This is a genomic window from Cupriavidus sp. CPT47-8839-RL05A, assembly GCF_058792255.1.
Window position 1 is genome coordinate 196,652 of sequence record NZ_JBYTEG010000003.1, and the last position, 110,676, is coordinate 307,327.

General features: G+C 67.8%; 103 protein-coding genes, 1 tRNA gene and 1 pseudogene (2 of these 105 only partly in view). 56 read left to right on the forward strand and 49 right to left on the reverse strand.

What is annotated here, in order from left to right:
- Nucleotides 1–134 carry the 5' portion of a formate dehydrogenase subunit gamma gene (locus AC3WVS_RS04565; protein WP_492317585.1) on the reverse strand. The gene continues 397 nt to the left of window position 1, outside the view, so only the first 134 of its 531 coding nucleotides appear in the window; the start codon lies at nucleotides 132–134; its stop codon lies off the left edge, out of view.
- 150 nt (nucleotides 135–284) lie between these two features.
- Between AC3WVS_RS04565 and AC3WVS_RS04570 the strand changes: the two genes are divergently transcribed.
- Complete coding sequence (locus AC3WVS_RS04570; RefSeq protein ID WP_492317586.1) at nucleotides 285–1,379, forward strand: substrate-binding domain-containing protein; 1,095 nt, start codon at nucleotides 285–287, stop codon at nucleotides 1,377–1,379.
- On the opposite strand, the gene fdxA is transcribed toward AC3WVS_RS04570, so the two are convergent.
- Both fdxA and AC3WVS_RS04580 read right to left on the reverse strand, forming a co-directional pair.
- Nucleotides 1,376–1,705 carry a ferredoxin FdxA gene (gene fdxA / locus AC3WVS_RS04575; protein WP_492317587.1) on the reverse strand — a complete coding sequence of 110 codons (330 nt, stop codon included), beginning with the start codon at nucleotides 1,703–1,705 and terminating at the stop codon, nucleotides 1,376–1,378. The genes AC3WVS_RS04570 and fdxA overlap by 4 nt on opposite strands.
- A gap of 134 nt (nucleotides 1,706–1,839) precedes the next feature.
- Nucleotides 1,840–2,307 (reverse strand): hemerythrin domain-containing protein, encoded by a 468-nt coding sequence (locus tag AC3WVS_RS04580; protein ID WP_492317588.1) that lies wholly within the window; start codon nucleotides 2,305–2,307, stop codon nucleotides 1,840–1,842.
- 288 nt (nucleotides 2,308–2,595) lie between these two features.
- Between AC3WVS_RS04580 and AC3WVS_RS04585 the strand changes: the two genes are divergently transcribed.
- The 5 genes from AC3WVS_RS04585 (at nucleotide 2,596) to AC3WVS_RS04605 (ending at nucleotide 6,023) form a co-directional block, all read left to right on the forward strand.
- Complete coding sequence (locus AC3WVS_RS04585; protein ID WP_492317589.1) at nucleotides 2,596–3,291, forward strand: recombinase family protein; 696 nt, start codon at nucleotides 2,596–2,598, stop codon at nucleotides 3,289–3,291.
- A gap of 31 nt (nucleotides 3,292–3,322) precedes the next feature.
- Nucleotides 3,323–3,934 carry a UdgX family uracil-DNA binding protein gene (locus AC3WVS_RS04590; protein ID WP_492317590.1) on the forward strand — a complete coding sequence of 204 codons (612 nt, stop codon included), beginning with the start codon at nucleotides 3,323–3,325 and terminating at the stop codon, nucleotides 3,932–3,934.
- A gap of 214 nt (nucleotides 3,935–4,148) precedes the next feature.
- Nucleotides 4,149–4,703 (forward strand): cupin domain-containing protein, encoded by a 555-nt coding sequence (locus AC3WVS_RS04595; protein WP_011614618.1) that lies wholly within the window; start codon nucleotides 4,149–4,151, stop codon nucleotides 4,701–4,703.
- 129 nt (nucleotides 4,704–4,832) lie between these two features.
- Nucleotides 4,833–5,033 carry a hypothetical protein gene (locus tag AC3WVS_RS04600; RefSeq protein WP_492317591.1) on the forward strand — a complete coding sequence of 67 codons (201 nt, stop codon included), beginning with the start codon at nucleotides 4,833–4,835 and terminating at the stop codon, nucleotides 5,031–5,033.
- A gap of 69 nt (nucleotides 5,034–5,102) precedes the next feature.
- Nucleotides 5,103–6,023, forward strand: a complete 921-nt coding sequence (locus tag AC3WVS_RS04605) for a dioxygenase family protein (RefSeq protein WP_492317592.1) — start codon at nucleotides 5,103–5,105, stop codon at nucleotides 6,021–6,023.
- Between the two features lie 263 nt (nucleotides 6,024–6,286).
- Here AC3WVS_RS04605 and AC3WVS_RS04610 read toward each other — a convergent pair whose 3' ends face one another.
- Nucleotides 6,287–7,228 carry a zinc-binding dehydrogenase gene (locus AC3WVS_RS04610; RefSeq protein WP_035822039.1) on the reverse strand — a complete coding sequence of 314 codons (942 nt, stop codon included), beginning with the start codon at nucleotides 7,226–7,228 and terminating at the stop codon, nucleotides 6,287–6,289.
- Between the two features lie 225 nt (nucleotides 7,229–7,453).
- Here AC3WVS_RS04610 and AC3WVS_RS04615 point away from each other — a divergent pair, with 225 nt between their 5' ends.
- Together AC3WVS_RS04615 and AC3WVS_RS04620 are read left to right on the forward strand one after the other, a co-directional pair.
- Nucleotides 7,454–8,467 (forward strand): LacI family DNA-binding transcriptional regulator, encoded by a 1,014-nt coding sequence (locus tag AC3WVS_RS04615; RefSeq protein WP_492317593.1) that lies wholly within the window; start codon nucleotides 7,454–7,456, stop codon nucleotides 8,465–8,467.
- 82 nt (nucleotides 8,468–8,549) lie between these two features.
- The gene (locus AC3WVS_RS04620; protein ID WP_492317594.1) at nucleotides 8,550–9,491 is read left to right on the forward strand and encodes a LysR family transcriptional regulator; all 942 of its coding nucleotides are present in this window, start codon (nucleotides 8,550–8,552) and stop codon (nucleotides 9,489–9,491) included.
- A 138-nt stretch (nucleotides 9,492–9,629) separates the two neighbouring features.
- Here the strand turns inward: AC3WVS_RS04620 and AC3WVS_RS04625 are convergent, their stop codons facing one another.
- The 11 genes from AC3WVS_RS04625 to xseA form a co-directional block, all read right to left on the reverse strand.
- On the reverse strand, nucleotides 9,630–10,844 hold the full coding sequence (locus AC3WVS_RS04625) for a T6SS immunity protein Tli4 family protein (RefSeq protein WP_492317595.1): 1,215 nt from the start codon (nucleotides 10,842–10,844) through the stop codon (nucleotides 9,630–9,632).
- Nucleotides 10,841–12,316 carry a lipase family alpha/beta hydrolase gene (locus tag AC3WVS_RS04630; protein WP_492317596.1) on the reverse strand — a complete coding sequence of 492 codons (1,476 nt, stop codon included), beginning with the start codon at nucleotides 12,314–12,316 and terminating at the stop codon, nucleotides 10,841–10,843. The genes AC3WVS_RS04625 and AC3WVS_RS04630 overlap by 4 nt, the downstream gene beginning before the upstream one ends.
- 264 nt (nucleotides 12,317–12,580) lie before the next feature.
- Nucleotides 12,581–13,672, reverse strand: a complete 1,092-nt coding sequence (locus tag AC3WVS_RS04635; protein WP_492317597.1) for a porin — start codon at nucleotides 13,670–13,672, stop codon at nucleotides 12,581–12,583.
- 54 nt (nucleotides 13,673–13,726) lie between these two features.
- Nucleotides 13,727–14,119, reverse strand: a complete 393-nt coding sequence (locus tag AC3WVS_RS04640; protein ID WP_492317598.1) for a 5-carboxymethyl-2-hydroxymuconate Delta-isomerase — start codon at nucleotides 14,117–14,119, stop codon at nucleotides 13,727–13,729.
- Between the two features lie 35 nt (nucleotides 14,120–14,154).
- Complete coding sequence (locus tag AC3WVS_RS04645) at nucleotides 14,155–15,864, reverse strand: amidohydrolase (RefSeq protein ID WP_492317599.1); 1,710 nt, start codon at nucleotides 15,862–15,864, stop codon at nucleotides 14,155–14,157.
- Nucleotides 15,865–15,923: 59 nt separating this feature from the next.
- Nucleotides 15,924–16,904, reverse strand: a complete 981-nt coding sequence (locus tag AC3WVS_RS04650) for a tripartite tricarboxylate transporter substrate binding protein (protein WP_492317600.1) — start codon at nucleotides 16,902–16,904, stop codon at nucleotides 15,924–15,926.
- A gap of 46 nt (nucleotides 16,905–16,950) precedes the next feature.
- Entirely contained in the window at nucleotides 16,951–18,045 is a 1,095-nt protein-coding gene (locus AC3WVS_RS04655) for a porin (RefSeq protein WP_492317601.1), read from the reverse strand.
- A 482-nt stretch (nucleotides 18,046–18,527) separates the two neighbouring features.
- Entirely contained in the window at nucleotides 18,528–19,619 is a 1,092-nt protein-coding gene (locus AC3WVS_RS04660; protein ID WP_492317602.1) for an alginate export family protein, read from the reverse strand.
- On the reverse strand, nucleotides 19,594–19,986 hold the full coding sequence (locus AC3WVS_RS04665; RefSeq protein ID WP_492317603.1) for a hypothetical protein: 393 nt from the start codon (nucleotides 19,984–19,986) through the stop codon (nucleotides 19,594–19,596). Before AC3WVS_RS04665 ends, AC3WVS_RS04660 begins: the two co-directional genes overlap by 26 nt.
- Nucleotides 19,987–20,188: 202 nt before the next feature.
- Nucleotides 20,189–20,770, reverse strand: a complete 582-nt coding sequence (gene sodB / locus AC3WVS_RS04670; RefSeq protein ID WP_010812260.1) for a superoxide dismutase [Fe] — start codon at nucleotides 20,768–20,770, stop codon at nucleotides 20,189–20,191.
- A 211-nt stretch (nucleotides 20,771–20,981) separates the two neighbouring features.
- Nucleotides 20,982–22,367 (reverse strand): exodeoxyribonuclease VII large subunit, encoded by a 1,386-nt coding sequence (gene xseA / locus AC3WVS_RS04675; protein WP_492317604.1) that lies wholly within the window; start codon nucleotides 22,365–22,367, stop codon nucleotides 20,982–20,984.
- A gap of 1,072 nt (nucleotides 22,368–23,439) precedes the next feature.
- On the opposite strand from xseA, the gene AC3WVS_RS04680 reads away from it, so the two are divergent.
- From AC3WVS_RS04680 to AC3WVS_RS04710, 7 genes are all read left to right on the forward strand, one after another.
- Nucleotides 23,440–24,060 (forward strand): MotA/TolQ/ExbB proton channel family protein, encoded by a 621-nt coding sequence (locus AC3WVS_RS04680; RefSeq protein ID WP_035822108.1) that lies wholly within the window; start codon nucleotides 23,440–23,442, stop codon nucleotides 24,058–24,060.
- A gap of 21 nt (nucleotides 24,061–24,081) precedes the next feature.
- Nucleotides 24,082–24,513, forward strand: a complete 432-nt coding sequence (locus tag AC3WVS_RS04685) for an ExbD/TolR family protein (protein WP_492317605.1) — start codon at nucleotides 24,082–24,084, stop codon at nucleotides 24,511–24,513.
- A gap of 150 nt (nucleotides 24,514–24,663) precedes the next feature.
- Nucleotides 24,664–25,767 carry a tetraacyldisaccharide 4'-kinase gene (gene lpxK, locus AC3WVS_RS04690; RefSeq protein WP_492317606.1) on the forward strand — a complete coding sequence of 368 codons (1,104 nt, stop codon included), beginning with the start codon at nucleotides 24,664–24,666 and terminating at the stop codon, nucleotides 25,765–25,767.
- Nucleotides 25,748–25,954 carry a Trm112 family protein gene (locus AC3WVS_RS04695; RefSeq protein ID WP_492317607.1) on the forward strand — a complete coding sequence of 69 codons (207 nt, stop codon included), beginning with the start codon at nucleotides 25,748–25,750 and terminating at the stop codon, nucleotides 25,952–25,954. Before lpxK ends, AC3WVS_RS04695 begins: the two co-directional genes overlap by 20 nt.
- 9 nt (nucleotides 25,955–25,963) lie before the next feature.
- On the forward strand, nucleotides 25,964–26,773 hold the full coding sequence (gene kdsB / locus AC3WVS_RS04700) for a 3-deoxy-manno-octulosonate cytidylyltransferase (RefSeq protein ID WP_010812254.1): 810 nt from the start codon (nucleotides 25,964–25,966) through the stop codon (nucleotides 26,771–26,773).
- Nucleotides 26,774–27,156: 383 nt separating this feature from the next.
- Nucleotides 27,157–27,822, forward strand: coding sequence for an adenylate kinase (gene adk / locus AC3WVS_RS04705; RefSeq protein ID WP_211980755.1), 666 nt, complete (start codon nucleotides 27,157–27,159; stop codon nucleotides 27,820–27,822).
- A gap of 186 nt (nucleotides 27,823–28,008) precedes the next feature.
- The gene (locus AC3WVS_RS04710) at nucleotides 28,009–28,767 is read left to right on the forward strand and encodes a 3-hydroxyacyl-CoA dehydrogenase (protein WP_492317608.1); all 759 of its coding nucleotides are present in this window, start codon (nucleotides 28,009–28,011) and stop codon (nucleotides 28,765–28,767) included.
- Between the two features lie 18 nt (nucleotides 28,768–28,785).
- On the opposite strand, the gene AC3WVS_RS04715 is transcribed toward AC3WVS_RS04710, so the two are convergent.
- Nucleotides 28,786–29,598 carry an MmyB family transcriptional regulator gene (locus AC3WVS_RS04715; protein WP_492317609.1) on the reverse strand — a complete coding sequence of 271 codons (813 nt, stop codon included), beginning with the start codon at nucleotides 29,596–29,598 and terminating at the stop codon, nucleotides 28,786–28,788.
- Nucleotides 29,599–29,750: 152 nt separating this feature from the next.
- On the opposite strand from AC3WVS_RS04715, the gene AC3WVS_RS04720 reads away from it, so the two are divergent.
- Nucleotides 29,751–30,530: a class I SAM-dependent methyltransferase gene (locus AC3WVS_RS04720; RefSeq protein WP_492317610.1), complete on the forward strand. Its 780-nt coding sequence runs from the start codon at nucleotides 29,751–29,753 to the stop codon at nucleotides 30,528–30,530.
- A 15-nt stretch (nucleotides 30,531–30,545) separates the two neighbouring features.
- On the opposite strand, the gene AC3WVS_RS04725 is transcribed toward AC3WVS_RS04720, so the two are convergent.
- Nucleotides 30,546–31,463, reverse strand: coding sequence for a LysR family transcriptional regulator (locus AC3WVS_RS04725; protein WP_340520069.1), 918 nt, complete (start codon nucleotides 31,461–31,463; stop codon nucleotides 30,546–30,548).
- A 103-nt stretch (nucleotides 31,464–31,566) separates the two neighbouring features.
- Here AC3WVS_RS04725 and AC3WVS_RS04730 point away from each other — a divergent pair, with 103 nt between their 5' ends.
- A complete protein-coding gene (locus AC3WVS_RS04730) occupies nucleotides 31,567–32,592 on the forward strand; it encodes a bile acid:sodium symporter family protein (protein WP_492317611.1) in 1,026 nt (341 codons plus the stop codon).
- Between the two features lie 58 nt (nucleotides 32,593–32,650).
- Here the strand turns inward: AC3WVS_RS04730 and AC3WVS_RS04735 are convergent, their stop codons facing one another.
- Both AC3WVS_RS04735 and tsaE read right to left on the reverse strand, forming a co-directional pair.
- Nucleotides 32,651–34,153 carry an N-acetylmuramoyl-L-alanine amidase gene (locus AC3WVS_RS04735; protein WP_010812247.1) on the reverse strand — a complete coding sequence of 501 codons (1,503 nt, stop codon included), beginning with the start codon at nucleotides 34,151–34,153 and terminating at the stop codon, nucleotides 32,651–32,653.
- Entirely contained in the window at nucleotides 34,147–34,659 is a 513-nt protein-coding gene (gene tsaE, locus AC3WVS_RS04740) for a tRNA (adenosine(37)-N6)-threonylcarbamoyltransferase complex ATPase subunit type 1 TsaE (RefSeq protein WP_035826054.1), read from the reverse strand. Before tsaE ends, AC3WVS_RS04735 begins: the two co-directional genes overlap by 7 nt.
- A gap of 16 nt (nucleotides 34,660–34,675) precedes the next feature.
- Between tsaE and queG the strand changes: the two genes are divergently transcribed.
- The gene (queG, locus tag AC3WVS_RS04745) at nucleotides 34,676–35,881 is read left to right on the forward strand and encodes a tRNA epoxyqueuosine(34) reductase QueG (protein ID WP_492317612.1); all 1,206 of its coding nucleotides are present in this window, start codon (nucleotides 34,676–34,678) and stop codon (nucleotides 35,879–35,881) included.
- Here queG and AC3WVS_RS04750 read toward each other — a convergent pair.
- Complete coding sequence (locus tag AC3WVS_RS04750) at nucleotides 35,878–36,771, reverse strand: AEC family transporter (RefSeq protein ID WP_492317613.1); 894 nt, start codon at nucleotides 36,769–36,771, stop codon at nucleotides 35,878–35,880. The two genes, queG and AC3WVS_RS04750, sit on opposite strands and share 4 nt — an antisense overlap.
- A 180-nt stretch (nucleotides 36,772–36,951) precedes the next feature.
- On the opposite strand from AC3WVS_RS04750, the gene AC3WVS_RS04755 reads away from it, so the two are divergent.
- From AC3WVS_RS04755 to plsY, 6 genes are all read left to right on the forward strand, one after another.
- Nucleotides 36,952–37,623 (forward strand): chalcone isomerase family protein, encoded by a 672-nt coding sequence (locus AC3WVS_RS04755; RefSeq protein WP_492317614.1) that lies wholly within the window; start codon nucleotides 36,952–36,954, stop codon nucleotides 37,621–37,623.
- Nucleotides 37,624–37,726: 103 nt separating this feature from the next.
- Nucleotides 37,727–38,695 (forward strand): tripartite tricarboxylate transporter substrate binding protein BugE, encoded by a 969-nt coding sequence (locus AC3WVS_RS04760; protein ID WP_013955671.1) that lies wholly within the window; start codon nucleotides 37,727–37,729, stop codon nucleotides 38,693–38,695.
- A 106-nt stretch (nucleotides 38,696–38,801) separates the two neighbouring features.
- Nucleotides 38,802–39,281 carry a methylated-DNA--[protein]-cysteine S-methyltransferase gene (locus AC3WVS_RS04765; RefSeq protein ID WP_492317615.1) on the forward strand — a complete coding sequence of 160 codons (480 nt, stop codon included), beginning with the start codon at nucleotides 38,802–38,804 and terminating at the stop codon, nucleotides 39,279–39,281.
- A complete protein-coding gene (gene xerD / locus AC3WVS_RS04770; protein WP_492317616.1) occupies nucleotides 39,278–40,216 on the forward strand; it encodes a site-specific tyrosine recombinase XerD in 939 nt (312 codons plus the stop codon). Before AC3WVS_RS04765 ends, xerD begins: the two co-directional genes overlap by 4 nt.
- Before the next feature lie 23 nt (nucleotides 40,217–40,239).
- Nucleotides 40,240–40,731 carry an aminoacyl-tRNA deacylase gene (locus AC3WVS_RS04775; RefSeq protein WP_492317617.1) on the forward strand — a complete coding sequence of 164 codons (492 nt, stop codon included), beginning with the start codon at nucleotides 40,240–40,242 and terminating at the stop codon, nucleotides 40,729–40,731.
- Between the two features lie 110 nt (nucleotides 40,732–40,841).
- Complete coding sequence (plsY, locus tag AC3WVS_RS04780) at nucleotides 40,842–41,450, forward strand: glycerol-3-phosphate 1-O-acyltransferase PlsY (RefSeq protein ID WP_492317618.1); 609 nt, start codon at nucleotides 40,842–40,844, stop codon at nucleotides 41,448–41,450.
- 102 nt (nucleotides 41,451–41,552) lie between these two features.
- On the opposite strand, the gene AC3WVS_RS04785 is transcribed toward plsY, so the two are convergent.
- Nucleotides 41,553–42,824 carry an ATP-binding protein gene (locus tag AC3WVS_RS04785; protein WP_492317619.1) on the reverse strand — a complete coding sequence of 424 codons (1,272 nt, stop codon included), beginning with the start codon at nucleotides 42,822–42,824 and terminating at the stop codon, nucleotides 41,553–41,555.
- Between the two features lie 52 nt (nucleotides 42,825–42,876).
- Nucleotides 42,877–43,620, reverse strand: coding sequence for a response regulator (locus tag AC3WVS_RS04790; RefSeq protein ID WP_010812236.1), 744 nt, complete (start codon nucleotides 43,618–43,620; stop codon nucleotides 42,877–42,879).
- A gap of 338 nt (nucleotides 43,621–43,958) precedes the next feature.
- Here AC3WVS_RS04790 and AC3WVS_RS04795 point away from each other — a divergent pair, with 338 nt between their 5' ends.
- Genes AC3WVS_RS04795 through AC3WVS_RS04810 form a run of 4 tightly spaced genes read left to right on the forward strand, consistent with a single transcriptional unit; the run spans nucleotide 43,959 to nucleotide 53,340 of the window.
- On the forward strand, nucleotides 43,959–45,410 hold the full coding sequence (locus AC3WVS_RS04795) for an MdtA/MuxA family multidrug efflux RND transporter periplasmic adaptor subunit (RefSeq protein WP_492317620.1): 1,452 nt from the start codon (nucleotides 43,959–43,961) through the stop codon (nucleotides 45,408–45,410).
- Between the two features lie 9 nt (nucleotides 45,411–45,419).
- Entirely contained in the window at nucleotides 45,420–48,542 is a 3,123-nt protein-coding gene (locus tag AC3WVS_RS04800; protein WP_492317621.1) for an MdtB/MuxB family multidrug efflux RND transporter permease subunit, read from the forward strand.
- Nucleotides 48,543–48,544: 2 nt separating this feature from the next.
- Nucleotides 48,545–51,844, forward strand: a complete 3,300-nt coding sequence (locus tag AC3WVS_RS04805; protein WP_492317622.1) for an efflux RND transporter permease subunit — start codon at nucleotides 48,545–48,547, stop codon at nucleotides 51,842–51,844.
- A gap of 17 nt (nucleotides 51,845–51,861) precedes the next feature.
- Nucleotides 51,862–53,340 (forward strand): efflux transporter outer membrane subunit, encoded by a 1,479-nt coding sequence (locus tag AC3WVS_RS04810; protein WP_492317623.1) that lies wholly within the window; start codon nucleotides 51,862–51,864, stop codon nucleotides 53,338–53,340.
- On the opposite strand, the gene AC3WVS_RS04815 is transcribed toward AC3WVS_RS04810, so the two are convergent.
- The gene (locus AC3WVS_RS04815) at nucleotides 53,327–54,232 is read right to left on the reverse strand and encodes a LysR family transcriptional regulator (RefSeq protein WP_010812185.1); all 906 of its coding nucleotides are present in this window, start codon (nucleotides 54,230–54,232) and stop codon (nucleotides 53,327–53,329) included. The two genes, AC3WVS_RS04810 and AC3WVS_RS04815, sit on opposite strands and share 14 nt — an antisense overlap.
- A 112-nt stretch (nucleotides 54,233–54,344) precedes the next feature.
- On the opposite strand from AC3WVS_RS04815, the gene AC3WVS_RS04820 reads away from it, so the two are divergent.
- From AC3WVS_RS04820 to AC3WVS_RS04850, 7 genes are all read left to right on the forward strand, one after another.
- A complete protein-coding gene (locus AC3WVS_RS04820) occupies nucleotides 54,345–54,797 on the forward strand; it encodes a PACE efflux transporter (protein ID WP_035817661.1) in 453 nt (150 codons plus the stop codon).
- A gap of 155 nt (nucleotides 54,798–54,952) precedes the next feature.
- Nucleotides 54,953–56,206, forward strand: a complete 1,254-nt coding sequence (locus tag AC3WVS_RS04825) for a flavin-dependent oxidoreductase (protein WP_492317624.1) — start codon at nucleotides 54,953–54,955, stop codon at nucleotides 56,204–56,206.
- Nucleotides 56,207–56,257: 51 nt separating this feature from the next.
- Complete coding sequence (locus AC3WVS_RS04830) at nucleotides 56,258–57,409, forward strand: ABC transporter substrate-binding protein (RefSeq protein WP_436220902.1); 1,152 nt, start codon at nucleotides 56,258–56,260, stop codon at nucleotides 57,407–57,409.
- Nucleotides 57,406–57,993, forward strand: coding sequence for a MarR family winged helix-turn-helix transcriptional regulator (locus AC3WVS_RS04835; protein ID WP_492317625.1), 588 nt, complete (start codon nucleotides 57,406–57,408; stop codon nucleotides 57,991–57,993). Before AC3WVS_RS04830 ends, AC3WVS_RS04835 begins: the two co-directional genes overlap by 4 nt.
- Nucleotides 57,994–58,041: 48 nt before the next feature.
- Entirely contained in the window at nucleotides 58,042–59,643 is a 1,602-nt protein-coding gene (dacB, locus tag AC3WVS_RS04840) for a D-alanyl-D-alanine carboxypeptidase/D-alanyl-D-alanine endopeptidase (RefSeq protein WP_492317626.1), read from the forward strand.
- A 189-nt stretch (nucleotides 59,644–59,832) separates the two neighbouring features.
- Nucleotides 59,833–60,660 carry an AzlC family ABC transporter permease gene (locus AC3WVS_RS04845; RefSeq protein WP_492317627.1) on the forward strand — a complete coding sequence of 276 codons (828 nt, stop codon included), beginning with the start codon at nucleotides 59,833–59,835 and terminating at the stop codon, nucleotides 60,658–60,660.
- Nucleotides 60,657–60,980, forward strand: a complete 324-nt coding sequence (locus AC3WVS_RS04850; protein WP_492317628.1) for an AzlD domain-containing protein — start codon at nucleotides 60,657–60,659, stop codon at nucleotides 60,978–60,980. The genes AC3WVS_RS04845 and AC3WVS_RS04850 overlap by 4 nt, the downstream gene beginning before the upstream one ends.
- Before the next feature lie 48 nt (nucleotides 60,981–61,028).
- On the opposite strand, the gene AC3WVS_RS04855 is transcribed toward AC3WVS_RS04850, so the two are convergent.
- The 7 genes from AC3WVS_RS04855 to AC3WVS_RS04885 all read right to left on the reverse strand — a co-directional run bounded on the left by AC3WVS_RS04855 (nucleotide 61,029) and on the right by AC3WVS_RS04885 (nucleotide 68,888).
- A complete protein-coding gene (locus AC3WVS_RS04855; protein WP_010812193.1) occupies nucleotides 61,029–62,018 on the reverse strand; it encodes an L-threonylcarbamoyladenylate synthase in 990 nt (329 codons plus the stop codon).
- Nucleotides 62,019–62,040: 22 nt separating this feature from the next.
- On the reverse strand, nucleotides 62,041–63,285 hold the full coding sequence (locus tag AC3WVS_RS04860; protein ID WP_492317629.1) for a 5-(carboxyamino)imidazole ribonucleotide synthase: 1,245 nt from the start codon (nucleotides 63,283–63,285) through the stop codon (nucleotides 62,041–62,043).
- Between the two features lie 28 nt (nucleotides 63,286–63,313).
- On the reverse strand, nucleotides 63,314–63,811 hold the full coding sequence (purE, locus tag AC3WVS_RS04865; protein WP_010812195.1) for a 5-(carboxyamino)imidazole ribonucleotide mutase: 498 nt from the start codon (nucleotides 63,809–63,811) through the stop codon (nucleotides 63,314–63,316).
- A gap of 145 nt (nucleotides 63,812–63,956) precedes the next feature.
- Nucleotides 63,957–64,865 (reverse strand): phosphoribosylaminoimidazolesuccinocarboxamide synthase, encoded by a 909-nt coding sequence (locus AC3WVS_RS04870; protein ID WP_492317630.1) that lies wholly within the window; start codon nucleotides 64,863–64,865, stop codon nucleotides 63,957–63,959.
- Between the two features lie 104 nt (nucleotides 64,866–64,969).
- Nucleotides 64,970–66,034 (reverse strand): class II fructose-bisphosphate aldolase, encoded by a 1,065-nt coding sequence (gene fba, locus AC3WVS_RS04875; protein WP_492317631.1) that lies wholly within the window; start codon nucleotides 66,032–66,034, stop codon nucleotides 64,970–64,972.
- A 166-nt stretch (nucleotides 66,035–66,200) separates the two neighbouring features.
- Nucleotides 66,201–67,637: a pyruvate kinase gene (pyk, locus tag AC3WVS_RS04880; protein ID WP_492317632.1), complete on the reverse strand. Its 1,437-nt coding sequence runs from the start codon at nucleotides 67,635–67,637 to the stop codon at nucleotides 66,201–66,203.
- A gap of 54 nt (nucleotides 67,638–67,691) precedes the next feature.
- Nucleotides 67,692–68,888 (reverse strand): phosphoglycerate kinase, encoded by a 1,197-nt coding sequence (locus AC3WVS_RS04885; protein WP_492317633.1) that lies wholly within the window; start codon nucleotides 68,886–68,888, stop codon nucleotides 67,692–67,694.
- A 381-nt stretch (nucleotides 68,889–69,269) separates the two neighbouring features.
- Between AC3WVS_RS04885 and AC3WVS_RS04890 the strand changes: the two genes are divergently transcribed.
- Complete coding sequence (locus AC3WVS_RS04890; RefSeq protein ID WP_492317634.1) at nucleotides 69,270–70,376, forward strand: helix-turn-helix transcriptional regulator; 1,107 nt, start codon at nucleotides 69,270–69,272, stop codon at nucleotides 70,374–70,376.
- 100 nt (nucleotides 70,377–70,476) lie between these two features.
- Nucleotides 70,477–71,619, forward strand: a complete 1,143-nt coding sequence (locus tag AC3WVS_RS04895; protein WP_492317635.1) for a helix-turn-helix transcriptional regulator — start codon at nucleotides 70,477–70,479, stop codon at nucleotides 71,617–71,619.
- A 16-nt stretch (nucleotides 71,620–71,635) separates the two neighbouring features.
- On the opposite strand, the gene AC3WVS_RS04900 is transcribed toward AC3WVS_RS04895, so the two are convergent.
- On the reverse strand, nucleotides 71,636–72,655 hold the full coding sequence (locus AC3WVS_RS04900; protein ID WP_492317636.1) for a Bug family tripartite tricarboxylate transporter substrate binding protein: 1,020 nt from the start codon (nucleotides 72,653–72,655) through the stop codon (nucleotides 71,636–71,638).
- 144 nt (nucleotides 72,656–72,799) lie between these two features.
- Nucleotides 72,800–75,814 carry an SNF2-related protein gene (locus AC3WVS_RS04905; protein WP_492317637.1) on the reverse strand — a complete coding sequence of 1,005 codons (3,015 nt, stop codon included), beginning with the start codon at nucleotides 75,812–75,814 and terminating at the stop codon, nucleotides 72,800–72,802.
- A 172-nt stretch (nucleotides 75,815–75,986) separates the two neighbouring features.
- On the opposite strand from AC3WVS_RS04905, the gene AC3WVS_RS04910 reads away from it, so the two are divergent.
- The 6 genes from AC3WVS_RS04910 to AC3WVS_RS04935 all read left to right on the forward strand — a co-directional run bounded on the left by AC3WVS_RS04910 (nucleotide 75,987) and on the right by AC3WVS_RS04935 (nucleotide 80,585).
- Nucleotides 75,987–76,907 carry a branched-chain amino acid transaminase gene (locus AC3WVS_RS04910; protein WP_010812204.1) on the forward strand — a complete coding sequence of 307 codons (921 nt, stop codon included), beginning with the start codon at nucleotides 75,987–75,989 and terminating at the stop codon, nucleotides 76,905–76,907.
- A gap of 97 nt (nucleotides 76,908–77,004) precedes the next feature.
- Entirely contained in the window at nucleotides 77,005–77,199 is a 195-nt protein-coding gene (locus AC3WVS_RS04915) for a zinc-finger domain-containing protein (protein ID WP_010812205.1), read from the forward strand.
- 118 nt (nucleotides 77,200–77,317) lie between these two features.
- Entirely contained in the window at nucleotides 77,318–78,340 is a 1,023-nt protein-coding gene (gene waaF, locus AC3WVS_RS04920; protein WP_010812206.1) for a lipopolysaccharide heptosyltransferase II, read from the forward strand.
- A gap of 31 nt (nucleotides 78,341–78,371) precedes the next feature.
- Nucleotides 78,372–78,812 carry a YybH family protein gene (locus AC3WVS_RS04925; protein ID WP_010812207.1) on the forward strand — a complete coding sequence of 147 codons (441 nt, stop codon included), beginning with the start codon at nucleotides 78,372–78,374 and terminating at the stop codon, nucleotides 78,810–78,812.
- Between the two features lie 46 nt (nucleotides 78,813–78,858).
- Entirely contained in the window at nucleotides 78,859–79,953 is a 1,095-nt protein-coding gene (locus AC3WVS_RS04930; RefSeq protein WP_037025088.1) for a YheT family hydrolase, read from the forward strand.
- Nucleotides 79,954–79,994: 41 nt separating this feature from the next.
- Nucleotides 79,995–80,585: a DUF2946 family protein gene (locus AC3WVS_RS04935; RefSeq protein WP_492317638.1), complete on the forward strand. Its 591-nt coding sequence runs from the start codon at nucleotides 79,995–79,997 to the stop codon at nucleotides 80,583–80,585.
- Nucleotides 80,586–80,594: 9 nt separating this feature from the next.
- On the opposite strand, the gene AC3WVS_RS04940 is transcribed toward AC3WVS_RS04935, so the two are convergent.
- Nucleotides 80,595–82,430, reverse strand: a complete 1,836-nt coding sequence (locus tag AC3WVS_RS04940) for a beta-barrel assembly-enhancing protease (RefSeq protein WP_492317639.1) — start codon at nucleotides 82,428–82,430, stop codon at nucleotides 80,595–80,597.
- A 97-nt stretch (nucleotides 82,431–82,527) separates the two neighbouring features.
- On the opposite strand from AC3WVS_RS04940, the gene moaC reads away from it, so the two are divergent.
- The 3 genes from moaC to AC3WVS_RS04955 all read left to right on the forward strand — a co-directional run bounded on the left by moaC (nucleotide 82,528) and on the right by AC3WVS_RS04955 (nucleotide 84,201).
- A complete protein-coding gene (gene moaC, locus AC3WVS_RS04945) occupies nucleotides 82,528–83,007 on the forward strand; it encodes a cyclic pyranopterin monophosphate synthase MoaC (RefSeq protein ID WP_035816150.1) in 480 nt (159 codons plus the stop codon).
- A gap of 229 nt (nucleotides 83,008–83,236) precedes the next feature.
- On the forward strand, nucleotides 83,237–83,671 hold the full coding sequence (locus AC3WVS_RS04950) for a hypothetical protein (protein WP_492317640.1): 435 nt from the start codon (nucleotides 83,237–83,239) through the stop codon (nucleotides 83,669–83,671).
- Between the two features lie 14 nt (nucleotides 83,672–83,685).
- Nucleotides 83,686–84,201 carry a hypothetical protein gene (locus AC3WVS_RS04955; RefSeq protein ID WP_492317641.1) on the forward strand — a complete coding sequence of 172 codons (516 nt, stop codon included), beginning with the start codon at nucleotides 83,686–83,688 and terminating at the stop codon, nucleotides 84,199–84,201.
- Between the two features lies 1 nt (nucleotide 84,202).
- Here the strand turns inward: AC3WVS_RS04955 and AC3WVS_RS04960 are convergent, their stop codons facing one another.
- The 9 genes and pseudogenes from AC3WVS_RS04960 to recA all read right to left on the reverse strand — a co-directional run bounded on the left by AC3WVS_RS04960 (nucleotide 84,203) and on the right by recA (nucleotide 92,547).
- On the reverse strand, nucleotides 84,203–86,002 hold the full coding sequence (locus AC3WVS_RS04960) for a PglL family O-oligosaccharyltransferase (protein ID WP_492317642.1): 1,800 nt from the start codon (nucleotides 86,000–86,002) through the stop codon (nucleotides 84,203–84,205).
- A gap of 111 nt (nucleotides 86,003–86,113) precedes the next feature.
- Nucleotides 86,114–86,410, reverse strand: coding sequence for a pilin (locus AC3WVS_RS04965; RefSeq protein WP_492317689.1), 297 nt, complete (start codon nucleotides 86,408–86,410; stop codon nucleotides 86,114–86,116).
- A gap of 23 nt (nucleotides 86,411–86,433) precedes the next feature.
- A pseudogene (locus AC3WVS_RS04970) lies at nucleotides 86,434–86,578 on the reverse strand (prepilin-type N-terminal cleavage/methylation domain-containing protein); the annotation flags it as partial.
- Nucleotides 86,579–86,897: 319 nt separating this feature from the next.
- Nucleotides 86,898–87,593 carry a TerC family protein gene (locus AC3WVS_RS04975; RefSeq protein ID WP_058698367.1) on the reverse strand — a complete coding sequence of 232 codons (696 nt, stop codon included), beginning with the start codon at nucleotides 87,591–87,593 and terminating at the stop codon, nucleotides 86,898–86,900.
- A 234-nt stretch (nucleotides 87,594–87,827) separates the two neighbouring features.
- The gene (gene sucD, locus AC3WVS_RS04980) at nucleotides 87,828–88,709 is read right to left on the reverse strand and encodes a succinate--CoA ligase subunit alpha (protein ID WP_492317643.1); all 882 of its coding nucleotides are present in this window, start codon (nucleotides 88,707–88,709) and stop codon (nucleotides 87,828–87,830) included.
- A 99-nt stretch (nucleotides 88,710–88,808) separates the two neighbouring features.
- Nucleotides 88,809–89,975: an ADP-forming succinate--CoA ligase subunit beta gene (sucC, locus tag AC3WVS_RS04985; protein WP_492317644.1), complete on the reverse strand. Its 1,167-nt coding sequence runs from the start codon at nucleotides 89,973–89,975 to the stop codon at nucleotides 88,809–88,811.
- An 89-nt stretch (nucleotides 89,976–90,064) separates the two neighbouring features.
- Nucleotides 90,065–90,760: a DUF2889 domain-containing protein gene (locus AC3WVS_RS04990; RefSeq protein WP_011614567.1), complete on the reverse strand. Its 696-nt coding sequence runs from the start codon at nucleotides 90,758–90,760 to the stop codon at nucleotides 90,065–90,067.
- Nucleotides 90,761–90,904: 144 nt separating this feature from the next.
- Nucleotides 90,905–91,381 carry a recombination regulator RecX gene (recX, locus tag AC3WVS_RS04995; RefSeq protein WP_492317645.1) on the reverse strand — a complete coding sequence of 159 codons (477 nt, stop codon included), beginning with the start codon at nucleotides 91,379–91,381 and terminating at the stop codon, nucleotides 90,905–90,907.
- Nucleotides 91,382–91,482: 101 nt separating this feature from the next.
- On the reverse strand, nucleotides 91,483–92,547 hold the full coding sequence (gene recA, locus AC3WVS_RS05000) for a recombinase RecA (RefSeq protein WP_492317646.1): 1,065 nt from the start codon (nucleotides 92,545–92,547) through the stop codon (nucleotides 91,483–91,485).
- A 226-nt stretch (nucleotides 92,548–92,773) separates the two neighbouring features.
- On the opposite strand from recA, the gene AC3WVS_RS05005 reads away from it, so the two are divergent.
- The 5 genes from AC3WVS_RS05005 (at nucleotide 92,774) to AC3WVS_RS05025 (ending at nucleotide 97,558) form a co-directional block, all read left to right on the forward strand.
- Nucleotides 92,774–93,463 carry a response regulator gene (locus tag AC3WVS_RS05005; protein ID WP_456803113.1) on the forward strand — a complete coding sequence of 230 codons (690 nt, stop codon included), beginning with the start codon at nucleotides 92,774–92,776 and terminating at the stop codon, nucleotides 93,461–93,463.
- A 55-nt stretch (nucleotides 93,464–93,518) separates the two neighbouring features.
- Nucleotides 93,519–95,075 (forward strand): sensor histidine kinase, encoded by a 1,557-nt coding sequence (locus tag AC3WVS_RS05010; protein ID WP_492317647.1) that lies wholly within the window; start codon nucleotides 93,519–93,521, stop codon nucleotides 95,073–95,075.
- Nucleotides 95,072–95,407 (forward strand): DUF4212 domain-containing protein, encoded by a 336-nt coding sequence (locus AC3WVS_RS05015; RefSeq protein WP_492317648.1) that lies wholly within the window; start codon nucleotides 95,072–95,074, stop codon nucleotides 95,405–95,407. Before AC3WVS_RS05010 ends, AC3WVS_RS05015 begins: the two co-directional genes overlap by 4 nt.
- A 243-nt stretch (nucleotides 95,408–95,650) precedes the next feature.
- Nucleotides 95,651–97,348, forward strand: coding sequence for an MFS transporter (locus tag AC3WVS_RS05020; protein WP_492317649.1), 1,698 nt, complete (start codon nucleotides 95,651–95,653; stop codon nucleotides 97,346–97,348).
- Nucleotides 97,349–97,481: 133 nt separating this feature from the next.
- Nucleotides 97,482–97,558, forward strand: a tRNA-Met gene (locus AC3WVS_RS05025).
- A 105-nt stretch (nucleotides 97,559–97,663) separates the two neighbouring features.
- Here AC3WVS_RS05025 and mepK read toward each other — a convergent pair.
- The 5 genes from mepK to AC3WVS_RS05050 form a co-directional block, all read right to left on the reverse strand.
- Nucleotides 97,664–98,251, reverse strand: a complete 588-nt coding sequence (gene mepK / locus AC3WVS_RS05030; RefSeq protein ID WP_492317650.1) for a peptidoglycan L,D-endopeptidase MepK — start codon at nucleotides 98,249–98,251, stop codon at nucleotides 97,664–97,666.
- Between the two features lie 30 nt (nucleotides 98,252–98,281).
- Nucleotides 98,282–99,874, reverse strand: coding sequence for a L,D-transpeptidase family protein (locus AC3WVS_RS05035; RefSeq protein ID WP_492317651.1), 1,593 nt, complete (start codon nucleotides 99,872–99,874; stop codon nucleotides 98,282–98,284).
- 84 nt (nucleotides 99,875–99,958) lie between these two features.
- Nucleotides 99,959–100,585, reverse strand: a complete 627-nt coding sequence (locus tag AC3WVS_RS05040) for a LuxR C-terminal-related transcriptional regulator (RefSeq protein ID WP_492317652.1) — start codon at nucleotides 100,583–100,585, stop codon at nucleotides 99,959–99,961.
- Nucleotides 100,586–100,746: 161 nt separating this feature from the next.
- Complete coding sequence (locus tag AC3WVS_RS05045) at nucleotides 100,747–101,157, reverse strand: carboxymuconolactone decarboxylase family protein (RefSeq protein ID WP_492317653.1); 411 nt, start codon at nucleotides 101,155–101,157, stop codon at nucleotides 100,747–100,749.
- A 93-nt stretch (nucleotides 101,158–101,250) separates the two neighbouring features.
- Nucleotides 101,251–102,318, reverse strand: a complete 1,068-nt coding sequence (locus AC3WVS_RS05050; protein ID WP_492317654.1) for a CaiB/BaiF CoA transferase family protein — start codon at nucleotides 102,316–102,318, stop codon at nucleotides 101,251–101,253.
- 351 nt (nucleotides 102,319–102,669) lie between these two features.
- Between AC3WVS_RS05050 and AC3WVS_RS05055 the strand changes: the two genes are divergently transcribed.
- Nucleotides 102,670–103,110, forward strand: coding sequence for a universal stress protein (locus tag AC3WVS_RS05055; protein WP_492317655.1), 441 nt, complete (start codon nucleotides 102,670–102,672; stop codon nucleotides 103,108–103,110).
- 47 nt (nucleotides 103,111–103,157) lie between these two features.
- Here the strand turns inward: AC3WVS_RS05055 and AC3WVS_RS05060 are convergent, their stop codons facing one another.
- Together AC3WVS_RS05060 and AC3WVS_RS05065 are read right to left on the reverse strand one after the other, a co-directional pair.
- The gene (locus AC3WVS_RS05060; RefSeq protein WP_492317656.1) at nucleotides 103,158–104,204 is read right to left on the reverse strand and encodes a serine/threonine protein kinase; all 1,047 of its coding nucleotides are present in this window, start codon (nucleotides 104,202–104,204) and stop codon (nucleotides 103,158–103,160) included.
- Between the two features lie 18 nt (nucleotides 104,205–104,222).
- Nucleotides 104,223–105,815, reverse strand: a complete 1,593-nt coding sequence (locus AC3WVS_RS05065) for a DEAD/DEAH box helicase (protein WP_058698372.1) — start codon at nucleotides 105,813–105,815, stop codon at nucleotides 104,223–104,225.
- A gap of 300 nt (nucleotides 105,816–106,115) precedes the next feature.
- Between AC3WVS_RS05065 and AC3WVS_RS05070 the strand changes: the two genes are divergently transcribed.
- The 4 genes from AC3WVS_RS05070 to AC3WVS_RS05085 all read left to right on the forward strand — a co-directional run.
- Complete coding sequence (locus AC3WVS_RS05070) at nucleotides 106,116–107,801, forward strand: ClcB-like voltage-gated chloride channel protein (protein WP_492317657.1); 1,686 nt, start codon at nucleotides 106,116–106,118, stop codon at nucleotides 107,799–107,801.
- A 113-nt stretch (nucleotides 107,802–107,914) separates the two neighbouring features.
- Nucleotides 107,915–108,316: a hypothetical protein gene (locus AC3WVS_RS05075; protein ID WP_492317658.1), complete on the forward strand. Its 402-nt coding sequence runs from the start codon at nucleotides 107,915–107,917 to the stop codon at nucleotides 108,314–108,316.
- A gap of 89 nt (nucleotides 108,317–108,405) precedes the next feature.
- Nucleotides 108,406–109,758 (forward strand): tRNA (N6-isopentenyl adenosine(37)-C2)-methylthiotransferase MiaB, encoded by a 1,353-nt coding sequence (gene miaB, locus AC3WVS_RS05080; protein ID WP_492317659.1) that lies wholly within the window; start codon nucleotides 108,406–108,408, stop codon nucleotides 109,756–109,758.
- Nucleotides 109,759–109,791: 33 nt separating this feature from the next.
- On the forward strand, nucleotides 109,792–110,676 hold the 5' portion of the coding sequence (locus AC3WVS_RS05085) for a PhoH family protein (protein WP_010813862.1). The gene runs 114 nt beyond the window's last position; the window shows 885 of its 999 coding nt (coding positions 1–885); its start codon is at nucleotides 109,792–109,794; its stop codon lies off the right edge, out of view.

Below are 110,676 nucleotides of genomic sequence, written 5' to 3' on the forward strand. Positions count from 1 at the left end.
ATATAACCCTGTGTGTCCTGGATCTCATGCAGGATCGGCAGCAAGGCGCCCGGCATGTCCTGGCGTGCCGCCACGATGGCGGCGATGCGCGTGGCGTCGGCGGATGCCGGTGCGTGGGGGGAAATTTCTGGCATAGCGTCTCCTGTGAGGCGTTGCGCAGATCGGCAGCGCGGCCTCTTATATGCTATTTTTTTCCTATTTACGGGCTGTGGCGTCGCCGTTTTTTCCCGTTTGAAGGACTATATGAGAGTGACAGCGGCCCTTCAATAAGCTATTTTCTACATATGATCCGCATCTCGATCCACCCGCACCTGCAGATCCGGGACGACGCCAGCCCCGGTGGCGACGCCCTCGACGTGTCCCGGCTAGTGGCCCTGCTCGGGCACATCGAGGAATCCGGCAGCATCAGCCACTCGGCACAGGCGGTATCGCTGTCCTACCGCTACGCCTGGGGCATCCTGCGCGATGCCGAGGCGCTGTTCGGCGGCCCGCTGATCGACAAGACCCGCGGGCGCGGCAGCGCGCTGACGCCGCTGGCGCAGCAGTTGGTGTGGGCCAGCAAGCGGATCGGCGCGCGGCTGTCGCCGACGCTCGACAGCCTGGCGTCCGAGCTGGAGATCGAGTTGAAGAAGCTGATGGACCAGCCCGAAGCCACGGCGCGGCTGCATGCCAGCCACGGCTTCGCGGTGGCGGCGCTGCGCGACTTCCTCGACGAGCAGCAGGTGCGGCACGACCTGAAGTACTGCGGCAGCGTCGAGGCCGTGGCGGCACTGGCCGAAGGCGCCTGCGATATCGCCGGCTTCCATGTGCCGGTGGGCGAGTTCGAGCACGGTATGTGGCGGCATTTCACCACCTGGCTCAAACCGGACACCCACTGCCTGGTGCACCTGGCGGTGCGCAGCCAGGGACTGTTCGTGCGGCCGGACAACCCGCTTGGCATCCACACGCTGGAAGACCTGACCCGGCGCGAGGTGCGCTTCGTCAACCGCCAGGTGGGCTCGGGCACGCGCCTGCTGCTGGACCTGATGCTGGCCGCGCGCGGCATCGACACGGCCCGCATCGAGGGCTACAGCAACGGTGAATTCACCCACGCCGCGGTGGCCGCGTATATCGGCAGCGGCATGGCCGACGTGGGCTTTGGCGTGGAAACCGCGGCGCGGCGCTTCGGGCTGGCGTTCGTGCCGGTGATCAAGGAGCGCTACTTCTTTGCGATCGAGCGCGCCAAGCTGCGCAGCGCGGCACTGGCCGGCGCGGTGGACGCGCTTACCAGCGAAGCCTTCCGCCAGCGCGTCAATGCACTGCCCGGCTACGACGGCGCGCTGACCGGCACCGTGCTGACGCTGGAAGAAGCGTTCCCGGACTATGCTGTGGCGCGCTAGCGCTCCAGCAGGGACAGGCGGTCAGGATGACCGGCCCATTGCTCATGGCCGGGGATCGGCCCCTTGGCCTTGAGCAACGGCAGCCAGTCAGCGCGCCGCGACAGTTCGGCATTGAGGGCAATGAAATGGCGCTGGTCCTCGGGCAGGTCATGCTCCGAGTAGATCGCGCCGGCCGGGCACAGCGGCACGCACATCGAGCAATCGATGCACTGGTCGGGGTCGATGGCGAGGAAGTTGGGCCCTTCGTGGAAGCACGACATCGGGCAGACTTCGACGCAATCGGTATGGCGGCACTGGATGCAGGCATCCGTCACGACAAAGGTCATGGGGCAGTTGCGGTACGGCGGGTGACGACCGCGTGATGGTAACGCCCCGCCCGCGGGCGCGGGACGCGCCGCATTGTGCGACTCCTTCAAATCCGCTGAAGAGCCGCGCCCGGCCTGGCCCGGGCGCAGGCGCGTCAAGCGGTCTCGCGCATCAGTTCTTCCTTGCGCGCCGCCATGGCCTGTGCCACGTCGCGCAGGTTGACCTTTTCCTTGATCGCGTTCTTGAACAGCTCGCCCTCCTCTTCCTCGATATGGTGGGCGACGTATTCTGACAGCACCGTGTAGTTGGCCTCGAGCTTGTCGCCGGCCGGATCCTCCTCGATCGCAGCGATCAGGTCCTTCGCCACCTGGTGCTCGACCTCGGCCTCGTCCAGCAGGTCGTCGATCTCGTCGCTGACGCCGCGCAGCGCCGGATAGAAGATCTCCTCCTCGATGGTGGCGTGCACCGTGAGCTGGTTGCACACCTCCAGCGCGATCGCCTGCTTCTCGTCGCGATCTTCAGTGTCCTTGAACGCCTTGAACTGCTTCTTGACAGCGCGATGGTCGTCCATCAATGCGCCGAGGGCCTGGGCCTGGTCTGCGGGAATCTTCGACTTGTCCACGGTTTTCTCCTGGTGGGATTTTCCGGCGCTCCGGCTTTGCGCTGGGGAGAACGCAGATTCCGTGCCCGCCCCAGCGCAGGCAGCGCACCTGCCCGTCGTTGCAATTCCTGCGCGAAGCCTTGTAATTGTGCCCGCAGCGCCGCGTCGGTCGGACCAGGCTTGCCGCGGCTTCATTTGCCTGCATACCGTGCCTTGGGAGCCCCCTCACCTTTGCTCTGTGCGTGGCAAGCGCGGCATGAAATTTGCGGCGTGGCGCAGTAAGCCGAAACAGGAGTATCCCTGTCCGAAATGCAACCGATACCGGACGGCGCATCCGCGCCGTTCATCACCGCCATGCCGACCTCATTCCTCTACTCCAATTGTGCCGATGGCCAGCCGGCCATGATGGACGAATTACAAGCCGCGCGCGAGGCCGGCTATGGCGTAGATGCGCGCCATGCCTTCTGGGAAGAAGAGCCCGCGTCAGTGCCCGCGCTGCAGCGCCCGCGCCTGCGCGCGCTGCAGCACCAGGTGCAGCCGGCCGACTCGGTCGTGTCGCTGCGGCTGTGCAGCCTGGGCTGGAGCGTGCCCGAGGTGCTGGCCACCATCCGGCGCTTCCGCCTGCTGGGGGTGGCGTTGTATTGCGTGCAGCTGTCCCGTGACGACCTGGCCAGCGCCACGCCGCCGGAGGCGGTCGAGGTGCTGCGTGCGGTCGCCGCGCTGGAAGGCGCCGCCCGCAGCGTGCGCGTGCGCGAGAGCCTGGCCGCGGCCAAGGCCATGGGACGTCAGGTGGGCCGTCCGCCCAAGCACACGCCTGAACAGCGCCATGCGATCCTGAACGCGCTGGCCGCTGGCAATTCGGTGAGCGAGACCGCGCGGCGCTTCAGCACTTCACGCCAGACCGTGCTGCGCATCCGCGCCGCCGAGCCAGGCGCACAGCCCCATGCGGCATCCGCGGCCATGGCCGACGCTGAAGAATCGGCGACCGAAGCTGCCACCGGATGAGAGCGACAGCAGCACAGCGCGCCGTGCCGCCATGCCCGAGCACAGGAAGCTGCCCGTCAGCCGCGATGAGCTGAACCAATGCCGGCGTTGCCCGTTGTGGCGCAATGCCACCCAGGGCGTGCCCGGCGCCGGCGCCACCCATGCGCGCATCATGCTGGTCGGCGAGCAGCCGGGGGCGCAGGAAGACCTGCAGGGCTCCCCGTTCGTCGGCCCGGCCGGGCACCTGCTGGACGAAGCACTGGCCAGCGCGGGGCTGGACCGCGACAAGCTCTTCATGACCAATGCGGTCAAGCACTTCAAGTTCGAATGGCGCGGCAAGCGCCGGCTGCACAAGTCACCGGCGCAGCAGGAGATCGAGGCCTGCAATCTGTGGCTGGAGCGCGAACTGGAGAAAGTCGGGCCCAGGGTCGTGGTCGCGCTTGGCGCCACCGCGGCTCGTGCGGTGCTGGGCCGCAAGAGCGTGTCGCTGGCTGGAATGATGGAGACGCCAGTCGAGCACGAGGGGCGGCTTGTCATCGCCACCTACCACCCGTCGTTCGCTTTGCGCCAGCGCACCGACGAGGCGCGAGCCGCCACCTTCGACCGCATCGTGCGCAGCCTGCGCGCCGCCGCGCGGCTGGCGCGCGGCAACGCGGAAAGCTGAAGCATCAGGCCACTCCCTGAAGGGAGAAGATTCCATCGGCCGGCAGGATACCCTCACGACAAAGTATCGAAGCCTCGCAAGTTCTCGATACCGAAATGTTATCGAGTCGCGAGAAAAATGGTAATGGATTAATCACTGAGCGCTTCTTAAAGTTGCACGGACAGAAGGCAATCGCCCTTCCGTTCTCCCAACTTCATTGCACCAAGGAATCAGCATGGATCCCACTCCTCAGGAAATGGAAGCCACCCGCATCGCGCGCTGGGGCAAGGTCAAACCTTACGGTGAGACCTTCATCGAAAGCCGCCTGCCCGGCATGAAGAAGAACATCTACAAGATCATGAACCGCGGCGTGCTCGAGAACAAAGGCGTCGAGCCGGCGATTCCGGGTAACCACCGCTTCGGCGTGACCTTCATCGAAATCCCGGTCGGGCAAGGCGCCAGCCTGCACGCGCACAAGACCGAGGAAGTGTTCTGCCCGTTGAATGGCCAGATGGAAGTCATCTGGGGCGAGAAGGGCCAGTACTCGCTGATGCTGAACCAGTGGGATGTGATCTCCTGCCCGATCGGCGTGATGAGAGGGTTCCGCAACCCTAACGACCACGCCCTGGTCGTGTACTCGGTGGTCGGCGGCACCGACGAGGAGTGCGGCCGCATCGCCTGGCACCCGGACGTAGTGAAGGCAGCCGAGGCCACCGGTCTTGTCTATGGCAAGGACGGCTACATCACGGAAACGGAAGCGGACAAGGCGGAACACCGCGCCGCAGACTGAAGACGGCCGCGGGGTCGCTCAGGGTGCTTGCGCCCGGTAGCCTTCGGCGCTGGCCTGGGCTGCCGCAGATTCCGACCTTGGCCGAGTCCGGCTTTCCGGGCTATCGTTCCGAGACCATACAGGCGCTGTTTGCTCCGGCAGGCGCACCCGAGCCGCCACCTGTACGCCGAGATCCGTCGCATCCTGCCGAGCAGCGAAGTGCGGCAACAGGCGCGCGATCTCGGCTTCGAGGCCGTGGCGTGCCAGCCCACAGAACTCGCTGCCCGGGTCGCGGAAGATGTCCCGCGCTGGGCCGACGTCGCGACCAAGGCACGTATCCAGAGCGACTGAGACCGGGCGCCAATGTCCGTCTCCTCGCCAGGCAACAACCACTCTTTCAATCATCAGGAGCCGACCATCATGACATCTGCCTCCGCAGAAAGCGCGCTCGCGCCATCCGCATCAAACGCGCAATCGATTCCAGCCACCCCCGAGGCACTGCTGAACGCCGTGCTCAAAGCGAATTCCGGGACACACGACCCGCGCACCAGGACCATTCTTGATGCGCTTATCCGGCATGCGCACGCCTTCGCGTCAGAGGTCCAACTGACCTATGAGGAACTCCACCATGGCCTGGACTTCATGGTCCGCATCGGCCAGGCCACCGGACCGAAAAAGCACGAGGGCATCTTGCTGGCGGATATTCTCGGACTTGCCACACTGGTGCTTCTGATGGATGCCAAGGCCGTGCTTGCAGCGGGCGGCACCGAACCCGCGCTAATCGGCCCGTTCTGGCGCGCGAACCAGCCGGTTCGCGCCAACGGCGCGCACATCGCAACCCCGGACACCACGGGCGATCCGCTGTTCGTCCAGGGACGCGTCGTGTCGATCGACGGCACGCCGATCGCCGGCGCGCGCGTCGAGACGTGGCAGGCGGCGCCAAGCGGCCTGTACGAGAACCAGGACGAACACCAGGAGGACATGAACCTGCGTGCCGCGTTCGAGACCGATGCCGACGGGCGCTTCTGGTTCGAGAGCGTGCGGCCCTCAGGCTATGGCGTCCCGATCGACGGCCCCTGCGGCGACCTCCTGGCCCTGCAGAACCGCGACCACATGCGCCCGGCACATCTTCACTTCATCGCCATCGCACCAGGGCACAAGGTGCTGACCACGCAGATCTTCGATGCCCTGGATCCCTTTGCCTTCAGCGACGCGGCGTTTGGCGCCGTCGGCTCGCTGCTGCGCGATTTTGAGCCGGTCGATGGCGGCGGCTTCCGTCTCGATGTCGAACTGAAACTCGAACCGGGGGAGACACGCCTGCCCAAGCCGCCCTTGCCCTGAACTGCTTTCGACTCACGGAGATGTTGAACCTGCCCGCCCGGCGCCCTGCGACTTGGCGCCAAAGCCGCGGACCCTGACGTGCTCGCTCCGTAGTTCATTCAGGTCACGCGACCGCCAGCATTGGATGTCCACGCAATCGTGGCAGTGCTGGTGGTCGCCAGTCCGGCGCCATGCGCGGACGCGGCGGTCCGACCCGGCTTGTTCTTCCGGCGTCATGACCAAACGGCATCGTTCGATGCCGTCTGGCAAGAACCCCTGCCGACTCAGGGCACCAGCACGAAACGCTGGCGCGCGCCCCTGGCCTGCGCGGCCCACACTTGCCCGACATCCTCCAGCGGCGCGGTGACGATATCGATTTCCATGCGCCCTGCCGCGGTATGCCGGCATAGCTCGGCATAGGCCTGCGCCTGGACCTCGACGGGCGCGTGGTAGTAGGCAAAGCCCATGATGTCGAAGCACGCCTTGCGCGCCGCGGCGCCGGCAAAGGCAATGGTGGGCGCCACCGTGGTGCCGATATGGACCAGCCGCCCGCCGTGGCCAAGCGCCAGCAGCGCGGCCTCTGCCGGCGCGCCGCACAGGTAATCCAGCACGATGTCGACGTTGCCGTCGGCCGCGTTGCGGTAGGCATCCAGCAGGTCGCCGGGCTGGTCGAGCGGCACCACCGCATCCGCGCCAAGCCGGCGTGCGCGCTGCAGCGCCTGCACATTACGCCCTGCCGCGATCACGCGCCCGGCACCCAGCAGCTTTGCCGCGGCCACCGCCAGCAATCCCGAGATACCGGTCGCGCCGAGCACGAGCACGGTCTCGCCCGGCTGCATGCGCGCCCGCCACGACAGCGGCAGCCATGCCGCCAGGCCGGCGTTGCCGAGCGCGGCGGCGCGCTCGTCATCGATGCCGTCCGGCACCGGGAAGGTCAGCGCCGGATCCACCAGCGCGCGCTGCGCCATCGAGCCGAACGGCGCGACCGGTGCGTTGACGTTGAAGTAGACCCGTTGTCCATCCGCAAGCCGCCCCACGCCCTCGCGCCCGACGACAAAGCTGCCCGCCGCCGGCTTGATGTAGTGCCGGCCCTCGGCAATGGCCATGTCCAGCCGCGACAGCGCCGCGGCGCCTACGTCGACCACCACCTGCCCGCCGGCGGGGGTGGGATCGTCAAACTCCTGGTACACCGGCGCCCTGCCGGCGAGCGAAACCGCTCCTTTCATGTGCCTCTCCTTGTCCTTGATGTCCTTCTGGTCCGGGTCGATCTGCGACTTGGCACCGCCTTGTCAGCAGATTACAATGCAATCGATTGCACGACAAACGCGAAGCTGGCCGGCATCGAGGCCGATTCTAGAAACGGCCGCGGCCCGGCGTCCAATCCACTTTTTGGCGGCATCCCGATAACCAGAAGGTATGGCGAGCAGCCTGCCGCACATGGCACGACAGCGATGAGCAAACCCACCATCAAGCAGATCGCCGAGACATTGGACGTCCATCCTTCGACCGTGTCGCGCGTGCTCAACCCCGAGACCCGCCACCGCATCGGCGACGAACTGGTGGCGCGCGTGCTCAAGGCGGCACAGGACCTGCACTACTCGCCCAACCGCATCGCGGCGGCACTGCGCACGCGGCGCTCAGGCACCATCGGCGTGGTGGTGCCTGACATCGGCAGCCCGGTGTTCCCGCCGATCGTACTGGGCATCGAGAACGCCCTGTCCCGGCATCGCTATATTCCGATCGTGGCCAATGCCGGCGGCGACAAGGCGCGCCAGACCTTTATCGTCGACCAGCTGCTGGCGCGCCAGGTGGATGGCCTGATCCTGGCCACCGCCGAGCGCAATGACCCCGTGGTGGCGCATTGCCTGGCGCAGGGCGTGCCCATTGTGATGGTCAACCGCAGCGACGATGCGGGGCGCGTGTCGAGCGTGGTCGGCGACAACCGCCAGGCGATGGCGCTGGCCGTCGGCCACCTGCATGCGCTGGGCCACCGCCGCATCGGGCATGTTGCCGGGCCATCCAGCCTGTCGACCGGGCATGAACGCGAGGCGGGCTTCCTGCTGGCAGTGGCGGACCTGGGCCTGCCCGCGTCCCAATGCCCGGTGGAGCGTGCGCCGGCTTATACGGAAGACGCCGGCCAGGCCGCGTGCGCGCAGCTGCTGTCGCGGCGGCAGCGCATCACCGCGGTCGTGGCCGCCAATGATTTCCTTGCGCTCGGCTGCTATGCGGCCGTGCGCGCGGCGGGCGGCAGCTGCCCGTCGGACCTGTCCGTGGTCGGCCACAACGACATGCTGCTGATGCACGCGGTGTCGCCGGCACTGACCACCATCCGCGTGCCGTTCTACGAGATGGGCACGCGCGCGGCGGCGCTGATGCTGGGCGCGCTCGACGGCAGCATCGCCACCACGGCACGGACCCTGCTGACCCCCGAGCTGGTGGTGCGGGCATCAACCCGGCCCCTGTAAGGCGGCGCCATATGACTCCGCATTTTTTGTGCTCCACCGTGCAATCGATTGCACGATACGGCGAATACCCTGAGGCATGACCATGGATCTCCGACAGCTTCGCTATTTCAAGGTGCTGGCCACGCTGCAGCACTTCGGCCGCGCCTCGGCTGCGCTGCATATCGCACAGCCCGCGCTGAGCCGGCAGATCCGGCTGCTCGAGGAAGAGCTGGGCGTGCGGCTGCTGGAACGCCATGTGCGCGGCGCCACGCCCACGCCGGAAGGCCTGGTGTTGCTGGACCGCGCGTCCTTCCTGCTGCGCTATGCCGACCAGGTCAAGGTCGACATCGCCGACCTGGCGGCCTCGCCGCGCGGGCTGGTGGCGCTGGGACTGACCCCGGCACTGGCGCCGCTGCTGTTCATCCCGCTGGCCGAGGCGCTGCGCCAGCGCTATCCGGAAATCCGGCTGCGGCTGGTCGAGAACTTTGCGCCCGCACTACAGGATGCGTTGCTGCAAGGCACGCTCGACGTCGGGCTGCTGAGCGGGCCGGTGTCGAGCCCCGGGGTCTCGGTGGTGCCGCTGGTTGCCGAAAGCCTGTGCGCGATCGGCCCCTGGGGCGATGCGTCGCTGGGGGATGGGCCTGTGGACATTGAACAGCTGCAGGGCCTGCCTCTGATCCTGACCGGAGTGTCCAAGTCAGGCGTACGCCTGGCGCTGGAAGCGCTGGCGGCGCGCCAGGGGGTGGAGCTGCAAGTCACGATGGAGGTCGAATCGATCGAGGTGGCCCGGCGCCTGGTGGTGCGCGGGTTCGGCTGGACCGTGCACTTTGCCGCAGCGATACGCGACGAGCTGCAGGCGCAGCGTCTGCAGGCCTTGCCGATTCGTGGGCTGGAGTTGCATCGGATGATCGGCAATGCGGCCGCGCGGCCGCCGTCGCGGGCGACGCTGGCTGTGATGGAAACGCTCAGGGATGTTGCCAGGGAATTGGCGGTTGATGGGAACTGGCCTAATAGTCGGCTGTTGGGGGAGACCTTGGATAGTTAGTGGAGGCGCTTGGCGGGCGCGGCTGTGGGCAATCCACCTCGTCATGCAGACGCGCTACGGCGCTTGTTTTTGGGGAACCCGTGGCCACCACGCCATTGTGGTCGGTCATATCGCCAACCGTGATGATGCGGCGGGGGCTTATGTGCTGGCCTCGCCCATCCACGTCCAGACAACCAGCGCTTCGTCGGACGGCAAAAGCCCGAAGCGGATCATCGGCATCCCTTTTTGCCGCAGGATGCCGGACTTGCTGGCCACCCAATCCGCCTGAGGGTGTCCGGGCGGAAGCGAGGCGCGCCAGATGCCGGACAGAGGTGTGGTTTCGCCTGAGCGCACCGTGACCGGATCGCCGCTCTGCGTCGGCGGTGCGTTCACGCGGAAACGCACACCATCCAGCAGCCTGTCCCAGAAGGACACGGCTTCCTCGTCCGTCAGCGATGCCTGATCCGCAGCGCCGATGCGATTGGCCGCCACCTTCGTGTACATCTTGGCGCCGATCACCGCTGGATGCAGCGTCGTACGCTCCCTGCCAACAGCTTCCCACTCGAAGTCATGTGTGCCATCCGCACGGCGGACCAGCGATTCTTCCCCTTGCCAGACGCCGACCGTGCGCTTGCCCTCGCGCAGGGTCGTCAATTTCGGGTAGCGGCTACCCAGATACTTCCTTTGCTCGGCAATCGAAGTCAGCAGACCAGGTTCGCCGTCCACGCTGGCCAGCTTGTTGGAGTCCACGGAAAAGCTCACATCGGGCAGGCTGGGCAGCCGAATGCCTGCGCCAAAGATTTCCTGATAGCTGCCGGACGCGTCCGCGACGAAGCCGTGGTCGATGCAGACGCCGGGGGCCGTGGGAATGTCTGCGTTGTCGCGTGCTCGGATGCCACGCACCAGGGGGGCAAGTTCCTCGCCACCATAGAACCATTCAAATAGATTCTGCCCAGATACAACAAACGTATGTTTTCGCTCATTGCCATAGCTCTTTGCACTATCGCTGGGGAAATACCTGACCTCGATGGCCTTACTTGATGATCCCGCCCCAAAATAGGTAACCTCGGCTGTCTTATCTGCCGAAAGCACTTTAGCGCGATAGGCTTCCGCCACCTGCTTCAGCAGGCCAGCCGCGCCGACATTTGTCACGATTTTTCCCGGAAACTCCTGGAAGCCCCACAGCAACTCGGCTTCGACCGGGACTTCCATCACATAGCGGCCAAAGCACACCTGCTTGGTCTTGGCGAAAAGGGTCTGCAGGCGCGGCGACAGCGCAACGGGTTCCGACATCTTGTTCTCCGGATACGCAAACGATTGGCAGCCCGCGAGCAGCAGGCCAGCCAAGACCTTGGTGAAGCCGCGGCGGGTCATTGGCCCCACCATGTCGCAGTGTTGGCAATCTTGATGATCGAATACAGCGCGCTCGCCAGCACCTGGTCATTCTGATAGCTGCCCTGATGCTCGTAGCCAGTTTGCCGGAATAGCGCACCGCGCACGGCTTCGGCGGACGCCTTGGCAGGCACCGTCTGGTCACCTGCGTCTACCGGCGGCTCCAGCCGTAAGGTGAGCGGCTGGTTGCTTCTGGTACGCACCACGATGCGGCCCTCGGCATCCTCGCTTTCGAACGTCCACGTAAGCGGGTCGCCATGCGGTGCCAGATCGGTGATGTCCACCCGCCAGGTTACGCTGCCATAGGATTTCTGCGAACTGTCTTCGCCGTAGCTCGCATAGGTCGTGGGGTGATACAGGTCCTTGATGTTCTTGTGGAATTTCTGAGCATCCGCAATCCTTTCCAGTGAAAACTTGTATGGGTCTAAACCTTCATACTTCTTGCCCGCCGGATTGATCCAATCCGGATTCAGCAGCCGCCACCAGCACTTCGGATTGCGCGTGTAGATATCGTAGACCGGGTCGCCCACCGCCATCGGCGGCGCAGGCTTGTCCACGCCCAGCTTCTGATGCAAGTCCAGATCGCTCAGATACGCCTTCAACGGTGCATCCGAGGTAATCGGCAGCGCCATGGCCTGCCGGTAGTCGCCGGTCTGCAGACGCAACCATCCTCGCGGATAGGAGGCGGTCGGCAGCAGCTCCAGCGGCCCCGAGGCATTGGCAAATACCGCCGTCACTTCCTTGCCCGTTCTGCCCATCACATTGCGGGCAATGTTCCCAACCAGATTGTCCTGCACGTCGGACCCTGTACGCACGCGCTTGTAGGCCGCCCCGGCCCCGAGCGCAGGCTGGACGCTATGGTAGACGCCGAGAATCTTGTCCTGCGCGTTGCCGTAGTCCGGATGCAGCAGTGCGCGAGCCACCAGGCCACCCATCGAGTGCGTGACCACGATCACCTTTTTGCACTGCCGCCCGTTGGCCGTGTACATCCCGATGATTTCGTCGATGCGCCTGGCCAGCTTCTTTGCGGACGTGCCATTGCTTTCCAGCCAGTTGTAGCCCATCGCGTAGACCGGATACCAGCAGTTCGCCACGCGCAGGACATCGGCCTCGGTCAGCGCATCGCCGGCGCCGCCCCAATAGGCGGGGGTGACGCCCAGCACTTCCACCTTCCTGCCCTTCTTCCAGGTCGGCGAGAGTTCCCCGGCCACCAGCATGTCGTTCAGGTGAGCCTCCATGAGCTTGATCACCTCGCCGTAGGTCTCGAACATGACTTCGCTCCAGCCGCGCCAGCGCGCCTTCTGCGCGGCGGTGGCCTCGTGCTTGCCGCGCCTGGCCTTCCACTGCTCGGCGGCAGGCGGCAGTGGCGCACTCATCAGCAAGCCGATATCGGGCAGCCCATCGGGGACGTTGCCGTGCCGCTTGTCCGAATTGACCGTCTCTTTGCCGGTCATGTCGAACCTTCCGGCGTCCTCGGTGATCTCGTAACGGTCCGGATTGCCGCAAGACACCCGTGTTGCACGCGAAGCGCCTTCTGCGGAGCGAAGGCGATGTTATCCGCAAGAAATGCTTTTCAAGTACTAGTGATGGCAATCTCTATCGGAAGACCGGCAAATTTAGACAATTCCTAGCCACCATGCAGCGCATTCCGCTGCCGCCTGCAGACCTGTCTGCCTGGGTACGACACCCGACCGCATGGCGCCAAGCCAGTCAGCCCACTAGAAGACGTGCTTGATCCCCACCATCGTCCCAAACTGCGACCCACCCGGCCTGGGGTTGGACCCCGCCGCCCCGGCACTGACTGACTGGGCAAGCTGCCCACCGTTATCGATGAATCCAGCCGTGGCATAGACCGAAGTCCGCTTGGAAAACGCATAGGCACCACGCAGCGCATACAGCATGGCCTTGTTGGCGCTGTCATGGAACTTGAGGTAATAGACCTGCCCGGCCAGCGTGAAGGCCGGCGTGATGTCGTAGGCGATGCCGCCATACCAGAGCTCGCTGCGCGGCGTCGCGCTGCCTTCGTTGTCGCGGCGGATCACGCCCACGCCCAGCTTGGCGCGCGACAGCATTACATAGCCGCTCAGCGACAGGCGGTCATCGGTCAGCGACTTGTTGCCAAGCCCGCCGAACGCGCCCGGCCCGCCGCGCAGCGAGTCATAGGCAGCGGTGACGCCCCAGCCCTTGTGCTCATACTGGATCAGTGCCGACCATTCCCGGCAGGCAGACTTGCTGGCAGGATTCTCGCCCGCGCAATTGGTGCCGGCCGGGCTGGGGCCGGCGTTGACCGCATCGCGCCCGAAGCTGTAGGTGGCGCCGACGGTCAGGCCGCCGAAGGTGCCCTTGTAGGCCAGCGCGTTGTCGGCACGCGTATTCGGCAGGTAGCTGTCGAGCGACGCCGCGCCGTACACGTTGGGGCCGAGGATGTCCGAGTCCAGGTTGGCCCAGAACAGCATGGTGTACTGCCGCCCCAGCGACAGCTGGCCCCACTTGCCGCTCAGCCCCGCCAGCGCCTGCCGCCCGAACAGCCGTCCGCCCTGGTTGGCACCGCCGGTATCGGGGGCGAAGCCGGACTCCAGCACGAACACGCTCTTGAGCCCGCCGCCCAGGTCCTCGGTGCCGCGCAGGCCCCAGCGCGACGGCACGGTGCCGGTGAGGGTCGGCATGCGCACCAGGCTGTCGCCGCCCGCTCCGACCTTGTTCACGTATTCCACGCCGGTATCGATCACGCCGTACATCGTCACGGACTGCGCCGCGGCCAGCGTCGGGCCAAGCGCAAGCAGCGCGGCCCCCATGGTTCCGATCTTCATTGCTGTCTCCTCCGTGGGTCTTTCTTGTCGTTGTGGTGGTACGCGGCCGCCGCCCTATGCAGCCGTGGTGCTGTAGCGCTGGTGAATGTTGTTGAGGCTCCGGTAGGCACCGGCAAACTCACGCAGCTCCAGCGACAAGGCCAGGTAGCGGCGCCGGTATGGCTCGGCGAAATGCGCGGTCAAGGTATCGAACAAGGCGCTGACGGTGCGGTCGAGCACGTCCTGCGAGCGCCCCGCCGCGACCGCCAGCGTCACGTGCACGAAGGCATCGTCGCTGCTGCCGTCGGCCATGCGGTAGGACTCCAGGCATAGCGCGCGCGCACGGATGCCGCCCAGCGGAAACGCGCCGTCCTGCGCGATCAGGACCGCGCTCAGTCCGGCCAGCAAGGCATCGATACGCGCAACCGGCGCAAGGTTGCGGGTGTATTCGACGATCAGGTGCGGCATGCGTGTTCCCTCCACTGCGCTTGCGGCGCCGCTGGCTAGCGCGCCTTGCGTGCGGCAAAGCCGCCGTCGGCATGGACCACCTTGCCGTCGACCATCGTCAGCACCGAACGGATGCGGTGGATGTCTTCAATGGGGACGGTCAGGTAGGGCTTGTCGAGCACCGCCAGGTCGGCCAGCTTGCCGGCCTCCAGCGTGCCGCGCGAATCCTCGTCGAATGAAATCCACGCCGCGTTGGCGGTGTACAGCCGCAGCGCTTCCAGCCGCGACAGCCGGAAGTCCTCCTTGCGCCTGACTTCCTTGCCGATCGAATAACCGCCGACGTGGAACTCCAGCGCGCGCCAGACGCCGGGGATGCCGATGCGCGTCGCATCCGTTCCGCCCGCCACCTTCAGCCCGTGCTGCAGCGCCAGGCGCACGGGCGGCGCGGCCTCGGCCACATGGTGGTCGTTGGCGTGGCCGATGGCGCCGGCCTCGAAGTACGGCCCCATCTGCACCGTGTAGGAGAGCCCAAGCGCCTTCATGCGCCGGAACGTCTCCGGCTTGCCGGTATTCAGGTGGGCCATGGCCCAGCGCAGCCTGCCCAAATCATGGCGCTTGCCCACTTCCTCGAAGACATCGAGGATCGCGCTGGCGGCGTCGTCGGTATAGGCGTGGATCTCGACCGGATAGCCGCGGCTGGCGGCGAACGTTGCCACCTTGAGCAGTTCCTCGCGGTCCTTCGCCGACGGCTGGAATCCAGGCCCCATCTTCACGCCGTCGTCCATGCCGAACACCAGCATCTCGCCCGGGCCGAGGAAGCGCAGCTTGCCGTCGCCCAGGCGCGGCGGCAGGTAGGCCAGCGTATTGCGGAACCATTCGGCCTCGTTGCCAGCGACCATGGTCGGGATGCGGTAGCCGACCCGCAGCGACAGGCTGTCCTCGCGCCACAACGCGTACAGCGGATCGTAGGCCGGGCCCGGTCCCGCGGTGGGGTCGATCAGCGCGGTGACGCCGAGGCTGTTAAGGCGGCTGAAAAAGGACTGCAGGCTGGCCTTTGCGTCGACCTGGCTCTGCGCCAGGATGCGGCCGAACAGCGCCGACAGCGGCCGGATCGCGCCGAAGATCCGGCCGGTGGGGCGCCCTTCGCTGTCGCGCTCCACGCGGATGCCCGGCGGCAGCGCATCCGGCTGGTCGAGCTTGAGTGCGTCGATCGCCCTGGCGTTGACCAGTGCATAGTCGTACAGGTACTGCACATAGGCCGGATTGTCAGGCAGCAGCGCGGTCAGCTCGGCAGGGGTCGGCGCGCGCTTCTCGGTGAACTGGTCGGGGTGCCAGGAACCGGTCACGGCCACCCATTTGCCGGGGCCGCGCGCCAGCGCGGTCTTGCGCAGCTGCTCCAGCCCCGCGGCCAGGCTGGTGGTCTCGCCTTCGTACCAGTAGGTCTCGAAGGCATAGCTCTGGCCGCCGCGGATGGCGTGGATATGGGTGTCGATCAGGCCGGGGATGACCGTGCGCCCGCCCAGGTCGATCACCTCCGTGCGCGGGCCGGCCAGGCGCCGGATGTCCCGGCTGCTCCCCACCGCGGCAATGCGGTCGCCGCGGATGGCAAGGGCCTGCGCCACTGTGTCCGTGGCGTTCATGGTGAGTACCGTGCCATTGACCAGGATCCGGTCGGCATGCGCGCCGGCTTGCGCCTGCGCTCCCGAAGCCGCCACCAGGCAGCCCACCGCCATGGCATGCGCCAGGGCCCGTGCAATGCAACGCATATCGATGTTCCCTTCGTGCAGGAGAGGTGGCGCCCGGCCCCCCGGGCGCCGTGGCGGCGTTACTGGCCCGGCTGTGCGCCCGAGCGCTTGACGATGGGCTCGAGCTTGGCGATGTCGGCGGCGATCAGCTTGTCGAAGGCAGCCGGCGTCGAGGGCTTGGCCTCGGCGCCTTGCGCAATCAGCTTCTCCTTGGTCGCCGGCGCGCTGAGCGCTTGCTGCATCGCCGTGTTCAGGCGGGCGACGACATCCTTGGGCGTGCCCGCGGGCGCCAGCACGCCGAACCAGGCATCGAAGACATAGCCCGGCACGCCCGCTTCGGCGATGGTGGGCACGTCCGGCAGCGACGGCACCCGCGCCGCCGTGGCCACGCCCAGGATGCGCAGCTTGCCGTCCTTGACGAACTGCAGCGCGGTGATGGACGGCGCGAAGAACATGTCGACGCGCCCGCTCATCACATCGGTGATCGCCGCCGGCGCGCCCTTGTACGGGATATGCCGGGTCTGCACGCCTGCGGTCACGTTGAACAGCTCGCCGCTCAGGTGCGAAGAGCTGCCGCTGCCCGCCGAGCTGTAGGTGACGGAATCCGGCTTGGCGCGCGCAGCCGCGAGCAGGTCCTTGAGCGTGCGGTAGGGGCTGGAGGCGCTGACCACCAGCAGGTAGGGCATGGTTGCCACCGTGGAGATGCCCTTCAGGTCGCGGGTGGTGTCGTACGGCAGCTTGGGATAGAGCGTGGGATTGACCGCATGCCCGGCGGAGGTCAGCAGCAGCGTGTAGCCGTCCGCGGGCGCCTTGGCCACCACCGCGGTGCCGATGGTCCCACCCGCGCCGGGGCGGTTGTCCACCACGATCTGCATGTTCGAGCTGGTGCCGATCTCGGCGCTGACGATGCGTGCGAGCAGGTCGGTGGCGCTGCCGGCAGCAAACGGCACGATCATGCGGATCGGCTTGTCGGGATACGCTTCGGCTTGCGCCGCGCCGTGCAGCAGCGGCAGGCAGAGCGCGGTGGCAAGCGCCGCGCGCAGGATGTTCTGGAATTTCATTGGGGTACTCCTGGAATCGTGGGGGATGGCCTGACGTGCGCCGTGCTCAGAAGACATGGCGCATGCCCAGCGCAACGGTCTGCGGATCGGCGCCGGCGGAAATGCCCAGCTCATTGATCGCAAAGTCGTAGGTGGCATTCTTCTTGTTGAAGATGCGGCTGTAGAAGCCAAACACCGAGGTGCGCTTGGACAGCGGGTACTCATAGCCCAGGGTGGCCTGGACCGCGCCGGTATCCGCTCCGCTGCGGAAGAAGCCGACAGTCTCGGTGGCGTTGCCACGGCCGTTGCCGGCCACGCCGACGCCGGCGCGCAGGCTGCCTGTCCACAGCTTCTGCACCACCGACGCGTAGTAGGCATCGCGCTTCAGGTCGCCGGTGGCGGTGCGGTAGTGCAGCCGCTCATAGATGGCCGAGACCTTGGTGGTCGGGAACTGGTACGACAGCCCGATCTTCATGCCTTCGTCGTCGCGTCCCGCGGTCTGGTAGTTGTTGTGGCGCTCATAGGCCAACACGACATTGAGCGGGCCGTTGTCATAGGCCCCCGCGAACGACCACAGGCTCGGGTTGCGCGGCACCGTAATGCGCTCTTCGTTGATACCCCAGGTCACGCCGCCGCTGAAGCCGTTCCACTTCGGGCTGCGGTAATGGACACTGTTCTTCTGGCGGCGATCGAAGGCGCTGGTGTCCTGGACATTGTCGGAGGTCGGGGTCGAGCCATTGCCGATCAGCGCCATGTAGCCGGCCGTGGTCGGATAGAACGGATCGTAGGACGAGGTGGCTTCCAGGTAGGGCGTGGTCCAGTTGCCCATGAAAAAGCTGCCAGCTGAGCCGGCCAATCCAATGCGGGTGTTGCGGCTGGCCAGTTGCCCGCTGCCCGTATCCAATGAGATATTGCTCTCGATCTGCCAGATCGCCTTGAGGCTGCCATACAGCGATTCCTCGCCGCGCATGCCGAAGACCGAGCGGTTGTTGGTCAGCCGGCCGGTGCCGCCCAGCTTGGTGCCGTCGGACGCCGTCGACGCATCGGAATACTCCATCGATGTATTCAGCCGGCCATAGAGCGTGACGTTGCTCTGTGCGAAAGCGCCGGTGCAGCAGGCCGCAAGCGCCGCAAAGGCAGCGCCCGCAAGGGGGTTCTTCATGTTGTCTCCAGTGTCTTGCGCCTGTCCGAACCGATACGGGGATGCCTGCCCCGCCCTGTGCACGAAACTGCGGGCAACAACGACCCCTGCCCCATTTACGGCATCAGCATCTGGTGGATTCTTGGTGGCGCTCTTTTAGTGCGGCGGATTTACGCGACCATTCAGCGTGAGGGGATTCTAGAAATGGCGAATCACAGCGTCCATTCGCATTTTCTTTTCGTCACCATACCGATTTGTTATTGGAATACCGGGCCCGCGCCACGCCTTGCCAGTGCCGCAAAAGCCGACGCTGTCGGGCTTGAGCATAGGTACTTGGGGACGTGCCTGGTAGCGGGTGTGGCTGTACCACTGCGTTCCAGGCATAGGACGCTGGACGCCGGAAGCCGTGCGCTATGCCGCGCACTCCCTGGCGCGGCCGCAGGCACCCATGACCGCTCGTCGCGCTCAATAGCTTGTGGATGTGCCGCATGGCACCCGCCGCATCAGAACGTATAGCCGAGCGCCAGGTAGAGAAAGCGCGTGTTGTGTCCGCCAACGGCCTTCAGCGTGCGGCTCTCGTCCACGTACACGGCGCCGCCATTGACCAGCACATGCCGGCTCGCCTGCCATGCAACATCCACGGAGAGCTGGCTGCTGCTGTACTGGCCGGAGCGGCCCGCGGTGCCGGGAACCGGGATGCCCGCCGAGGTGTAGACCGCGTCGTGCGTGGTTGCCCGCCAGATGAAGTCACAGGCGAAGGTCAGCTTGATTCCGGCCGCAGGGATCAGCGTCAGCGACGGCTGGATATCCAGCACGTTGGAGGCGCCGATCAGGCCGGCCTGGTTGAAGTAGGCCAGCTTGGGAAACAAGCCGTTGTAGGTGCCGATGGTGCCGTCGTGCGGATTGCGGTCACCGCTGCCCATGGTCGCCTTGATGCCTGCGCGCGGGTGCCAGGCCGAAGCTGCAAAGGTGTACCCGGTATCGGTCGAGAAGCCCCATGCGCGGATCTGCTGCGAGGCCAGGCTGCCGAACTGGAACAGCGCCTCCCAGTCCCAGTCCCAGCGTCCATGACGGCCGGACAGGCGGCCGCCGAGTGAATGCCGCCGCTCCGCGCCGCTGCCATCGCTGAACAGCGCGCGGTCATTCTCGAAGCCGAGGTAGTAGAGATCGGCGGAGGTTGCCGGCAGGACAGCCGCCGGCATCGTCGCATAGACACCCCAGAAGCCCTGTGCCTGGTTGGGCCGGTCGTCGAAACTGCCGTCCTTGAGCAGCGCGGGACGCGTGGCGAAGGCATCCACCCGCGCGCTGCCCAGGCTTGAGCCGAGCCTCACTCCGTCGAAGGCGCGCCGCACATTGGGGGCATCGCGGATCGAAACCAGGCGCTGCGCGCCGAACGCCATTTCCTGCCGGCCCACGCGCACCAGCAGCGGGTCCTGCGCGGGCGCCGGGAGCGGCACGCGCAGGTCGACGAATGCCTGCTGCACATCGAGCTGGTCGACATAGGGCGGCGTGGTGACGTCCTTGCCCATGGCCAGCTGGTTGCCCAGCTGCACGAACGCGCGCAGGGATTCACCGGCATGCAGGTCGGCAGGCATGCAGCAGCGCGCGGTGCATCAGGTAGCCATCGCCACGCGGACCCGGCACGCCGAAATTGCTGGCCGAGTAGTCCTCAAAGCGCTCGCGGATCTCTCCGCCGAAGCTCGCGAACCAGCCAGGACTGCCAAGCGGCACATACTTGGCCGGATCCCAGAAACCCGTGCGCATGGCCGGATCGCCCAGGTAGCGATAGTCCTCGTCATAGCGCAACAGCTTGAACGGGGGCGGCACGCCCGGCGGGGAAGGCAGCGGCTGCGCGCTGGCGCCGCCGACGGCGGCGAGCAGCAGGAGTGCGACGGGCAGGGCTGCCCAGGGACGGCGCGAACCGGCGGGGCTGCAAGGGGAACATGCCTTCCATCGGGCCATCGGGCACCTGGCTGCGGGAAATGGCCGGCATACGAAGTACACGATGGCACGGAGCGCACGGGTGCGCACCGAATGCCGGCGGCCGGATACGGACCAATATGGACGATCCCGCAGGCAGATTCAAACCCGATCCCGCCCCATGCGCGCCCAAAAACAAGAAAGGGCCGGATGGCCCTTTCTTGCTGCAAGCATGATCCGCGGATCAGCCAGCGAAATTCTTGCCGGCGAAGTCCCAGTTCACGACATTCCAGAATGCCTCGACGTACTTCGGGCGGGCATTGCGGTAGTCGATGTAGTAGGCATGTTCCCACACGTCGCAGGTCAGCAGCGCCTTGGCGTCGGTGGTCAGCGGGGTGGCGGCGTTGGAGGTGGACACCAGGTCCAGCGAGCCGTCGGCCTTCTTGACCAGCCAGGCCCAGCCCGAACCGAAGGTGCCCACGGCGGTCTTGGTGAACTCTTCCTTGAACTTGTCGAACGAGCCCCACTTGGCGTTGATGGCATCAGCCAGCGCGCCGGTCGGCTGGCCGCCGCCGTTGGGCTTCATCGAATCCCAGTAGAAGGTGTGGTTCCACACCTGGGCAGCGTTGTTGAAGATGCCGCCCGACGACTTCTTGACGATCTCTTCCAGGGTCGAGTTCTCGAACTCGGTGCCCTTGATGAGGTTGTTCAGGTTGGTGACGTAGGTCTGGTGGTGCTTGTCATGATGGAACTCCAGCGTCTCCTTGGAGATATGCGGAGCCAGGGCATCATGCGCGTACGGGAGCGGGGGGAGCTTGTGTTCCATTGTTCTGTCTCTGTGGGTTGGGGTTGTGGGTCCGGAATTGCCGATTGTAGGGGACTTGCAAGACCCGCGCAAACCGCGGGACAAAGCCCCCTGCTCCGATGTTAGTTTGTCCTGGCAGGGGTTTCCGGGGGGATTTTCGCCCGGATTGCCTGAGCGTTTCGCGCCCGCCGCGGCATCGCGAATGGGAGGCGTTCCCGGGCCGCGCAGGCGCTCAGAAATCCGGCAGCTTGGCCTGCACGCCGGCAATCGACAGGTCGGCCACGCCCTCGGCCAGGTGCGCTTCGAGCACGCTGCCGGCGCGGATCTCGGCGGGCGATCGCAGCGCGCGTCCGCGCTGGTCCAGCAGCACCGCATAGCCGCGTTCCAGCGTGCGCTGCGGCGCCAGCAACTCGAGCGCGCCGGCGCTGCGCGCCAGGCGCTGGCCGGCGCGCTCGTGCTGGCGCACGGCGGCGGCCTGCAGGCGTTGCCACAGGCGGGCCACGTCGGCGTGGGCGGCGCTGGCATCGGGACGGCACGCGCTCCAGCGCATCGCCAGCAATTGCTGGCGGTGGCGCTGCGACACCACCGTGTCGCGCAATGCCGAGCGCAAGTGTCGCGCCAGATTGTCGACGCGCGCGCGCCGCTCCTGCAGCTGCGCCTGCGGGCTGCGCACGCGCCGCGCCAGCCAGTCCAGGTGCTGCGCGCGCAGGTCCAGTCCGCGCCGCATGCACTGCGTGAGCGCGTCGCGCGCACGCATCGCCTGTGCCAGCAGGTGCGCGCGATCCGGGCTGACCAGCTCGGCCGCGCCGGTCGGCGTGGGCGCCCGCACATCGGCGACAAAGTCGGCGATGGTGAAGTCGGTTTCGTGGCCCACGCCGGAGATGACCGGCAGCGCGCAGCGCGCAATCGCCTGCGCCACCACCTCTTCGTTGAACGACCACAGGTCTTCGATGCTGCCCCCGCCGCGGCACAGGATCAGCACGTCGCACTCGCGCCGCGCGCTGGCCGCATCGAGCATGTCGGCGATCTTCTGCGCCGCGCCCGCGCCCTGCACCGGTACCGGATAGATCAGCACCGGCACATGCGGCGCGCGCCGGCGCAAGGTGGTCAGCACATCGCGCAGCGCCGCCGCCTGCAGCGAGGTGACCACGCCGATGGTGCGCGGATGCGCCGGCACCGGGCGCTTGCGCTCCGGCGCGAACAGGCCTGCCTGCGCCAGCTTTTCCTTCAGGCGCAGGAAGGCTTCGTACAGGTTGCCCAGCCCGGCCCGGCGCATTGCCTCCACGCCCAGCTGCACCTCGCCACGCGCCTCGTACATGGTGACCACGGCGCGCACCTCTACCGCCTCGCCCTCGCGCGGCTGGAAGTCGACATGCTGGTTGCGCCCGCGGAACATCACGCAGCGGATCTGCGCGCGTGCATCCTTGAGCGAGAAATACCAATGCCCGCTGGCGGCGCGCGTGAAATTGGAAACCTCGCCGCGCACCCAGGCCAGCGGAAAACTGCGTTCGAGCAGCCTGGCGATTGTGTGGTTCAGCTCACCGACAGGGATGACGTCGCGGCCGCTGCGCAGCGTGGTGGAGGAAGGGTCACGCGAAAAATTCGGCAAGTCTGGCATGGCGCACTGGTGGCAAGCGGCGTGAATGGGACATGTCCACAGCATAACCTCTATGTCAAGGGGGTAGGGCTGATGCCGGCGGCCTGCCCCGAAAGGCGCATGGGTTCGTGCAACCCTTTGATTCTTATGAGCTTTACGCGTAAAACAAAAATTAGGCAATATAACCAATTCTCTTTTGCATCAATCACTTACAAAGCGCCCGGCAGGCTTGTTCACAAAGTTATCCACAGCTTCTCTGGATAAAACGGGCCGTAAACCACACTTTTCCAGCGTAAGTGGCCCCAACCCCGCTTGCGGTCCCATGGAAAGCGACCAACCCGGCGCGTGGCGTATCGGAGCATTGCCGGCCGTCCGCGGCGCAGCGTCCATGCTGCATTTGCACAATTTCTGGGCAGGACCCTGGGAGGCTATAAAAATCAATGGGTTAACCCGCTTCTCCCGGATTTGTCCACAGGCCGTCCACAATGCTCTCCCTGCGGAATGTGGAAAAACCCGATTTCTGTCCTGCCTGCTGCCCCATCGACCGAGCGCAGCGCTGATACACCCGTTTGCCTGTTTTTTAAGCAACCCATGGTGCTGCCTTATAAATCAATAACTTAGATGACCTCTCAGGCAGCTTTCCACAAGCGCTCCACAATCCTGTCCCGGCGCTGTGTGGAAAGCCGCACTGGACGGTGCGCCAGCACACCGACGCGCCTCGTCAGGTTGTGGAAATCGGTGCCTGGCGGCGTGCACCATGCGCCGCAGGGCTTGCGGCAGGCATTTGCACAAAAATTAGGCAGGAACATCTTTACCCTTATGGATCAATGTGTTAGCACGCTTGTCAGGCGGCTTTCCACAATCGATCCACAACACTGTCCCGCTTTGCTGTGGAAATGGACCGGCACGAGCGATGCGTGGCCGAGACAGCGCCGGGTGCCGTCTTGCCGTGCGACAGGGCGCAGGTTAGAGTGGCGCCTGATTTTTCAGAGCAATGCCGGAGCGCGCGCCGCCAGCGGCCAGACGCGCATCAAGGCATGCCGTCCAGGTGGTTTGGGGTTTTGTTATTCGGTTGTCGATCCCGGGGGTCCAATTGTTTTCCATCATTCAAGCGGCCGGCTGGCCGATCTGGCCGCTGTTGCTCGCCTCGGTCATCGCGCTGGCGCTGATCGTCGAACGTTTTCTTACCCTCAAGCGCAGCAAGGTCCTGCCCGCCAGGCTCTATGAAGAGGCGCTGGCGGCCGCGCAGCAGCGCCGCGCCACGCCGGAAGTGGTCAACACGCTTGAGCAGAACTCGCCGCTGGGCCGGGTGCTGGCCGCCGGGCTGCGCCACGTGGTGCTGCAGCCGCACACCTCGCGCGATGCCGCCAAGGACGTGGTAGAGGAAGCCGGCCGCGTGGTCGCGCATGAGCTCGAGCGCTACCTGAACGCGCTCGGCACGATCGCCTCGGTGGCGCCGCTGATGGGCCTGCTGGGCACGGTGATCGGCATGATCGAGATCTTCGGCAGCCAGGGCGGCACCGGCGCCAGCCCTGAACAGCTGGCACACGGCATCTCGGTGGCGCTGTACAACACCGCCTTCGGCCTGATCGTGGCAATCCCGGCGCTGATCTTCTGGCGCTACTTCCGCCGCCGCGTGGATGACTACGTGGCCGAGCTGGAATTCCGCGCCACGTCGTTCCTCGACGCAATCCTGCCGCAGCGCCGCGCCTGATCGCCGAACGGAACGAACGCCATGCACTTCCGTTCCCGCCAGCGGCGCGAAGAGCCGGAGATCAACCTGATCCCGCTGATCGACGTGCTGCTCGTGATCCTGATCTTCCTGATGATCACGACCACCTACTCGCGCTTTACCGAGCTGCAGATCCAGCTGCCCACCGCCGACGCCGAGCGCTCCCAGCAGCGGCCGCAGGAAATCGTGGTGTCGGTGTCGTCGCGCGGGGTCTACTCGGTCAACAGGCAGGTGATGGAGCAGAAGGACGTCACCAGCCTGGCCGACCAGCTGCGCGCCGCCTCGGGCACCAGTGCCGGCGGCCAGCCGCCGGTGGTGATCGTCAATGCCGACGCGCAGGCCAGCCACCAGGCCGTGATCAACGTGATGGAGGCCGCGCGGCTAGCCGGGCTGTCGCGCCTGACCTTCGCCACGCAGAGCGCGCAGCCGCGCTGACCCCGGGCGCCGTGGCGCATGCGGCCGGCGGGCTTGCCGCATGCGCTGTGCAATGCCCATAATGGTTGAGCCGCCCGCGCCCCCAGGGAGCGAAGCCGCGGGCGCACTACAATCCCATCCCAACCACCGACTCCACCGCCCGCCGCGCCCATGCCCGTTCCCCGACATGCCCTTGCCGACTTCGTGACCGCCCAGTGGCAACGCCGCGGCTGGTTCGCGTGGGTGATGCTGCCGTTCTCGCTGCTGTTCGGGCTGATCGCGCGGGTGCGCCGCCATGGCTACCAGCGCGGCTGGTTCAAGTCGACGCGGCTGCCGATGCCGGTGGTGGTGGTCGGCAACGTGACCGTGGGCGGCACCGGCAAGACGCCGGCGGTGATCGCGCTGGCACAAGCGCTGACCGAGGCGGGGCTGCGCCCCGGCGTGGTGTCGCGCGGCTACGGCGTGGAACTCAAGCACCCGCGCCGCGTGAAGCCGACATCAAAGGCGTCCGACGTAGGCGATGAGCCGCTCCTGATTGCGCGCGCCACCGACGTGCCGGTCTGGGTCTTCCCCGACCGCGCGCTGTGCGCGCAGACCATGCTGGTATCGCACCCGGGCGTCAATGTGCTGCTGCTCGACGATGGCCTGCAGCACTACAAGCTGCAGCGCGACTTCGAGATCGTGATGTTCGACTCGCGCATGGGCGGCAACGGCCTGCTGCTGCCGGCCGGCCCGCTGCGCGAGCCGCTTTCGCGCCCGCGCGACGCGACCCTGATCAACGACCCCAACTTCCGCGCCACGGCCGACCGCCCCGGCATGTACGGCATGCGGCTGGAGCTGGACGATGCCTGGCAGCTGGCCGACCCCACCATGGCGCGGCCGGTCAGCGCCTTTGCCGGCCGGCGCGTGCTGGCCGCGGCCGGCATCGGCAACCCCGAGCGCTTCTTCGCCAGCCTGCGCGGCGCGGGCCTGACACCGAAGACGCTGCCGCTGCCGGATCACTATGACTTTGTCGCCGACCCGTTCGCTGACAATCCCGACGCGCTCGACGCCGACGTGATCCTGATCACCGAGAAGGATGCCGTAAAATGCGAGCGCTTCGACGACCCGCGCATCTGGGTCGTCCCCACCAGGCCCGTGATCGATGCCGGCCTGATCGAAAAAATCCGCCGCGCCGTGCTGGCGCAAATCAAACCCGCGCCGACCGCGCCGGCAACCACGCCCGGCGCCGCAGGGCGCAACGAGGAACACCGAGATGGACAACCGGCTGCTTGAAATCCTGGTCTGCCCGCTGTGCAAGGGCAAGCTGGAATACGACCGCGCCGCGCAGGAGCTGATCTGCCACGCCGACAAGCTGGCGTACCCGATCCGCGACGGCATCCCCGTGATGCTGGCCGACGAGGCCCGCCAGTCGGTGCCGGGCCGCGTGGTCAACCCGGACGCCCCCGCCTCCGGCAACTGAGTGCGCGCCATGACCGTCCCGGCGTTCACTGTCGTCATTCCCGCGCGGCTCGCTTCGACGCGCCTGCCTGACAAGCCCCTGGCCGATATCGGCGGGCGCCCGATGATCGTGCGCGTGGCCGAACGCGCGCATGCGTCGTCGGCGCAGCGCACCGTGGTCGCCACCGATGCGCCCGCGGTGGCGCAGGCCTGCGCCGCGCACGGCATCGAAGCCGTGCTGACCCGCGCCGACCACCCTTCCGGCACCGACCGCCTGTCTGAAGTTGCCGCCCAGCTGGGCCTGGCCGACGACGCCATCGTGGTCAATGTGCAGGGCGACGAGCCGCTGATCGAACCGTCGCTGATCGACGAGGTGGCGCTGCACCTGGCGCACCACGCCGACTGCGCCATCGCCACCGCGGCGCATCCGCTGCAGGACATCGCCGAAGTCTTCAATCCCAATGTGGTCAAGGTGGTGTGCGACGCCGCCGGCCGCGCCCTGTACTTCTCGCGCGCGCCGATCCCGTGGGCGCGCGATGCCTGGTCGGGCGTGCCGGCCGTGCCCGCGGCGCTGGCACAGGTGCCGCTGCCCGGCATGCCGGTGCTGCGCCATATCGGGCTGTACGCCTACCGGGCGGGCTTCCTGCGCCGCTTCCCGACGCTGGCGGCGGCGCCGCTGGAGCAGACCGAGGCGCTGGAGCAACTGCGCGCCATGTGGCATGGCGAGCGCATTGCGGTGTTGCAGACCAGCGCCGCGCCGGCCCCCGGGGTCGACACCCCGGCCGACCTGGAACGGGTGCGCGCGCTGTGGGCGCAGTCGATGGCCCAGGAAGGGCCCTGACCCAACCGCGGGAAAGTGACCCGCGCGGGCGCCTGCCCGCTCAGGTTCATACAGCTGCAACCTGAACCAGGGGGCGGATTTCGGGCCGATTTGGCGCCGCCTCATGGCATAATGCTTGCCGATACAGAGCCGCCCGGCCGGCATGCGCAAGCGTGCCGCCGGCCAAGGCTCGGTGGGGAGATAAAGATAGAGCCCGTCCGGTGTGCCGCGCCGCCATCCCCCTGGCAGCCGCCGCCGGCCGTATGCGTGGGTACGCCTGAGCAGTGCCCGCGCTGAACGCAGTCAGAACGCATCAGGACCGCAGTAAGTCCTGCGTCAAGTTACGGCGTTACCCTCCTTCTGATCTCCCGCCACACCAGATTAAAAACTCTGAGGACCCGTAAATGCGTTTGATCCTGTTGGGCGCGCCCGGCGCCGGCAAAGGCACGCAAGCCAAGTTCATCTGCGAGAAGTTCGGCATTCCGCAAATCTCCACAGGCGACATGCTGCGCGCCGCGGTAAAGGCCGGCACCCCGCTGGGCGTAGAAGCCAAGAAGGTCATGGACGCGGGCGGACTGGTGTCGGACGACATCATCATCGGCCTGGTGAAAGACCGCCTCAAGGAAGACGACTGCAAGAACGGCTACCTGTTCGACGGCTTCCCGCGCACCATTCCGCAGGCCGAGGCGATGAAGGAAGCGGGCGTGGCAATCGACTACGTGCTGGAAATCGACGTGCCGTTCGACGCCATCATCGAGCGCATGAGCGGCCGCCGCGTGCACGTGGCCTCGGGCCGCACCTACCACGTCAAGTACAACCCGCCCAAGACCGAGGGCGTGGACGACGAGACCGGCGAGGCGCTGATCCAGCGTGACGATGACAAGGAAGAGACGGTCAAGAAGCGTCTTGATGTCTATTCGCAGCAGACGCGTCCGCTGGTGGATTACTACTCGGACTGGGCTGCCAAGGGAGATGCTTCCGCCAAGGTGGCGCCGCCGAAGTACCGCAAGATCCTGGGCGTGGGCAATGTCGATGACATTACCGCGCGGGTGTTCGAAGCGTTGAAGTAATTTTTCGCCTGCTCTGCCTGGTGTTGTGAAAGCGGCCTTTGGGCCGCTTTTGTTTTGGCCGATTGATTCCGAGCCCGCCTAGCAATCCCACCCCTTGCACATCCCCCACCACCCCGTAAAATACCGCCAACGAATTGACGTTTACGTAAACGGCAACAAATACCCAATCCAAGGAGACAACCCCAAATGCAAATCCAAGGCAACGTATTCATCGTCACCGGCGGCGCCTCGGGCCTGGGTGCAGGCACCGCCCGCATGCTGGCCGAAGCCGGCGCCAGGGTCGTGATCGCCGACCTGAACGAGGCCGACGGCCAGGCGCTGGCAACTGAACTGGGCGGCCAGTTCGTCCGCTGCGACGTCACCTCCGAGGCCGACGGCCAGGCGGTGGTGGCCGCCGCCCAGGCACTGGGCCGGCTCTCGGGCATCGTCAACTGCGCCGGCATCGCCACCGCCAACAAGACCGTCGGCAAGAACGGCCCGCATCCGCTGGAAGCCTTCGACAAGACCATCCGCATCAACCTGGTCGGCACCTTCAACATGATCCGCCTGGCCGCCGCGGCCATGGTGCAAAACACCCCCGACAGCGAAGGCGAGCGCGGCGTGATCATCAATACGGCGTCGGTGGCGGCCTTTGACGGCCAGATCGGGCAGGCCGCCTATGCCGCGTCCAAGGGCGGCGTGGTGGCGATGACGCTGGCGATTGCGCGCGACCTGTCGCGCGACGGCGTGCGCTGCATGACCATCGCCCCGGGTATCTTCGAAACGCCGATGCTGCTGGGCATGCCGCAGGAAGTGCAGGACGCGCTCGGCAGGATGGTGCCGTTCCCGCCGCGCCTTGGCCGCCCGGCGGAGTACGCCAAGCTGGCCCGCTCGATCATCGAGAACACCATGCTCAATGGCGAAGTGATCCGCCTGGACGGCGCGATCCGGATGCAGCCCAAGTAAAGCCCCGGCGCTGCCCGCTCAGCCGGGCAGCAGCATCACCAGCATCAAGCCCGGCGCCGCCGCCGGCACCAGCGTCAGCTGCTCGAACTGCAGCGCGCCCAGCTGCGGATGGTGAAAGCCGCGGCGGCCGCCCTCGCGGTCTTCCACGTCCTGCGACAGCCAGGCATCGCGGAAGGCCGCGCTCTCTGCCATCAGCCCCTCGATCAAGGCTCGCGTCGGCGCCTCGTCCGCATGGCGGATGCTGTGCGCGCGGAATTCCGCCACCAGCCGTGCCGCGCGGTGCGGCCAGTCTTCCACCAGCGCCATCAGCCCCGGCGACAGGAACATCGCGCGCAGCAGGTTGCGCTCGGCGCTGGCGGCATCGAGCCAGCCGATAAAAAGGTCCGCGGCGGCGGCGTTCCAGGCCAGCGCGTTCCATTGCCGGTCGAGCAGGTAGGCCGGCCCGCCAATGGCATGCACGCTGGCCAGCACCACCCGCGGCACGGTTTCGTCCGCGGCCTGCTGCGGGTCGCGGCGGCCCGCCAGTTCGAACAGGTAGGCGCGCTCGGCGCGTGACAGCCGCAGCGCGGCAGCCAGGCTGGCCAGCGCGCGTGCCGACAGCGATACCGGCCGCCCCTGCTCCAGCCACGTCACCCAGGTCGCGCTCAAGCCCGCCAGTTGCGCGACTTCCTCGCGGCGCAGGCCGGGGGTGCGGCGGCGCCGGCCCGGTGCGAGCCCGACATCGGCCGGCGCGAGCCGTTCACGGTGCGCACGCAGGAAAGCGCCCAGCACGGATTCGCGCGACGATGGCGATGCAGACGGGACAACAGCGGGATCGGCAGACAAGGGCATGACAGGCTGGTGTCGCTTATACCAGGATAAATCGGTAACTTGTACCGGGAAAACTGCCCGCCTACAGTATGCCGAACCCGCCTCGCGGGCAAGTCCCCTCCCCAACAAGAAGGCCGCCCATGACTAGGGCGTGGTCCAAGGAGCCCAGCACCATGCAACAGCAGGAACTCGTCGCCGCCCAGTTCGGCGCCACCGCCAGCGCCTACCTCACCAGCGCCGTCCACGCCAGCGGCGCGGACCTGCAGCAACTGAAAGACGAACTGGCCGTGCTGATCCCCGCAGCCAACCGCCCGCGCAGCCGCGTGCTGGACCTGGGCTGCGGCGCGGGCCATGCCAGCTTCGCCGCGGCAGCGATTGCGGGCGAAGTGACGGCTTACGATCTGTCGGCGGACATGCTGGCCGTGGTCGAGGCCGCGGCGCGCGAGCGCGGGCTGGCCAATATCCGCACGCGCCAGGGCGCTGCCGGACAGCTGCCGTTCGACGATGCCAGCTTCTGCGCGGTGGTCTCGCGCATGAGCGCGCACCACTGGCGCGACGTCCCGGCGGCACTGGCCGAGATCCGACGGGTGCTCAAGCCCGGCGGCAAAGTGGTGCTGATCGATATTGCCGGTGCGCCGGATCCGCTGCGCGATACCTGGCTGCAATCGGTGGAACTGCTGCGCGATCCCTCGCACGTGCGCGATTACACGCCGGCGGGGTGGCGGTCGATGTTCGAGGCGGCGGGCTTTGGCGCCGATGGCATCGCCGTATCGGACATCTGGCGCATCGGCATCGAGTTCGACAGCTGGGTCAGGCGCATGCGCACCGCGCCGGTGGCCGTGGAGGCCATCCGCCACCTGTGGCAGATGGCGCCGACGGAAGTGCGTGAGCACTATCGCGTGCAGGCCGACGGCAGCTTTGAACTGGAAGCGGTGATGGTCACCGCGCGTTGACAGAGTGAGACCGGGTCAGGCCGCGGCGCTCATTGCGGGCGCCTCGGCGCGCACGGTCAGGCGGCGCACCAGGTCCCACACGGCCGCCGCGGCCGGCGACAGTGAACGGTCCTCGCGCCGGACCATGACGATGCTGCGCTCCTCGCACGGCACCAGCGGGCGCCACACCAGCGGCGACGCCGCCGGCAGCGGCAGTGAGAAAGACGGCAGCACCGATGCGCCGATGCCGGCCTCGACCATGCCGAACACGCTCGCCGAGTGGCCCAGCTCCTGCACCACCAGCGGCACCACGCCATGCCGGCCGAACACGCGGTCGATCAGCGGACGGCTGCCGGAGGCAAAGTCCAGCAGCACCAGCTGCATCCCATGCAGCGCCGACCACGGCACCGAGGCCGACTGCGCCAGCGGATGGTCGCGCCGGCAGACAAAGCAGAACGGGTCGGTCGCCACCGGCTCCACCACCAGCCCGTCGCGCACCAGCGGATCGATCAGCACGCCAAAGTCCACCGCGCCGGCACGCACCTGCTCCAGGCCGTCGGCCTGCACGTTGTCACGCACGGTCAGGCGGATCTCGGGGTATTGGGCGGCGCAGGCGGCCACGTACATCGGCATCAGCCGGGCCGAGATCGTCGGCGCACCAGCTATCACTACGCGACCACGATAGCGTTCGCCAAGCTGGCGCGTCTCTTCCAGCGTGTCGTCGAGCTGCCCGAGCAGCCGCTCAAGCGCGGGCGCCAGCGCGTGGCCGGCCTCGGTCAGCACCACCTCGCGCGTGGTGCGGTCCAGCAGGCGCACGCCAAGTGCCTCTTCCAGCTCAGCGACGCCGCGGCTGACCGCAGGCTGGGTCAGGCCGACCACATCGGCGGCCCGGCTGAAGCCGCCGGTATTGGCCACGGCCAGGAAGACGCGCAACTGGCGCAGTGTGTAATTCATGCAACGCCCGGATAAATAGATTCTATAAATGAATTTGCATTCTAGACTTGGCTGGCGTCCAATACTAGGCAAAACCCTAACATCGCAGGATCCACCCGCAGTCATGTCTCGTATTGTCCGCAAGCTCAAGAAACTTTATGACCTGATCGACGGCTTCGTCCTCGTCATGTTGACGGCTATCGCCATTGCGCTGGCCGCCCCTGAAATCGGCGCCGGCGATGGCCCGCTGCACCTGGGCGTGGTGACCGGCCTGGGCGTGGCGCTGGTGTTCTTCCTGCACGGCGCGGCGCTCTCGCGCGACAAGCTGGTGTCGGGCGCCAAGCACTGGCGCCTCCATGTCTTCGTGCAGACCTTTACCTACGTGGTGTTCCCGGTGGTAGGCGTGCTGCTGATGCTGTCGCTGCGCAATACGCTGCCGCCGGACCTGCTGCTGGGCGTGTTCTTCCTGTGCGCGCTGCCGTCGACGGTATCGTCGTCGGTGGCCATGACCTCGATGGCGCGCGGCAATGTGTCCGGAGCGATCTTCAACGCCACCATCTCGGGCCTGATCGGCATGCTGGTCACGCCGCTGCTGATGGGGCTGGTGATCAGCGCCAGCGGCGCCTCGATGCCGTTGGGCAAGGCGCTCACCGGGGTGGCGCTGCAACTGCTGCTGCCGTTCGCGCTGGGGCAGCTGCTGCGTCCGCTGATCGGCAGCTGGCTGGCGAAGAAGAAGCACATCACCAACAAGATCGACCGTGGCGTGATCGTGCTGATCGTCTATTCCTCATTCTGCGACGCCACCGCCCAGGGCCTGTGGCACCAGTACCAGTGGCAGACCATCGGCGCAGTGATGCTGATCGCCGCGGTGCTGCTGTTCGTGGTGCTGGGCTTTACCACGCTGACTGCGCGCCGCCTTGGCTTCTCTGTCGAGGACGAGATCACGGCGGTGTTCTGCGGCTCCAAGAAGAGCCTGGCCAACGGCATCCCGATGGCCAAGATCCTGTTCGCCGGCCATCCCGCGCTGGGCCTGCTGGTGCTGCCGCTGATGGTCTATCACCAGCTGCAGCTGATCGTATGCTCGGTGATCGCGTCGCGCTATGCCAACCGCGATGCCTTGCTGGAGGACCAGGCCGCGGCGCGGGCCTGAGGCACGCAGCCATGAAAAAAAACCGGGGCATGCCCCGGTTTTTTTGTGCCCGCCAGATTCACACTGACGGATTCTTCGACAGCGGCGGATTGCGCGCGAAGTAAGACCGGATCCCCTTCAGGATCGCATTGGCCAGCTGCTCCTGGTGCGCGTTATCGTTGAGCTTGCGCTCTTCTTCCGGATTGCTGATAAAGGCCGTCTCGATCAGGATCGACGGGATATCCGGCGCCTTCAGCACCGCAAACCCGGCCTGCTCGACGCTGCCCTTGTGCAGCTTGTTGATGCCGCCGATCTCGCCCAGCACGGCCTTGCCGACCTGCAGGCTGTCATTGATCTGCGCGGTGGTGGACAGGTCCAGCAGCACGCGCGCCACCTGCGCATCCTTGTTGCCCATATTGGCGCCGCCGATCAGGTCGGAGGCGTTTTCCTTGTTGGCCAGCCAGCGCGCCGCGGTACTGGAGGCGCCGCGTTCGGACAGCGCGAACACCGACGCGCCGCGCGCCTCGGGCGACAAGAAGGCATCGGCGTGGATCGATACAAACAGGTCGGCCTGCACCCGGCGCGCCTTCTGCACGCGCACGTTCAGCGGCACGAAAAAGTCGGCGTCGCGCGTCATCATCGCGCGCATATTGGGCTGGGCATCGATCTTGGCGCGCAGGCGGTGCGCGATCTGCAGCACCACGTCCTTCTCGCGCGAGCCGGCGGCGCCGATCGCGCCCGGGTCTTCGCCGCCGTGGCCGGGGTCGATCGCCACGGTCAGCAGGCGGCGCATCTTGAAGGGCCGTTCGGCGGTAGGGTTGTCGCGTGCGACCGGCGGCACCACCGGGGCATTGGGGCTCGGCACCGGCGGTGCGGACGGCCTGGGCCGGGCCGAGGCCACCGGCGGCGGCAGCGGCGCGGTGGTGGGCGGCACCTCGCCCTTCTCGTCGAAGCGGCGCACCAGCGCGCCGATCGCGTCTTCCTCGGCACCGGCCGGCGCGCCGGCGATGCCGTCGTTGCCCGGTGCCGGGTCCGAGGTGGCGAAGCGGCGCTGCTTTTCCTCGGTGTCGCGCACCAGCTTCCACAGCGGATCGGGCGGATTGACCGGGTACAGGTCGAACACCAGGCGGTTGCGGTAGCTGCCGATCGGCGCCAGCGTGAACACCTGCGGCGCCACGTTTTCCTTCAGGTCGAACACCATGCGGACCACGCGCGGGCGGTTCTGGCCGACGCGCACGGTCTGGATATAGGGGTCGTTCGGAGTGATCTTGGCCACCAGCTCGCGCAGCGTGGGCGACAGGTCCAGGCCGTCGATGTCCACCACCAGCCGGTCGGGGTCGCGGATCATCTGGTGCACGGCGGCCAGCGGGGAATCGGATTCGATGGTGACGCGGGTGTAGTCCTCGGCCGGCCACACGCGCACCGCGACGATGCCGGCGCCAAACGCGATCTGCGGGCCGGCCAGGGTCAGCACGGCCGTGCCCGCGCCCAGCTTCAGTGCCTGCGCCATCCATTTGCGGCGCGCCTGCAGCAGGCCGTCGGGTCCATCGGGGCGGTCGGTGGCAAGTCGCTTGATCAGCATGCGTTCAGCAGGGTAAGTCCAGTGTGAGTATAGGCGCGCATCGTCGCGATCCGCCGCTCGCCGGCGTCATCCGCCCCGGCCATGTCCGATTGGAGCAACATATGGAGATCCGGTTCCCCGAGCAGGCGGCCGGCCTTTTCCGGCCACTCGACCAGGTTGAAGGCCGGTTCGGCGAAGCAGTCGCGAAAACCCGCGTCGATCCACTCTTCGGGATCGGCAAAGCGGTACAGGTCGAAGTGGTAGACCGTCAGCGGCGAGCCGTCGGCGCGGGCCACCTCGTAAGGCTCGCACAGCGTGTAAGTAGGGCTGCGGACCTTGCCCGCATGGCCGAGCGCGCGCAGGATCGCGCGCGTCAGCGTGGTCTTGCCGGCGCCCAGGTCGCCGGACAGCTGCACATGCACCGTGCGCGGCGGCATGGCCTGCACGGCGGCGGCCAGCGCGGCGCCCAGGCGCGCGGTGGCGGCTTCGTCGGGCAGCGTCAGGGTGCGTTCTTCGAGCAAGGGCATTGCGTACAATTCAGGGATGATCGACCGAGTCGCCCCAGGGCAGGCAGATGCGCCACCTACCCCCGTTCCCGGCACCGCCGCCCACCTGGCCGCGGGCCCCGGGGAACTTGCGGCACTGGCCGCGTCGATCCGCGCATGGGGCGCGGAACTGGGCTTTGCCTCGGTGCGCATCGCCGATGTCGACCTCAGTCATGCCGAGCCGGGGCTGATGGCGTGGCTGGCACAGGGCTACCACGGCGACATGGATTATATGGCGAACCACGGCCTGCGGCGCGCCCGGCCGGCCGAACTGGTGCCCGGCACCGTGCGCGCGATCGTGGCGCGGATGCCGTACATTCCGGCTGCCGGCGCGCAGGCCGGCGCCACCGACTGGCGCCGGCACGAGCTGGCGCGGCTGGACGATCCGGCCACGGCGGTGGTGTCGCTGTATGCGCGCGGCCGCGATTATCACAAGGTGCTGCGCAGCCGTTTGCAGCAGCTGGCCAGCCGGATCGAGGCCGAAATCGGAAAATTCGGCTACCGCGTCTTTACCGATTCCGCACCCGTCATGGAAGTGGCGCTGGCCAGCCAGGGCGGGCTCGGCTGGCGCGGCAAGCATACGCTGCTGCTGGACCGCGACGGCGGCTCGATGTTCTTCCTGGGCGAGATCCTGGTCGACATCCCGCTGCCGGCCGACGCCCCCGAGTCCGGCCACTGCGGCAACTGCCACCGCTGCCTGGACATCTGCCCCACGCGCGCCATCGTGGCGCCGTACCGGCTGGACGCGCGCCGCTGCATCTCCTACCTGACCATCGAGCACAAGGGCCCGATTCCGGTGGAGTTCCGCGCGCCCATGGGCAACCGCGTCTACGGCTGCGACGACTGCCAGCTGGCCTGCCCGTGGAACAAGTTCGCGCATGTGGCCATGGTGCCGGACTTCGACGTGCGCAACGGGCTCGACGCGCCCGACATGGTGGCGCTGTTCCAGTGGACCGAAGCGGAATTCAACCAGCGGCTCGAAGGCAGCCCGATCCGCCGCATCGGCCATGAGCGCTGGCTGCGCAACCTGGCGGTGGGGCTGGGCAACAGCCTGCGCGCGGCGCAGTCAGGCACACGCGCCGAAGACGCGGCCCTGGCCGCGCGCATCCGCGCAGCGCTGCTGGAGCGGCGCGAGAGCGCCACGCCGCTGGTGCGCGAGCATATCGACTGGGCCCTGGCGCAAGGCGGCCCGCCGCCGGACTAACTGACCAGCGCCAGCCACAGCGGCGTGGTCACGATCGCCGCCACCGTCATCAGCGAAATCGTCGCCGCCACCATCGGCCCGTTGCCGCCCATGCGCACCGCCAGGATATAGGCGCTGGAGGCCGTGGGCAGCGAGGCGTACAGCACCACGATCTGGTACTGCAGCACGGTCAGCGGCAGGTGCCGCCCCACCAGCCAGGCCACGCACGGCATCGCCAGCAGCTTGACCCCGGTCCACCAGGCCACCGGGCCGGCGGTACCGGTGGCGCCACTCATCTGCAGCCCGGCACCCACCGTCATCAGCCCCAGCGCGGTCGAGGCCGAGCCCAGCCGGTTCAGCGTCATGCCCAGCACCTCGGGCGCATGCAGCCCCATCAGGTTGGTGAGCAGGCCGCCGGCAGTGGCCAGGATCAGCGGGTTGCGCGCCAGCTCTTTCCACAGTGCGGTCTGGCCGTGCCGCGCCAGCGCCCACACCGCCGCCACATTGCACAGCGGCACCGTGCAGCCGACGATCACCGCCATCAGCGCCAGCCCCTCGGAGCCGCCCAGGCGCGAGGCCAGCGCCAGCCCGATATAGGAATTGAAGCGGAACGCGGTCTGCAGGCCCGAGGCAAAGCTCAGCGCGTCCGGTCGCAACACCCATTTGACGGCGTAGCCGCCGGCCATGCCGGTGGCCATCACCAGCAGCGCCAGCCCCAGCATGGCCGAGGTCGACGAGAAATCCAGCACCGCGGTATTGGTCGACTGCAGCAGCAGCGCCGGGAACAGCACGAAGTAGACCAGGCGCTCCACCCCACCCCAGAAGGCACGGTCGAACGGGGTATAGCGCACCAGCAGCCAGCCGATGAGGATCAGGCTGAAGTCCGGGACCAGCAGGAGAGCAGAAGACATTTATCGTTGTTGTAGTGGCGGTGGCATGACGCGGCAGCTGCCCTGCGGGCCGTCGCTCGGGAATGCGGCGGCGGCGGTAGATAACGGCAAAAAACCGTAATGTGCGGACTAGGGCAGATACGGATAGGTATTTTTCCAGATTTAGGCCAGCATGGCATGCCAAGTTGTACGCCTGCCGCCATGTTGTCCCGCACCCGGTCCGCGCCGCCGCGCCCGGACACCCACCTCCGAGCCCCCTTCCGCCCTGGTCTGCACCCGGGCCGCTGCCTGCGCCTGGCCGCCGTGCTGGTGGCGCTGTGCGCCGCCACGGCCGCGGGCGCCGTACCGGTGCCGGCGCGCTCGGTGGAGATCGAGGGGATACGTTTTGACGATGCGGCGCGCGTGGGCGGCAAGGAGCTGCAGCTCAACGGCACCGCCCTGCGCGCGGGCTTCCTGGCCAAGGGCTACGTGGCCGCCCTGTACCTGCAGGAGAAGGCCCGCAACGCGGCCCTGGTGCTGGGCACGCCCGGCGCCAAGCGGCTACAGTTGCGCATGCTGCGCGAGACCGAACCGCCGGACGTCGTGCGCGCCATCCGCCAGGGCATCCGCAACAACCACAGCGAACAGCAGATGCAGGAACTGGCCGCGCGGCTGGTACAGTTCGAGCGCACCCTGGGCGAGGTCGGCACCGCGCACAAGGGCGACGTGATCAACCTGGATTTTTCCCCGCAGACGGGGACCGTCATCGCCATCAACGGCACGCCTCGCGGCCGGCCGATCCCCGGCGAAGACTTCTACCAGGCCGTGTTGCGGGTCTTCCTGGGCGAGCGCCCGGTCGACGCCGAGGTCAAGCGCGGGCTGCTGGGCGGCTGACACAATTACGCTGCCGACGCACGGCCCCACCTGTGGCACTGCGACGGTTTTTTTTCTTCCGGGCGGCACCCTGCCCGGATTTCCTGACGGGAGACATGATCTCATGCAAGCTGGCAAACTCGCACTGACCCTGGCCCTGGCCGCCGCCGCCACCGCGGCGCAGGCCCAGAGCTACCCCACCAAGCCGATCCGACTGATCATTCCGTTCGCACCCGGCGGCACCACCGACATCGTCGGCCGCGGCGCCGCGGACCAGATGAGCCGCATCCTGGGCCAGCCCGTGGTGGTGGAGAACCGCGCCGGCGGGGGCGGTTCGATCGGTGCCGACGCGATCGCCAAGGCCGCGCCGGACGGCTACACCATCGGCATCTCCACGGTCTCGACCATGGCCGTGAACCCGGCCTGCAACCCCAAGCTGTCGTACGACCCGATCAAGGACTTCAAGCCCATCACCAACCTGGCCAACGTGGCCAACGTGATCGCCGTGAACCCGAACTTCCCGGCCAAGGACTACAAGGAGTTCCTGGCCGTGCTGAAGGCCAACCCGGGCAAGTATTCGTACGCCTCGTCGGGCACCTGCGGCTTCGGCCACATGCTGGGCGAGCAGTTCAAGGTCTCGACCAAGACCTTCATGGTCCATATCCCGTACCGCGGCGCGGGCCCGGCGCTGAACGACGTGCTGGCCGGCCAGGTGCCGATCATGGTGGACAACCTGCCCTCTTCGATCCCCTACATCAAGGCCGGCAAGCTGCGCCCGATCGTGGTGGCCTGGAACAAGCGCCTGGAATCCATGCCCAACGTGCCGACCTTCGGCGAAATGGGCCTGAAGGAGCCGAACGACCCGGCCTGGTACGGCCTGGTGGCGCCGGCCGGCACGCCTGACGACGTCATCAAGAAGCTCAACGAGGCCGCCGTCAAGGCCCTGCAGGACAAGGACTTCCAGCAGCGCCTGCGCACCGCCGGCGCCGAGCCGTCGGGCAACACGCCGGCGCAGCATGCGGCCGAGATCAAGAAGGAATTCGACAAGATGAAGAATCTTGTGAAGGTGCAGAACATCAAGCTGGAGCAATGATCCGGCCGGTGTGACGCCACCCGCAAAGGGCCGCCGCGAGGCGGCCCTTTTTTCTTGCCCGCGCCAAAAAGCACTAAAATCCAGCATTCGCCCCAGCCTGACCGCCATGCCCGCCACCTATGACGCCATCCTCCCCGCCCCCTTCGGCAAGATCGGGGTGCGCACGGACGGCGCGCGCATTCGGGCCATCGTGTACCTTCCCGAGCACGTCGAGGCACGCGCCCCTGTTGACGCGCTGACGCAGCAACTGGCGGCACAGCTGGAGGCCTACTATGCCAACCCCGACACCGTCTTCGACCTGCCGCTGGCCCCGGCCGGCAGCGACTTCCAGCAGCGCGTGTGGCAGGCCATCAGCGCAGTGCCGCGCGGCGCGGTGACCACTTATGGCACCATCGCCGAGGCCATCGGCGCGATGCCGCGCGCGGTGGGCCAGGCCTGCGGGCAGAACCCGTTCCCGATCGTGATCCCCTGCCATCGCGTGGTCTCGGCACGCGGCATCGGCGGCTTCTCGCACCATGCCGAAGACGGCTTCTACCTCGACGTCAAACGCTGGCTGCTGCGCCATGAGGGCGCCATGCTGATATGAGCGGCGCCGCCCAGGCACCTGACATCGCCGCCGCGCCCAGCGACGCCGACGTGGCACTGGTCAGCCGCTTCTGCGACGCGCTGTGGCTGGAAGACGGCCTCTCGCGCAATACCATCGATGCCTACCGGCGCGACCTGACGCTGCTGGCGCGCTGGCTGCAGCATGAGCACCGCGGCGAGTTGCCGGGCGCGGACGACGGCGCGCTGTCGGCCTACTTCAACGCACGCCACACGCAGAGCCGCGCCTCGTCGGCCAACCGTCGCCTGGCGGTGTTCCGCCGCTTCTACCAGTGGGCGCTGCGCGAACACCTGGTCGAAGCCGACCCCTGCCTGCTGCTGCGCCCCGCCAAGCAGCCGCCGCGCTACCCCAAGACCCTGACCGAGGCTCAGGTCGACGCGCTGCTCGAAGCGCCCGACACCGACACGCCGCTGGGGCTGCGCGACCGCACCATGCTCGAGCTGATGTACGCCAGCGGGCTGCGCGTGTCGGAGCTAACGCAGATGAAGACCATCGAGATCGGCCTGAACGAGGGCGTGGCGCGCGTGGTCGGCGGCAAGGGCGACAAGGAGCGGCTGGTGCCGTTCGGCCAGCAGGCCGGCGACTGGCTGCGCCGCTACCTGGCCAGTGCGCGCCCCGCGCTGCTGGCCGGGCGCGCCTGCGACGCGCTCTTTGTCACGCAGCGCGGCGAAGGCATGACGCGGCAGGCGTTCTGGCACCTGATCAAGCGCCATGCGCGCGATGCCGGCGTGCACGCGCCGCTGTCGCCGCACACGCTGCGGCACGCCTTTGCCACGCACCTGCTCAACCACGGCGCCGACCTGCGCGTGGTGCAGCTGCTGCTGGGACACGCCGATATTTCCACCACCCAGATCTATACGCACGTCGCCCGCGAACGCCTGCGCGAGCTGCACCAGCAGCACCATCCGCGCGGCTGAGCAAGCGGGCGGCGACCACTGTCATGAGCAAGACCAGGCACGTATCAGAAACCCCCGCCACGCAGTACCTGCGCAAGCATGGCGTCGCCTTCGGCGAGCATCCGTATGACTATGTCGAGCACGGCGGCACCGGCGAATCGGCGCGCCAGCTGGGCGTTCCCGAGCACGAGGTGATCAAGACCCTGATCATGGAAGACGAGCGCGCGCTGCCGCTGGTGGTGCTGATGCACGGCGACTGCTCGGTCTCGACCAAGAACCTGGCGCGCCAGGCCGGCCGCAAGAGCGTGCAGCCATGCAAGCCCGAGGTGGCGCAACGCCACAGCGGCTACATGGTGGGCGGCACCTCGCCCTTCGGCACGCGCAAGCGCATGCCGGTCTACGTCGAATCGACCGTGCTGGAGCTGGCGCGCATCTATATCAACGGCGGGCGCCGCGGCTACCTGGTCAGCCTGGACCCGAAGCTGCTGCCCATGCTGGTGGACGCCCAGCCGGTGCAATGCGCACTGCCTGACTGAGAGCCCCCGCGCAAACCGAGGGGAGCCTCGATGCCAATCCGGGAAGTCACGGACGTAGCGAGGCCCCTGCCGCGCTACAATCGCGCCAGCCTGAAAACACCCCACTACACATGGCCAATCTGCTTTTCGCCCTCGCCGCCTACCTGATCGGCTCCATTTCCTTCGCTGTGGTCGTCAGCAAGCTGATGGGGCTGCCGGACCCGCACTCCTATGGCTCCGGCAATCCCGGCGCCACCAACGTGCTGCGCACCGGCAACAAGAAGGCCGCCATCCTGACGCTGATCGGCGATGCCCTGAAGGGCTGGCTGGCGGTATGGCTGGCGGCGCGCTTCGGGCCGGCCTACGGGCTGAACGAAACCGGCCTGGCCATGGTGGCGCTGGCGGTTTTCCTGGGGCACCTGTTCCCGGTGTACCACCGCTTCGCCGGCGGCAAGGGCGTGGCCACCGCGGCGGGCATCCTGCTCGCCATCGACCCGATCCTGGGCCTGGGCACGCTGGCCACGTGGCTGATCATCGCCTTCTTCTTCCGCTACTCGTCGCTGGCGGCGCTGGTGGCGGCGATCTTCGCACCGTTCTTCCATGTGCTGATGAACGGCGTGGATGTGATGACGGGGGCAATCTTCGTGATCAGCGTGCTGCTGATTGCGCGGCACCGGCAGAATATTGCCAAGCTGCTGGCCGGCAAGGAAAGCCGGATCGGGGAGAAGAAGAAGGTTTGAAGGACATGCAGGCCGCTGGCAAGCGCAACGGATGACAGCATCAGCATGCCGGCGGTTTGCTCCCTCTCCCGCAAGCGGAAGAGGGGAGCAAACCAGCGGTAATCAAGCCTCAGCTGCCCCGAACAGCATCTCCACCCGGAACCCGCCACCATCGGCATTCACCAGGTTCAGCTTACCGCCCGCCTGCCGCACCAGCCGGTCCACGATCGCCAGCCCCAGCCCGGAATGCGCATTGCCGCCCCGAGCCGGGTCCAGCCGTACAAAGGGCAACGTGGCGCGCTCCTTGTCATCCTCGGGGATGCCGACGCCCTGGTCCTCCACCACCAGCAGGTAACCCTCCGGCGTGCGCGCGGTCGCGATGCACACCGGCGGCTTGCCATAGGCGTAGGCGTTGTCGACCAGGTTGCCGACGATGCGGTCCAGCTGCGTGGCGATCATGCGGAAGCCCTCGCCCGCGCCCAGCGACAGCACCACCTGGCGCTCCTGCTCGGCCAGCGACGCGGCCAGCTCATTGACGCGCCGGTCCACCGGCACCGGCCGCGCGGTCGACTCGCTGGTCTGCGCGAAGCTCAGGAACTGCTCGACGATGGCCGACATGGACTCCACGTCGCGCGTCACCCCCGCGGCGGCCTTGGGATCGGCCAGCATCTCGGCGCGCAGGCGCAGCCGCGCCAGCGGTGTCTTCAGGTCATGCGCGATGCCGGCAAGCATGGTATTGCGCTCCTGGTCGATGCGCGCCAGGTCGGCCACCATGCGGTTGAAACGCTCGATCAGCTGGCGCAGCTCATGCGGGCCGCGTTCGCGCAGCGGCGGCACGGCGTGCTGGCGCGACAGCAGCTCCGCCGCATTGGCCATGTCGCGCACCGGCCGCTGGATCTGCCAGGCGATCAGCACGGCAAAGACGATGGCCACGCCCACCACCAGCATCACGCCAGGCACCAGCCGGTTATCAGGCGGCGGATTGTGGACCCACAGGATCGGCATGGCGATCCAGCGGGCGCGGCTGGGCAGCTTGATCCAGATGCGCGGCGTGGTCTCGTCCTCCAGCCGGATCTCGGTGCCCTGCGGCAGCCTGCCGATGAACTGCTCGACCAGCCGGCGCGAGCGCCCGCCCTTGGGCACGACGGCATGCTCTTCGGCGTCGGCCGTGTTGGCTGTCTCAACCAGGCTGGGCAGCTTCGCCGGCGGACGCGCGTCGAGCGCGCGCTCGATGCTGTCGAGCTGGAACAGCATCTGCTCGACTGAATAGTCCACCTGCTGCTGGCGGCGGTCCATGCGCAGGATGGCCAGCCATGAGAAATGGCTGATCACAAGCACGGCGGCAATCAGCAGCGCAATGCGGCCGAACAGGGTGTCGATACGTCGCAACTTCATCGGAAAGCAGGGTCTGGTGGCATGCGGCGCCAGGGGGCGGGCGCCGCGGCCATTATTCGGGGAGTCCCGCGGACATCTCTTCCGCTTCGTCGGGCACGAAGGTATAGCCGCGCCCGCGCACGGTCTGGATATAGCGCGGGCGCTGCGCGTCTTCATCGAGCAGCCGGCGCAGGCGCCAGATCTGCACGTCGATGCCGCGGTCGCTGATGCCGCTGGCGCTGCCGTACATCAGCTCGACGATGCGCTCGCGCGACAGCACTTCCAGCGGATGCATCAGCAGCAGCTTGAGCAGCGCGAACTCGGTATCGCTGATCGACAGCGTCTGGCCGGCACGGCTCAGCGTGCGCTGGCGGAAATTGACGCGGAACGGGCCGAAGGCGACCGATTCGCGGTCCTCGGGCGCGGCCGCGGGGCGTGCCAGCTTGCGGCGCAGCACGGCGTTGATGCGCGCCAGCAGCTCGCGCGGCGAGAACGGCTTGCCAAGGTAGTCATCGGCGCCGATCTCGAGCCCGACGATGCGGTCGATCTCGTCGCTGCGGGCCGTGAGCAGGATTACGGGGATGTCGTCGTTCTTGGCGCGCAGGTTGCGCAGCGCGGTCAGGCCGTCGACCTTGGGCATCATCAGGTCCAGCACGATCAGCGCCGGGCGCTCGCGCTCCAGGCGCGCCTGCAGGCCGTCGCCGTCGTGCATCACCGAGACGGCAAAGCCCTGCTGGGTCAGGTACTCGCGCAGCAGGTCGCGAAGTTCGGGATCGTCGTCGACGACGAGGATCTGGGTAGGCTGGTTCGTTCGCATAGGCACATGATAGTCAGCCCCGGCGCCACACATGCCGGTTTGGCCGGGCGGTTTTGTTTCCGGAGGTTACACCCGGGGCGCTGGTAATCCGCTGTAATAAAAGCGCCGGGCGCTGAAATACGGGCGTCCGGGCCCGCACATTATCCTTGCGGCATGACGTGCCACCGGCGCCGCCGCATTGCGCGCCACACGGCACTTGCCGGCCTGCCGGCCACCCGCGGCGTGCCCCTCCACGCGGCGGGCCGGCGCCCGTGGCGTTGCGGCATACTGCTGCATCGTCACTTGCCAGACCGAACATCGCCGGCGCGCCGCGCGCGCCGCCCCCAGGATTTGCGGACATGTCCAACCCCGAACAAGGCCAGCCTACCCCCTCCCCGACCCCGTCTTCGCCTCCGCCCGAGGGCGCTCCGCCGCGGCGCACCGGCCGGCGCCGGCTGACCGCCGGCGTGCTGGTGCTGCTGCTCGCGGGGGGCGCCTGGTACTGGTACGCCCATCGCGGCCAGGCGCCGCAGGAGGCGACCGGGACGGCAGGCGCGCAGCGGGGCGCCAGCGGCCCGGGCGCGCGGGTTGGCGCCGGCGGCCCCGGCATGCCGCGCTCGCCCGTGGTGGTCGCCACCGTGGCCAAGCGCGATATGGATGTGGTGCTCAACGGCCTGGGCAACGTGACCCCGGTTTCCAACGTCACCGTGCGCGCGCAGGTGTCCGGCCCGCTGCTCAAGGTGCTGTTCAAGGAAGGCCAGATGGTCAAGGCCGGCGACGTGCTGGCCGAGATCGACCCGCGCCCGTTCCAGGCCGCGCTGGATCAGGCCGTGGGCCAGCTCGCGCGCGACCAGGCACTGCTGCAGAACGCCAGGCTCGACCAGCAGCGCTACCGCACCCTGCTGGGCCAGGACTCGATCTCCAAGCAGCAGGTCGATACCCAGGACGCGCTGGTGCGCCAGTACGAGGGCGTGGTCAAGACCGACCAGGGCAATGTCGCCAACGCGCGCCTGCAGCTGGGCTATACGAAGATCGTGGCGCCGGTGTCGGGCCGCATCGGCCTGCGCCAGGTCGATCCGGGCAATATCGTCAACACCAGCGACGCCAACGGCATCGCGCTGATCACGCAGATCCAGCCCATCGCCGTGATGTACACCATCCCCGAGGACAACCTGCCGTCGGTGCTGAAGAAGCTCAACGCCGGCGAAGAGCTGCCGGTGCAGGCATGGGACCGCCAGGTGCGCAACCAGCTCGGCGAAGGCACGCTGCTGACCACCGACAACCAGATCGACACCACCACCGGCACGGTCAAGCTCAAGGCGGTCTTCCCCAACGCCGACGGCATGCTGTTCCCCAACCAGTTCGTCAACGTGCGCACGCGCGTCGATACGCTCAGGGACGCCACCGTGATCCCCGTGGCGGCGATCCAGCGCGGCCAGCAGGGTACCTTCGTCTACACCGTGGATGACAGCAGCAAGGTCAAGGTGCAGGTGGTCACGCTGGGCCCGGGCGACGGCAGCCGCAATGCCGTGCTCAAGGGCCTGGAGCCCGGCCAGCGCGTGGTGGTGGACGGCGCCGACCGCCTCAAGGAAGGCATGACGGTGGAAGCCGTCGACCCGGCCGCGCGCGCTGCCGCGGTGGTGCCGGCCAGCCAGCCGCGCGGGCGCGGCCGCCGCAACCGGGACGGCGGCGGCGCCAGCGGCGCGCACGCCGACGCCAGCGGGGCCGCGGCCTCCGGCGTGGCCGGCGAACATCGCCGCCACCGCCAGGCCGGCGCCAGCGCCCCGCCCGCCAGTGGCACGCAGCAGTAAGGACAGCGCATGAACCCCTCACGCCTCTTCATCGAGCGCCCGGTCGCCACGGCGCTGCTGATGCTGGCCATCCTGCTGTCCGGGCTGGTGGCGTACCGGCTGCTGCCGCTGTCGGCGCTGCCCGAGGTCGATTACCCGACCATCCAGGTCACCACGCTGTACCCCGGCGCCAGCCCGGACGTGATGACCTCGTCGGTGACAGCGCCGCTGGAGCGCCAGTTCGGCCAGATGCCAGGCCTGAAGCAGATGTCGTCGTCCTCGTCGGGCGGCGCTTCGGTGATCACGCTGCAGTTCGAACTGACGCTGCCGCTGGACGTGGCCGAGCAGGAGGTGCAGGCCGCCATCAACGCCGGCAGCAACCTGCTGCCGTCAGACCTGCCGATGCCGCCGGTCTACAGCAAGGTCAACCCGGCCGACGCGCCGATCATGACCATCGCCATGACCTCGGACACCATGCCGCTGCCCAAGCTGCAGGACATGGTCGACACGCGCGTGGCGCAGAAGATCTCGCAGATCCAGGGCGTGGGCCTGGTCACCATCAGCGGCGGCCAGCGCCCCGCGGTGCGGATCCAGGCCAACCCGGCCGCGCTGGCTTCGCTGGGCATGTCGATCGACGACCTGCGCACCGCCATTGGCGCGTCCAACGTGAACGGCGCCAAGGGCAGCTTCGACGGCCCCGCGCGCGCCTCCACCATCGACGCCAACGACCAGCTGCGCTCGGCCGACGAATACCGCCAGATCATCCTGGGCTACAAGAACGGCGCGCCGATCCGCATCACCGACGTGGCCGAGATCGTCGACGGCCCCGAGAACAGCCGCCTGGCCGCCTGGGCCAACGACAAGCCCGCGATCGTGCTGAACATCCAGCGCCAGCCCGGTGCCAACGTGATCGAGGTGGTCGACCGCATCAAGGCGCTGCTGCCGCAGCTGCAGAATGCGCTGCCGGCATCGGTCCACGTGCAGCTGCTGACCGACCGCACCACCACCATCCGTGCCTCGGTCGAGGACGTGCAGTTCGAGCTGCTGCTGGCGATCGCGCTGGTGGTGCTGGTGATCTTCCTGTTCCTGCGCAATATACCGGCCACCATCATCCCGGGCGTGGCGGTGCCACTGTCGCTGGTGGGCACCTTCGGCGTGATGTACCTGGCCGGCTTCTCGATCAACAACCTGACGCTGATGGCACTGACGATTGCCACCGGCTTCGTGGTCGACGATGCGATCGTGATGATCGAGAACATCATGCGCTACATCGAGAAGGGCGATTCGCCGATGGCGGCGGCGCTCAAGGGTTCCAAGCAGATTGGCTTCACCATCATCTCGCTGACCTTCTCGCTGGTCGCGGTGCTGATCCCGCTGCTGTTCATGGGCGACGTGGTCGGGCGCCTGTTCCGGGAATTCGCGATCACGCTGGCGGTGTCGATCCTGATCTCGGCAGTGGTATCGCTGACGCTCACGCCGATGATGTGCGCGCGCCTGCTGCACCATGTGCCGGAAGAGAAGCTGTCGCGCTTTCACCGCGCCAGCGGCCGCTTCTTCGACAACGTGATCGAGCGCTACGGCCGTGCGCTGGAGTGGGTGCTCGATCGTCAGAAAGCGACGCTGGCCGTGGCCGTGGCCACGCTGGTGCTGACCGGGCTGCTGTACCTGCTGGTGCCCAAGGGCTTCTTCCCGGTGCAGGACACCGGCGTGATCCAGGGCATCACCGAGGCCGCCCAGACCACCTCGTTCGACGCCATGGCGCGCCGGCAGCAGGCCGTGGCCAAGGTGGTGATGCAGGACCCGGCAGTGGCAAGCCTGTCGTCGTTCATCGGCGTGGATGGCACCAACACCACGCTCAACGCCGGGCGCATGCTGATCAACCTCAAGCCCAAGGGCGAGCGCGACCCCATCGACGTGGTCACGCAGCGCCTGCAGCAGGCCGTGCACGAACTGGGCGGCGTGTCGCTGTACACACAGCCGGTGCAGGACCTGACCATCGAGGACAAGGTCTCGCGCACGCAGTACCAGTTCACCGTCGAGGACCCCGATCCCGCCACGCTGGCCGCGTGGGTGCCGAAGCTGGTGGAACGCCTGCGCCAGGAACCCGAGCTGCGCGACGTCACCAGCGACCAGCAGAACAACGGCCTGCGCGCCTATGTCGATATCGACCGTGACGCCGCGGCGCGCTTCGGCATCACCACCGCGGTGATCGACAGCGCGCTGTACAGCGCCTTCGGCCAGCGGCTGGTGTCGACCATCTTCACGCAGTCGAGCCAGTACCGCGTGGTGCTGGAGACCATGCCGGAATTCCGCAAGAACCCACAGTCGCTGGCCGACCTGCGCCTGCCCTCCTCTTCCGGCGGCCAGGTGCCGCTGGGCGCGTTCGCGCGCATCACCGAACGCACCGGCCCGCTGGTGATCAACCACCAGGGCCAGTTCCCGGCGGCGACGATCTCGTTCAACCTGGCGCCGGGCGAATCGCTGGGCGCCGCGGTCGACAAGATCACCAAGGTCGAGCAGGAGCTGGGCCTGCCGATCTCGATGCAGACCAGCTTCCAGGGCGCCGCGCTGGCCTTCCGCGCATCGCTGTCGAACACGCTGTGGCTGATCCTGGCCGCGGTGGTGACGATGTATATCGTGCTGGGCGTGCTGTATGAAAGCACCATCCACCCGGTCACCATCCTGTCGACGCTGCCGTCGGCCGGCGTCGGCGCGCTGCTGGCGCTGCTGTTGGCGGGGCAGGACCTGGGCATCATCGCGATCATCGGCATCATCCTGCTGATCGGTATCGTCAAGAAGAACGCGATCATGATGATCGACTTCGCGCTCGAGGCAGAGCGCGAGGGCGGCATGAAACCACGCGATGCGATCTTCCAGGCCTGCCTGCTGCGCTTCCGCCCGATCCTGATGACCACCATGGCGGCCCTGCTGGCGGCGCTGCCGCTGATGCTGGGTTCTGGCATCGGCAGCGAACTGCGCCGGCCGCTGGGCGTGACCATGGTGGGCGGCCTGCTGGTGAGCCAGGTGCTGACGCTGTTCACCACGCCGGTGATCTACCTGGCGTTCGACCGCGTGGCCACGCGCGTGAAGGGCTGGCGCAAGCGGCGCTTCGGTGATCCGGAGGAAGGCGGCACGGGCGAGGAGCCGGTGTAACGATGAATCTCTCGGCTGCCTTCATCCACCGCCCCGTCGCGACCGCGCTGCTGACGCTCGGCATCCTGCTGGCGGGGCTGGCCGCGCTGCGGCTGCTGCCGGTGTCGCCGCTGCCGCAGGTGGATTTCCCGACCATCTCGGTATCGGCGTCGCTGCCGGGTGCGAGTCCTGAAACGATGGCCGCCACCGTGGCGACGCCGCTCGAGCGTGCGCTCGGCACCATCGCCGGCGTGACCGAGATCACTTCGAGCAGTTCGCTCGGCTCCACCCGCGTGACGCTGCAGTTCGACCTGTCGCGCAATATCGACGGCGCCGCGCGCGACGTGCAGGCGGCCATCAATGCCTCGCGCGCGACACTGCCGACCAGCCTGCCCAACAACCCGACCTACCGCAAGGTCAACCCGGCCGATGCGCCGATCATGATCATCGCGCTGACCTCGCCGACCATGACGCGCGGGCAGCTGTATGACGCGGCCTCGACCATCCTGGCGCAGAAGCTGTCGCAGGTCGATGGCGTGGGCCAGGTCACCATCGGCGGGGCCTCGCTGCCGGCGGTGCGGGTCGAGCTGAACCCGACCGCGCTGAACAACTACGGCATCTCGCTGGAGGATGTGCGCAACACCATCAGCGCGACCAATGCCAACCGGCCGCTGGGGACGCTGGAGAACGCCGCCAGCAACTGGCAGGTCTACGCCAACGACCAGGCGATGAAGGCGGAAGACTACATGCCGCTGATCATCCGCTATGCCACGCCGGGAACCTTCTCGTCGACGTCGGCGGGCGCGCTGATTGCCAGCACCGCCAACGCCGCCGCCAGCGGCGGCGTCAGCACCAAGGTGGTCAACGGCGTGACCGTGACCACGCTGACCACCAGCAGCGGCACCACCACCATCACCAGCGGCGCCACCGGAGGCACCAGTGCCACCAGCGGGCCCAACTCGTTCGCGGTGCCGGTGCGGCTGCGCGACGTGGCCAATGTGGTCGACTCGGTGCAGGACATCCGCAACGCGGGCTCGGCCAACGGCAAGCCATCGGTGCTGCTGGTGCTGAACCGCTCGCCCGGCGCCAATATCATCGAGACCGTGGACCGCGTCAACGAGATGCTGCCGCAGTTGCAGAAGATGATCCCCGCGGCAATCTCGATGGACGTGATGATGGACCGCACGCCCACCATCCGCGCCTCGCTGCGCGAGGTAGAGAACACGCTGATGATCTCGGTGGCGCTGGTGATCATGGTGGTGTTCGTGTTCCTGCGCAATGTGCGCGCCACCTTGATCCCCAGCGTGGCGGTGCCGGTGTCGCTGATCGGCACGTTCTCGGTGATGTACCTGGCCGGGTTCTCGCTGAACAACCTGTCGCTGATGGCGCTGACCATCGCCACCGGCTTTGTGGTCGACGATGCCATCGTGGTGCTGGAGAACATCTCGCGCCATATCGAGGAAGGCATGAAGCCGCTTGCCGCGGCACTGCGCGGGGCGCGCGAAGTGGGCTTCACGGTGCTGTCGATGAGCCTGTCGCTGATCGCGGTATTCATCCCGCTGCTGCTGATGGGCGGCATCGTCGGCCGGCTGTTCCAGGAATTCGCGATCACGCTGTCGGTGGCGATCCTGGTGTCGCTGGTGGTGTCGCTGACCACCACGCCGATGATGTGCGCACGGATGCTGCGCCCGCCCGAGCCGGAGCAGCAGGGCCGCTTCTTCCGTGCCACCGAGCGCATGTTCAAGTGGCTGCACGATGGCTATGCGCGCTCGCTGTCCACGGCGCTGCGCCTGAGTCCGCTGGTGTGGCTGGTGCTGATCGCCACCATCGCGCTGAACGTGTACCTGTACGTGATCGTTCCCAAGGGCTTCTTCCCGCAGCAGGACACGGGCCGGCTGATCGGCTTTATCCGCGCCGACCAGGCCACCTCGTTCCAGGCCATGCGCGGCAAGCTCGACAATTTCATCAAGATCGTCCAGTCCGACCCCGCCGTGGTCAACGTGACCGGCTTTACCGGCGGTTCCCAGCGCAATACCGGGCAGATGTTCGTCACGCTCAAGCCGCTGTCGGAGCGCAAGGAATCGGCCGACGCCATCATCGCGCGGCTGCGCGGCAAGCTGTCCAAGGAGCCGGGCGCGAGCCTGTTCCTGCAGTCGGTGCAGGATATCCGCATCGGCGGGCGGCAGAGCAGTTCGCAGTACCAGTTCACGCTGCAGTCGGACGACCTGGAAGTGCTGCGCGCGTGGGAGCCCAAGGTGCGCGCCGCGTTGTCGAACCTGAAGGGGCTGGAGGACATCGACACCGATACCAACGACAAGGGCCTGCAGACCTCGGTGATCATCGACCGCGATGCGGCCTCGCGCCTGGGCGTGACCGCGCAGCAGGTGGATGCGGTGCTCAACGATGCCTTCGGCCAGCGGCTGGTGTCCACCATCTACCATCCGCTGAACCAGTATCGCGTGGTGATGGAACTGAGCCAGGAATACCTGCAAGGGCCCGATGCGCTCAAGGACATCTACGTGGTCACCGGCAACGGCAACCGCGTGCCGCTGGCGGCGTTCGCGCGCGTGACCCCGTCCAGCACGCCGCTGGGCGTGAACCACCAGGGCCAGTTCGCGGCCTCGACGATCTCGTTCAACCTGGCCGAGGGCACTTCGCTGTCGCAGGCGACCGATGCGATCACGCGCGAGATGGCGCGCATCGGCGTGCCGGAGACGCTGCGCGCCAACTTCCAGGGCGGCGCCAAGGCGTTCCAGGATTCGCTCAAGAGCCAGCCGATCCTGATCCTGGCGGCGCTGATCACGATCTACATCGTGCTGGGCGTGCTGTATGAAAGCTATGTGCATCCGCTGACGATCCTGTCGACGCTGCCCTCCGCCGGCGTGGGCGCGCTGCTGGCGCTGCTGGCATCGAAGACCGACTTCAGCATCATCGCGCTGATCGGCGTGATCCTGCTGATCGGCATCGTGAAAAAGAACGCGATCATGATGATCGACTTCGCCATTGATGCCGAACGGCGCGAGGGGCTGTCGCCGCGCGACGCGATCTACCGCGCCTGCCTGCTGCGCTTCCGCCCGATCCTGATGACCACCATGGCCGCGCTGCTGGGCGCGGTGCCGCTGGCGATCGGCCGCGGCGACGGCGCCGAACTGCGCGCGCCGCTGGGCATCTCCATTGTCGGCGGGCTGGTGGTAAGCCAGTTGCTGACGCTGTACACCACGCCGGTGGTCTACCTGACGCTGGACCGCTGGCGCCTGAAGGTCAAGGCCTGGCGCCAGCGCCGCCGTGGTGCCGGCACGCCGGACCAGCCGGCCGCCGTCTAGATTTGCGAAGACTCGACATGACAGTTCTTTCCCGCTTCCTGACCCATGCCCTGCCGGTGCCGCTGGCCTGTGCGCTGCTGCTGGCCGGCTGCGCCGTCGGCCCCGACTACCAGCGCCCCGACGCGCCGGTCTCCGCATCCTTCAAGGAGGCCGATGCCGCCACCCCCGACTGGACCGGCGACTGGAAGCCCGCCGAGCCGCAGGATGCGCTGGCGCGCGCCGACTGGTGGACCGTGTTCGGCGATGCGCAGCTCGACGCGCTGATGTCCGAGGTGCAGATCTCGAACCAGAACATCAAGGCCGCCGAGGCGCAGTACCGCCAGGCAGTGGCGTCGCTGCAGGCCGCACGCGCCGGCTTCTTCCCGACCGTTGACGCACAGGCCGGCGCCTCGCGCGCGCGCGGCGCCAGCGGCAGCACGCTCAACGGGCAGAGCGCGACCCTGGGCGCAACCTGGGAAATCGACGTCTGGGGCCGCGTGCGGCGCCAGGTGGAAAGCAGCGAGGCCAGCGCGCAGGCCAGCCAGGCCGACCTGGCCTCGATGCTGCTGTCGACGCAGGCAACGCTGGCGCAGAGCTACTTCCTGCTGCGCGTGGCCGATGCGCAGAAGGCCCTGCTGGACCGCACCGTAGCCGATTACCAGAAGTCGCTGCAGCTGGTGCAGAACCAGTATGCGGCGGGCACCGCGCAGCGCTCGGACGTGCTGCAGTCCGAGACCCAGCTCAAGAGCGCGCAGGCGCAGCAGATCGACATCCAGATCACGCGCGCACAGCTGGAGCACGCCATCGCGGTGCTGGTGGGCAAGCCGCCCGCGGCGCTGACGCTGGCCGCCGACGACTTCCGCGCCGCGCCGCCGCGCGTGCCGGCCGCGGTGCCGTCGCAACTGCTGGAACGCCGCCCCGACATCGGCGCGGCCGAGCGCCGCATGGCCTCGGCCAATGCGCAGATCGGCGTGGCGCAGGCGGCCTACTACCCGACCCTGTCGCTGTCGGCCAGCGGCGGCCTGACCGCCAGCACGCTGGCGCGCTGGATGTCGCTGCCGGACCGGATCTGGTCGATCGGCGGCGGCCTGGCCGGCACGCTGTTCGACGGCGGCCTGCGCAGCGCGGCCAAGGCGCAGGCGGTGGCCGCCTACGACCAGACCGTGGCCAACTACCGCCAGACCGTGCTGGGCGCGTTCCAGGAAGTCGAGGACAACCTCGCCGCGCAGCGGCTGCTGGAACAGGAAGCGGTGGTGCAGAACGACGCACTGCGCTCGGCGCGCGAGGCGCTGGCGCTGGTGAACAACCGCTACCGCGCCGGCACCGCTGGCCTGCTCGACGTGCTGACGGCGCAGACCAGCGCCTACACCGCCGAGCGCACCGCGCTGTCGATCGCCGGCCGTCAGTACACGGCGGCGGTGGTGCTGATCAAGGCGCTGGGCGGCGGCTGGCATGCGCCCGGTGCGGAGGCTGCGCCGGCACAGGCCGGTACGAACCAGGCCGTCAGCCAGCGCTAGCCGCAGGCGCGCGCGGCAGCGGCTGTTGGCAGATGCGCTCGCGCAGCCAGGTGGCGGCCTTGCCCAGCGGCCGCTGCTTGTGCCAGACCAGTTCCATCGCCACCGGCCAGTCCTGCTGCTGGAATGCCAGCGGCGGCGTCACCAGCCGCGCCGCCGCCGGCGAATTGGCCACCACGTGCCACGGCACGAAGGCCCAGCCCAGCCCGCGCTTGACCAGTTCCACGATCACCCACTGGCTTTCCACCCACCACACGTCGGCGGCCACGCGCAGGCGCATCTTCTCTTCGCTGTCTGAGCGGGTGGCGACCATCAGCTGGCGATAGCGCTTCAGTTCCTCCCAGTCCACGCGCTGGCCGGCCAGCGGATGCTCGGGCGCGCACAGGATCTGCATCGGCACCCAGCCCAGCGCATGGAAGCCCAGCGCCGGCGGCAGCACCTCCTGCCGCCACATGATGCCGAGGTCGGCGCCGCCCTCCAGGACCAGCCGGCTGACGTCCTCCATCAGCGGAAACAGCAGCTCAAGCTCCACCGCCGGGAAGCGGCTGGAGAACTCTTCCAGCAGCATGCCCAGCGTCTCTTCCGGATAGAGCTCATCCACCGCCAGCACCAGCCGCGTCTCCACGCCCTCGCCCAGACTCTTGGCCACGCCGCGGAAGTGCTCGCAGCGCTCCAGGATCACACGCGCCTCGGCCAGCAGCCGCTCGCCCGCGGGGGTCAGCACCGGGTAACGGGCGGAGCGGTCGAACAGCGCGTTGCCGGCGTCGATTTCCAGGTTGGACACCGCCGCGCTGACCACCGACTGCGCCTTGCCCAGCCGGCGCGCGGCGGCCGAGAACGAGCCGGTGTCAGCTGCGGCGACGAATGCCTGCAACTGCTCGATGGAGAGGCTCATAAAGTACTTTCCTTGTTCATCTATCTATTTTGCAGATAGTATCCAACTTGGCAATCCCTGCCCAGCAGATAGACTAGCTCCCATCGCGTTTGACACGCAAGGAGGAACAACGATGCGCAAGACCTGGGACCGGATTCGCCACGCCATCGGCTTCGAGGTGGTCGGCCTGCTGATTTTCGCGCCGCTGGCCAGCTGGGCCTTCGGCTATGAACTGCACGAGATGGGCCTAATCGGCATCGTCGCCTCGCTGATCGCCACCGGCTGGAACTACCTGTACAACGTGCTGTTCGACAAGGGCATGCTGCGTTTCACCGGCCAGCTGCGCAAGTCGGTGCCGGTGCGCGTGCTGCACGCCGTGCTGTTCGAACTGGGCCTGCTGGTGGTGTTCCTGCCGTTGGTGGCCTGGTACCTGGACATCAGCCTGGTCGACGCGCTCATCATGGACATCGCCGTGGCCGTCTTTTACATGGTCTACGCGCTGGTGTACAACTGGCTCTACGACACTGTCTTCCCGGTGCCGTCGCTGAAAGCACAGCCCAAGCCGGAAGGCGCCGCACTTAGCTAAGCGCGGTTTTTCCTGACCCCGGAGGCGTCACTCCGGGGTCTTCCCCGTCTTGCCGCATCCGGTCGAATTGTTATACTCCATAACAAATCCAATTCGACCGGAGGCAGCGCGCCCGCGCTTGCGTACCGGCGCATCCTGCACGCGGGGGAGACACCATGAAGATCGCAATCGCCGGTGGCGGCATCGGCGGACTGACGCTGGCGCTGCTATGCCACCGCCACGGCATCGAGGCCGAGGTCTGGGAGGCCAGCGAAACGCTGCGCCCGCTGGGCGTGGGCATCAACCTGCTGCCGCACGCCGTGCGCATCCTGTCCGAGCTGGGACTGCGCGACGCGCTCGCGGATGTCGCCATCGAGACCTCGTCGCTGTCCTACTACAACAAGCGCGGCCAGCGCATCTGGCATGAGCCGCGCGGGCTGGCGGCCGGTTATGACTGGCCGCAGTTCTCGATCCATCGCGGCGAATTCCAGATGCTGCTGCACCGTACCGTGGTGGAGCGCCTCGGCGCCGGCGCCGTGCATACCGGCCATAGCTTCGAGACCGTGCTGGACACCGGCGCGGGCGGACAGGCGCGCTTTGGCCTGCGCCGCCGCAGCGACAATGCCGAGGTCGAGGCCAGCGCCGATGTGCTGGTCGGCGCCGACGGCATCCACTCGGCGGTGCGCCGCCATTTCTACCCCACCGGCGACGTGCCGCGTTTTTCGCGCCGCCTGCTGTGGCGCGCGGTCACCGAGGCGCCGCCCTACCTGGACGGCCGCTCGATGTTCATGGCCGGGCACCAGGACCAGAAGTTCGTGGCCTATCCGATCTCGGAACCGCTGCGCCGCCAGGGCCGCTCGCTGGTCAACTGGATCGCCGAGCTGCGCGTGCCCGACAGCGTGCCCGACACCCCGCCGCGCAGCGACTGGAACAAGCAGGTCGACAAATCCGTGTTCTGCGCCGCGTTTGCCGACTGGCGGTGGGACTGGATCGACATCCCCGCGCTGATCGACGGTGCCGGGGCGATCTACGAATTCCCGATGGTCGACAAGGACCCGCTGCCGCGCTGGACCTTCGACCGCATCACGCTGCTGGGCGACGCCGCGCACCCGATGTACCCGATCGGCTCGAACGGCAGCGCCCAGGCCATCCTGGACGCGCGCTACCTGCTCGACAGCCTGCTCGGCACGCCCGACACCGGCTACGCGCTGCGCGAATACGAGGCCGAGCGCCTGCCACGCACCGCCGGCATCGTGCTGCGCAACCGCATGAACGGGCCCGAGCAGGTGATGCAGCTGGCCGAGGAACGCGCGCCGCAGGGCTTTGCCGACATCGACCAGGTGATCCCGCGCGCGGAACTGGAGGCGATCTCGCTGCGGTACAAGCAACTGGCGGGATTCGACCGGCAGTCGATGCAGGGCACGCGGTAGGATCCGGCAGGTTTGACAATGCAGAACAAGACCATCGAGAGAGGAGACACCATGGCGCCCCTGACCACCACCAAGCTGGCCCGCCTCGCACTGGCCGCGGCCCTCGCCTTCAGCGCCGGCAGTGCGCTGGCCGACATCACCGTCGGCGTCAGCCTGTCCACCACCGGCCCGTCGGCGTCGCTGGGCATCCCGCAGAAGAACTCGCTGGCCTACCTGCCGCAGAAGATCGGCGGCGAGGCGGTACGCTACATCGTGCTGGACGATGCCTCGGACCCCACCCAGGGCGCCAAGGTGGCGCGCCGCTTTGTCTCCGAGGACAAGGTCGACATCATCCTGGGCTCGTCCGCGGTGGCGCCGTCGATCGCCATTGCCGAGGTGGCCGATGAGGCCCAGACCGTGCAGCTGGCGTTCTCGCCGATCGAACTCAAGCCCGGGCGCGGTGCCTGGACCTTCCGGCTGGCGCAGCCGGTGCGGCTGATGGCCAATGCCGTGGCCGCCACCGCCAAGACCAACGGCGTCAAGACCATCGGCTTTATCGGCTTTGCCGATGCCTACGGCGAGACCTGGCTGAAGGACTTCACCGCCGCCGCCAGCGCCAACGGCATCCGCCTGATCGCCACCGAGCGCTACGGCCGCGCCGATACCAGCGTGACCGCGCAGGCCATCAAGCTGATCGCCGCCAAACCCGATGCCATCCTGATCGCCGGCGCCGGCACCGGCGCCGCGCTGCCGCACACCACGCTGCGCGAGCGCGGCTACGGCGGCACCATCTACCACACCCATGGCGCGGCCACCAAGGACCTGATCCGCATCGGCGGGCGCATGGTCAATGGCGCGATCCTGCCGGCCGGGCCGGTGATCGTGCCGGAGCAGTTGCCCGCGGGCGACCCGGTGCGCAAGCCGGGGCTGGACTACGTCACCCGCTATGAGAAGCAATACGGGGCCGACAGCCGCACGCAGTTCGGCGCCCATGCCTACGACGCCGGGCTGGTGCTTGAGCGCATCGTGCCGGTGGCGCTCAGGCACGCCAAGCCGGGGACGCCGGCATTCCGCCAGGCGCTGCGGCAGGCACTGGAGACCGAGCGCGACATCGTGGTCTCGCACGGCGTGCTGAATTACAGTGGGCAAGACCACTATGGCTTCGACCAGCGCGGGCGGGTTATGCTGACCATCGACAATGGCAACTGGAAACTGCTGAAATGAATCCCGAAGCATCCGGCACACCGCCCGCCGCACCCCCGCGCCCGCGCAGCACCACCGCCGCGTCCGCGCGGCGCAAGGCGCGCGACCCGCTCGCGCCGGATCCGGCCGCAAGCGCCGGTGCCGATGCCGGTTTCGACCCGCATGTGCCGAATATCGACTATGGCGTGCTCGACAACCTGATCGGCTACGCCATCCGCCGCGCGCAGATCCGCATCTATGAAGACTTTGTGCTGTCGCTGGCGCAATGGCAGATCACGCCGCCGCGCTTTTCGGCGCTGATCATCATCTCGCGCAACCCGCACCTGAAGCTGACCGAGCTGGCGCAGATCCTCGGCATCGCGCGCTCGGGGGCGGTGCTGCTGGTCGACGCGCTGGAAGAGATGAACCTGGTGGCGCGCCGCCCGGCAGCCGGCGATCGCCGCGCCTACAGCCTGGTGCTGACGGCAGCCGGCCGCCGCACGCTGGAAGCCGCCACGCAGGCGGTGGTGGCGCACGACGCGCACGTCGGCTCGGCGCTGAGCGAGGCCGAGCAGGCCACGCTGAAGTCGCTGCTGGCACGGCTGGCGCCGCCGCGCGCCGGCTGAGGGCAGCCGGCAAGACTGTCACCCGCCTGCCAGTGGCCATGCGTTAACATGGCCGCCATGCCAAGAACAATCGCCGCGCCTACTGCATCGCGACCCGGCGCCCTGCTGCGCCGCCTGTCGCCACTGCTCTCGCCCATCCTTGCCGCCGTGCTGCTGGCCGGCGGTCCCGCGCTCACCCCGGCGCAAGCCAAAGCGCCCGTCAAGACGGTCAAGGCGGCAAAAGCGGCCAAGGCCGCCACCGCCGCAAAAACCGCTGCCGATCCCGCACTGGTGAGCGCCGGCGTGCCGGCCCCGGTGGCCGCGGCGCTGCGCCGAGCCGGCGTACCGGCGTCCGCCGCCAGCTTCTACGTGGTCAGGCTGGGCGCGAGCACCGCCCGCGCCAGCTGGAATGCGCAGCAGCCGATGAACCCGGCCTCGACCATGAAGCTGGTCACCACCTTTGCCGGGCTGCAGTTGCTGGGCCCCGACTACCGCTGGCAGACCTCGCTCTACGCCGACGCCCAGCCCGGCTTCGACGGCACCGTCAACGGCAACGTCTACCTGCGCGGCCACGGCGATCCCAAGCTGGTGCCCGAGGAAATGGCCAAGCTGGTGGCGAAGGCGCGCGCCGGGGGCGCCACCGGCATCAACGGCGACCTGGTGCTGGACCGCAGCTACTTTGCCGATGGCCTGGACGGCAACGGCACCATCGACGGCGAGGTGCAGCGCGCCTACAACGTCGGCCCGGATGCGCTGCTCTATGCGTTCAAGACACTGTCGTTCACGCTGACGCCGGACCCGGCCAGCCAGACCGTGGCAGTCAGCGTCACGCCCGAGCTGGCGCAGCTCAAGCTGGACAACCGGCTCACGCTGACCAACGGCCGCTGCGGCGACTGGCAGTCGAGCGCCAGCCCGAGCGTGCTGCCGCAGGCGGACGGCACCGTGCTGGCGTCGTTCTCGGGCGACTATGCCAGCGACTGCGGCGAGCACGTGCTCAATATCGCCACGCTGTCGCATGCGGAGTTCACCTGGGGCGGCTTCGTCGCCGAATGGCAGCGCGCCGGCGGACGCTTTGCCCACATGCCCGGGCTGCGCAGCGGCAAGGTGCCGCGCGGCGCGGTGCTGCTGGCGCGCCACTACGGCCTGCCGCTCGCGGATATCGTGCGCGACATCAACAAGTTCTCGAACAACGTGATGGCGCGGCAGCTGTTCCTGACCATCGGCGCCGAAATGGACCGCGGCGGCCCGGCCAGCACCGGGCGCTCGATCCGCGTGGTGCAGCGCTGGCTGGCACGCCAGGGGCTGGACATGCCCGGCCTGGTGCTGGACAACGGCTCGGGGCTGTCGCGCGAGGAACGCATCAGCGCCTATGACATGGCGCGCCTGCTGCAGCAGGCCGCGGCCAGCAGCGTGGGGCCGGTGCTGATCGATTCACTGCCGGTGCTGGGCGTCGACGGCACGCTGCGCAACCGCCTGACGCGCGCCAACGCGGCCGGCAACGGCTACCTGAAGACCGGCACGCTGGCCGACGTGCGCGCGCTGGCCGGCTTTGTGGATGCTGCCGAGGGTGGCCGCTACGTGGTGGTCAGCATGATCAACCACCCCAACGCCGCGCAGGCGCAGGAAGCGCACGACGCCCTGCTGCAATGGGTGTACCGCGGCGCACCCTGAGTCCGCGCCGGGCAGGCTGCGGCGCGGCGCCGTGGCCTGGCGCCAACGCCGCGGCCGCATTTTGTTAAGCGGACACTTACCAGCGTCCGATCCGCCCCTATAATGCCAGGGTGCCGGCCGCGTCCTGCGGCGGCAGCCTTCCGGGCCGGCCCTCGGCCCCGGGCCTGCATTGCCCCCTCGCCCTCTGACATGACTTCCCGACAACCCCCGGTGTGGTTGCGCCTCTGGCATCGCTTCGCACCGGCCGAACGCGCCGGCTTTATCGACGGCGCGCGCTACTTTGCCCCGTCCCTGCCCGCGGTCTTCTCCTGGGGCCTGGTGACCGGCGTGGCGATGAGCAAATCCGTAATGACCGTGCCCGAAGCCATCGGCATGTCGCTGCTGGTCTATGCCGGCTCGGCGCAGCTGGCGGTGCTGCCGCTGTTCGCCGCGGGCCTGCCGCTGTGGACCATCTGGCTGACCGCGGCCGTGGTCAACCTGCGCTTCGTGATCTTCAGCGCCGGCATGCAGCCGCACTTCAGCTACATGCCGCTATGGCGGCGCACCATCCTGGGCTCGTTCAACGGCGACCTGCACTTCGTCTACTTCCTGCAGAAGTACAGCACGCCCGGCTACGAGCCTGGCAAGGAAGGCTACTTCTGGGGCATGGCGCTGACCAACTTCTGCGTGTGGCAGCTGTCGTCGATCATCGGCATCGTGCTGGCCAGCCTGTTCCCCGACAGCTGGGGCCTGGGGCTGGCGGGCACCATGGCGCTGATCCCGGTGATGATCGCCACCATCAACTCGCGCTCCACGTTGCTGGCCGTGGTGGTGTCGGCGGTGCTGGCGCTGCTTTGCTTCGACTTGCCGTACCGCCTCAGCCTGGTGGTGGCAGTGGTGGGCGCGATTGCCGCCGGCATGGCCAGCGACGACCTGGCCGCGCGCGCGGCGCTGCGCGGCATCCGCCGGCGCAAGCCCAAGGCCCCCGAGGTCACCAACGCCGCCGCGCCGGAAACGCCGCCGGGAGACCGCGCATGAGCCATCTTGAAATCTGGATTGCCATCCTTGGCATGGCGGTCGTCACCATCGTCACGCGCGCGCTGTTCCTGATGGCCGGCGAGCATGTCACCGTGCCCGACCGCATCGCGCGGGCGCTGCGCTATGCGCCGGCCGCGGCACTGGCGGCGATCATCCTGCCGGACCTGATGACCTGGCAGGGGCATTTCACGGTGGCGTTCTCCAACGACAAGCTGATGGCCGGGATTGCGGCCACGTTGTTCTACCTGCTGACGCGGAAGATGGTGGGGATGATCATGGTGGGGATGGCGGTGTATACGGCGTTGAGGTTGCTGGGGTGAGGGCCGGCGCGTCGACGAAGTAAGGCCAGCGGCGAGCCACCGCCCGCCTCATCCTCCAAACGCCGCCGCCGCCCTCTCCAGCCGATCCCGCACCCCGGCCCAATCCTGCCCTTCAGGCAACACCTCGAACATCAGCTGCGTATAGCCCTGCTTGTCGAGCTTGCGCAGCAAGCGGTAAAGCTCGCGCGCATAGGCCGCCGCGTCCGCAGGCGCCTGCACCCAGGTACAACGCTGGTCCACCAGCGGCGCCCGGCCGACCCACGCCACGCGGGCATCGTCCGGCAGCGAGGCTAGCTGCGCCGATGCTGCTTGCGCATCGGCCAGCAGCAGCGGTGTGTGCGGCGCGTAGTGGGCCTTGAGCGTGCCTGAAGCCCGCGGCGCGGCCGCATCGGGCGGCAGCGGGGCCGCGCCCAATACCTGCGCCATCATCGCCGCGGTGATCGCCCCCGGCCGCAGCAGCACCGGGCCGATGCCCTGGTCCAGCCGCGACAGGTCGACGATGGTCGATTCGATACCGACCTCCACGCCATCGCCTTCCAGCACATAGACCGCATCGCCGAACTCGTCGCGCACATGCTGCGCGGTGGTCGGGCTGACCTGGCCGAACTTGTTGGCCGACGGCGCGGCAATGCCGCCGCGGCCGCGCTTGAAGCGGGCCAGCAGCGCCTGCGCCACGGGGTGCGAGGGGCAACGCACGCCAATGCTGTCCTGGCCGCCGGCGACGGCCGGATGGATATGCGCGGCGCGCTTCAGGATCAGCGTCAGCGGGCCGGGCCAGAAGGCGTCGATCAGCTGCTGCGCGGCCTCGGGGACCTCGTCGGTCCAGTAGCCGATATCGGCGCCGTCCACCACGTGGACGATCACCGGATGGTTCGACGGCCGGCCCTTGAGCGCGAAGATGCGGGCGACCGCCTCGGGATTCTCGGCGTCCGCACCGAGCCCGTAGACGGTTTCGGTGGGAAAGGCGACCAGTTGCCCGGCCTCGAGCAGGCGGACGGCTTCGTCCAGTTCAGCGGCCGTGGGCATGCGCGGCGACATCGTGTTCCTTGGAGCTATGGCTTCAGAGCGGGATATGCAGCGCCTGCGCGGCGGCGGCAAAGGCGGCGTCGGCCGCTTCGGCATGCTCGCCCACGCAGTTGACGTGGCCCATCTTGCGCGACGGGCGCGCATCGCCCTTGCCGTACAGGTGCAGCTTGGCGCCGGGTTGCGCCACCACCTCGTCCCAGGACGGCGTGCGCTCCAGGCCGAACTCGAACCACACGTCGCCCAGCAGGTTCAGCATCTTGCCAGCCGAGTGCTGGCGCGTGCTGCCCAGCGGCAGCCGCGCCATGGCGCGCACCTGCTGTTCGAACTGGCTGGTCTCGCACGCATCCATGGTGATATGGCCGGAGTTGTGCGGGCGCGGCGCCATCTCGTTGGCGACCAGCGAGCCGTCGGTCAGCACGAAGAACTCGATGCACAGCACGCCGACGTAGCCCATCTCCGTAGCGATGGCAGCCGCTGCAGCACGCGCGCGGTCGGCAATGTCAGGCGACACGCTGGTCGACGGCATCACCGTCGAGAACAGGATGCCGTCGCGGTGCACGTTCTCGGCCAGCGGCCAGGTGGCGGTGGAGCCGTCCGCGGCACGCGCGGCCAGCACCGAGACCTCATAGGCCAGCGGCAGCATCTGCTCCAGCACGCACGGCACGTGCTGCATGGCATTCCAGGCGGCGCGCACGTCGTCGCGCGTCTTCACGCGCGCCTGGCCCTTGCCGTCGTAGCCCATGCGCGCGGTCTTGAGGATGCCGGGCAGCACGTGGTCGGGCAACTGGTCGACATCGGCATCGTGCTGGATCACCCAGTGCGGGGCCGGCGACACGCCGGTGCGCTCGGCGCACGCGGCAAAGAACTTCTTCTCGCCGATGCGGTTCTGCGCGATCGACACGCAGTAGCCGCGCGGCGCGACAAAGGCGCCCAGCTGCTCGAGCCGGTCCAGCGACAGCGACGGCACGTTCTCGAACTCGGTGCTTACCGCCTGGCACAGCTTGCCCATTTCGGCCAGCGCGGCCTCGTCGGTGTATTGCGCACAGATATGCTTGTCCGCCACCGAGCCGGCCGGGCTGTCCTGGTCCGGATCGAGCACGCATACGCGATAGCCCATCGCCTGCGCCGCATGCGTGAACATGCGGCCGAGCTGGCCGCCACCCAGCATGCCGAGCCACGCACCGGGCAGGATGGGCGCGTCGGGACGGTCGACGCCGAACTCGGCGCGCGATTCCGGCGTGTGGGCTTCGGAGAGGTAGGGATGGATATCGGTAGGCATTGCTAGGTTCCGTGGGATGTCCGGATGATTACAGCGGCAGCGTCATCGCGCGCGCGGCTTCGGTCTGCTTCGCGCGGAACGCTTCCAGCGCGCCGGCCAGCGCCTCGTCGGTGGTGGCCAGCGTGGCGATCGCGTGCAGCGCGGCATTGGCGGCACCGGCCTCGCCGATGGCAAAGGTGGCCACCGGCACGCCCTTGGGCATCTGCACGATCGACAGCAGCGAATCCTCGCCACGCAGGTACTTGGACGGCACCGGCACGCCGAACACCGGCACGATGGTCTTGGCGGCGATCATGCCGGGCAGGTGCGCGGCCCCGCCGGCCCCGGCGATGATGGCGCGGATGCCGCGGCTGCGCGCGCTCTCGGCATAGCGGAACATGTCGTCCGCCATGCGGTGCGCCGACACCACCTGGGCTTCGAACGGCACGCCGAAATCCTTCAGCATGGCCACTGCGTGCTGCATCACGTCCCAGTCGGAACTGCTGCCCATCACCACGCCGACCAGCGGCTTGTCTTGCTTGCTCACGTTTGATCCTTCCTTGTTTGCGCCCCTCTCCCGCTTGCGGGAGAGGGGCGGGGGTGAGGGCCGGCGCCTCTTGACGCGTGGCGCCTTGCTGAACCACCCCTCACCCTGCCCTCTCCCCATGAGGGGAGAGGGGAACACATTTTGGTTACTGCAGTTCTTCGCCCGTCAGGCGCGTCAGCGCTTCACGGTACTTGGCGGCGGTCTTTTCGATCACCTCGTCCGGCAGTTGCGGCGCCGGCGCGGTCTTGGGCCAGGGCTTGCCGTCGATGCGCACGGCTTCCAGCCAGTCGCGCACGAACTGCTTGTCGAACGACGGCGGGTTGGTGCCCACCTGGTAGGAATCGGCCGGCCAGAAGCGCGACGAATCGGCGGTCAGGACCTCGTCCATCAGCGTCAGCACGCCATTGTCGTCCAGGCCGAACTCGAACTTGGTATCGGCGATGATGATGCCGCGCGTGGCCGCAAACTCGGCCGCTTCCTTGTACAGGCGGATCGAGATCTCGCGCATCTGGCGCGCCAGCGCGATGCCGATGCGGGCCTCGACTTCGGCGAACGAGATGTTCTCGTCGTGCTCGCCCATCTCGGCCTTGGCGGCCGGGGTGAAGATCGGCTCGGGCAGCTTCTGCGCGTTCTGCAGGCCGGCGGGCAGCTCGATCCCGCACACCTTGCCGGTGGCCTGGTAGTCCTTCCAGCCGCTGCCGGCGAGATAGCCGCGCACCACGGCTTCGACCAGGATCGGCCGCAGGCGCTTGACCACTACGGCGCGGCCCTTGACCTGCTCCACTTCCTCCGGCGCGACCACGGTCTCGGGCGCGATGCCGGTCTCGTGGTTCGGCACGATGTGCGCGAGCTTGCGGAACCAGAAGTTCGCCATCTGGTTCAGCACGCGGCCCTTGTCGGGAATCGGCTCGCCCATGATGACGTCGAACGCCGACAGGCGGTCGGTGGTGACGATCAGCAGCTTGTCATTGCCGACGGCATAGTTGTCGCGCACTTTGCCGTGGCCCAGCAGCGGCAGCGAGTTGATGGAGGACTGGTAGAGAGCGTTGGACATGATGGTTCCGATAAAACGGCGAAGCCGCCGGGCGCTGGATGCGTGCCGCGGCGGCCGGAACTGCAATCCGCCTTCCCCTTGCGCGGAAGGCGGACTAGGGACATTTACTGCACGACCTGCGACAGCGTGCCCGCCTTGTACTGCTGCGCGATGTCGGTCAGGCCGATCGGCTTGATCTTGCCGGCCTGGCCTTCGCAGCCGAAGGCGATGTAGCGCGCCTTGCACACCTGCTTGGCGGCTTCGCGAGCCGGCTTCAGGTATTCGCGCGGGTCGAACTTGCTCGGGTTCTCGGCGAAGAAGCGGCGGATCGCGCCGGTCATGGCCAGGCGGATGTCGGTGTCGATGTTGATCTTGCGCACGCCGTACTTGATCGCTTCCTGGATTTCCTCGACCGGCACGCCGTAGGTTTCCTTCATGTCGCCGCCGAACTTGCGGATCTCTTCCAGCAGCTCTTGCGGAACCGACGACGAGCCGTGCATCACCAGGTGGGTGTTGGGGATGCGGGCGTGGATTTCCTTGATGCGGCTGATCGCCAGGATGTCGCCGGTGGGCTTGCGCGTGAACTTGTAAGCGCCGTGCGAGGTGCCGATGGCGATGGCCAGGGCATCCAGCTGGGTGGCCTTGACGAAGTCGGCGGCCTGCTCCGGATCGGTCAGCAGCATGGAGTGGTCCAGCACGCCGACGGCGCCGATGCCGTCTTCTTCGCCGGCTTCACCGGTTTCCAGCGAGCCCAGGCAGCCCAGTTCGCCTTCCACGGTCACGCCGACGGCGTGGGCCAGCTGCACCACCTTGCGGGTGACGTCGATGTTGTACTCGTACTCGGCCGGGGTCTTGCCGTCTTCGCGCAGCGAGCCGTCCATCATCACCGACGAGAAGCCCAGGTCGATCGCGCCCTGGCAGATCGCCGGCGACTGGCCGTGGTCCTGGTGCATCACCACCGGAATGTGGGGATAAGCCTCTACCGCGGCTTCGATCAGGTGGCGCAGGAAATGCTCACCGGCGTATTTGCGCGCGCCGGCCGAGGCTTGCATGATCACCGGGGCGTTGACCTCGTCGGCAGCCTGCATGATGGCCTGCACTTGCTCGAGGTTGTTGACGTTGAAGGCCGGCAGGCCGTAGCTGTTCTCGGCCGCGTGGTCCAGCAGCTGGCGCATCGATACGAGTGGCATGTCTAACTCCTAATAAAAAATGGGGTGTCTTCCGCGTATTCTTCTAATCGGCGCTTACGCAGTGCATCGACTTACGTGGCGCTGCCCGTGCCTGCCGGCTCCGTCAGCCTTGCGCATTCCGCGCTGGCGCTCCGTCCGGCATGGCACGCATTGCTTCATCTCACTTTCAGCTGCCCACCCTGACGATCTTCAGGGTGTTGGTGCCGCCCGGCTGGCCCATCGGCTCGCCGATGGTCAGCACGATGAAATCGCCGCGCTGCACCACGCCCTGCGCCAGCAGCAGTTCTTCTGCCTGCTCCAGCGCGGTGTCGCGGTCGGCGCTGGACTGCAGCGGCAGCGGCACCACGTTGCGGTACAGCTGCATCTTGCGCTGCGAGGCCAGGTTGGGCGTCATCGCATAGATCGGCACATGGATGCGGTGACGGCTCATCCACAATGCGGTGGCGCCGGAATCGGTCAGCGCGGCAATCGCCTTCACCTGCAAATGATAGGCCGTGAACAGCGCACCCATCGCCACCGACTGGTCGATGCGCGAAAAGGTCTGGTTCAGGAAATCGGTGTCGAGCTGCACCACCTCGGACTTCTCGGCTTCGATGCAGACCGCGGCCATGGCCTCGACCGTCTCCACGGGGTAGCGGCCGGCGGCGGTTTCGGCCGACAGCATCACCGCGTCGGTGCCGTCCAGCACGGCGTTGGCCACGTCCGAGACCTCGGCGCGCGTGGGCACCGGGTTGACGATCATGCTCTCCATCATCTGGGTGGCGGTGATGGTCAGCTTGTTGGCCTCGCGCGCCAGCTTGATCATGCGCTTCTGCAGCGCCGGCACGGCGGCATTGCCGACTTCCACGGCCAGGTCGCCGCGCGCCACCATGATGCCGTCGGACGCCTGCAGGATCTCTTCCAGCACGCCCGGGCGGATCGCCTCGGCGCGCTCGATCTTGGCGATCATGCGGGCCTTGTGGCCGTGCGGCTGGCCGGCCACCGCGGTCAGCTGGCGCGCCATTTCCATGTCGGTGGCGTTCTTGGGGAAGCTGACCGCGACGTAGTCGGCGCCCAGGGCCATGGCGGTCTTGATGTCGTCCATGTCCTTGGCGGTCAGCGCCGGCGCCGACAGCCCGCCGCCCTGGCGGTTGATGCCCTTGTTGTTGGACAGCTCGCCGCCCACGCGCACGGTGGTGAAGATCTCGCTGCCGAACACACGGTCCACCACCAGCACGATCAGGCCGTCGTTGAGCAGCAGCAGGTCGCCCGGGCCGACGTCGCGCGGCAGGTCCTGGTAGTCCAGGCCGGCGCGCTGCTCGTTGCCTAGCTGGCAGCTCGAATCCAGGATGAACGGGTCGCCCGCCTTGAGCGTGATCTTGCCGTGCTCGAACTTGCCGACGCGGATCTTGGGGCCCTGCAGGTCGGCCATGATGGCGACCTCGCGCCCGCATGCCTGCGCGGCTTCGCGCACCAGGCGGGCGCGGTCGAGATGGTCCTGGGCGGTGCCGTGCGAAAAATTCAGCCGCACCACGTCGACCCCCGCCGCGATCATGCGGGTCAGGATTTCCAGCGAGCTGGAGGCGGGGCCGATGGTGGCGACGATCTTGGTGGAACGAGTCATGCGCGGAATTCCTGGTTCAGGGCCCCGGCAACACCGCCGGGCCCGGCGGATGCGTCAGCCTGCGGCGCGCTGCTCCAGCACTTCGAATGCGGGCAGCTTCTTGCCTTCCAGGAATTCCAGGAACGCCCCGCCGCCGGTGGAGATATAGCCCACGCGGTCGGCGATGCCGTACTTGGCAATGGCCGCCAGCGTGTCGCCGCCGCCGGCGATCGAGAACGCCTTCGATTCGGCGATGGCCTGGGCCAGCACCTTGGTGCCGTTGCCGAACTGGTCGAACTCGAACACGCCCACCGGGCCGTTCCAGACGATGGTGCCGGCGGCCTTGAGCTGCTCGGCCAGCATCGCGGCGGTCTTGGGGCCGATGTCCAGGATCATGTCGTCGTCGGCCACGTCCTTGACGTCCTTGACGGTGGCCGCGGCGGTGGCGCTGAATTCCTTGGCGCACACCACGTCGACCGGGATCGGCACCGAGGCTCCACGCTTGGCCATGATGTCGATGATGGTTTTGGCGTCGCCGACCAGGTCGGCTTCGGCCAGCGACTTGCCGATCTTCAGGCCGGCGGCCAGCATGAAGGTATTGGCAATGCCGCCGCCAACGATCAGGTTGTCGACCTTGTCGGCCAGCGACTTCAGGATGGTCAGCTTGGTCGAGACCTTGGAGCCGGCCACGATCGCCACCAGCGGGCGCGCCGGCTGGCCCAGCGCCTTGCCCAGCGCGTCGATCTCTGCGGCCAGCAGCGGGCCGGCGCAGGCGATCGGCGCGTACTTGGCGATGCCATGCGTGGTGGCTTCGGCACGGTGGGCGGTGCCGAAGGCATCGTTCACGTAGACGTCACACAGCTTGGCCATCTTCTGGGCCAGTTCGTCGCTGTTCTTCTTTTCGCCCTTGTTCACGCGGCAGTTTTCCAGCAGCACCACCTGGCCCGGCGCCACCTCGACGCCGTCGACCCAGTTCTGCACCAGCTTGACCGGCTTGCCCAGCAACTCGGACAGGCGCGTGGCGATCGGCGCCAGCGAGTCCTCGGGCTTGAACTCGCCCTCGGTCGGGCGGCCCAGGTGGGAGGTGACCATCACCGCGGCGCCGCCAGCCAGGCAGGCCTCGATCGCCGGCACCGAGGCGCGGATGCGGGTGTCCTCGGTGATGTTGCCGGCGTCATCCTGCGGCACGTTCAGGTCGGCGCGGATAAACACCCGCTTGCCGGAGATTTTGCCTTGGGAAATCAGGTCGGAAAGACGCAGGACAGAGGTCATGGCGATGGATGGCGCGAGATTTCGCTGGAATTCGGGGAAACGGGCATTTTACCTGATCGTGGTCAACGCTTTGCCGATTCCGGACCGTTACGCACATGTGATATGCCTCTTGCAGCACATTATGCGCAATCCCGCACAAGCCAGGTGGCGCCCCTCCCCACGAAAGAAGGGGCAGCTCCGTGCCCCTCTTGACCCCCGAGTGCGGTAATGTATGCAACGTCTGCTACAACAGACACGCAAAAGCGCCAGAGCCGGTCTTGAAACGGCCATGACAACAGGCGGCCAAAATAACAAGCAGCCAAAAAGAAAGCAGCCGGTGTGCGATCAGACGCACCGCCGGCGCCGCGCATTTCCTTGTCGCGAATGCAGGGGGTGAGTCAGATGAAAGAAGCCGACATGCACGGAGCAATCCGTGGCTTGTACGAGGGCATTCTCGATCCCGGTGCCTGGCAGCAGAGCCTGCGCACCCTGACGGATCTGGCGGGCACGGCACACGCCTCGATGATGGTCTGGGACACTGTCCGCGACCAGGTCACCGTCAATGAGATCGTCAATCCGGTGGTGGAACTGTTTTCCGAGTACGAATCGGACTACCAGGCCATCGATCCGGCCAAGCAGTTCGCGCCGCGCCTGCGGCCGGGCGACTGGTATATCGACGCGCGCGAACTGGGTGAAGGCACCATGGCCCGCCATCCGTTCTACCGCGACTTCTTCCACCGCTACGACCTGCGCTCCTACGTGGCCTGCCTGGTCGAGCGCCAGCCCCACTACGAAGTCTATTTCTCGATGCAGCGCGCGCGCACGCAGCCGCTGTTCTCGCCCGACGACACCCGCGGCATGGACTGGATCATCCCGCATATGCGCAGCGCCATGGCCATGCGCGACCGCACGCTGGGGCTGACGGTGCTGGCGCGGCTGTCGACGCAGCTGGTGGAGCGGCTCAATTTTGCCCTGCTGGTGTTCTCGCCGCAGCGCCAGGTGCTGCTGAGCAACCGCGCCGGCGAGCGCTGGGCGCGGCGCCTGGACCCGGCCGGCAAGGTGTCGGACTGGACCCTGTCGCGCCCGTTCGCCGACATGGTCCAGGCCGCCTGCGACCCGCAGCGCGCGGTCGCCGCGCAGGCCGCCCGCGCCACCGACGGCAACGGCGCCTGCGCGCAGGTGATCGTGCTGCCGCTGCCGCCCTCGCACGCGTTTGCCGCGCAATGGCAGGAACCGGCGGCGCTGGTGATCGTGCATGAGCAGGACAGCGCGCCGCTGTTGCTGGCGCCGGTGCTGCGCGACCTGTACGGACTGACCCCGGCGGAGACCCGGCTGACCACCCAGCTGGCCACCGGACAGGGCCTGCCCGAAGCCAGCCAGCAGCTGAACATCCGCCACGAAACCGCGCGCACCCAGCTCAAGGCCATATTCCACAAGACCGGCTGCAACAGCCAGGCCCAGCTGACGCATCTGCTCTCGCGCCTGGGCGCGGCGCTGGACCAGGCCTGAACACCACGCGCCCGGCAGCGGGCCGGCGCCGCGCCCGCGGCCCGCCCGTTGCCCCGCGAAGAAAGTGCTAAAAATAAAAGAAGTAAAAAGAAGGGAAGCCATGAGCGACACACAGATGCACGACACCATTCGCGCGCTGTACGAGGGGATCTTCGATGCCGATGCCTGGCAGCGCAGCCTGGGCGCGCTGTGCCAGGTCAGCGGCAGCACGCATGCCCATCTGCTGGTGCTCGACACCGTCAACGAGCGCGTGCTGGTGAACCAGGAGGTCAACCCCATGCCGGAGGCGGTGGCCGCCTACAGCGAACAGTACGTAGCCATCGACCCGGCCCTGCCGTTCGCCAGGCGCATGTCGGTGGGCAACTGGTATATCGATTCACGCGAGCTGGGCGCGCAGGCGATGCGCAAGTCGCCCTTCTACGGCGAGTTCCTGCGGCAATTCGAACAGTCATCGGTGATGGCCTGCCTGATCGAGCGCCAGCCACACTACGACGTGTTCCTGTCGCTGCAGCGCCCGCAGGGCCACGACCACTATTCGCCCGAAGACGCGCGCGCGCTCGACTGGGCCATCCCGCACGTGCGCCATGCGATGGCGCTGCGCGACCGCACCCACCAGGTGTCGGCACTGGCGCATGCGTCGGCGCAACTGATGGAGCGGCTGCCGTTCGGCGTGATCGTGTTCCGCGAGGACGGCAAGCCGCTGATGGCCAACAGCATTGGCGAGACCTGGGTGCGCCGGCTGCTGCCGGCGGTGTCGGTCGAAACCCGCGCCGTGGCGCCGCCCGCCATAGCCGTGCGCGAGGAAGCCGACTGGCAGCTGTCGCGCTCGTTTGCCGAGGCGCTGCGGGCGGCATGCAACCCCGCCAACCCGCAGCCGGCGCAGGCGCTGCGCGCGGCTGACAGCGCCGGCCGCCAGGCCCAGGTCGTCCTGCTGCCGCTGCCGCCGGCGCACCATCTGGCGATGGACTGGCAGCGCCCCAGCGTGCTGGTGGCGATCCACGAGCCCGGCACCGCGCCGATGACGCTGCCAGCCGTTTTGCGCGACCTCTACGGCCTCACGCCGGCCGAAACCCGGCTGGCCTTGCAGCTGTCATCGGGCATCGGCCTGCCCGAGGCGTGCGAGCTGATCGGCATCCGGCGCGAGACCGGACGCACCCAACTCAAGGCAATCTTCACCAAGACCGGGACGGGCACGCAGGCGCAACTGGCGCACCTGCTCACGCGGCTGGGGGTACGGACCTGACCGAGGCCAGCGCGCGTCAGTCGATCGACGCGCCCACGGTCTTGACCACCCCCGCCCACTTCTGCCGATCCCCCTTCACCGTAGCCTTGAACTGATCCACGGTCTCGACCCGCGGCGTGTTGCCGGCATCGATCAGCTTCTGGCGGATCGCCGGCGTTTCCAGCGCCACCTTCACCGCATCGTTGACCTTACGCGCGATCTTCGGATCCAGCCCCTTGGGCCCGAAGAAGCCGAACCAGATGGTGCTGTTGAAGCCGGGCAGGCCGCTCTCGGCAATGGTCGGCACGTCGGGAATCACTTGCACGCGCTGCTTGGTAGTCACGCCCAGCAGGCGCACCTTGCCGGCGCGGTACTGCGGCAGCACGCTCTGCACCTGGTTGAAGATGCAGCAGACCTCGCCCTTCACCACCGCCTGCAGCGCGTCGGGGCCGCCCTTGTAGGGCACGTGGACCATGTCCAGGCCGGCGCGCGCGTTGAACTCGGCAAAGGCCAGGTGCGTGCCGGTGCCGTTGCCGGTGGAGGCGAAGTTGTACTTGCCCGGGTTGGCCTTGACCTTCTCGATAAACTCCTTGACCGACTTCACGTCCAGCACCGCCGGGTTGACGGTCAGCACGTTGGAGACCTCGACCAGCGGCGCGATCGGGGTGAAATCGGCCTCGGCGTCGAACGGCAGGTTCTTGTACAGCGCCGGGTTGATGCCGTGCGTGGCGGCAGTGCCCAGCAGCAGCGTGTAGCCATCCGGCTTGGCATGCGCGACCACCTCGGAGGCCACGTTGCCGCCGGCGCCCGGCCGGTAGTCGTAGATGATGGTGGTCTTCAGCGACTTCTGCAGCGACTCCTGCAGCGTGCGGCCGACGATGTCGACGCCGGAGCCGGCAGTAAAGCCCATCAGGATCGTCACCGGCTGCGTCGGCCACTCCCCTTGCGCGCGGGCGGGCATGCTGACCGTGCTGACGGCAGCGGCGGCGCACAGCGCGGCCAGGCCGGTAGCGGAACGGAAGGACAAGCGCGGAAGCAGGCGGGACGAAATAGGCATGGGGGCACCGTCGGAGAGAGTCAGGACTGAACATGGGGCCGGCCGGGATCTGAGCCTCGGGCCAGCCCCACAAGATAGCAAGGATCCTGCCAAAACCAAACGACCGAGTTCGCTTGAAGGTATGCCATGCGGGCATATGGCCGCTCAGCGCCGCAGCAGGCCTACCAGTTCGTCGATCTCCGGCAAGGGCGCGCCGGTGCCGGCAGCGCCTTCTTCGTCCGCCTCCAGCAGCCCGTCGGCCAGCGCGCGCTTGTCGCGGTGCAGGTCGACGATGCGCTCTTCGATGGTGCCGGCATTGATCAGCCGGTACACCGTCACCGGACGCTGCTGGCCGATGCGGTGCGCGCGGCCCATGGCCTGGTCTTCGGCGGCGGGGTTCCACCAGGGGTCGGCAATGATCACGTAGTCGGCCGCGGTCAGGTTCAGGCCGAAGCCGCCGGCCTTCAGGCTGATCAGGAAGACATCGCCCTCGCCCGCCTGGAAGGCGGCCACGCGGCGGGTGCGCTCGGCCGCGGGGGTGGCGCCGTCCAGGTACTGCAGCGCCAGCCCGGCGCGCTCCAGCCCCTGGCGCAGCAACTGCAGGAAATCGACAAACTGGCTGAACACCAGGGTCTTGTGGCCGCTCGCGGCAAGCTCGCTGGCCAGCTCGACAAAGGCGCGCACCTTGGCGCCTTCGGGCAGCTGGCCGCTGAGTTCCGGCGTGACCAGGCGCGGATCGCACGCGGCGCGCCGCAGCCGCATCAGCTGCGCCAGCACGTGGATGCGCGCCTGGGCCTGGTGCTGGGCCTGCGCCAGGGCGCGCGCTCGGGCCCCGGCAGGCGCGCCTTTGGTGGCCTTGCGTGCCGCTTCCACGCGCGCCAGTGCGGCCTCGGCCTCGGTCTGGGCCTGGCGGCGCAGGGCCTCGTAGTGCGCGGCTTCGACCGGCTCGGGCTCGACCCGGATCACCAGCTCCGTGCGCGGCGGCAGTTCGTCCAGCACCTGCGCCTTGGTCCGGTGCAGCACGAACGGCGCGATCATGCGGCGCAGCCGCTGGCGCGCCTCGCGCATGCCGCCGCGCTCGATCGGGTTGGCAAAGTGTTCGTTGAAGCGGGCCAGCGAGCCCAGCAAACCCGGATTGCAGAACCGCATCACCGACCACAGCTCGGCCAGCCGGTTCTCCACCGGCGTGCCGGTCAGCGCCATGCGGAAGCCCGACGGCAGCGCGAACATGGCCTGCGCCCGCCGCGTGACCGCGTTCTTGAAGGCCTGCGCCTCGTCCGCGACCACGGTATGCCATGCGCGCGCGCAGAACGCCTTGCTGGCCTGCTGCAGCAGCGTGTACGAGACGATCACCAGGTCATGCGGCCCGGCCTGCGCCAGCAGCGTCTCGCGATCGCCCTCGGCATAGACATGGACGTTGAGCGTGGGCGCAAAGCGCCGCGCCTCGGCTGCCCAGTTGCCGCACACCGAAGTCGGCGCGATCACCAGCGCGGCGCCGCCGCCGGCGCGCGCCACCAGCACCGCCAGCGCCTGCAGGGTCTTGCCCAGGCCCATGTCGTCGGCCAGGCAGGCGCCCAGGCCCGAGGCCGCCAGCGTCATGGCCCAGCGGTAGCCGGCCTCCTGGTAGGGCCGCAGCTCAGCCGCCAGCGTGGCAGGCAGCGCGATGTCAGCCTCGCGCGCGGCGCGCAGCCGGGCGATGCGCTGGCGGAAATGCGCATCGGGATCGACGCCGGCGCCGGCCAGCACGTCATCCAGCCACGGCGTCGCCATCTGCGGGACGCGAATGCCGTCGGGCACATGCTCACCGACGCCGGCGAGGTCGCGCAGCCGGCCGCGCAGCGTGCGCGTCAGCGCCACGTAGACGCCCTGCCCCATCGGCACGAAGCGCCCGGCGTGGCTGCCGGTCCAGTCGATCAGCTTGCCCAGCTCCAGCACCAGCCCCTCGGCCACGCGCAGCTCGCCGGCCAGCCGGTACCATGCGCCGCGGCTCTCGATGTGCACGCCCAGCTGCGGCAGGTCGGCCGGCAGCACCCGCAGTTCCTTGCCGCGCGGCCATTCCACGGCCTGCACTGCGGGCAGGCCGGGCAGCGCCTCGACCACCGCGAGCGCGTCCTCCGGATCGTCCAGCATCCAGGTGTATTCGCCGCCCGGCGGCGCCAGCGCCACCAGCTGCGGCAATGCCGCGAAGACCTCGGCCACGCTGGCCAGCTCGGCATCCAGGTCGCGTTGCGTGGCCAGGGTCTCGCCGCGCACCGCGGCCATCAGGCGCTCGCGCCCGGCGCCGGGCGCGAGCCGCGGGCCGAGCGGCCCCAGCGGCGTCACCACCAGCCGCAGCGAAATGCCGCGCCCCGCCAGCCCGCCCAACGGTGCCACCTCGGCGCGCAGGCGCGCGTCAGCCTCCACCGCGCGCGATCCGCCCGCCTGGTCGGCCTGGACCTGGAACTGGCCGGCCAGCGCGCGCAAGGTCTGGTCGAGCTGGGCGTGGCCGTCCTCAGGGATCGCCAGGCCATCGCCGATCAGCCGGGCAGCCTCGAACTGCGCCGGCGTAAAGCGGATCAGCCGCAGCCGGTGCGGGCCGTCGCGCACCACCGTGAGCTGGCGCAGCGCCTCGGCCTCCTGGCGCGCGGCGGCCGGCAGCAAGGCTTCCATCGCCGGCGCCTCGCGCACCGGCGGGAACATGCGCAGCACGTAGCGGCCGGCGCTGCGCACCGCTTCCAGCGCGGGCGCGTCCTCCACCACCTCCAGCGTCTGCGACGGCGCATGCGCCAGCACCACGCCGGGGTGCCCCACCAGCGCCATCGCCGCGGCGGCGCGGTCGAGCACGTAGCGCCGGTTGTGCGACTGGTCGCGGCGGATGGCGCGGGCCACGCGGGCGTCCCACGGCTCCAGCCGGTCGTCCTCGGCCACGCGCGCCAGCGGCACTGGCCTGGGCTTGCCCCAGCCGCGCGCGCCGCGCACCTGCTCGAGCGGCTCGATCGTGCCGGGCGCGCCGTCGGCATCCAGCGTCAGCGCCCACAGCAGGCGCCTGCCGCCTTCGGCCCCGGCGGCAGGCTCGCTGCCGGCGAGCGCGCGCAGCGCCTCCAGCGCCTGCTGCCAGCCGGGCTGCGGCGCGGACGCGCCGCCGGGGTCGGAAGCCCTGTCAGGCGGGACATCGGGTCCGGGATGTGGGGTCAAAGGCACGGCGAGTGTGGGAATCAAGGCCGCCAGCGCGGCGGCACGATGCGCGGAACAGGGCAAGAATGCCCGAAAAAGAGGATTCTAGACCGCAGCGGCGCCCGCGCCGCGTTGTGACCCATGTCCCCCGGGCTTACAATGTCGTTTTTGCTATTTCCACGGCGCAGGGAGAACAGACATGTCGATGGCGGATCGCGACGGCAAGATTTGGATGGACGGCAAGCTGATCGAATGGCGCGACGCCAAGATCCACGTGCTGACGCATACGCTGCACTATGGCATGGGCGTGTTCGAGGGCGTACGCGCCTACAAGACCCCCGAAGGCACCGCCATCTTCCGCCTGAAGGAGCACACCCGCCGCCTGTTCAATTCGGCCAAGATCTTCCAGATGGTCATGCCCTTCGACGAGGCCACCCTGGAAGCGGCGCAGCGCGAAGTGGTGCGCGCCAACAAGCTGGAATCCTGCTACATCCGCCCGATCGTGTGGGTCGGCGACGAGAAACTGGGCGTCTCGGCCAAGGGCAACACCATCCACGTGGCAATCGCGGCCTGGCCGTGGGGCGCCTACCTGGGCGAGGAAGGCATGGAGCGCGGCATCCGCGTGAAGACCTCGTCGTTCACGCGCCACCACGTCAACGTGTCGCTGGTGCGCGCCAAGGCGAGCGGCTACTACATCAACTCGATCCTGGCCAACCAGGAAGCCACCGGCCTGGGCTACGACGAAGCGCTGCTGCTCGACACCGAGGGCTATGTCAGCGAAGGCTCGGGCGAGAACGTGTTTATCGTGCGCAACGGCGTGATCTACACGCCGGACCTGGCCTCGTGCCTGGACGGCATCACCCGCGACGCCACCCTGACCATCGCGCGCGACCTGGGCATCGAGGTGCGTGAAAAGCGCATTACCCGCGACGAGATGTATTGCGCCGACGAGGCCTTCTTCACCGGCACCGCCGCCGAAGTGACGCCGATCCGCGAACTGGACGACCGCGTCATCGGCGAAGGCCGCCGCGGCCCGGTGACCAAGCAGATCCAGGACGCGTTCTTTGCCGCCGTGGGCGGCACCAACGAAAAGTACAAGAAGTGGCTGACGCTGGTCTGAGCACCGGCTGCCAGCCCCTGTTGCGCGCGCCCGGCACTGCCGGGCGCGGCACACCCGCTGTTTTCATCGAACAATAAGCATCACTCCCTGCAACACCATGACGCAAACCGCCACCATCATCGAAATCGGCGCTGAAGACATTCCGCTGCATTGCCCGACCGCCAACACCCCGGCATGGAACTACCATCCGCGCGTGTTCCTCGACGTGGCAGACACCGGCGAAGCCAAGTGCCCCTACTGCGGCACCGTCTACAAGCTCAAGCCGGGCACCGTGCTGAAGGGCCACCACTGACCCGAGCCGCCCGCATGCGCACGATCCCGACGCTCCGGGCCGCTTGCAGGCGCCCCGGAGCGTCGGCATTGCCGGCGTCCGCGCCGACGCACCCGTGCCGGCTCCAAGCGCCCCGCCCATGAAGAAAGCCCTCGTCATCGCCCCCAACTGGATCGGCGACGCCCTGATGGCGCAGCCGCTCTTTGCGCTGCTCAAGGCGCGCCATCCGCGCCTGGTCATCGACGCACTCGCGCCCAAGTGGGTCGCGCCCGTGCTCGCGCGCATGCCGGAGATCGGCCGCGTGTTCCCGTCCGACCTCGCGCACGGCAAGCTGCAGCTGTCGGCACGGCTGATGTTCGCGCAGCAGCTCAAGAACGAAGGCTACGACCTCGCCTACGTGCTGCCGAACTCGCTCAAGTCGGCACTGGTCCCCTGGCTGGCCGGCATCCCGCTGCGCATCGGCTACCGCGGCGAAGCCCGCTTCGGCCTGCTCAACGTGCGCCACGCCAACCCGCCGCGCGACAAGCGCCCGCCGATGGTGGAGCACTACGCCCGCCTGGCGCTCAAGCCCGGCGCGCGCCTGCCCGAAGACCTGCCCGAGCCGCGCCTGCGCGTCGACCCGACGCGCATGGCGGCCACCGCCGAGCGCTTTGGCATCGCCCCGCACACGCGCGTGATCGCGTTCTGCCCGGGAGCCGAGTTCGGCCCGGCCAAGCGCTGGCCGGCCGGGCATTTCGCCAGGCTCGCGCAGATGCTGCGGCGTTCCTACCCGTATGCGCAGATGATCACGCTGGGCTCGGCCAAGGACGCCGAGATCGCCGCCGAGATCGTCAGCGAGGCCCCGTTCGTGCGCAACCTTTGCGGCCAGACCTCGCTGGATGATGCCGTGGACCTGCTGGCGCTGTCCGAAGCCGCGGTCTGCAACGACTCCGGCCTGATGCACGTCACCGCGGCGCTGAACCGGCCCCAGGTGGCGGTGTTCGGCTCGAGCGACCCGCGCCACACGCCGCCGTTGTCACAGGCAGCGAGTATCATGTGGCTGCAGCTGGAGTGCAGTCCCTGCTTCAAGCGCGAGTGCCCGCTGGGCCACCTGCGCTGCCTGAAAGAGATCGAACCTGAAATGGTGTTCGTCGAGCTGCGCAAGCTGCTGCACCGGCCCTGACCTCACTGCCCTCGCCACTTCTACTGCCACCATGCCTCGCTTTGCCCGCCTGTTCGATTCCGCCGAAGACATCGTCGAAGCCTTTCGCGAAGCGCTGAAGCTGCGCGACGCAGACGGCGCGCTGCGCCTGTGGCTGGACGAAGACTCGATCACCTGCGTGCTGCCCGACGGCCAGCGCCTGATCGGCCACGAACAGCTGCGCCAGGCCTTCCTGCAACTGCTGGAAGAACAGCCGGTGCTGGTTGATGCAATCGAGACCAGCAGCCATGCGTCGATGGCCGTGTCGATCTTCGACGTGACCGAGGCGCTGCGCTTCGGCGGCGACCGCGTCGAGGCCGACCTGTACGTGCACACCACCTATGTGCTGATGCAGAACCACGAAGGCTGGCGCCTGGCGCATATCCACTGCAGCCCGGCCAACGCGGTGCAGGTTGCCGCCGTGGCCGCCGCGCCGGGGCAGGCGCTGCACTGAACCCGCATGGCCGCCGCGCCGCGGCCTGCTGCAACACCACGCCGGCATGACGCAGCTTCCGCACCACCGCCTTCCCCAGGCCGTCCACGCCGCCCAGGCTGATCCCGCCACGGCGCCCGGCCATGGCTACGGCGAAGGCGTGCCGATGCCCTGGTGGCTGCGCGGCGGCCATGCCCAGACCATCATCCCCGCGCGCTTCACGCGCCGCCCACCGCGCGTGAGCTTCCGCCGCGAGCGCTGGGATACCCCCGACCAGGACTTCATCGACCTCGACTGGACCACCCACCCGGTGCGCCCGGACACGCCGCTGGTGGTGATGTTCCACGGCCTGGAGGGCGATTCCGGCAGCCACTACGCGCAGGCGCTGATGCATGCGCTGTCCCTGCGCGGCTGGCAGGGCGTGGTCCCGCATTTCCGCGGCTGCTCGGGCGAGCTCAACCTGGCGCCGCGCTTCTACCATTCGGGCGATTCGGCCGAGATCCGCTGGGTGCTGGAGCGCATGCGCCAGCGCCATTGCGCCAACGGGCGCAAGCTGCTGGTGGTGGGGATCTCGCTGGGCGGCAACGCACTGCTGCGCTTCCTGGGCGAGGACGGCACCAGCGCCGGCCACGTGCATGCGGCCGCGGCGATCTCCGCGCCGCTGGACCTGGCTGCCGGCGGCGCGGCGCTATCAGCCGGCTTCAACCTGGTCTACACGCGCATGTTCCTGCAGACGCTCAAGCGCAAGTCGCTGGCCAAGCTGGGGCAGTTCCCGGGGCTGTTCGACCGCGACACGATGCTGGCCAGCCGCGACCTGTACGCCTTCGACAACGTCGTCACCGCGCCGCTGCACGGCTTTGTCGATACCGACGACTACTGGCGCCGCGCCGCCAGCAAACCCGTGCTGCGCGACATCGCCGTGCCCACGCTGGTGCTCAATGCGCGCAACGATCCCTTCCTGCCGGCCCGGCACCTGCCCGGCCCGGCCGACGCCAGCCCCCAGGTATGGCTGGAACAGCCCGAGCACGGCGGCCATGTCGGCTTCATGACCCCGCCCGAGGGCTGGCGCCGGCACCTGCCCCTGCTGCCCGACGGGCGCTTCAGCGGCGACATCGAATGGTTGCCGGCACGGATCCTGAGATTTTTTGACGGCATGATGTGAGGCGGGCGCAGTCCCCCCCACGGCCCGCCGAGGAGACAGACATGGACGAGATCGTCAGGCAAGCCATGGCACGCTGGCCCAACGTGCCCAACGCCTACGGCTGGCTGGCACTGGACCGCCGCGGCCAGTGGCGCCTGCGCAATGAGTACGCCCAGCAGCACGGGCTGTCGGGCGACCCCATCCGCCATGAAGCGCTGATCGGCTTTATCGAACGCAACTACCTGTGCGACGAGCGCGGCGCCTGGTACTTCCAGAACGGCCCGCAGCGGGTGTTCGTATCACTGGGCTATGCGCCGTGGGTCGTGCGGCTGCATGAAGGCGCGTTGCGCACGACCACGCAGCAGGCCTTCACGCTGCAGGCCTGCTACGCCGACGAGCACGGCAACGTGGTGCTGGCCGGCACGGTCGAGGGCATGGCGCAAGGCAGCCCGCCGGCACAGCAGGCCGCCCTGCTGCACGACCACGACCTGGAACTGTTCAGCGGCGCCAGCACCTGGCATGGCGAAGCCTGCGGCACTGACCTGGGCGTATTTCACCATGATGGCCGCGACATCCCGATCGAGCCGATTGCCGAGAGCGAGGTGCCCAGGCGCTTTGGCTTCGTGCGCCAGCCGGCGCCGCCGGCTGGCTGAACGCCTGCCTCAGTTAGGCATGCCCTTGCTGTCCTGCTTGTCCTCGCGGTACTGGCGCTCCAGCTGGTGCAGGCGCGCATCGACCTCGGACAGCGTGTAGAAGTCGCCATCGCCGGCCTTGCGCGCGATCTGCAGTTGCTCGATCGCGGCCTGGTAGGCGCCGTCCATCGCATACTTCTCGGCCAGCGCCTGGTGCTGCTGCAAGCGCTTGCCCTGGCCCGCGTAGGCGCGCGCCAGCAGCTCCCACCATTCGCCGCGGCTGGTTTCCTGGCGCGTGCGTTCGCGCAGGAAGCGCACGGCCTCTTCATAGCGGCCTGAGCCGACCAGGGTGTCGGCATAGGCAATCGCCACCGCATGCGACAGCGGGAACGCCTTCATCGACGCGCTGGCCTGGGACAGTGCCTCGGGCACGCGGCCCTGCGCGCGCGCCAGTTCCACCGCCATCACGTCCAGCATGGGGCTGCCCGAGGTGGCGCCGGGGATATTGCCGTAGAGTCGGCGCGCCTCGGCCAGCTCCTGCTCGGCGGCCGGGTAGCGGCCCAGCCGCTGCTCGGTAAAGGCAAGGCCGTAGTGCAGCGCCGGAGCGCGCAGTGCCGTTGCTCCCGGCAGTTGCGTGCGCAGCGCCGCGCGCAGGTTCTGCAGGTCGCTGGGCGAAGATTCCTGGATCACGCGGGCCCGCATCCGCGCAAACTCGTATTCAGGCGTGTTGGCGACCTTGCGCTTGCTGGCATGGCTGACGCGGTCCTGCATGTCGGCAATCCGCTCGGAGGTCAGCGGGTGAGTCCGCACATAAGACGGGACCGAGTTTTCCGCGGTCCCCGATGCGCGCTGCAGCCGCATGAAGAAGTCGGGCATGCCCTGCGGGTCAAACCCCGCCGCGGTCAGGATCTGGAAGCCGACCCGGTCGGCCTCGCGCTCGGCCCCGCGCGAGAACGACAGCTGGTTGGCGATGGCCGCGCCCTGCCCGCCCATGGCCAGCGCCGCCGCGGCGTCCGGGCTGCGCGTGGCGGCCAGGCCCGCCAGCACCATCGAGGCCAGCGCGATCCACATCGACTGGTCCTGCGAGGTGATGCCGCGCGCGATATGCCGCTGCATCACGTGGCCGATTTCATGGCCCAGCACCGAGGCCAGTTCCGATTCCGTATCGGACTGCACCAGCAGCCCGGTATGCACGCCGATATAGCCGCCCGGCAGCGCAAACGCGTTGATGCTGCGGTCACGCACCGCGAACAGGTCAAAGCCGGTGGCAAAGGTGCCCGCACCGGTCGAGCCGGAGATATTCTGGCGCCGCGCCGCCTGCACCAGCCGGTAGCCCAGCGCATTCAGGTAATCGGACAGCAGCGGATCCGGCACGTACAGCGGGTCGCGGCGGATATCGCGCATGATGCGGTCGCCCAGGCGCTTTTCCATGTCGGGCGACAGCGACGCCGTGGACGGGTCGCCCAGGTCCGGCAGTTGCACGCCGCCGGCCTCCACCACCGCGTTGTTGGTGCGCAGGCCGAACTCGGACTTCTGGCCCGCCTTCACGCTGCGGTTCAGGTTGTCATAGACCTGGTCGCTGGCCTCGCCCGAGATGGCGGGCACCGGCTGTGGGGGCCTGGCAGGCACGGCCGCTACCGGCGTGGCTGGCGCCGTGGCCGTGCGCGGCGTACCCTGGGGCCAGGCCGGCGCCGCCAACGTCAGCGCCAGCAGCGCCGCCAGCGGCCGCCGCCATGGCGTCCATGCGCCGCCAGCGCGGCAATGGCCGGCGCCTGCGCGATGTGACGCAGAGCCGGCGGGAACAGCGTCCGCCACGGCGCCGGGGCCGCGTGCGGCAGACCTGCGAAGCGATGGGTGTTTTGGCATGTTGCTATGATAGCGGCCTCCCGTGGCCGTTCCCATCGGATGCTTCCCAGGGACGCCGGCGGCCACCAGCACGCAGTTCGCACTGAAGCTCTCGATCATGACCCAGCTCACCCATTTCGATACCGCCGGACAGGCCCACATGGTCGACGTCGGCGACAAGGCCAGCACCCACCGCGTCGCCGTGGCCACCGGCACCATCACCATGCAGCCCGCCACCTTCGCGCTGGTGCGCGACGGCAGCGCCAAGAAAGGCGACGTGATCGGCATCGCCCGCGTGGCAGCGATCATGGCCACCAAGCGCACCGCCGACCTGATCCCGCTATGCCACCCGATCGGCCTGACCAAGGTGGCGGTCGAGTTCGCGCTGGACGAGGCCACCGCCACCGTCGCCTGCACCGTGCGCACCGAAACCCGCGGCCAGACCGGCGTGGAGATGGAAGCACTGACCGGGGTGCAGGTGGCGCTGCTGACGATCTACGACATGTGCAAGGCGGTGGACCGTGGCATGGTGATCGGCAACGTGAAGCTGCTGGAGAAGCACGGCGGCAAGTCGGGGGATTGGGTCGCGGCCGGCTGACCTCCGCACGTGACGCCTGCAACACGCGCCGCGATGGGCTGTGTCACGATGTCTTACGCCAGGGTCGTTCCCCGGTAATAAAGGTAACGCCGCATTTCCAGCCGGGCCGCCGTGGCGCCGGCGCGGGACAATTTGGTATTCAATATGATTGCAGGCCCCGCGCTGGTTGGGGCCTGCTGACCCTGTCCGTGGCGTGCCATGCGGTGCGCGCGGGGATGAGGTGGATACCATGAACGGGCGCATGCTCTGCCAGATCGCCCTGGCACTGGCGGCCACGGCCGCAAGCGGCGCCGCCCTCGCCGGGCGGGCCGATCTCCACGATGCCGCTTTACACGATAGCGACGCACGCGGCGGCTTCATCAAGACGCGCACAAGCGTCGGCGTGGGCCTCTATTTCGGGCCTGGCGTGTTCTACGGCGGCTACCCGTATGGCTACCCCGCCCCGTACTACTACCCGCCCGCCGTGGTCACCGCACCCGCGGCGCCGCCGCAGTATATCGAACAGGGTCCGAACGGCCCCGTGCCGGTCCCCGGCCCGGAGGGCGTAGCGCCGCAGCAGGGCTGGTGGTACCACTGCAACCAGCCCGAAGGCTACTACCCCTATGTGCAGTCCTGCCCCGGCGGCTGGCAACGCATACCGGCACAGCCGCCGGCCAACTCCTGATGCGGGGTGACACCATGCATGCCCTGACCCGCGCCACGCTGGCCGTGGCCACCCTGACCCTCGGCGCCTGCGCCGTGATGCCTGCCGGCCCCAGCGTGATGGTGCTGCCGGGCACCGGCAAGAGCTTCGACCAGTTCCGCGTCGACGACTACAACTGCCGCCAGTTCGCCTTCGGGCGGGTGGGCGGTGTCTCGTCCGCGCAGGCCGCCAACAATGCCGCCGTCGGCAGCGCCGTGGTCGGCACCGCCCTCGGCGCAGCCGCGGGCGCGGCCTTTAATGGCGGCTCGGGTGCGGCGGTGGGTGCAGGCGTCGGCCTGCTGACTGGCGCGGCGGTCGGCGCTGGCAATGCCCAGTACGCGGGTTACGGCACGCAACAGCAATACGATGCCGCCTACGTTCAGTGCATGTACGCCAGCGGCAACCGCGTGCCGGCCCCCGGACGCGTGGCCGCTGCGCCGCCGGCACCTCGGTACTACTACTATCCGCCGCCTCCGCCGCCGGTCTACTACAGCCCGTACCCGTACTACTAGGTCAGTCCCGGGGCCATTCGGAGTACCGACGCGAACGGTCGCCGACCCATGCGCAGAATCCCTGCGGGCGTTGGTCTGCTGCCAGATCGCGGCATGCCTTCGCAATCTCGGCGTATTGCGCAACTTCATCGCCAAGGTAGTACCAGCGCAGCCGTTCCATCCACTGGCGGCCTTGCGCAGGATCGCCGGTCAGCGCCAGCAGCCATGCGGTGCGCGCGATCATGGTCGGCGTAGGCAGCAGGTGGACGGCCGCGATGTGGGCGGGCAACAACTCGGCCGCATTGGCCGGCGTAATCGTGGCCAGGCCGGCAGCATCGGCCTGCGCGTGCTGGCGGAACCAGAAGCGCGGCATCGGCAAGGCGCTGCGGCCTTCGCTGCTGGCGTATTCGCGCGCTTCGGCGCGGCGGTAGTCTTGCCACATGGTGGCCAGCACGATCGCGGCTACCACGACAAACGCGATCGCCAGTCCACGTGCCACTGGCATCGGCACGCGCCAACGCCCGAAGCCCGACGGCTCCAGCCAACCGAGCATGAAGCAGAACGGCAGGAAAAAATAGAGGTAATGCAGCGGGTATTCGAGCATCGAATGCGCGCACAGCATCGCCAGCCAGGTAAGAACCAGCACGGTCTGCTTGCGCTCTTCGCCATCGCCGTGCCACAGGCGAACGCGAATCACGCGCCATAGCCACGCCAGCAGGATCAGGCCTACGCCGGCGGTGCCGACGATGCCCGTCTTCGCCAGCAGGTCGAGGATGGCGTTGTGGGCGTGCAGGGACATCTCCACCTTCACGCCGACTTGCTGCAACTGCTGGAATTGCGCCCAGCCGAACTCGCCCCAGCCGACGCCGAACCAGGGGTGGGAGCGGAACATTGCCAGCGCGTGGGTCCACAGTGCGCTGCGTGCGGACATCTGGTCTTCGGCTTCGAGTTGGGCGATGGTGTCGAACAGGCGCCAGTCGAAGGCTTGCCCTGCGGCGCGGATTGCGGGTTGCAGGATCAGTAGCATTGCCACCATCGCTACTGCTGCGACGAGCAGACCGACTGGTCGCTGCATTGGATCCGAGTCACGTCGAGCGCCTCGCGCCAGCCATGCCGCGACCAGTGCATAGACCGCAGCCAGGCCAACATGCAGCACGCCGGTTCGCGAACCGGACAGCACAATGCCGCCCTCCAGCAAGGCCACCGCCGCGAGCCACATCGGGAAACGCAAGCGGCCCCGCGAGGCCAGCCATACTGACGCCACCAACGCCAGGCCTTCGACGGTGGCCTGGTGGTTGGGTTGGTTCAGGTTGCCCCAGAGGCGGCGGTTGTTGTCGTAGAAGTAGGTGGAGACGAGGCCGAAGGCGCGGGGTTCGAGGTGGAAGAGTTGCACCCATTGCGTGAGGGTGCCCAGCAGGCCGGCGATGAGGAAGGCCGTGGCGAGGGCATCGCCGATATACAATGTCCCTGAATCTCGCGTGTTTCGGCACGACCAGGCCGCACAGGCCACCACTGCGCCGAGGAGCAGTGTGAGGATGGTGATCAGGCGGCTGCCAGTGGTGTCAGCATACCCGAATGCATCCTGCACCAGGCTTACAGCGACTAGCCAGAGGCAAAGCAGAAGCACCCAAGGCAGTCGTATAGAGGGGGAGGTAGCAGAACAGCGAACAGCATAAATCGCCAGCACTGCCGCGGCACAGAGCGCGGCTGTCCATTCGCCATAGAAGGTGGCCAGTGGCAGGGTGTGGCGGGAGACCAGCAGCGCGCAAACTATAGCTGTGCCAAGGGAAGCCGACGAAAGGAAGAACTTGGACAGGGGCATTTGGGCGCCTGGTTAAAGGGAAAGGCGCATGATAGCCGTGGTACAGGCGAAGAAAAAGCGCCCGAAGGCGCTTCCCAAAGCAATATCACAAGGCGCTTGGCCCTGTAACCATCAGGAGCAACCGGTCGGCTTGTACGCCGCAGCGCCGAAGCCTGTAGTCGTGCAGTTGTACAGGCCAGTAGCAGTCCGAACGAGCTGAATAGTAGGAGCGGCACCGATCCGACCCGGGGAAGAGATCGTGCACTGAATTGCGGGGTTCGCAGCCGGTGTCGAACCATCGGCAATGGGCGCATTAATCGCAATGGTGGTGCAGTTACCCGACGAAACCCCGAGTCCAATGTCGCCAGGAACAGCCAGCGCCGTGCTATTGACTACCCCGAGTTCATAGTTGGTCTTACCACCCGCAATATCTGCATAAGCCGCTGCAGCCTTGCTCTTTGCAACGTAATCCTGGTATGCGGGAATTGCAATTGCCGCCAAAATACCAATGATCGCCACCACGATCATCAGTTCAATCAGCGTAAAGCCCTTCTGAACCCGACGGCCCAGTTTCTTCAGTTGTTGTACCCGTTGCATGATTTGACCCCTCGAAGAGATTTTGGTTGAGCGTTGCACGTCTTCGGTTTCGTGACGCGGGGACCATTGAGCAGTAAGCGTGCCAGCGGCATCCCCCATCCGCAGGGGGTAAAAACCGACAAATTTCGTCACCCGTCAGGGGGATGCATGCCGTATGCGCCAAAATTTGTCACTTGCGCCCGCCTACCACCGCGCGAAGCGACAAAATGTGCGATCACTCACATGAGTTAGTTGGCCAAGGCACCGACGACCGCCTTGCCGGCGCGCCAATGAAAAAGGGCGGCCCGCTGGCCGCCCTTCTCGCCTGGGCGGAACCTCGTCAGGCGGCCTGCGCCGACCGGCGGCTCAGCAGCTTGCCCATGATCACCACCAGGATCGCGCCGGCGGCGCCGAATACCAGGTGGGCATGCGGCACGTGGACTTCGAACCAGGCGGCGTCGACCGGGTCGCTAACCAGCATTTCACCGGCCAGGTAGCCCAGCAGCGCGGCGCCCAGCACGATGATGACCGGGAAGCGTTCCATCACCTTGAGCAGTAGCGTGCTGCCGAACACGATCAGCGGGATCGACAGGCCCAGACCGATGATCAGCAGCATCAGCTGGCTGCCCTCGGGGCCCTTCTGCGCGGCGGCGGCCACGGCCACCACGTTGTCGAGCGACATCACCAGGTCCGCGATCAGGATGGTGCGGATCGCGGCCCAGATATTGTCCTTGCCGTCGTGGCCTTCCTCGTCGTCATCGCCGGTCAGCAGTTGCACGCCGATGTAGACCAGCAGCACGGCGCCGACGATCTTCAGGTACGGCAGGCTCAGCAGCTTGACCGCGGCCACGGTCAGCACCACGCGCATGATGATGGCGGCGGCGCTGCCCCAGAAGATGGCTTTCTTCTGCTGGGCGGGCGGCAGGTTACGCGAGGCGAGCGCGATCACCACCGCGTTGTCGCCGGACAGGACGATATTGGTCAGGATGATCGATCCCAACGCAATCCAGAATGTGGTGGAAGACAGCAGTTCCACGGGAGGGCTCCTCGAATTTTATAGGTGGCACACCCGTCATCTGACGGGATTTCGGATGTCTCGAAACACGGACATGACTGTTTACCGCACGAACCTTTCGATTAGATTTCAATCTTGTAATGTTTCGTGCCGGAAGCCACGCCGAACCGTCCTCCAGAACGACAATGCCCCCGCACGGGCGGGGGCATTGTCTGGTTCTTCATCCCCGCGCTAGCGGGAATGAGGAGGTACAACTTACAGCATTGCCTTCAGCAGGCGGCCCATCTCCGACGGGTTCTTGGTCACCTTGATACCGCAGGCTTCCATGATTTCCAGCTTGGCCTGGGCGGTATCGGCACCGCCCGAGATCAGCGCGCCGGCGTGGCCCATGCGCTTGCCCGGAGGCGCGGTCACGCCAGCGATGAAGCCAACCACCGGCTTCTTCATGTTTTCCTTGATCCAGTAAGCCGCGTTAGCTTCGTCCGGACCGCCGATCTCACCGATCATGACCACGGCGTCCGTTTCCGGATCGTCGTTGAACATCTTCATCACGTCGATGTGCTTCAGGCCGTTGATGGGGTCGCCACCGATGCCGACAGCCGACGACTGGCCCAGGCCCAGCGCGGTCAGCTGGCCCACGGCTTCGTACGTCAGCGTGCCCGAGCGCGACACCACGCCGATGCGGCCTTTCTTGTGGATATGGCCCGGCATGATGCCGATCTTGATTTCGTCCGGCGTGATCAGGCCCGGGCAGTTCGGTCCCAGCAGCAGGGTCTTCTTGTTCTCGCGGCGCATGCGGTCCTTGACTTCCATCATGTCGCGCACGGGGATGCCTTCGGTGATGCAGACCACCAGGTCCAGGTCGGCCTCAACGGCTTCCCAGATCGCGGCAGCGGCGCCTGCGGGCGGCACGTAGATGACCGACACGGTGGCGCCGGTCTGGGCCTTGGCGTCCTTGACGCTGGCGTAGATGGGAATGCCTTCGAAGTCTTCGCCGGCCTTCTTCGGGTTCACGCCTGCTACGAAGGCGTTCTTGCCGTTGGCGTAGTCGCGGCAGCCACGGGTGTGGAACTGGCCGGTCTTGCCGGTGATGCCCTGGGTGATGACCTTGGTGTCTTTGTTGATCAGAATCGACATGCTGTAATCCTTTGCTTGGCTACGAGCGGCGCGCACAGGGGCTCAAGGGAGCGCCTGCGCACCGCTCGCGTTCGCGTATGGTTGCGTTCGTGCGACGGCTTACTTGCCAGCGGCAGCGGCCACCACCTTCTGGGCGGCTTCTTCCATCGTGTCGGCCGAGATGATGGGCAGGCCCGAGTCGGCCAGCATCTTCTTGCCGAGGTCTTCGTTGGTGCCCTTCATGCGCACGACCAGCGGCACCGTCAGGTGCACGGCCTTGGAAGCGGAGATCACGCCTTCGGCGATCACGTCGCAACGCATGATGCCGCCGAAGATGTTGACCAGGATGGCCTCCACGTTCGGGTTGCTCAGCATCAGCTTGAAGGCTTCGGTCACCTTCTCGGTGGTGGCACCGCCACCCACGTCGAGGAAGTTGGCCGGCTCGCCGCCGAACAGCTTGATGGTGTCCATGGTGGCCATGGCCAGGCCGGCGCCGTTCACCAGGCAGCCGATGTTGCCGTCCAGCGAGATGTAGGCCAGGTCGAACTTCGAGGCTTCGATTTCGTTGGCGTCTTCTTCATCCAGGTCGCGGTAGGCCACGATTTCCGGGTGACGGAACAGCGCGTTCGAGTCGAAGTTGAACTTGGCGTCCAGCGCGATGACCTTGCCGTCGCCGGTCAGGATCAGCGGGTTGATTTCGGCCAGCGAAGCGTCGGTTTCATAGAACGCCTTGTACAGGCCTTGCAGGGCCTGGCGGGCTTGCGCCACGCTCGCGTCGGGCACGCCGATCTTGCGGGCGATGTCGTCGGCATCAGCGTCGGTCAGGCCGATCGACGGCTCGATGATCAGGGTGTGGATCTTTTCCGGGCTGTGGGCAGCGACTTCTTCGATGTCCATGCCGCCTTCGCTCGAGGCCATCAGCGCGACCTTCTGCGAAACACGGTCCACCACCAGCGAAACGTACAGTTCCTTCTTGATGTCGGCGCCTTCTTCGATCAGCAGGCGGTTGACCTTCTTGCCTTCCGGGCCGGTCTGGTGCGTGACCAGCTGCATGCCCAGGATGTTCGAGGCGTAGGTCTTGACGTCGTCGATGCTCTTGGCAACCTTCACGCCGCCGCCCTTGCCGCGGCCACCCGCATGAATCTGGGCCTTGACGACCCACACCGGGCCGCCGAGCGTTTCTGCGGCCTTCAGGGCCTCGTCAACCGAAAACGCGGGGATGCCGCGCGGAACCGGCACATTGTATTTGCGCAGGATTTCCTTGCCTTGATACTCATGGATATTCATGCGTGTTTCCTTTCGGGTAGGCGTAAAAGGTAGAAGGGAAGAATCTGAAAGAAGACGAACTCTCTCGTCTGGCTGGCCAATCCTGAGAATCAGCCGGAGGTGCCGGTCGGCCGCTCGGCCGGGACAGCGTCGTTGCCATCATTGCCGCGGTCGCCATTGGCCGCGGGCGGCGCCTGAGGCGCAGTTGCGACGGCAGGTGCTGCCTCGGCCCGTACCTTGGGCGTCGGCTGGTGACCATACCAGCGCGGGTAAAACTGACGAACCACCTCGCCATCGAAACGCAGGGCGTGGCAGCCGTTCAACTGATAGGGCGGCTCCGGATTCGGGTCGTCCTCGCCGTTGTCGCGGATATTGATGACTTCACCGGCAAAGGCCTGGATCGCCGTGCTGGGCAGCACGCCAGCGGCCTCGGTCAGGTGCGAGCAACCATGCATGCCGCCGAGGCGCTCGCGCACAGCCTTGCGAAAGCCCTTGCGCAGGTTCAGGCCGATCAGCTTGCGGTAAGCCGGGCCGATCGTGTCGCAATGGGACGGATACGGCACCCAGTCCGAGCAGGCCTCGGCATCCAGCACCGTCATTTCCTCATTGATGGTGACGCGCAGCCACAGGTCGTGCAGGGGCTGGCCTACCGGGCGGACGCGGTCGCCGGCCAGTTCGATGTCGCGAGGCTTGGTGTCGGTCAGGCGCACCTCGATGTCCCACAAGCCGTCCTCTCTCTGGTACGCCTCGGCCGTAATGGCGCGACGGTGACGCTGGGAGCGGTTGACGGGCTGGGACAGAGGCATGGCCAGGCTGGAAATACGGGGGGCTGGGGAACGGCGGTGCCGGAGCACCGAAAACCGGGGGAGTTTAACATGCCGCGCCGCTTTGGCCGGGAACATCCTTGTGCAGCAACTGTCGCAGCGGGATTGTCGGCCGACCATGGCGCATCAGGCCTCGCCACCGTCGTCGCCGTAGTCTTCGTCCGCACCCTGGATGATCTTGCTGACGACCGAACGCGAAAACCCGCGCGCCACCATGAAGCGGATCTGCTTGGCCCGCGCCTCGGGCGTGTCCGGCGGGGTGCCGAAGCGCTTGCGCCAGACCTCACGGGCGCGCGCCACTTCCGTGGCGCGCAGCCGCTCCTGCAGATCGCCCAGCTGCTCGCTGCCGAGCTTGTGGGTCTTGGCTTCCTGCATCACGCGCGCGGTGCCGTAGCGGGCGCCGCGGCGGTGCACCAGGCTGTCGGCAAAGCGCTGGTTCGACAGCCAGTTCTCGCGCTCCAGCGCGTCCAGCAACTGCTCCAGCTGCTCGGCCGACTCGGCATGCGGCGCCAGCTTGCGCGCCAGTTCGGCGCGGCTGTGCTCGCGGCGCGACAGGTAGCCGACGGCGCGGGCCTTCAGCGAAAGCGGGGGACGGGTTGCCATGGTTGCCGGAATCTGTGGATGGAGGGGTCCGCGCCAAGCAAAAAGGCCGGGGCATCGGCGATGCCCCGGCCTTCCTGATGGCGCAATGGCCGCTGGCGCGGTCAGTCTTCGACCGCTACCGGCGTGGCAGCCGACGTGGGGTTCATGGCCACCACGCCCAGCGCCGCGCGCACCTTGTTTTCAATCTCGTCGGCGATGTCAGGGTTCTCGCGCAGGTATTCGCGCGCGTTGTCCTTGCCCTGGCCGATCTTGTCGCCGTTGTAGCTGTACCAGGCGCCGGACTTCTCGACGATCTTGGCGTCCACGCCCAAGTCGATGATCTCGCCCTGGCGCGAGATGCCCTGGCCGTACAGGATGTCGAAGAAGGCTTCGCGGAACGGCGGCGAGACCTTGTTCTTGACCACCTTGACCTTGGTCTCGTTGCCGATCACGTCGTCGCCCTTCTTGATCGAGCCGATGCGGCGGATATCCAGGCGCACCGAGGCGTAGAACTTGAGCGCGTTGCCGCCGGTGGTGGTTTCCGGCGAGCCGAACATCACCCCGATCTTCATGCGGATCTGGTTGATGAAGATCACCAGGCAGTTGGTGCGCTTGATGGTGCCGGTCAGCTTGCGCAGCGCCTGGCTCATCAGGCGGGCCTGCAGGCCCGGCAGCGAATCGCCCATTTCGCCTTCGATTTCGGCCTTGGGCACCAGCGCCGCCACCGAGTCGATCACGATCAGGTCGATCGAGCCCGAGCGCACCAGCGCGTCGGTGATTTCCAGCGCCTGTTCGCCGGTGTCCGGCTGCGAGATCAGCAGGTCGCCGACGTTGACGCCCAGCTTGTTGGCGTAGCTGACGTCCAGCGCGTGCTCGGCGTCGATAAAGGCGCAGGTGCCGCCCAGCTTCTGCATCTCGGCCACGACCTGCAGCGTCAGCGTGGTCTTGCCCGACGATTCCGGACCATAGATCTCGACCACGCGGCCGCGCGGCAGGCCGCCGACGCCAAGCGCGATGTCCAGGCCGAGCGAACCGGTGGATACCACCTGAATGTCCTTCTCGACCTCACCGTCGCCCAGGCGCATAATCGAGCCCTTGCCGAACTGCTTCTCGATCTGGGAGAGCGCGGCGGCAAGCGCCTTCTGCTTCTCGGCGCTCACGCCGGCACCTGCCTTCTTGTCGTCCATGGTCGTCCTTGAATCAATGGTGTATAAATAGGCCGCATGTGGCGCGGCACCGGCATTTTCCGGCTCCAGCGCCGGCCCGGCTGTCTGCGCGGCCGCTCTCCAGGGGGTCTCCCCGGGCAGCCCCAGCGGAACGTGCGGGTACTGTATAAAAAAACAGTATGCTTGGCAAGCCCCATCGCGCCCCATTCCGCCGGCGCCGGCTATGCCGGCCAGGGTGGAGACAACCATGCGCATTCTGATCGCCGAAGATGACGACGTGCTGGCCGACGGCCTGACGCGCTCGCTACGCCACTCGGGTTATGCCGTCGACCACGTCACCAACGGCCTGGAAGCCGATTCCGCGCTGTCGACCCAGACCTTCGACCTGCTGATCCTGGACCTGGGCCTGCCGCGCATGTCCGGGCTGGAAGTGCTCAAGCGCCTGCGCGCGCGCGGCGCCATGCTGCCGGTGCTGATCCTGACCGCCGCCGACAGCGTCGACGAGCGCGTCAAGGGCCTGGACCTGGGCGCCGACGACTATATGGCCAAGCCCTTTGCCCTGTCCGAGCTTGAAGCGCGCGTGCGCGCGCTGGTGCGGCGCGGCGCCGGCGGCGGCGCCACGCTGATGCGGCACGGGCCGCTGGCCTACGACCAGGTCGGGCGCATCGCCTATCTCAACGACCAGATGCTGGACCTGTCCGCGCGCGAGATCGGGTTGCTGGAGATCCTGCTCACACGCAGCGGCCGCCTGGTATCGAAAGAGCAACTGGTGGACCACCTGTGCGAGTGGGGCGAGGAAGTCAGCAACAACGCCATCGAGGTCTACGTGCACCGGCTGCGCAAGAAGATCGAAGTCGGCGGCATCCGCATCGCCACCGTGCGCGGGCTTGGCTACTGCCTGGAGAAATTCCAGCCGGCGGTGGCCGCGCACGACTGACCTCCGTCCAACGCCACCGCAGGCCAAGCGACCGACCTGAGCGCAAACCGCCGAGATGAGCCTGCTGCGACTACCCTGGCGGCGCGCGCCCCGCGCCGCGCCACCCTCTCCTTCCGCCACCCCGGGCCCGGACGCCGCCGACCAGGACCTGGCCGACGCGCTGCCGCACCTGGAGGAAAGCACCGCGCATCCGTCGCCGCGCTCATTGTTCGGCGAGATCCTCGACTGGATGCTGGCGCCGCTGCTGCTGCTCTGGCCGATGAGCATCGCGGTGACTTACCTGGTGGCCAAGTCGATCGCCAACGGGCCCTTCGACCGCGCCCTCGAAGCCAGCGCCATCGTGCTGTCGCAGCAGGTGCGCGAGGTCAACGGGCGCATCACGCTGCAACTGCCGCTGTCGGCGCGCGAGATCCTGCGCGCCGACGAGACCGACAGCATCTACTACCAGGTGGTCGGCAAGCGCGGCGAATACATCGCCGGCGACCACGACCTGCCGCTGCCATCCGAGGAAGACCAGGGCCATGCGGGGCTGGTGTCCCTGCGCGATGACCGCGTGGCCGGCAACGACGTGCGCGTGGCCTACACCTATATCGACCTGAAGCAGGTCAGCGGCACCCAGCCGGTGCTGGTGCAGGTGGCCGAGACCCTGGACAAGCGCGCGCGCCTGGCCAACGAGATCATCAAGGGCGTGATCCTGCCGCAGTTCGTGATCCTGCCGCTGGCGGTGGTGCTGGTGTGGTTCGGGCTGTCGCGCGGGCTGGCGCCGCTGACCGCGATCCAGCAGCGCATCCGCGCGCGCAACCCCGGCGATACCAGCCCGATCGACGAACGCGCCGCGCCGCAGGAAATCACGCCGCTGGTGGGTTCGTTCAACGACCTGCTGGCGCGCCTGGACCAGTCGGTGCAGACCCAGAAGCGCTTTATCGCCGATGCCGCGCATCAGATGAAGACACCGCTGGCGGGCCTGCGCATGCAGGCCGAGCTGGCGCAGCGCGAGCAGTCGCCGGAAGAGCTGCGGCGCTCGCTGGCGCAGATCGCCGGCAGCTCTGAGCGCACCGCGCACCTGGTCACGCAGCTGCTGTCGCTGGCACGCATGGAAAACCTGGCGGGCACCGGCGGCATGGCCGCGCTGGACCTGGCGGCGCTCGCGCGCGAGGTGGTCAAGGACTGGCTGCCGCAGGCCTGGGCGCGCGACATCGACCTGGGGCTGGACGCGGACGAACATCCGGTGATGGTGCAGGGCAACCGCCTGATGCTGACCGAGATGCTGAACAACCTGCTCGACAACGCCATCCGCTACACGCCGCGCGGCGGGCACGCCACGGTGCGCGTCAGCGCCGATGCCTTCGAGCCGTTCGCCTACCTGGATGTGGAAGACACCGGCCCGGGCATTGCGCCGGCCGAGCGCGAGCGCGTGATGGAGCGCTTCTACCGCGTGCTCGGCACCAATACCGAAGGCAGCGGCCTGGGCCTGGCCATCGTGCGCGAGATCGTGCAGCAGCACGGCGGCGACGTCCAGATCTCCGACCACGTCTACCAGCAATCGCCACGGCTGGCCGGCGCGCATTTCCGCGTGACGCTGCGCCGGCCCGACTACCTCCCGCCCGCATGAACGACAGCCCCGCCCCCGACAGTGCCGAAGCCCGCCAGCACCAGGCCTGGCGGCGCAACCTGCGCTGGATCTGCGGCCTGCTCGCGATCTGGTTCACCGTCACCTTCGTGGTGGCATGGTTTGCGCGCGACCTGCGCTTCGACTTCTTTGGCTGGCCGTTCTCGTTCTGGGTCGGCGCGCAAGGCGCGCTGGTGGTCTACGTGCTGATGGCCGCGCTCTACGCCTGGCGCATGAACCGCGCCGACGGCGAAGCCGACGCCGACAGCCTGGCCGCGCCCGCCCCTGCGCCTTCGCAGGGCGCCTCGCGTGGAACAGGCACCGATGCTGCATAGCCGCACCCCTGCAAAGCGCGCCATTCAGCCACACAAGTGAATTGCGCCCCGCAGCGCAGCATCCGAACTCCCGCCCACGGCTAGCGTATACCCCGATATTCTTTGACGATTCCGTCCCCCGTTCTGTCAGAACGCAGTAAGTTTCGCCACCCACAATCCTCTGCAACTCAGGCATAGCGGCCAGCCGCGCGGTCTTTCCCGCGCCACGCCCACCCGAGATCCATTCCAGACGGAGGAGACAATATGGCAAACGTGCAAAACGTTGCGGTGCCCGGAGGGGGCGCGCAGAACGCACCGATGACAGCCGAAGAGCGCAAGGTGATCTTTGCCTCATCGCTGGGCACGGTGTTCGAGTGGTACGACTTTTATCTCTACGGCTCGCTGGCGGCGATCATTGCCAAGCAGTTCTTCGCCGGACTGGATCCCACCTCGGCCTTCATCTTCGCGCTGCTCGCATTCGCCGCCGGCTTTATCGTGCGGCCGTTCGGCGCGCTGGTGTTCGGCCGCCTGGGCGACATGATCGGGCGCAAGTACACCTTCCTGGTGACGATCCTGCTCATGGGCCTGTCGACCTTCATCGTCGGCCTGCTGCCGGGCTACGCCACCATCGGCTGGGCCGCGCCGATCATCCTGATCGCACTGCGCATGCTGCAGGGCCTGGCGCTCGGCGGCGAGTACGGCGGTGCCGCCACCTACGTGGCCGAGCACGCACCGCACGGCAAGCGCGGCGCCTATACCTCGTGGATCCAGACCACGGCCACCCTGGGCCTGTTCCTGTCGCTGATCGTGATCCTGCTGTGCCGCGAAATGACCGGGCCCAACTTCGAGACCTGGGGCTGGCGCATCCCGTTCCTGGTGTCGATCCTGCTGCTGGGCGTGTCGGTGTATATCCGCCTGTCGATGAATGAATCGCCGGCGTTCCAGCGCATGAAGGCAGAGGGCAAGACCTCCAAGGCCCCGCTGACCGAGTCCTTCGGCCAGTGGCGCAACCTGAAGATCGTGATCCTGGCCCTGCTCGGCCTGACCGCCGGCCAGGCCGTGGTCTGGTACACCGGCCAGTTCTATGCGCTGTTCTTCCTGACCCAGGTGCTCAAGGTCGATGCCAAGACGGCCAACCTGCTGATCGCCGGCGCACTGGTGCTCGGCACGCCGTTCTTCATCTTCTTCGGCTCGCTGTCGGACAAGATCGGCCGCAAGTGGATCATCATGGCGGGCTGCGCGCTGGCCGTGCTGACCTACTTCCCGCTGTTCAAGGCCATGACCCACTACGCCAACCCGGCGCTGGAGCGCGCCCAGCAGAGCGCCCAGATCGTGGTCACCGCCGACCCGAAGCAGTGCTCGTTCCAGGGCAGCCCGATCGCCCGCGAGATCGACTTCCGCAGCTCCTGCGACATCGCCAAGCGCACGCTGGCCCAGGCATCGGCCAGCTATGAAGTGGTCGAGGCCCCGGCCGGCACCGTGGCCACGGTGAAGATCGGCGACAAGGAGATCAAGGCCTTCGACGCGCAGCTGGTGAACGGCCACAGCTTCGACGACGCCAGCAAGAAGCAGATCGCAGCGTTCAAGAAGGAGGTGGGTGAATCGATGGCCTCCGCCGGCTACCCGACCAAGGCCGACCCGGCACAGATGAACACGATCATGGTGCTGGTGATCCTGGTCATCCTGGTGATCTACGTCACCATGGTGTACGGCCCGATCGCCGCCATGCTGGTGGAGCTGTTCCCGACCCGCATCCGCTACACCTCGATGTCGCTGCCCTACCATATCGGCAACGGCTGGTTCGGCGGCCTGCTGCCCACCATCTCGTTCGCGCTGGTGGCCCAGAACGGCAACATCTACTACGGGCTCTGGTACCCGATCATCATCGCAGCCATCACCTTCGTGATCGGCGCGCTGTTCATCCGCGAGACCAAGGACGTGAACATCTACGCCAACGACTGAGCGGTCGTCCGGCACTAACGGAAACGGCAGGCCCACCGGCCTGCCGTTTTTTTATGCATGGGCCCTTCGTGCAAAATCTTCGCGCGAAGGTGTTGACAGCAACGAAAGCCCAGGTATAATCTCAGTCTTCGTTGGCGAATTAGCTCAGTCGGTTAGAGCGACGGAATCATAATCCGCAGGTCCGGGGTTCGAGTCCCTGATTCGCCACCATCTATTTGAAAAGCCGCGATCCCGCATGGGTTCGCGGCTTTTTTCTTTGGGTCGCTACCAGCTCGCGCAAGCGAGCCGCCCATGATGGGCGGCCACAGACAACGCTTACCAGTAACGCACGCGCCCGGTATCGATGTGCACGAACTGGTCAGACTCATAGAAGCCGACGCCCCCAGCCTGCAATGACTTGGCCGCGTCGCGCACGTCCGCCAGCGGCACGCCGGCCAGGCGGATGTCGATGGCCTTGCCGTCCATGTGCAGGCTGTGCCTGGCCACGCCGCCGCCGCGCGAGTTGCGCAGGCGCGAGTTGGTGGCCGGGCTGCGGTAGCCGGAAATGACCTGGAACGGCTGCTCGGTGCCAAGCTCGCGGCGGACCTGGAACAGGAGGTCGAACAGCTGCGGATCGATCATGCCGACCTTGCCGGAGTAATGGTCACGCAGGAAGCCGTTGAGCGTAGTCAGCGCGTCGGGCACGAAGCGGTCGCCAACGGCATAGACCAGCGACACGCGTTCGCCGGTATGGGTGTGGTCGAAAGCCAGCGTTCGGGCGTCCGGCAGGCCTGCCAGGGCCTGGTTTGCAGGCAGGCTTGCCAGCGCCTGGCGCGGTGCCAGCGGCATCAGGCTGGCGGCGAGGGCCAGGCCTCCGGTGGTATGAAGAAAGCGGCGGCGTGCCTTGCGCGTCGCATCAGTCATGGTACTTCCTCTGAATGTCCCAGTGGCGCCTCAGCGGGTGGTGCCGGAGGCGCTTGCGATAGCTGGTTGCTGGGGCCGTCCGTTGCGTTGCCGCAGTGCCTTGTCCAGCAGTTTGTCGTGACCGTAAATGTCAGGCAAGAAGGATACACGACCATCGGCGCGCGCAATGACCGTGCCGTAGGCCAGCACCACCGGCAAGGGCTGCTCCAGGCGCACCGTATTGGACTTGCCACGCGTCATCGCTTCGCGGATGCGGGTTTCGTTCCAGTCCGGCATATCGTGCAACACGAACTGGGCCAACGCTACTGGGGATTCCACGCGGATGCAGCCGTGGCTGAAGTCGCGCCGGCCGCGCTTGAACAGCTGCGGCGAGGGCGTGTGGTGCAGGTAGATGTTCTCGTTGTTGGGAAACACGAACTTGATATCGCCCAGCGCGTTCAGCGGGCCTGGCCGCTGGCGGATGCGCATGCGGCCATTCAGCACTGCTTCGAGATTTTCCTCGGACAGCGTGGTCACGGCCTTGCCGTCGCCGGTAACGAACTCCAGGCCCTGCCGGTTGAAATAGGCCGGATCGCTGCGCAGATGCGGCACGGTCTCGCGGCGCGCGATCGAGGGCGGGATGTTCCAGTACGGGCTGAACTCGATGTAGCGCATATCCTCCTCGAACAGCGGCGTGCGCGTATCCAGTGCCTTGCCGACGATCACCTTCATCTCGAGCTTGATGTCGAGCTTGCCGTCGCGGATCTCATAGGCGCGCAGCATGAACTCCGGCACATTGACCACGATCATGCGCGGACCGTCCAGCGGCGTCCAGCGCAGCCGCTCCATGGTCAGTTCGATTTGCCGCACACGGCTGGCGATGGGCAGGTTGAGTTGTGCCAGCGTGGCCGCGCCGATCACGCCGTCGGCCTCCAGGCCGTGGCGCGACTGGAACGCCTTGACGCCGTCGACCAGGGCGCCTTCGTAGCGGGCCGGCACCTGGGTGCCGGCGGGCAGGTCGCCCAGCGCAACCAGGCGTGCAGCCAGCGCCGCGGCACCGGCCCAGGTCTGGCCCGGCGTCAGTTTGCTCGCCGGCAACGGTGGCAGCGGCTGCCCCCAGACCGGCTGCTTCGCGATCTCGCGGTACCGCGCCAGGGCGTCCCGCAGCGTGCCGTAGAGCGGGAAGGTGGGCGCTGCCTGGCGGATGGCGGCGGGCAGCCGCTGCTGCTTGACGGCATCGCGCAGCCAGACGGCGGCATCGAAGGGCCGTTCCGCCTGCGGGGCAAAGTTGGCATGGACCGCGCGCGGGTTGACGCGCCCGCCGTGCAGGTCTGCCAGCATCCGCTCCATCGCGGCGCTCAGCGCCGCGTCCACGCGTGCGGCCGCGTCCGGCGGCAATGCTGGCCCGCTGGCGGCCTGGGCCACGGCCTGGCGCAAGGCGTCGGCATCGTAGTCGCGCGGGTCGAGGCCGTCGGCCGCGGCCGCGGCCAGCGCATCGACGGCCTGGCGGGCCGCCGGCACCGGTCGGCCCTGCGCAAACCACATCGGTTCGTTGGCGAAGGCAGGCGTGGCCAGGCATGCGGCGGCACAGGCAAGCACGACAGCGCCCAGGCGGCGTGCGGCGGCATTCAGGGTCGGTGGCATCGGGCGAAAAGTTCGGATTCGTCACACACGCCAACAGTCTACCCGCGATGGCGGCATGGTGCCGCAAGCCGCCCGGGGTGCGCGTTACCACACCAGCTGATGCCGCCGCGCGTAGTCCACCATTTCGACCAGGGAGCCGACATTGAGCTTGGCCATGATGTTGGCCTTGTGCGTGCTGACCGTCTTGCTGCTGATCAGCAGTTGCGCCGCGATCGACTTGTTGGAATGGCCGCGCGCCAGGTATTGCAGGATGGTGATCTCGCGGTTGCTCAGCCGCGCAAAGCCGGATTCCCGCTGCTCGCCGATCTGGCGCACGGTTTCCAGCGTATGCATGGGAAATACCAGGTAGCCGCTGAGCACGCCGCGTACGGCCTGCATCACCTCGGCCAGCCCACGCTGCTTGACCACGAAGCCATGGGCGCCGGCGCGCAGCGCCCGCACCGACGCCAGGGTGGCGTCGCTGTCGGACAGTACCAGCAAGGGCACGGCGGGCTGCGTCGCCGAGACGCGCCGGACAAAGTCGATGCCGGGATTGCCGAAGCACTCGATATCGACCAGCACCAGCCCCGGCCGTTGCTCGCGGACCAGCCGGAATGCTTCCTGCATGCCGTCCATTTCCAGTACTTCACCGGCGCCCAACTCAGCGCGGATTTCAGCGGACAGCGTGGTGCGGAACCGGGAGGGTTCATCGACGATCAGCGCGAGATGCAATTTGAGGCTCCTTAACGACTTGCATGGCTTGGCCTGGTGCCAAGGTTAAGGGGCCGGAGAGATCCTGATGCGCCGAATCCTCGCCGCGCAGATGCGGCAAAATCTGCATCAGAGTCAGACTCTTCTGCATGGCTGTTTTCGTATCGATGCCGCGGTCGGCGTTACCCGTTGGCAGCGTCGAGGACTTCAGTCAGCTTGCGGCTGGCATCCAGCGCCGCGGGGAACCCGCAGTAGACCGCGCTGTGCACCATCAGTTCGCGCAGTTCCTGCGGCGTAACGCCATTGGCGAGCGCGCCGCGCAGGTGGCCGGCCAGCTCCTGCGGCCGGTTCAGCGCAATCAGCATCGACACCGTGGCCAGGCTGCGCTGCTTGCGGTCCAGGCCGTCGCGGGTCCAGACCGTGCCCCAGGCGAACTCCGTCACCAGTTGCTGCAGGCTGGTGTCGCCCTGCTGTGCGGCGGCGTCCAGCGCGCGCCGGACGTGCTCGGGGCCGAGCACTTCGGTGCGCACGTCAAGACCGGCCTCGAAGGCCGGCGTGGGAGTGTAGGCGGGAAGTTGGCTGGGTTCGGCCATGGCATGGGTCTCCGGTTTGGGTGGATGCCGCATGGTAGCCGAACCGATCAAGCCGATTCGAGCGGCCGCAGCATCGGTGCCGCGGCCCCAAGGTCATTCCATGCCCGCGGGCAGGAAGCGCGGCGCCGGCGCCGAACGCGGCACCTCGCGCTCGCCCTGCTGGTACAGCCGATACGTGCCGCGTGCCTGGTTGTGCGGATGGCGCGCGGCCTCGTCCAGGGTCAGCACGCGTGCAAAGCACACGTCGGTGCCGCCCAGCACCGCCTCCCAGTGGGTGCTGGGCTTGCCTGCGATGCAAGCGGCAATGCGTGCCTTCACCGCGGGCCACTGGGCGCGGTCATACTGCGTGGCGGGGTCGATGTCGGTCAGTTCGAGCCGCTCGAGCAGCTCGCGGTAGAACTGCGGCTCGAGCGCGCCCAGCGTGATGGCGCGGCCGTCGGCACAAGGGAAGACGTCATAGAACGGCGAATCGTGGAAGGGGCTCGGTTGCGGGCCGCCCAGCGTGCCGGCTGCGCGCGACACCTGCACCAGCGAGCCCAGCATGGCGACGATATCGGTGATGGCCGCATCCACCACGCAGCCCTCGCCGCTTGCGCGCGCGCTCAGGATGGCGCTGGTGATGCCGAATGCCAGGCCAAGCGCGCCGGTGGCATCGCCCATCACGGTCGGCGGCACCATCGGCAGCTCGCCCTCGCGCGCGGCCATCGACAAGAGGCCGGTCAGCGCGATGTAGTTGAGGTCGTGGCCGGCGCTCTGCGACAGCGGGCCGGTCTGGCCCCAGCCGGTCATGCGCCCGTAGACCAGGCGCGGATTGCGTGCATGGCACGCCTTCGGGCCCAGGCCGAGGCGCTCCATCGCTCCCGGGCGCAGCCCTTCGATCAGCGCGTCGGCGCCGGCCACCAGGTCCAGCGCGGCGGCCACGTCGTCCGCAGACTTCAGGTTCAGTTGCACCACGCGCTTGCCGTGCTCCAGCTCCATCTCAGGCGGCACGGGCTGGCCGCGCAGGATGCGGCGGGCATCCGGCGCGACCGGCCGGGTCACCAGCGTGACCTCGGCGCCCAGGCCGGCCAGCATCGCACCGCACAACGGGCCGGGGCCGATGCCTTCGAATTCCACTACCTTGATACCGCGCAGGGGCAGCAGGTTGCCACGCTCACTCATGATCGTCGTCTCCGGAATCGCCGCCCGCCCGGGCCATGGCCGGGGGACAGCTTGCATTGAATTGGTATGGGATGGGCCGTGCCTGCGGCAGCGCGGGCGTGCCAATGCCTGCCGCGGGGCTCGAGAGCATGCTACGCGCCACGGCGTTGACGGGGCAATGGCCAAATGCTTCAGCCGGCTTGACGGAATCCGTCAGCCGGCCGGCTATCGCACGGCGAAATCGGATAAATCCGATCCGACTTGATCTAAATCGGGTCCTGGCAGGACACTAGGTGCCATGATGGTTCCAGATGGCGGTGCCGCCTCATGGTGCACCGCCTGCCGACAGCCCCCATCCAGGAGATTTCCAACATGACCAATATCGTGCTCGCCACCGACGGTTCGGCCTTCAGCGACGCCGCGGCCCGTTTTATCGCCGAAGGCAAGCTGCTGCAGAGCGGCTTCACCGTGCATGTCGTGCATGTCGCGCCGGAAGTAAGCGGCCAGGTGCGCGCCTTTGTCAGCAAGGAGACCATCGATGACTGGCACAAGGAGGCCAGCGACAAGGCCATGGCGACGGTCTGCGAGATTCTGTCCGCAGCCAGGGTGCCGTTCGAGCGGCACCCGCTGCACGGCTTCGCGCCGGAGCGCATCGTCGCCTGTGCGCGCTCGGTCGACGCCGCAGCCATCGTGATGGGCACGCATGGCCGGGGTTCGTTCTTCGATGCGGTGATCGGTTCGGTCGCAGGCCGCGTGCTGGCGCAGGCCGAGTGCCCGGTGCTGCTGGTCAAGGCGCCGGAAAAGAAGGGTTGAGCAAAGTAGTGGAAAACCGGCGCCCTGGCGGCGCCGACCGGTAGACCTCAGGCGCCCCACAGGGGCGCTTCGTCCATCAGCGCCACCTGTTCGCGCAGTTCCAGGATGCGATCCTGCCAGTAGCGCGCCGTGCCGAACCAAGGGAACGCGGCCGGAAAGGCCGGGTCGGCCCAGCGGCTGGCGAGCCAGGCGCTGTAATGGAGCAGCCGCAGCGTGCGCAGCGCTTCCACCAGCCACAGTTCGCGCGGCTGGAATTCGGCGAAGTCCTCATAGCCGGCAACGATGTCGGCCAGTTGGTCCTGCATGGCCGCGCGGTCGCCCTCGAGCAGCATCCAGATGTCCTGGATCGCCGGCGCCATTCGGCTGTCATCGAAGTCAACGAAATGCGGGCCCGGTGCGCCATGAGTGCCGCCGCGCGCGTCGTCCTCGCCGATCCACAGCACATTGCCGCGATGGCAGTCGCCGTGGGTGCGCAGCAGGCGCACCTCGCCGGCGCGCTCATAGCAGCGGCGCACGCCGTCCAGCGCCAGGTCGGTCACCGATTGCCATGCGGGCAGCAGGTCGGCGGGAATGCAGCCGCTGGCGAGCAGCCAGTCGCGTGGGGCAACGCCGAAGGTTTCAAGATTTAGCGCCGGGCGCGCCTGGTAGGGCTGCGTCGCCCCCAGCGCGTGGATGCGGCCGATGAAGCGGCCGAGCCAGGTCAGCGTGTCGGAACGGTCCAGCGCGGGCTCGCGGCCGCCGCAGCGGGGGAATACCGCGAAACGGAAGCCGGCGTGATGCAGCAGCGTGCCGGCCGCGCCCGGTGCCAGCACCATGGCCGGCACGGCCGGGATCTCGGCATCGGCCAGCTGCTGCACGAAGGCGTGTTCTTCCAGGATGGCCGCATCGGTCCAGCGGCCCGGACGGTAGAACTTGGCGATGACCGGCGCGGCATCTTCGATGCCCAGCTGCCAGACGCGGTTCTCATAGCTGTTGAGCGCCAGCAGGCGCCCGTCGGGGCGCAGGCCAGCGCCTTCCAGCGCGTCCAGCATCAGCTCCGGCGTCAGGCCGGCGTAGGGAACGCCGGGGTCGGCCGGGGTGTCGGACGCGTGCATGTTGTCAGCCTGTCCCGCTCAGCGCGCCGGCTTGCGGTTGCCGCCGAGCAGCGCGGCCTGCGGCGCCGGACGGCGATTGCGCGCCGGTGCCGGGGCCGCGTCGTGCGGCTGGCGCGCGGGTTGAGCCGCGGCCCGTTGCTGGCGCGCCGGCTCCTGGCCGTCGCGGCGCGGTGCGGGATTGCGCGCGCCGCCGGCGGGCTGGCCGCCACGGTTGCCGTTGGCTGCGCCGTTGCCGCGCTGGCCGCCTTCGGCAGCGCGCGTGCGCGGCTGGCCGCCCTGGGCTTGCCGCGGCGCAGCCTGCGCTTCGCGCGCCGGGCGCTGGCGCTGGGCGCCCTCGCCTTCGTTGCCGGCCGGACGCGCCTGGGCGCGTCCGCGGCCCTGGCCTTGTCCTTGCCCCTGGCCACCACCGCCACGCTGTTGGCGGCCCTTCTGGATCGGCTCGGGCGCGATGCTCGGGTCGACCTCGAAGCCCGGCAGCACAGTCTGCTCGAGCTTGCGCTTGATCAGGCGTTCGATATCGCGCAGCAGCGCAATCTCGTCCACGCAGACCAGCGAGATCGCTTCGCCCTCGGCGCCGGCGCGGCCGGTGCGGCCGATGCGGTGCACATAGTCCTCGGGCACGTTGGGCAGGTCGAAGTTGACCACGTGCGGCAGCTGGTCGATGTCGATGCCGCGCGCGGCGATATCGGTTGCCACCAGCAGCCGCAGCGTGCCGGACTTGAATTCCGACAGCGCGCGCGTGCGCGCCGACTGGCTCTTGTTGCCATGGATCGCCAGTGCCGACAGGCCGTCCTTGGTCAGTTGCTCGGCCAGGCGGTTGGCGCCGTGCTTGGTGCGCGTGAACACCAGCACCTGGTGCCAGTCATGCTGGCGCACCAGGTGGGCCAGCAGTTCGCGCTTGCGCTCGCGGTCCACCGGATAGACGCGCTGGTCCACGGTCTCGGCCGTGGTATTGCGCCGCGCCACCTCGATCGAGGCCGGGTTGTTCAGCAGGCGGTCGGCCAGCGCGCGGATATCGTCCGAGAACGTTGCCGAGAACAGCAGGTTCTGGCGCTTGGCCGGCAGCACGTTGAGGATCTTGCGGATATCGTGAATGAAGCCCATGTCGAGCATGCGGTCGGCTTCGTCCAGCACCAGCAGTTCCACCTGCGACAGGTCGATGGTGCGCTGGGACACGTGGTCCAGCAGACGGCCGGGCGTGGCCACCACGATCTCGACGCCGCGCTTGAGCTGTTCGATCTGCGGATTGATGCCGACGCCGCCGAACATCACCATCGAGCGCAGGCGCAGGTACTTGCCGTAGTTGCGCACGCTCTCCTCGACCTGGGCGGCCAGTTCGCGCGTGGGCGTCAGCACCAGTGCGCGCACCGGCAGGCGGGCCGGACGCTGCGCGCCATTGGCGCCGCGCGCCGCGGAATCGGACAGCAGCTGCAGCATCGGCAGCGTAAAGCCGGCGGTCTTGCCGGTGCCGGTCTGCGCGCCGGCGAGCAGGTCACCGCCCTTGAGGATGGCGGGGATCGCCTGGGCCTGGATGGGAGTCGGCGTGGTGTAGCCCTGTTCGGCCACGGCACGCACAATCTTGTCGGACAAGCCGAGTTCAGAAAAAGACATGAATTGCTGCTTGGGCCATCGCTGCGCACGCGGTGCGCCAAACGCCGGATGGCTCCTGGTAATCGGATCGGAATCGGAACGCGAACGCCGGGAAGCCGGCATGGCAGGGCACCGGCCCGCCCGCGAAGGAAAGAGCGGTAGTGTACCAGTCCGGGACCAGCGGGTTCTGCACCGCGCGCGGCCCCGCATGCGCGCCGGCGCACATCGGATCTGCGCGGGTGGCGCTGCGCTATCATGACAGCCTCTGCCCGCCCCCGCTCCGGCTCCGCACCCGCGCCACATGTGCCCCGGAAAGCCGCCATGCGCTTGCGTTTCCTCGAAGACCAGGAAGTCACCCTGTTCGCGGCCATCCCGGTCGGGATCGTCGCGGCCATTGCCACCACGCTGTTCAAGGAGGCGCTGGATGGCGCGGGCGTGGTCCTGTTTTCCAGCCATGCCGACGTGGTCGCCGTATTCGCCACGCTGGCGCTGGCGTGGCGCGTGGTGGTGCCGGCCGTGGGCGGCGCGCTGGCGGGCGGCCTGCTGGTGCTGGCCAATCGCCTGGCCGGCAGCCACGGCGGCGCCACCGACTACATGGAAGCGGTGGCCAACGGCAGCGGCCGCCTGCCGGTGCGGATCACCTTGCTGCGCGCGCTCTCGTCGTTTTTCTCGATCGTCAGCGGCAGCTCGGTCGGCAAGGAAGGCGCGATGATCCAGCTGGCGGCGCTGTGCGGCTCGCTGTTCCCGTCGACCCGGCTGGAACGCGGCGGCGGCTCGAACATGCGCCGCATGCTGACCGCCTGCGGGGCCGCGGCGGGCCTTGCCACCGTTTATCACACCCCCTTCTCCGCTGCCGTCTTCGTTGCCGAAGTGGTGTTCGGGGCGCTCGCGGTGCAGCGCCTGATGCCGCTCTTCCTGGCTTCGGTGGCCGGTGCCATGGTCAGCCAGTGGCACGGCGGCCTGCAGCCGCTCTACCCGGGCCTGGATATCGCCCCCGACCTGCGCCCGCACATCCTGCTGGCCGCGGCCGCGCTGGGCGTGGCCGCCGGCATTGCGGGCGCGCTGTTCATGCGTGCGGCGGGCTTTGCGCGCAGCCGCTTTGCAGCGATGCCTGGCGGCCCGGTGGCCCGGCTGACGCTGGGCGGGGCGCTGGTCGGCGTGCTCGCGATGGCGGTGCCCGAGGTGGTTGGCAACGGCTATTCCACCATCCAGACCATCCTGCAGGAGCAGCCGCTGAGCGTGCCGGTGGCCGGCGTGCTGCTGGCCAAGCTGGTGGCTACGGTGATCAGCATGGGCTCGGGGGCGGTCGGCGGCGTGTTCACGCCGTCGCTGTTCGTGGGGGCGGCGCTCGGGCAGTTGCTGGCCATCGGCATGCAGGACACGGCGGCCGCTGCGGCGCCGCTGCTGCCGCTGGTGGGCATGAGCGCGTTCCTGGCGGCCACCAGCCAGGCGCCGCTGATGTCGGTGCTGATGGTGTTCGAGATGACGCTGGCGCCCGCGCTGCTGCTGCCGTCGATGATCGGCGCAGTGGCGGCGTACTACACCGCGTCACGCTGCCAGACGCTGTCTCTGTACAGCGTGATCGCCGAGCGCGCGCAGGCCTCGGCCGCGGCCGAACACGCCCGCACGCTGACGCTGGCGGGCCTGTGCGACCCGACCGATACCGTGCTCGACCCGAACGCCACCCTGGCGGCCGCGGCCGACAAGTTTGCCGAGACCGGGACGCGCTACCTCTATCTGGTCGAAACGGATGGCCGCCTGCTGGGCGCGCTGTCGATCCATGCGCTGCAGCGCGCCCAGCGCGAGGGCGCCGCGGACGACGTGCTGGCGCTGGCCGAACGCGACTTCCCCGCACTGACCCCGGATTCGGGCCTGCGCGACGCCCTGGCGGTGTTTGCCGAGCACGGCATCAACCGCATCCCGCTGGTGCGCGACAGCGCCGGCCGCGAACTGATGGGCACGGTGTCCAAGCAGCGTGTGCTGCAAGAGGCATCCTGCCTGTTCTGAGCCCCGCCGCATCGCCGACCCTGTCAGGCCGCCAGCGGGGTAAAATGCCGGGTTGCGCCCGCCTTTGGGCCATTCCCGCCAACGCGTCGTCCCATTAGTCGGAGTTCTCCCCCATGCCAGCAGGTCGTGATGCGCGCCGCGAGGCGCCGGAGTCTGTCCAACCCGGGCGCGCCCGCAGGCTATTGCCAGCGCTGGCCTGCGCCGCCGCCCTGCTGCTCGGTGCGGCAAGCGCGATGGCCCAGCCGGTGCGGGCGATCCCGGACGATGCGCAGGCGGCCAGGCTCGTTATCGCCACGCCGTCTGCCGGTGCCCCGCAGACGGCCACGCTCGACGGCAAGACCGTCGGCGTGGCGCCGGGCCTGCGCCTGTTCGGCACCGACAACCAGTTGCTGGCCAGTGCCGCGGTGGCGGGCCAGAAGCTGCCGGTGCGGTACAAGCTGGACCTGTACGGCCAGTTGCTGACCGCCTGGGTGCTGAGCGAGCCGGAACAGAAGGCGCTGAAGAAGAAATCGTAGTCCCCCGGAAGTGCGACCGGCGTACCCCACGCGCCGGCCGTGTTGTTGCAACACCCTGATGCCCCCAGGTCAACCACTGAGATCGGCATATGAAGAAAGTTTTCGTCAAGACGTACGGCTGCCAGATGAACGAGTACGACTCGGACAAGATGGTCGACGTCCTCAACGCCAGCCAGGGGCTGGAACCCACCGACAACGTCGAAGACGCCGACGTGATCCTGTTCAACACCTGTTCGGTGCGCGAGAAGGCGCAGGAGAAGGTGTTCTCGGAACTCGGCCGGATGAAGGCACTGAAGGCGGTCAAGCCTGACCTGGTGATCGGCGTGGGCGGCTGCGTGGCCAGCCAGGAAGGCGCCAGCATCGTCGCGCGCGCGCCCTATGTCGACGTGGTGTTCGGCCCGCAGACGCTGCACCGCCTGCCCGACCTGATCGCGCGGCGCCAGCGCACCGGCCAGTCGCAGGTGGATATCTCCTTCCCCGAGATCGAGAAGTTCGACCACCTGCCGCCGGCACGCGTCGAAGGCCCGAGCGCCTTTGTCTCGATCATGGAAGGCTGCTCCAAGTACTGCAGCTACTGCGTGGTGCCCTACACCCGCGGCGAGGAAGTGTCGCGCCCGTTCGAGGACGTGCTGGCCGAAGTCGCCGGCCTGGCCGAACAGGGCGTGCGCGAAGTCACGCTGCTGGGCCAGAACGTCAACGCCTACCGCGGCAAGATGGGCGACACCACCGAGATCACCGACTTTGCGCTGCTGATCGAGTACGTGGCCGAGATTCCCGGCATCGAGCGCATCCGCTACACCACCAGCCACCCGAAGGAATTCACCTCGCGCCTGGTCGAGCTGTATGGCCGCTGCGACAAGCTGGTCAACCACCTGCACCTGCCGGTGCAGCATGCGTCCGACCGCATCCTGATGGCGATGAAGCGCGGCTACAGCGTGCTGGAGTACAAGAGCATCATCCGCAAGCTGCGCGTGCTGCGCCCGGATATGTCGATGTCTTCGGACTTTATCGTCGGCTTCCCCGGCGAGACCGATGCCGACTTCGAGAAGCTGATGGCGATGATCGAAGAGATCGGCTACGACACCTCGTTCTCGTTCATCTTCAGCCCCCGCCCGGGCACGCCCGCTGCCAACCTGCACGACGACACCCCGCACGAGGTCAAGCTGCGCCGGCTGCAGCGGCTGCAGGCCACCATCGAGGAAAACGTGCAGCGCATCAGCCAGAACATGGTCGGCACGGTGCAGCGCATCCTGGTGGAAGGCCCCGCGCGCAAGGATCCGACCGAGCTGCACGGGCGCACCGAGAACAACCGCGTGGTCAACTTTGCGCTGCCGGGCGTGCCGCAGGCAGGCCGCGACCGGCTGGTCGGCCAGCTGGTCGATGTCAGCATCACGCAGGCCTTCCCGCACTCGCTGCGCGGCGAGATCGTGGTTCGGCAGTAACCAGGCACCATCCAGCGAGGCCATCGCCAACCGATGAAAATCCCTTCCGCAGAATTCGTCGCCCCCAAGGACGACAACACCCGGCTGCAGAACCTGTGCGGGCCGCTCGACGAGAACCTGCGCCAGATCGAGCAGGCGCTGGACGTGAACATCCAGCGCCGTGGCCACCGCATGACGGTGCGCGGCGGCAACGCGCAGGATGCGGCAACGGCGCTGGAGCGCTTCTACAACCAGGCGCGCACGCCGCTGTCGATCGACGACGTGCAACTGGGCCTGGTGGAAACACGCCAGCTGTCCGCGCATGGCAGCTACCTGCCCGGCAACGGCGACAATGTCGAAGAGCGCGAGATCGGCGACGAATCGCCGGTGCTGCACACGCGCCGCACCGGCCTGCAGGGCCGCACCGTGGCGCAGCGCGACTACCTGCGCAATATCCTGTCGCACGACCTGACGCTGGGTGTCGGCCCTGCCGGCACCGGCAAGACCTACCTGGCAGTGGCGTGCGCGGTCGACGCGCTGGAGCGCGACGCGGTCAAGCGCATCGTGCTGACCCGCCCGGCGGTGGAAGCCGGCGAGCGCCTGGGCTTCCTGCCCGGCGACCTGGCGCAGAAGGTCGACCCCTACCTGCGCCCGCTGTATGACGCGCTGTACGACCTGCTCGGCTTCGACCGCACGCAGAAGATGTTCGAGCGCCAGATGATCGAGATCGCGCCGCTGGCCTACATGCGCGGGCGCACGCTGAACCATGCCTTCATCATCCTGGACGAGGCGCAGAACACCACGCCCGAGCAGATGAAGATGTTCCTTACGCGCATCGGCTTCGGCTCCAAGGCGGTGATCACCGGCGACACCACCCAGATCGACCTGCCCAGGGGGCAGAAGAGCGGCCTGGTGGAGGCGCTGCACGTGCTGCGCGAC

What these genes read in the sequence shown, in the direction of transcription:
- AC3WVS_RS04570 (WP_492317586.1), top strand. Translation starts at nt 285, where the DNA reads ATGATCCGCATCTCGATCCACCCGCACCTGCAGATCCGGGACGACGCC.
- fdxA (WP_492317587.1), bottom strand. Translation starts at nt 1,705, where the DNA reads ATGACCTTTGTCGTGACGGATGCCTGCATCCAGTGCCGCCATACCGAT.
- AC3WVS_RS04585 (WP_492317589.1), top strand. Translation starts at nt 2,596, where the DNA reads ATGCAACCGATACCGGACGGCGCATCCGCGCCGTTCATCACCGCCATG.
- AC3WVS_RS04590 (WP_492317590.1), top strand. Translation starts at nt 3,323, where the DNA reads ATGCCCGAGCACAGGAAGCTGCCCGTCAGCCGCGATGAGCTGAACCAA.
- AC3WVS_RS04595 (WP_011614618.1), top strand. Translation starts at nt 4,149, where the DNA reads ATGGATCCCACTCCTCAGGAAATGGAAGCCACCCGCATCGCGCGCTGG.
- AC3WVS_RS04605 (WP_492317592.1), top strand. Translation starts at nt 5,103, where the DNA reads ATGACATCTGCCTCCGCAGAAAGCGCGCTCGCGCCATCCGCATCAAAC.
- AC3WVS_RS04610 (WP_035822039.1), bottom strand. Translation starts at nt 7,228, where the DNA reads ATGAAAGGAGCGGTTTCGCTCGCCGGCAGGGCGCCGGTGTACCAGGAG.
- AC3WVS_RS04615 (WP_492317593.1), top strand. Translation starts at nt 7,454, where the DNA reads ATGAGCAAACCCACCATCAAGCAGATCGCCGAGACATTGGACGTCCAT.
- AC3WVS_RS04620 (WP_492317594.1), top strand. Translation starts at nt 8,550, where the DNA reads ATGGATCTCCGACAGCTTCGCTATTTCAAGGTGCTGGCCACGCTGCAG.
- AC3WVS_RS04625 (WP_492317595.1), bottom strand. Translation starts at nt 10,844, where the DNA reads ATGACCCGCCGCGGCTTCACCAAGGTCTTGGCTGGCCTGCTGCTCGCG.
- AC3WVS_RS04630 (WP_492317596.1), bottom strand. Translation starts at nt 12,316, where the DNA reads ATGACCGGCAAAGAGACGGTCAATTCGGACAAGCGGCACGGCAACGTC.
- AC3WVS_RS04635 (WP_492317597.1), bottom strand. Translation starts at nt 13,672, where the DNA reads ATGAAGATCGGAACCATGGGGGCCGCGCTGCTTGCGCTTGGCCCGACG.
- AC3WVS_RS04640 (WP_492317598.1), bottom strand. Translation starts at nt 14,119, where the DNA reads ATGCCGCACCTGATCGTCGAATACACCCGCAACCTTGCGCCGGTTGCG.
- AC3WVS_RS04645 (WP_492317599.1), bottom strand. Translation starts at nt 15,864, where the DNA reads ATGCGTTGCATTGCACGGGCCCTGGCGCATGCCATGGCGGTGGGCTGC.
- AC3WVS_RS04650 (WP_492317600.1), bottom strand. Translation starts at nt 16,904, where the DNA reads ATGAAATTCCAGAACATCCTGCGCGCGGCGCTTGCCACCGCGCTCTGC.
- AC3WVS_RS04655 (WP_492317601.1), bottom strand. Translation starts at nt 18,045, where the DNA reads ATGAAGAACCCCCTTGCGGGCGCTGCCTTTGCGGCGCTTGCGGCCTGC.
- AC3WVS_RS04660 (WP_492317602.1), bottom strand. Translation starts at nt 19,619, where the DNA reads ATGCCTGCCGACCTGCATGCCGGTGAATCCCTGCGCGCGTTCGTGCAG.
- AC3WVS_RS04665 (WP_492317603.1), bottom strand. Translation starts at nt 19,986, where the DNA reads ATGGCCCGATGGAAGGCATGTTCCCCTTGCAGCCCCGCCGGTTCGCGC.
- sodB (WP_010812260.1), bottom strand. Translation starts at nt 20,770, where the DNA reads ATGGAACACAAGCTCCCCCCGCTCCCGTACGCGCATGATGCCCTGGCT.
- xseA (WP_492317604.1), bottom strand. Translation starts at nt 22,367, where the DNA reads ATGCCAGACTTGCCGAATTTTTCGCGTGACCCTTCCTCCACCACGCTG.
- AC3WVS_RS04685 (WP_492317605.1), top strand. Translation starts at nt 24,082, where the DNA reads ATGCACTTCCGTTCCCGCCAGCGGCGCGAAGAGCCGGAGATCAACCTG.
- lpxK (WP_492317606.1), top strand. Translation starts at nt 24,664, where the DNA reads ATGCCCGTTCCCCGACATGCCCTTGCCGACTTCGTGACCGCCCAGTGG.
- AC3WVS_RS04695 (WP_492317607.1), top strand. Translation starts at nt 25,748, where the DNA reads ATGGACAACCGGCTGCTTGAAATCCTGGTCTGCCCGCTGTGCAAGGGC.
- kdsB (WP_010812254.1), top strand. Translation starts at nt 25,964, where the DNA reads ATGACCGTCCCGGCGTTCACTGTCGTCATTCCCGCGCGGCTCGCTTCG.
- adk (WP_211980755.1), top strand. Translation starts at nt 27,157, where the DNA reads ATGCGTTTGATCCTGTTGGGCGCGCCCGGCGCCGGCAAAGGCACGCAA.
- AC3WVS_RS04710 (WP_492317608.1), top strand. Translation starts at nt 28,009, where the DNA reads ATGCAAATCCAAGGCAACGTATTCATCGTCACCGGCGGCGCCTCGGGC.
- AC3WVS_RS04715 (WP_492317609.1), bottom strand. Translation starts at nt 29,598, where the DNA reads ATGCCCTTGTCTGCCGATCCCGCTGTTGTCCCGTCTGCATCGCCATCG.
- AC3WVS_RS04720 (WP_492317610.1), top strand. Translation starts at nt 29,751, where the DNA reads ATGCAACAGCAGGAACTCGTCGCCGCCCAGTTCGGCGCCACCGCCAGC.
- AC3WVS_RS04725 (WP_340520069.1), bottom strand. Translation starts at nt 31,463, where the DNA reads ATGAATTACACACTGCGCCAGTTGCGCGTCTTCCTGGCCGTGGCCAAT.
- AC3WVS_RS04730 (WP_492317611.1), top strand. Translation starts at nt 31,567, where the DNA reads ATGTCTCGTATTGTCCGCAAGCTCAAGAAACTTTATGACCTGATCGAC.
- AC3WVS_RS04735 (WP_010812247.1), bottom strand. Translation starts at nt 34,153, where the DNA reads ATGCTGATCAAGCGACTTGCCACCGACCGCCCCGATGGACCCGACGGC.
- tsaE (WP_035826054.1), bottom strand. Translation starts at nt 34,659, where the DNA reads ATGCCCTTGCTCGAAGAACGCACCCTGACGCTGCCCGACGAAGCCGCC.
- queG (WP_492317612.1), top strand. Translation starts at nt 34,676, where the DNA reads ATGATCGACCGAGTCGCCCCAGGGCAGGCAGATGCGCCACCTACCCCC.
- AC3WVS_RS04750 (WP_492317613.1), bottom strand. Translation starts at nt 36,771, where the DNA reads ATGTCTTCTGCTCTCCTGCTGGTCCCGGACTTCAGCCTGATCCTCATC.
- AC3WVS_RS04755 (WP_492317614.1), top strand. Translation starts at nt 36,952, where the DNA reads ATGTTGTCCCGCACCCGGTCCGCGCCGCCGCGCCCGGACACCCACCTC.
- AC3WVS_RS04760 (WP_013955671.1), top strand. Translation starts at nt 37,727, where the DNA reads ATGCAAGCTGGCAAACTCGCACTGACCCTGGCCCTGGCCGCCGCCGCC.
- AC3WVS_RS04765 (WP_492317615.1), top strand. Translation starts at nt 38,802, where the DNA reads ATGCCCGCCACCTATGACGCCATCCTCCCCGCCCCCTTCGGCAAGATC.
- xerD (WP_492317616.1), top strand. Translation starts at nt 39,278, where the DNA reads ATGAGCGGCGCCGCCCAGGCACCTGACATCGCCGCCGCGCCCAGCGAC.
- AC3WVS_RS04775 (WP_492317617.1), top strand. Translation starts at nt 40,240, where the DNA reads ATGAGCAAGACCAGGCACGTATCAGAAACCCCCGCCACGCAGTACCTG.
- plsY (WP_492317618.1), top strand. Translation starts at nt 40,842, where the DNA reads ATGGCCAATCTGCTTTTCGCCCTCGCCGCCTACCTGATCGGCTCCATT.
- AC3WVS_RS04785 (WP_492317619.1), bottom strand. Translation starts at nt 42,824, where the DNA reads ATGAAGTTGCGACGTATCGACACCCTGTTCGGCCGCATTGCGCTGCTG.
- AC3WVS_RS04790 (WP_010812236.1), bottom strand. Translation starts at nt 43,620, where the DNA reads ATGCGAACGAACCAGCCTACCCAGATCCTCGTCGTCGACGACGATCCC.
- AC3WVS_RS04795 (WP_492317620.1), top strand. Translation starts at nt 43,959, where the DNA reads ATGTCCAACCCCGAACAAGGCCAGCCTACCCCCTCCCCGACCCCGTCT.
- AC3WVS_RS04800 (WP_492317621.1), top strand. Translation starts at nt 45,420, where the DNA reads ATGAACCCCTCACGCCTCTTCATCGAGCGCCCGGTCGCCACGGCGCTG.
- AC3WVS_RS04805 (WP_492317622.1), top strand. Translation starts at nt 48,545, where the DNA reads ATGAATCTCTCGGCTGCCTTCATCCACCGCCCCGTCGCGACCGCGCTG.
- AC3WVS_RS04810 (WP_492317623.1), top strand. Translation starts at nt 51,862, where the DNA reads ATGACAGTTCTTTCCCGCTTCCTGACCCATGCCCTGCCGGTGCCGCTG.
- AC3WVS_RS04815 (WP_010812185.1), bottom strand. Translation starts at nt 54,232, where the DNA reads ATGAGCCTCTCCATCGAGCAGTTGCAGGCATTCGTCGCCGCAGCTGAC.
- AC3WVS_RS04820 (WP_035817661.1), top strand. Translation starts at nt 54,345, where the DNA reads ATGCGCAAGACCTGGGACCGGATTCGCCACGCCATCGGCTTCGAGGTG.
- AC3WVS_RS04825 (WP_492317624.1), top strand. Translation starts at nt 54,953, where the DNA reads ATGAAGATCGCAATCGCCGGTGGCGGCATCGGCGGACTGACGCTGGCG.
- AC3WVS_RS04830 (WP_436220902.1), top strand. Translation starts at nt 56,258, where the DNA reads ATGGCGCCCCTGACCACCACCAAGCTGGCCCGCCTCGCACTGGCCGCG.
- AC3WVS_RS04835 (WP_492317625.1), top strand. Translation starts at nt 57,406, where the DNA reads ATGAATCCCGAAGCATCCGGCACACCGCCCGCCGCACCCCCGCGCCCG.
- dacB (WP_492317626.1), top strand. Translation starts at nt 58,042, where the DNA reads ATGGCCGCCATGCCAAGAACAATCGCCGCGCCTACTGCATCGCGACCC.
- AC3WVS_RS04845 (WP_492317627.1), top strand. Translation starts at nt 59,833, where the DNA reads ATGACTTCCCGACAACCCCCGGTGTGGTTGCGCCTCTGGCATCGCTTC.
- AC3WVS_RS04850 (WP_492317628.1), top strand. Translation starts at nt 60,657, where the DNA reads ATGAGCCATCTTGAAATCTGGATTGCCATCCTTGGCATGGCGGTCGTC.
- AC3WVS_RS04855 (WP_010812193.1), bottom strand. Translation starts at nt 62,018, where the DNA reads ATGTCGCCGCGCATGCCCACGGCCGCTGAACTGGACGAAGCCGTCCGC.
- AC3WVS_RS04860 (WP_492317629.1), bottom strand. Translation starts at nt 63,285, where the DNA reads ATGCCTACCGATATCCATCCCTACCTCTCCGAAGCCCACACGCCGGAA.
- AC3WVS_RS04870 (WP_492317630.1), bottom strand. Translation starts at nt 64,865, where the DNA reads ATGTCCAACGCTCTCTACCAGTCCTCCATCAACTCGCTGCCGCTGCTG.
- fba (WP_492317631.1), bottom strand. Translation starts at nt 66,034, where the DNA reads ATGCCACTCGTATCGATGCGCCAGCTGCTGGACCACGCGGCCGAGAAC.
- pyk (WP_492317632.1), bottom strand. Translation starts at nt 67,637, where the DNA reads ATGACTCGTTCCACCAAGATCGTCGCCACCATCGGCCCCGCCTCCAGC.
- AC3WVS_RS04885 (WP_492317633.1), bottom strand. Translation starts at nt 68,888, where the DNA reads ATGACCTCTGTCCTGCGTCTTTCCGACCTGATTTCCCAAGGCAAAATC.
- AC3WVS_RS04890 (WP_492317634.1), top strand. Translation starts at nt 69,270, where the DNA reads ATGAAAGAAGCCGACATGCACGGAGCAATCCGTGGCTTGTACGAGGGC.
- AC3WVS_RS04895 (WP_492317635.1), top strand. Translation starts at nt 70,477, where the DNA reads ATGAGCGACACACAGATGCACGACACCATTCGCGCGCTGTACGAGGGG.
- AC3WVS_RS04900 (WP_492317636.1), bottom strand. Translation starts at nt 72,655, where the DNA reads ATGCCTATTTCGTCCCGCCTGCTTCCGCGCTTGTCCTTCCGTTCCGCT.
- AC3WVS_RS04910 (WP_010812204.1), top strand. Translation starts at nt 75,987, where the DNA reads ATGTCGATGGCGGATCGCGACGGCAAGATTTGGATGGACGGCAAGCTG.
- AC3WVS_RS04915 (WP_010812205.1), top strand. Translation starts at nt 77,005, where the DNA reads ATGACGCAAACCGCCACCATCATCGAAATCGGCGCTGAAGACATTCCG.
- waaF (WP_010812206.1), top strand. Translation starts at nt 77,318, where the DNA reads ATGAAGAAAGCCCTCGTCATCGCCCCCAACTGGATCGGCGACGCCCTG.
- AC3WVS_RS04925 (WP_010812207.1), top strand. Translation starts at nt 78,372, where the DNA reads ATGCCTCGCTTTGCCCGCCTGTTCGATTCCGCCGAAGACATCGTCGAA.
- AC3WVS_RS04930 (WP_037025088.1), top strand. Translation starts at nt 78,859, where the DNA reads ATGACGCAGCTTCCGCACCACCGCCTTCCCCAGGCCGTCCACGCCGCC.
- AC3WVS_RS04935 (WP_492317638.1), top strand. Translation starts at nt 79,995, where the DNA reads ATGGACGAGATCGTCAGGCAAGCCATGGCACGCTGGCCCAACGTGCCC.
- AC3WVS_RS04940 (WP_492317639.1), bottom strand. Translation starts at nt 82,430, where the DNA reads ATGCCAAAACACCCATCGCTTCGCAGGTCTGCCGCACGCGGCCCCGGC.
- moaC (WP_035816150.1), top strand. Translation starts at nt 82,528, where the DNA reads ATGACCCAGCTCACCCATTTCGATACCGCCGGACAGGCCCACATGGTC.
- AC3WVS_RS04950 (WP_492317640.1), top strand. Translation starts at nt 83,237, where the DNA reads ATGAACGGGCGCATGCTCTGCCAGATCGCCCTGGCACTGGCGGCCACG.
- AC3WVS_RS04955 (WP_492317641.1), top strand. Translation starts at nt 83,686, where the DNA reads ATGCATGCCCTGACCCGCGCCACGCTGGCCGTGGCCACCCTGACCCTC.
- AC3WVS_RS04960 (WP_492317642.1), bottom strand. Translation starts at nt 86,002, where the DNA reads ATGCCCCTGTCCAAGTTCTTCCTTTCGTCGGCTTCCCTTGGCACAGCT.
- sucD (WP_492317643.1), bottom strand. Translation starts at nt 88,709, where the DNA reads ATGTCGATTCTGATCAACAAAGACACCAAGGTCATCACCCAGGGCATC.
- sucC (WP_492317644.1), bottom strand. Translation starts at nt 89,975, where the DNA reads ATGAATATCCATGAGTATCAAGGCAAGGAAATCCTGCGCAAATACAAT.
- AC3WVS_RS04990 (WP_011614567.1), bottom strand. Translation starts at nt 90,760, where the DNA reads ATGCCTCTGTCCCAGCCCGTCAACCGCTCCCAGCGTCACCGTCGCGCC.
- recX (WP_492317645.1), bottom strand. Translation starts at nt 91,381, where the DNA reads ATGGCAACCCGTCCCCCGCTTTCGCTGAAGGCCCGCGCCGTCGGCTAC.
- recA (WP_492317646.1), bottom strand. Translation starts at nt 92,547, where the DNA reads ATGGACGACAAGAAGGCAGGTGCCGGCGTGAGCGCCGAGAAGCAGAAG.
- AC3WVS_RS05005 (WP_456803113.1), top strand. Translation starts at nt 92,774, where the DNA reads ATGCGCATTCTGATCGCCGAAGATGACGACGTGCTGGCCGACGGCCTG.
- AC3WVS_RS05010 (WP_492317647.1), top strand. Translation starts at nt 93,519, where the DNA reads ATGAGCCTGCTGCGACTACCCTGGCGGCGCGCGCCCCGCGCCGCGCCA.
- AC3WVS_RS05015 (WP_492317648.1), top strand. Translation starts at nt 95,072, where the DNA reads ATGAACGACAGCCCCGCCCCCGACAGTGCCGAAGCCCGCCAGCACCAG.
- AC3WVS_RS05020 (WP_492317649.1), top strand. Translation starts at nt 95,651, where the DNA reads ATGGCAAACGTGCAAAACGTTGCGGTGCCCGGAGGGGGCGCGCAGAAC.
- mepK (WP_492317650.1), bottom strand. Translation starts at nt 98,251, where the DNA reads ATGACTGATGCGACGCGCAAGGCACGCCGCCGCTTTCTTCATACCACC.
- AC3WVS_RS05035 (WP_492317651.1), bottom strand. Translation starts at nt 99,874, where the DNA reads ATGCCACCGACCCTGAATGCCGCCGCACGCCGCCTGGGCGCTGTCGTG.
- AC3WVS_RS05045 (WP_492317653.1), bottom strand. Translation starts at nt 101,157, where the DNA reads ATGGCCGAACCCAGCCAACTTCCCGCCTACACTCCCACGCCGGCCTTC.
- AC3WVS_RS05050 (WP_492317654.1), bottom strand. Translation starts at nt 102,318, where the DNA reads ATGAGTGAGCGTGGCAACCTGCTGCCCCTGCGCGGTATCAAGGTAGTG.
- AC3WVS_RS05055 (WP_492317655.1), top strand. Translation starts at nt 102,670, where the DNA reads ATGACCAATATCGTGCTCGCCACCGACGGTTCGGCCTTCAGCGACGCC.
- AC3WVS_RS05060 (WP_492317656.1), bottom strand. Translation starts at nt 104,204, where the DNA reads ATGCACGCGTCCGACACCCCGGCCGACCCCGGCGTTCCCTACGCCGGC.
- AC3WVS_RS05065 (WP_058698372.1), bottom strand. Translation starts at nt 105,815, where the DNA reads ATGTCTTTTTCTGAACTCGGCTTGTCCGACAAGATTGTGCGTGCCGTG.
- AC3WVS_RS05070 (WP_492317657.1), top strand. Translation starts at nt 106,116, where the DNA reads ATGCGCTTGCGTTTCCTCGAAGACCAGGAAGTCACCCTGTTCGCGGCC.
- AC3WVS_RS05075 (WP_492317658.1), top strand. Translation starts at nt 107,915, where the DNA reads ATGCCAGCAGGTCGTGATGCGCGCCGCGAGGCGCCGGAGTCTGTCCAA.
- miaB (WP_492317659.1), top strand. Translation starts at nt 108,406, where the DNA reads ATGAAGAAAGTTTTCGTCAAGACGTACGGCTGCCAGATGAACGAGTAC.